The sequence below is a fragment of the Thioclava sp. DLFJ5-1 genome, assembly GCF_002020115.1.
GTDB classification, from domain to species: Bacteria; Pseudomonadota; Alphaproteobacteria; order Rhodobacterales; family Rhodobacteraceae; genus Thioclava; species Thioclava sediminum.
Genome location: NZ_MPZU01000001.1, coordinates 390,389 through 502,056, shown reverse-complemented (window position 1 = coordinate 502,056; position 111,668 = coordinate 390,389). Strand labels below are relative to the sequence as shown.

113 protein-coding genes and 2 tRNA genes (2 of these 115 running past the window's edge) are annotated in these 111,668 nt (G+C 64.9%); 85 read left to right on the top strand and 30 right to left on the bottom strand.

What is annotated here, in order from left to right:
* Positions 1–195 carry the final stretch of an enoyl-CoA hydratase-related protein gene (locus BMI86_RS02450; protein WP_078539604.1) on the top strand. Its footprint begins 1,827 nt before the window's first position, so the window shows 195 of its 2,022 coding nt (coding positions 1,828–2,022); the start codon falls outside the window, past its left edge; it ends in the stop codon at positions 193–195.
* 29 nt (positions 196–224) lie between these two features.
* Here the strand turns inward: BMI86_RS02450 and BMI86_RS02445 are convergent, their stop codons facing one another.
* On the bottom strand, positions 225–440 hold the full coding sequence (locus BMI86_RS02445; protein ID WP_075774390.1) for a hypothetical protein: 216 nt from the start codon (positions 438–440) through the stop codon (positions 225–227).
* A 206-nt stretch (positions 441–646) separates the two neighbouring features.
* On the opposite strand from BMI86_RS02445, the gene BMI86_RS02440 reads away from it, so the two are divergent.
* Entirely contained in the window at positions 647–898 is a 252-nt protein-coding gene (locus BMI86_RS02440; RefSeq protein ID WP_078539603.1) for a DUF2312 domain-containing protein, read from the top strand.
* Between the two features lie 48 nt (positions 899–946).
* Here BMI86_RS02440 and BMI86_RS02435 read toward each other — a convergent pair whose 3' ends face one another.
* Positions 947–1,822, bottom strand: coding sequence for a hypothetical protein (locus tag BMI86_RS02435; protein WP_078539602.1), 876 nt, complete (start codon positions 1,820–1,822; stop codon positions 947–949).
* 263 nt (positions 1,823–2,085) lie between these two features.
* Between BMI86_RS02435 and BMI86_RS02430 the strand changes: the two genes are divergently transcribed.
* From BMI86_RS02430 to BMI86_RS02400, 7 genes are all read left to right on the top strand, one after another.
* Entirely contained in the window at positions 2,086–3,663 is a 1,578-nt protein-coding gene (locus tag BMI86_RS02430) for an iron ABC transporter permease (RefSeq protein WP_078540409.1), read from the top strand.
* Positions 3,664–3,711: 48 nt separating this feature from the next.
* Positions 3,712–3,787, top strand: a tRNA-Thr gene (locus BMI86_RS02425).
* A 78-nt stretch (positions 3,788–3,865) separates the two neighbouring features.
* Positions 3,866–4,513, top strand: coding sequence for a MotA/TolQ/ExbB proton channel family protein (locus BMI86_RS02420; RefSeq protein WP_246831611.1), 648 nt, complete (start codon positions 3,866–3,868; stop codon positions 4,511–4,513).
* A 10-nt stretch (positions 4,514–4,523) separates the two neighbouring features.
* The gene (locus tag BMI86_RS02415) at positions 4,524–4,907 is read left to right on the top strand and encodes a biopolymer transporter ExbD (RefSeq protein WP_078539600.1); all 384 of its coding nucleotides are present in this window, start codon (positions 4,524–4,526) and stop codon (positions 4,905–4,907) included.
* Positions 4,904–5,317: a biopolymer transporter ExbD gene (locus BMI86_RS02410; RefSeq protein ID WP_078539599.1), complete on the top strand. Its 414-nt coding sequence runs from the start codon at positions 4,904–4,906 to the stop codon at positions 5,315–5,317. The genes BMI86_RS02415 and BMI86_RS02410 overlap by 4 nt, the downstream gene beginning before the upstream one ends.
* A complete protein-coding gene (locus tag BMI86_RS02405; RefSeq protein WP_078539598.1) occupies positions 5,314–6,156 on the top strand; it encodes an energy transducer TonB in 843 nt (280 codons plus the stop codon). The genes BMI86_RS02410 and BMI86_RS02405 overlap by 4 nt, the downstream gene beginning before the upstream one ends.
* Before the next feature lie 57 nt (positions 6,157–6,213).
* Entirely contained in the window at positions 6,214–7,386 is a 1,173-nt protein-coding gene (locus BMI86_RS02400; RefSeq protein WP_078539597.1) for a M20 aminoacylase family protein, read from the top strand.
* A gap of 32 nt (positions 7,387–7,418) precedes the next feature.
* Here BMI86_RS02400 and BMI86_RS02395 read toward each other — a convergent pair whose 3' ends face one another.
* From BMI86_RS02395 to moaA, 3 genes are all read right to left on the bottom strand, one after another.
* Positions 7,419–7,826: a universal stress protein gene (locus tag BMI86_RS02395; protein ID WP_078539596.1), complete on the bottom strand. Its 408-nt coding sequence runs from the start codon at positions 7,824–7,826 to the stop codon at positions 7,419–7,421.
* 64 nt (positions 7,827–7,890) lie between these two features.
* A complete protein-coding gene (locus BMI86_RS02390; RefSeq protein WP_078539595.1) occupies positions 7,891–8,346 on the bottom strand; it encodes a hypothetical protein in 456 nt (151 codons plus the stop codon).
* Positions 8,343–9,350: a GTP 3',8-cyclase MoaA gene (gene moaA, locus BMI86_RS02385; RefSeq protein ID WP_078539594.1), complete on the bottom strand. Its 1,008-nt coding sequence runs from the start codon at positions 9,348–9,350 to the stop codon at positions 8,343–8,345. Before moaA ends, BMI86_RS02390 begins: the two co-directional genes overlap by 4 nt.
* 135 nt (positions 9,351–9,485) lie before the next feature.
* On the opposite strand from moaA, the gene BMI86_RS02380 reads away from it, so the two are divergent.
* From BMI86_RS02380 to BMI86_RS02365, 4 genes are all read left to right on the top strand, one after another.
* Entirely contained in the window at positions 9,486–9,974 is a 489-nt protein-coding gene (locus tag BMI86_RS02380) for a hypothetical protein (protein WP_078539593.1), read from the top strand.
* Between the two features lie 10 nt (positions 9,975–9,984).
* Positions 9,985–10,431: an isoprenylcysteine carboxylmethyltransferase family protein gene (locus BMI86_RS02375; protein WP_246831610.1), complete on the top strand. Its 447-nt coding sequence runs from the start codon at positions 9,985–9,987 to the stop codon at positions 10,429–10,431.
* A 287-nt stretch (positions 10,432–10,718) separates the two neighbouring features.
* A complete protein-coding gene (locus BMI86_RS02370) occupies positions 10,719–12,293 on the top strand; it encodes a Re/Si-specific NAD(P)(+) transhydrogenase subunit alpha (RefSeq protein WP_078539592.1) in 1,575 nt (524 codons plus the stop codon).
* Between the two features lie 15 nt (positions 12,294–12,308).
* Positions 12,309–13,742 carry an NAD(P)(+) transhydrogenase (Re/Si-specific) subunit beta gene (locus tag BMI86_RS02365; protein ID WP_078539591.1) on the top strand — a complete coding sequence of 478 codons (1,434 nt, stop codon included), beginning with the start codon at positions 12,309–12,311 and terminating at the stop codon, positions 13,740–13,742.
* A 247-nt stretch (positions 13,743–13,989) separates the two neighbouring features.
* Here the strand turns inward: BMI86_RS02365 and BMI86_RS02360 are convergent, their stop codons facing one another.
* Positions 13,990–14,418, bottom strand: coding sequence for a SufE family protein (locus BMI86_RS02360; RefSeq protein ID WP_078539590.1), 429 nt, complete (start codon positions 14,416–14,418; stop codon positions 13,990–13,992).
* Positions 14,419–14,556: 138 nt separating this feature from the next.
* Here BMI86_RS02360 and BMI86_RS02355 point away from each other — a divergent pair, with 138 nt between their 5' ends.
* Positions 14,557–15,054, top strand: a complete 498-nt coding sequence (locus BMI86_RS02355; RefSeq protein ID WP_078519497.1) for a hypothetical protein — start codon at positions 14,557–14,559, stop codon at positions 15,052–15,054.
* 232 nt (positions 15,055–15,286) lie between these two features.
* Here BMI86_RS02355 and rnd read toward each other — a convergent pair whose 3' ends face one another.
* From rnd to purM, 4 genes are all read right to left on the bottom strand, one after another.
* Entirely contained in the window at positions 15,287–16,450 is a 1,164-nt protein-coding gene (gene rnd / locus BMI86_RS02350) for a ribonuclease D (RefSeq protein ID WP_078519496.1), read from the bottom strand.
* Positions 16,451–16,571: 121 nt separating this feature from the next.
* On the bottom strand, positions 16,572–17,324 hold the full coding sequence (locus BMI86_RS02345) for a heparan-alpha-glucosaminide N-acetyltransferase (protein WP_078539589.1): 753 nt from the start codon (positions 17,322–17,324) through the stop codon (positions 16,572–16,574).
* A gap of 80 nt (positions 17,325–17,404) precedes the next feature.
* Complete coding sequence (purN, locus tag BMI86_RS02340; protein WP_078539588.1) at positions 17,405–17,992, bottom strand: phosphoribosylglycinamide formyltransferase; 588 nt, start codon at positions 17,990–17,992, stop codon at positions 17,405–17,407.
* Positions 17,989–19,035, bottom strand: a complete 1,047-nt coding sequence (gene purM, locus BMI86_RS02335; RefSeq protein ID WP_078539587.1) for a phosphoribosylformylglycinamidine cyclo-ligase — start codon at positions 19,033–19,035, stop codon at positions 17,989–17,991. Before purM ends, purN begins: the two co-directional genes overlap by 4 nt.
* 135 nt (positions 19,036–19,170) lie before the next feature.
* On the opposite strand from purM, the gene BMI86_RS02330 reads away from it, so the two are divergent.
* The 5 genes from BMI86_RS02330 (at position 19,171) to ybaK (ending at position 24,935) form a co-directional block, all read left to right on the top strand.
* A tRNA-Ile gene (locus BMI86_RS02330) sits at positions 19,171–19,247 on the top strand.
* 269 nt (positions 19,248–19,516) lie between these two features.
* Positions 19,517–21,838 (top strand): Hint domain-containing protein, encoded by a 2,322-nt coding sequence (locus tag BMI86_RS02325; RefSeq protein WP_281480091.1) that lies wholly within the window; start codon positions 19,517–19,519, stop codon positions 21,836–21,838.
* Between the two features lie 105 nt (positions 21,839–21,943).
* On the top strand, positions 21,944–23,488 hold the full coding sequence (betC, locus tag BMI86_RS02320; protein ID WP_078539586.1) for a choline-sulfatase: 1,545 nt from the start codon (positions 21,944–21,946) through the stop codon (positions 23,486–23,488).
* Positions 23,489–23,619: 131 nt separating this feature from the next.
* Positions 23,620–24,447 (top strand): aldo/keto reductase, encoded by an 828-nt coding sequence (locus BMI86_RS02315; RefSeq protein ID WP_078539585.1) that lies wholly within the window; start codon positions 23,620–23,622, stop codon positions 24,445–24,447.
* Between the two features lie 8 nt (positions 24,448–24,455).
* Positions 24,456–24,935 (top strand): Cys-tRNA(Pro) deacylase, encoded by a 480-nt coding sequence (gene ybaK, locus BMI86_RS02310; protein ID WP_078539584.1) that lies wholly within the window; start codon positions 24,456–24,458, stop codon positions 24,933–24,935.
* Here ybaK and BMI86_RS02305 read toward each other — a convergent pair.
* The 4 genes from BMI86_RS02305 to BMI86_RS02290 form a co-directional block, all read right to left on the bottom strand.
* Positions 24,929–26,233, bottom strand: coding sequence for a DUF3422 domain-containing protein (locus tag BMI86_RS02305; RefSeq protein ID WP_078539583.1), 1,305 nt, complete (start codon positions 26,231–26,233; stop codon positions 24,929–24,931). The genes ybaK and BMI86_RS02305 overlap by 7 nt on opposite strands.
* A 199-nt stretch (positions 26,234–26,432) precedes the next feature.
* On the bottom strand, positions 26,433–28,883 hold the full coding sequence (locus BMI86_RS02300; protein WP_078539582.1) for a UvrD-helicase domain-containing protein: 2,451 nt from the start codon (positions 28,881–28,883) through the stop codon (positions 26,433–26,435).
* Positions 28,884–29,074: 191 nt separating this feature from the next.
* Positions 29,075–30,169 carry a GTP cyclohydrolase FolE2 gene (gene folE2 / locus BMI86_RS02295; protein WP_078539581.1) on the bottom strand — a complete coding sequence of 365 codons (1,095 nt, stop codon included), beginning with the start codon at positions 30,167–30,169 and terminating at the stop codon, positions 29,075–29,077.
* A gap of 97 nt (positions 30,170–30,266) precedes the next feature.
* Positions 30,267–31,442, bottom strand: a complete 1,176-nt coding sequence (locus BMI86_RS02290; RefSeq protein ID WP_078539580.1) for an aminotransferase class I/II-fold pyridoxal phosphate-dependent enzyme — start codon at positions 31,440–31,442, stop codon at positions 30,267–30,269.
* 231 nt (positions 31,443–31,673) lie between these two features.
* On the opposite strand from BMI86_RS02290, the gene BMI86_RS02285 reads away from it, so the two are divergent.
* Together BMI86_RS02285 and BMI86_RS02280 are read left to right on the top strand one after the other, a co-directional pair.
* The gene (locus tag BMI86_RS02285; RefSeq protein ID WP_078539579.1) at positions 31,674–32,591 is read left to right on the top strand and encodes an alpha/beta fold hydrolase; all 918 of its coding nucleotides are present in this window, start codon (positions 31,674–31,676) and stop codon (positions 32,589–32,591) included.
* A 34-nt stretch (positions 32,592–32,625) separates the two neighbouring features.
* On the top strand, positions 32,626–33,315 hold the full coding sequence (locus BMI86_RS02280) for a glutathione S-transferase N-terminal domain-containing protein (protein ID WP_078539578.1): 690 nt from the start codon (positions 32,626–32,628) through the stop codon (positions 33,313–33,315).
* Between the two features lie 70 nt (positions 33,316–33,385).
* On the opposite strand, the gene BMI86_RS02275 is transcribed toward BMI86_RS02280, so the two are convergent.
* Both BMI86_RS02275 and BMI86_RS02270 read right to left on the bottom strand, forming a co-directional pair.
* Positions 33,386–33,808: an OsmC family protein gene (locus tag BMI86_RS02275; RefSeq protein ID WP_078519483.1), complete on the bottom strand. Its 423-nt coding sequence runs from the start codon at positions 33,806–33,808 to the stop codon at positions 33,386–33,388.
* A gap of 60 nt (positions 33,809–33,868) precedes the next feature.
* Positions 33,869–35,080: a deoxyguanosinetriphosphate triphosphohydrolase gene (locus BMI86_RS02270; protein WP_078539577.1), complete on the bottom strand. Its 1,212-nt coding sequence runs from the start codon at positions 35,078–35,080 to the stop codon at positions 33,869–33,871.
* 93 nt (positions 35,081–35,173) lie between these two features.
* Here BMI86_RS02270 and BMI86_RS02265 point away from each other — a divergent pair, with 93 nt between their 5' ends.
* Positions 35,174–35,503 (top strand): iron-sulfur cluster assembly accessory protein, encoded by a 330-nt coding sequence (locus BMI86_RS02265; RefSeq protein ID WP_078519481.1) that lies wholly within the window; start codon positions 35,174–35,176, stop codon positions 35,501–35,503.
* An 88-nt stretch (positions 35,504–35,591) separates the two neighbouring features.
* On the opposite strand, the gene BMI86_RS02260 is transcribed toward BMI86_RS02265, so the two are convergent.
* The 4 genes from BMI86_RS02260 to BMI86_RS02245 all read right to left on the bottom strand — a co-directional run bounded on the left by BMI86_RS02260 (position 35,592) and on the right by BMI86_RS02245 (position 39,867).
* A complete protein-coding gene (locus tag BMI86_RS02260) occupies positions 35,592–36,308 on the bottom strand; it encodes a lipo-like protein (protein ID WP_078519480.1) in 717 nt (238 codons plus the stop codon).
* A gap of 98 nt (positions 36,309–36,406) precedes the next feature.
* Positions 36,407–36,874: a DUF6869 domain-containing protein gene (locus tag BMI86_RS02255; RefSeq protein WP_078539576.1), complete on the bottom strand. Its 468-nt coding sequence runs from the start codon at positions 36,872–36,874 to the stop codon at positions 36,407–36,409.
* Complete coding sequence (locus BMI86_RS02250) at positions 36,871–38,466, bottom strand: peptide chain release factor 3 (RefSeq protein WP_078539575.1); 1,596 nt, start codon at positions 38,464–38,466, stop codon at positions 36,871–36,873. The genes BMI86_RS02255 and BMI86_RS02250 overlap by 4 nt, the downstream gene beginning before the upstream one ends.
* A gap of 99 nt (positions 38,467–38,565) precedes the next feature.
* Positions 38,566–39,867, bottom strand: a complete 1,302-nt coding sequence (locus tag BMI86_RS02245; protein WP_078539574.1) for an Nramp family divalent metal transporter — start codon at positions 39,865–39,867, stop codon at positions 38,566–38,568.
* A 201-nt stretch (positions 39,868–40,068) separates the two neighbouring features.
* On the opposite strand from BMI86_RS02245, the gene mntR reads away from it, so the two are divergent.
* Positions 40,069–40,494 carry a manganese-binding transcriptional regulator MntR gene (mntR, locus tag BMI86_RS02240; protein WP_078519476.1) on the top strand — a complete coding sequence of 142 codons (426 nt, stop codon included), beginning with the start codon at positions 40,069–40,071 and terminating at the stop codon, positions 40,492–40,494.
* On the opposite strand, the gene rlmJ is transcribed toward mntR, so the two are convergent.
* Both rlmJ and BMI86_RS02230 read right to left on the bottom strand, forming a co-directional pair.
* Positions 40,477–41,259, bottom strand: coding sequence for a 23S rRNA (adenine(2030)-N(6))-methyltransferase RlmJ (gene rlmJ / locus BMI86_RS02235; protein WP_078539573.1), 783 nt, complete (start codon positions 41,257–41,259; stop codon positions 40,477–40,479). The two genes, mntR and rlmJ, sit on opposite strands and share 18 nt — an antisense overlap.
* A gap of 685 nt (positions 41,260–41,944) precedes the next feature.
* Positions 41,945–42,148: a DUF1127 domain-containing protein gene (locus BMI86_RS02230; RefSeq protein WP_078519474.1), complete on the bottom strand. Its 204-nt coding sequence runs from the start codon at positions 42,146–42,148 to the stop codon at positions 41,945–41,947.
* Between the two features lie 339 nt (positions 42,149–42,487).
* Between BMI86_RS02230 and BMI86_RS02225 the strand changes: the two genes are divergently transcribed.
* On the top strand, positions 42,488–43,576 hold the full coding sequence (locus tag BMI86_RS02225) for an Mrp/NBP35 family ATP-binding protein (protein WP_078539572.1): 1,089 nt from the start codon (positions 42,488–42,490) through the stop codon (positions 43,574–43,576).
* A 348-nt stretch (positions 43,577–43,924) separates the two neighbouring features.
* On the opposite strand, the gene BMI86_RS20835 is transcribed toward BMI86_RS02225, so the two are convergent.
* A complete protein-coding gene (locus BMI86_RS20835) occupies positions 43,925–44,254 on the bottom strand; it encodes a hypothetical protein (RefSeq protein WP_143594662.1) in 330 nt (109 codons plus the stop codon).
* 49 nt (positions 44,255–44,303) lie between these two features.
* Here BMI86_RS20835 and mraZ point away from each other — a divergent pair, with 49 nt between their 5' ends.
* The 23 genes from mraZ to BMI86_RS02110 all read left to right on the top strand — a co-directional run bounded on the left by mraZ (position 44,304) and on the right by BMI86_RS02110 (position 68,312).
* Complete coding sequence (gene mraZ, locus BMI86_RS02220; protein ID WP_078539571.1) at positions 44,304–44,789, top strand: division/cell wall cluster transcriptional repressor MraZ; 486 nt, start codon at positions 44,304–44,306, stop codon at positions 44,787–44,789.
* A gap of 3 nt (positions 44,790–44,792) precedes the next feature.
* A complete protein-coding gene (gene rsmH / locus BMI86_RS02215; protein ID WP_078539570.1) occupies positions 44,793–45,800 on the top strand; it encodes a 16S rRNA (cytosine(1402)-N(4))-methyltransferase RsmH in 1,008 nt (335 codons plus the stop codon).
* Complete coding sequence (locus BMI86_RS02210; protein WP_078519471.1) at positions 45,797–46,174, top strand: cell division protein FtsL; 378 nt, start codon at positions 45,797–45,799, stop codon at positions 46,172–46,174. The genes rsmH and BMI86_RS02210 overlap by 4 nt, the downstream gene beginning before the upstream one ends.
* A complete protein-coding gene (locus tag BMI86_RS02205; protein WP_246831609.1) occupies positions 46,174–47,988 on the top strand; it encodes a penicillin-binding protein 2 in 1,815 nt (604 codons plus the stop codon). Before BMI86_RS02210 ends, BMI86_RS02205 begins: the two co-directional genes overlap by 1 nt.
* A gap of 134 nt (positions 47,989–48,122) precedes the next feature.
* Positions 48,123–49,604, top strand: a complete 1,482-nt coding sequence (locus BMI86_RS02200; RefSeq protein ID WP_078539568.1) for a UDP-N-acetylmuramoyl-L-alanyl-D-glutamate--2,6-diaminopimelate ligase — start codon at positions 48,123–48,125, stop codon at positions 49,602–49,604.
* The gene (gene murF / locus BMI86_RS02195; RefSeq protein WP_078539567.1) at positions 49,604–51,052 is read left to right on the top strand and encodes a UDP-N-acetylmuramoyl-tripeptide--D-alanyl-D-alanine ligase; all 1,449 of its coding nucleotides are present in this window, start codon (positions 49,604–49,606) and stop codon (positions 51,050–51,052) included. Before BMI86_RS02200 ends, murF begins: the two co-directional genes overlap by 1 nt.
* Positions 51,052–52,134 carry a phospho-N-acetylmuramoyl-pentapeptide-transferase gene (mraY, locus tag BMI86_RS02190; RefSeq protein ID WP_078539566.1) on the top strand — a complete coding sequence of 361 codons (1,083 nt, stop codon included), beginning with the start codon at positions 51,052–51,054 and terminating at the stop codon, positions 52,132–52,134. The genes murF and mraY overlap by 1 nt, the downstream gene beginning before the upstream one ends.
* Before the next feature lie 177 nt (positions 52,135–52,311).
* Positions 52,312–52,902, top strand: a complete 591-nt coding sequence (locus BMI86_RS02185) for a hypothetical protein (protein ID WP_078539565.1) — start codon at positions 52,312–52,314, stop codon at positions 52,900–52,902.
* A 230-nt stretch (positions 52,903–53,132) separates the two neighbouring features.
* On the top strand, positions 53,133–54,530 hold the full coding sequence (gene murD / locus BMI86_RS02180) for a UDP-N-acetylmuramoyl-L-alanine--D-glutamate ligase (protein ID WP_078539564.1): 1,398 nt from the start codon (positions 53,133–53,135) through the stop codon (positions 54,528–54,530).
* Between the two features lie 429 nt (positions 54,531–54,959).
* Positions 54,960–55,163 (top strand): hypothetical protein, encoded by a 204-nt coding sequence (locus tag BMI86_RS02175; RefSeq protein WP_078539563.1) that lies wholly within the window; start codon positions 54,960–54,962, stop codon positions 55,161–55,163.
* An 87-nt stretch (positions 55,164–55,250) separates the two neighbouring features.
* On the top strand, positions 55,251–56,057 hold the full coding sequence (gene cpaB, locus BMI86_RS02170) for a Flp pilus assembly protein CpaB (protein ID WP_078539562.1): 807 nt from the start codon (positions 55,251–55,253) through the stop codon (positions 56,055–56,057).
* A gap of 12 nt (positions 56,058–56,069) precedes the next feature.
* Positions 56,070–57,599, top strand: a complete 1,530-nt coding sequence (locus BMI86_RS02165) for a pilus assembly protein TadG-related protein (RefSeq protein WP_078539561.1) — start codon at positions 56,070–56,072, stop codon at positions 57,597–57,599.
* A 5-nt stretch (positions 57,600–57,604) separates the two neighbouring features.
* Positions 57,605–58,114 (top strand): TadE/TadG family type IV pilus assembly protein, encoded by a 510-nt coding sequence (locus BMI86_RS02160; protein ID WP_078540406.1) that lies wholly within the window; start codon positions 57,605–57,607, stop codon positions 58,112–58,114.
* Positions 58,111–58,761, top strand: coding sequence for a TadE/TadG family type IV pilus assembly protein (locus BMI86_RS02155; RefSeq protein ID WP_078539560.1), 651 nt, complete (start codon positions 58,111–58,113; stop codon positions 58,759–58,761). The genes BMI86_RS02160 and BMI86_RS02155 overlap by 4 nt, the downstream gene beginning before the upstream one ends.
* 18 nt (positions 58,762–58,779) lie before the next feature.
* Positions 58,780–59,679: an AAA family ATPase gene (locus tag BMI86_RS02150; protein WP_078539559.1), complete on the top strand. Its 900-nt coding sequence runs from the start codon at positions 58,780–58,782 to the stop codon at positions 59,677–59,679.
* A 13-nt stretch (positions 59,680–59,692) separates the two neighbouring features.
* Positions 59,693–61,123 (top strand): CpaF family protein, encoded by a 1,431-nt coding sequence (locus BMI86_RS02145; protein ID WP_078539558.1) that lies wholly within the window; start codon positions 59,693–59,695, stop codon positions 61,121–61,123.
* A gap of 3 nt (positions 61,124–61,126) precedes the next feature.
* The gene (locus tag BMI86_RS02140; protein ID WP_078539557.1) at positions 61,127–62,098 is read left to right on the top strand and encodes a type II secretion system F family protein; all 972 of its coding nucleotides are present in this window, start codon (positions 61,127–61,129) and stop codon (positions 62,096–62,098) included.
* Between the two features lie 16 nt (positions 62,099–62,114).
* Positions 62,115–63,116 (top strand): type II secretion system F family protein, encoded by a 1,002-nt coding sequence (locus BMI86_RS02135; RefSeq protein WP_143594661.1) that lies wholly within the window; start codon positions 62,115–62,117, stop codon positions 63,114–63,116.
* A gap of 378 nt (positions 63,117–63,494) precedes the next feature.
* Positions 63,495–64,220, top strand: a complete 726-nt coding sequence (locus BMI86_RS02130; protein WP_168173768.1) for a helix-turn-helix transcriptional regulator — start codon at positions 63,495–63,497, stop codon at positions 64,218–64,220.
* Positions 64,217–64,696 (top strand): prepilin peptidase, encoded by a 480-nt coding sequence (locus BMI86_RS02125; protein ID WP_078539555.1) that lies wholly within the window; start codon positions 64,217–64,219, stop codon positions 64,694–64,696. Before BMI86_RS02130 ends, BMI86_RS02125 begins: the two co-directional genes overlap by 4 nt.
* Before the next feature lie 20 nt (positions 64,697–64,716).
* Positions 64,717–66,021 carry a tetratricopeptide repeat protein gene (locus tag BMI86_RS02120; protein WP_078539554.1) on the top strand — a complete coding sequence of 435 codons (1,305 nt, stop codon included), beginning with the start codon at positions 64,717–64,719 and terminating at the stop codon, positions 66,019–66,021.
* A complete protein-coding gene (galE, locus tag BMI86_RS02115) occupies positions 66,022–66,993 on the top strand; it encodes a UDP-glucose 4-epimerase GalE (RefSeq protein ID WP_078539553.1) in 972 nt (323 codons plus the stop codon).
* Between the two features lie 80 nt (positions 66,994–67,073).
* Positions 67,074–68,312, top strand: coding sequence for an aminopeptidase (locus BMI86_RS02110; protein ID WP_078539552.1), 1,239 nt, complete (start codon positions 67,074–67,076; stop codon positions 68,310–68,312).
* Positions 68,313–68,655: 343 nt separating this feature from the next.
* Here BMI86_RS02110 and BMI86_RS02105 read toward each other — a convergent pair whose 3' ends face one another.
* Together BMI86_RS02105 and BMI86_RS02100 are read right to left on the bottom strand one after the other, a co-directional pair.
* The gene (locus BMI86_RS02105; RefSeq protein ID WP_078539551.1) at positions 68,656–69,006 is read right to left on the bottom strand and encodes a hypothetical protein; all 351 of its coding nucleotides are present in this window, start codon (positions 69,004–69,006) and stop codon (positions 68,656–68,658) included.
* 11 nt (positions 69,007–69,017) lie between these two features.
* On the bottom strand, positions 69,018–69,254 hold the full coding sequence (locus tag BMI86_RS02100; RefSeq protein WP_143594660.1) for a hypothetical protein: 237 nt from the start codon (positions 69,252–69,254) through the stop codon (positions 69,018–69,020).
* Between the two features lie 205 nt (positions 69,255–69,459).
* Between BMI86_RS02100 and BMI86_RS02095 the strand changes: the two genes are divergently transcribed.
* The 3 genes from BMI86_RS02095 to BMI86_RS02085 all read left to right on the top strand — a co-directional run bounded on the left by BMI86_RS02095 (position 69,460) and on the right by BMI86_RS02085 (position 72,134).
* Complete coding sequence (locus BMI86_RS02095) at positions 69,460–70,521, top strand: Hint domain-containing protein (RefSeq protein ID WP_078539549.1); 1,062 nt, start codon at positions 69,460–69,462, stop codon at positions 70,519–70,521.
* 123 nt (positions 70,522–70,644) lie between these two features.
* Positions 70,645–71,418 (top strand): gamma-glutamyl-gamma-aminobutyrate hydrolase family protein, encoded by a 774-nt coding sequence (locus BMI86_RS02090; protein WP_075774454.1) that lies wholly within the window; start codon positions 70,645–70,647, stop codon positions 71,416–71,418.
* A gap of 26 nt (positions 71,419–71,444) precedes the next feature.
* Positions 71,445–72,134 (top strand): D-lyxose/D-mannose family sugar isomerase, encoded by a 690-nt coding sequence (locus BMI86_RS02085; RefSeq protein ID WP_078539548.1) that lies wholly within the window; start codon positions 71,445–71,447, stop codon positions 72,132–72,134.
* Here the strand turns inward: BMI86_RS02085 and BMI86_RS02080 are convergent.
* From BMI86_RS02080 to glmU, 3 genes are read right to left on the bottom strand one after another with little or no spacing between them, the layout of a single operon-like run.
* Positions 72,129–72,980: a DNA alkylation repair protein gene (locus BMI86_RS02080; protein ID WP_078539547.1), complete on the bottom strand. Its 852-nt coding sequence runs from the start codon at positions 72,978–72,980 to the stop codon at positions 72,129–72,131. The genes BMI86_RS02085 and BMI86_RS02080 overlap by 6 nt on opposite strands.
* Positions 72,977–74,791, bottom strand: a complete 1,815-nt coding sequence (gene glmS, locus BMI86_RS02075; RefSeq protein WP_078539546.1) for a glutamine--fructose-6-phosphate transaminase (isomerizing) — start codon at positions 74,789–74,791, stop codon at positions 72,977–72,979. Before glmS ends, BMI86_RS02080 begins: the two co-directional genes overlap by 4 nt.
* Positions 74,792–74,794: 3 nt before the next feature.
* Positions 74,795–76,141, bottom strand: coding sequence for a bifunctional UDP-N-acetylglucosamine diphosphorylase/glucosamine-1-phosphate N-acetyltransferase GlmU (glmU, locus tag BMI86_RS02070; RefSeq protein WP_078539545.1), 1,347 nt, complete (start codon positions 76,139–76,141; stop codon positions 74,795–74,797).
* Positions 76,142–76,248: 107 nt separating this feature from the next.
* Here glmU and BMI86_RS02065 point away from each other — a divergent pair, with 107 nt between their 5' ends.
* The 3 genes from BMI86_RS02065 to BMI86_RS02055 are packed head-to-tail and all read left to right on the top strand — an operon-like array spanning position 76,249 to position 79,381.
* Positions 76,249–76,920 carry an HAD-IA family hydrolase gene (locus tag BMI86_RS02065; protein WP_078539544.1) on the top strand — a complete coding sequence of 224 codons (672 nt, stop codon included), beginning with the start codon at positions 76,249–76,251 and terminating at the stop codon, positions 76,918–76,920.
* Positions 76,921–76,978: 58 nt separating this feature from the next.
* On the top strand, positions 76,979–78,199 hold the full coding sequence (locus BMI86_RS02060; RefSeq protein WP_078539543.1) for a TCR/Tet family MFS transporter: 1,221 nt from the start codon (positions 76,979–76,981) through the stop codon (positions 78,197–78,199).
* Positions 78,200–78,202: 3 nt separating this feature from the next.
* Entirely contained in the window at positions 78,203–79,381 is a 1,179-nt protein-coding gene (locus BMI86_RS02055; protein WP_078539542.1) for an aminotransferase class I/II-fold pyridoxal phosphate-dependent enzyme, read from the top strand.
* 19 nt (positions 79,382–79,400) lie between these two features.
* On the opposite strand, the gene BMI86_RS02050 is transcribed toward BMI86_RS02055, so the two are convergent.
* Both BMI86_RS02050 and BMI86_RS02045 read right to left on the bottom strand, forming a co-directional pair.
* Positions 79,401–80,324: an ornithine cyclodeaminase gene (locus tag BMI86_RS02050; protein ID WP_078539541.1), complete on the bottom strand. Its 924-nt coding sequence runs from the start codon at positions 80,322–80,324 to the stop codon at positions 79,401–79,403.
* 25 nt (positions 80,325–80,349) lie between these two features.
* Positions 80,350–81,591, bottom strand: coding sequence for an FAD-dependent oxidoreductase (locus BMI86_RS02045; RefSeq protein WP_078539540.1), 1,242 nt, complete (start codon positions 81,589–81,591; stop codon positions 80,350–80,352).
* Positions 81,592–81,778: 187 nt separating this feature from the next.
* On the opposite strand from BMI86_RS02045, the gene BMI86_RS02040 reads away from it, so the two are divergent.
* The 32 genes from BMI86_RS02040 to BMI86_RS01885 all read left to right on the top strand — a co-directional run.
* Positions 81,779–82,939 (top strand): isovaleryl-CoA dehydrogenase, encoded by a 1,161-nt coding sequence (locus tag BMI86_RS02040; RefSeq protein ID WP_078539539.1) that lies wholly within the window; start codon positions 81,779–81,781, stop codon positions 82,937–82,939.
* A complete protein-coding gene (locus BMI86_RS02035; RefSeq protein ID WP_078539538.1) occupies positions 82,939–83,454 on the top strand; it encodes a lysozyme inhibitor LprI family protein in 516 nt (171 codons plus the stop codon). The genes BMI86_RS02040 and BMI86_RS02035 overlap by 1 nt, the downstream gene beginning before the upstream one ends.
* On the top strand, positions 83,451–83,978 hold the full coding sequence (locus BMI86_RS02030) for a lysozyme inhibitor LprI family protein (RefSeq protein ID WP_078539537.1): 528 nt from the start codon (positions 83,451–83,453) through the stop codon (positions 83,976–83,978). Before BMI86_RS02035 ends, BMI86_RS02030 begins: the two co-directional genes overlap by 4 nt.
* Positions 83,975–84,439 (top strand): lysozyme inhibitor LprI family protein, encoded by a 465-nt coding sequence (locus BMI86_RS02025; RefSeq protein WP_078539536.1) that lies wholly within the window; start codon positions 83,975–83,977, stop codon positions 84,437–84,439. Before BMI86_RS02030 ends, BMI86_RS02025 begins: the two co-directional genes overlap by 4 nt.
* Positions 84,436–86,040 carry a carboxyl transferase domain-containing protein gene (locus BMI86_RS02020; RefSeq protein ID WP_078519437.1) on the top strand — a complete coding sequence of 535 codons (1,605 nt, stop codon included), beginning with the start codon at positions 84,436–84,438 and terminating at the stop codon, positions 86,038–86,040. Before BMI86_RS02025 ends, BMI86_RS02020 begins: the two co-directional genes overlap by 4 nt.
* Positions 86,041–86,170: 130 nt before the next feature.
* Entirely contained in the window at positions 86,171–88,087 is a 1,917-nt protein-coding gene (locus BMI86_RS02015; protein WP_078539535.1) for an acetyl/propionyl/methylcrotonyl-CoA carboxylase subunit alpha, read from the top strand.
* Positions 88,084–88,752 (top strand): glutathione S-transferase family protein, encoded by a 669-nt coding sequence (locus BMI86_RS02010; RefSeq protein WP_078539534.1) that lies wholly within the window; start codon positions 88,084–88,086, stop codon positions 88,750–88,752. The genes BMI86_RS02015 and BMI86_RS02010 overlap by 4 nt, the downstream gene beginning before the upstream one ends.
* Positions 88,745–89,608: a hydroxymethylglutaryl-CoA lyase gene (locus tag BMI86_RS02005; protein ID WP_078539533.1), complete on the top strand. Its 864-nt coding sequence runs from the start codon at positions 88,745–88,747 to the stop codon at positions 89,606–89,608. Before BMI86_RS02010 ends, BMI86_RS02005 begins: the two co-directional genes overlap by 8 nt.
* Positions 89,601–90,383 carry a crotonase/enoyl-CoA hydratase family protein gene (locus BMI86_RS02000; RefSeq protein WP_078539532.1) on the top strand — a complete coding sequence of 261 codons (783 nt, stop codon included), beginning with the start codon at positions 89,601–89,603 and terminating at the stop codon, positions 90,381–90,383. The genes BMI86_RS02005 and BMI86_RS02000 overlap by 8 nt, the downstream gene beginning before the upstream one ends.
* A 297-nt stretch (positions 90,384–90,680) precedes the next feature.
* Positions 90,681–91,046, top strand: coding sequence for an NADH-quinone oxidoreductase subunit A (locus BMI86_RS01995; RefSeq protein WP_078519432.1), 366 nt, complete (start codon positions 90,681–90,683; stop codon positions 91,044–91,046).
* Positions 91,046–91,570: an NADH-quinone oxidoreductase subunit B gene (locus BMI86_RS01990; protein WP_075774728.1), complete on the top strand. Its 525-nt coding sequence runs from the start codon at positions 91,046–91,048 to the stop codon at positions 91,568–91,570. Before BMI86_RS01995 ends, BMI86_RS01990 begins: the two co-directional genes overlap by 1 nt.
* Before the next feature lie 12 nt (positions 91,571–91,582).
* Complete coding sequence (locus tag BMI86_RS01985) at positions 91,583–92,194, top strand: NADH-quinone oxidoreductase subunit C (protein ID WP_078539531.1); 612 nt, start codon at positions 91,583–91,585, stop codon at positions 92,192–92,194.
* Positions 92,191–93,435, top strand: a complete 1,245-nt coding sequence (locus BMI86_RS01980) for an NADH-quinone oxidoreductase subunit D (RefSeq protein WP_078539530.1) — start codon at positions 92,191–92,193, stop codon at positions 93,433–93,435. Before BMI86_RS01985 ends, BMI86_RS01980 begins: the two co-directional genes overlap by 4 nt.
* Complete coding sequence (locus BMI86_RS01975; protein ID WP_078539529.1) at positions 93,435–94,673, top strand: NADH-quinone oxidoreductase subunit E; 1,239 nt, start codon at positions 93,435–93,437, stop codon at positions 94,671–94,673. The genes BMI86_RS01980 and BMI86_RS01975 overlap by 1 nt, the downstream gene beginning before the upstream one ends.
* A 50-nt stretch (positions 94,674–94,723) precedes the next feature.
* Positions 94,724–95,623 (top strand): hypothetical protein, encoded by a 900-nt coding sequence (locus BMI86_RS01970; protein WP_078539528.1) that lies wholly within the window; start codon positions 94,724–94,726, stop codon positions 95,621–95,623.
* 10 nt (positions 95,624–95,633) lie between these two features.
* Positions 95,634–95,849, top strand: a complete 216-nt coding sequence (locus tag BMI86_RS01965; RefSeq protein WP_078539527.1) for a DUF5337 family protein — start codon at positions 95,634–95,636, stop codon at positions 95,847–95,849.
* A 10-nt stretch (positions 95,850–95,859) separates the two neighbouring features.
* Entirely contained in the window at positions 95,860–97,155 is a 1,296-nt protein-coding gene (gene nuoF / locus BMI86_RS01960) for an NADH-quinone oxidoreductase subunit NuoF (protein WP_078539526.1), read from the top strand.
* A 12-nt stretch (positions 97,156–97,167) separates the two neighbouring features.
* Entirely contained in the window at positions 97,168–97,539 is a 372-nt protein-coding gene (locus tag BMI86_RS01955; protein ID WP_078539525.1) for a hypothetical protein, read from the top strand.
* Between the two features lie 76 nt (positions 97,540–97,615).
* Positions 97,616–97,921, top strand: a complete 306-nt coding sequence (locus BMI86_RS01950) for a hypothetical protein (RefSeq protein WP_078539524.1) — start codon at positions 97,616–97,618, stop codon at positions 97,919–97,921.
* A 53-nt stretch (positions 97,922–97,974) separates the two neighbouring features.
* A complete protein-coding gene (gene nuoG, locus BMI86_RS01945) occupies positions 97,975–100,008 on the top strand; it encodes an NADH-quinone oxidoreductase subunit NuoG (RefSeq protein ID WP_078539523.1) in 2,034 nt (677 codons plus the stop codon).
* A gap of 14 nt (positions 100,009–100,022) precedes the next feature.
* On the top strand, positions 100,023–100,433 hold the full coding sequence (locus tag BMI86_RS01940) for a hypothetical protein (RefSeq protein ID WP_172976187.1): 411 nt from the start codon (positions 100,023–100,025) through the stop codon (positions 100,431–100,433).
* 15 nt (positions 100,434–100,448) lie between these two features.
* Entirely contained in the window at positions 100,449–101,486 is a 1,038-nt protein-coding gene (gene nuoH / locus BMI86_RS01935) for an NADH-quinone oxidoreductase subunit NuoH (protein ID WP_078519421.1), read from the top strand.
* A gap of 3 nt (positions 101,487–101,489) precedes the next feature.
* Positions 101,490–101,981 carry an NADH-quinone oxidoreductase subunit NuoI gene (nuoI, locus tag BMI86_RS01930; RefSeq protein ID WP_075774482.1) on the top strand — a complete coding sequence of 164 codons (492 nt, stop codon included), beginning with the start codon at positions 101,490–101,492 and terminating at the stop codon, positions 101,979–101,981.
* Complete coding sequence (locus BMI86_RS01925; RefSeq protein ID WP_078519420.1) at positions 101,978–102,388, top strand: carboxymuconolactone decarboxylase family protein; 411 nt, start codon at positions 101,978–101,980, stop codon at positions 102,386–102,388. Before nuoI ends, BMI86_RS01925 begins: the two co-directional genes overlap by 4 nt.
* Complete coding sequence (locus BMI86_RS01920) at positions 102,385–102,993, top strand: NADH-quinone oxidoreductase subunit J (protein ID WP_078539522.1); 609 nt, start codon at positions 102,385–102,387, stop codon at positions 102,991–102,993. Before BMI86_RS01925 ends, BMI86_RS01920 begins: the two co-directional genes overlap by 4 nt.
* A gap of 49 nt (positions 102,994–103,042) precedes the next feature.
* Positions 103,043–103,348 carry an NADH-quinone oxidoreductase subunit NuoK gene (nuoK, locus tag BMI86_RS01915; protein WP_075774485.1) on the top strand — a complete coding sequence of 102 codons (306 nt, stop codon included), beginning with the start codon at positions 103,043–103,045 and terminating at the stop codon, positions 103,346–103,348.
* Between the two features lie 6 nt (positions 103,349–103,354).
* Positions 103,355–105,580 carry an NADH-quinone oxidoreductase subunit L gene (nuoL, locus tag BMI86_RS01910; RefSeq protein WP_078539521.1) on the top strand — a complete coding sequence of 742 codons (2,226 nt, stop codon included), beginning with the start codon at positions 103,355–103,357 and terminating at the stop codon, positions 105,578–105,580.
* On the top strand, positions 105,580–107,118 hold the full coding sequence (locus BMI86_RS01905) for an NADH-quinone oxidoreductase subunit M (RefSeq protein WP_078539520.1): 1,539 nt from the start codon (positions 105,580–105,582) through the stop codon (positions 107,116–107,118). Before nuoL ends, BMI86_RS01905 begins: the two co-directional genes overlap by 1 nt.
* An 11-nt stretch (positions 107,119–107,129) precedes the next feature.
* Positions 107,130–108,569 carry an NADH-quinone oxidoreductase subunit NuoN gene (nuoN, locus tag BMI86_RS01900; protein WP_078539519.1) on the top strand — a complete coding sequence of 480 codons (1,440 nt, stop codon included), beginning with the start codon at positions 107,130–107,132 and terminating at the stop codon, positions 108,567–108,569.
* Positions 108,559–109,311 carry a biotin--[acetyl-CoA-carboxylase] ligase gene (locus tag BMI86_RS01895; protein ID WP_281480088.1) on the top strand — a complete coding sequence of 251 codons (753 nt, stop codon included), beginning with the start codon at positions 108,559–108,561 and terminating at the stop codon, positions 109,309–109,311. The genes nuoN and BMI86_RS01895 overlap by 11 nt, the downstream gene beginning before the upstream one ends.
* A gap of 16 nt (positions 109,312–109,327) precedes the next feature.
* On the top strand, positions 109,328–110,104 hold the full coding sequence (locus tag BMI86_RS01890) for a type III pantothenate kinase (RefSeq protein ID WP_078539517.1): 777 nt from the start codon (positions 109,328–109,330) through the stop codon (positions 110,102–110,104).
* A gap of 47 nt (positions 110,105–110,151) precedes the next feature.
* A protein-coding gene (locus tag BMI86_RS01885) for a ribonuclease J (RefSeq protein WP_078540404.1) crosses the window boundary here: on the top strand, positions 110,152–111,668 show its 5' portion. 106 nt of this gene lie beyond the right edge of the window; 1,517 of the gene's 1,623 nt are visible here — the first part of the coding sequence; the start codon lies at positions 110,152–110,154; its stop codon lies off the right edge, out of view.

The window sequence follows — 111,668 nt, the reverse complement described above, 5'->3', positions numbered from 1 at the left end:
GACGTCGCGGCGCGCCATGTGCTGGGCTTTGCACCGCAGATGGGCGGCGTGATGTTCGCCGCCGACCGCGCGGGCCTTCTCGGGACGCGCAAGCTGCTGCGCGAATTGGCCGAAGAGGGTGCGCCCGAGCCGGTCACGCTATGGGATGTGCTGATCCGCAACGGCAAATGCTTCGCCGATCTCGACGACGCGTGAGGGGGCGTGCCTGAAGGGGCAGGGCCGCCTCAGCCGAGGAAGATGCCCAGCACCACCATCATCAGCCCGATCACCGACACGAACAGCGCGCCCATATTGATCGCGATGATCTTTTGCAGCCGTGCGCGCAGCTCTTCATCGGGCAGGCCGGCGCGTTTGGCGCTGGCCACTTTGACGATGCAATACAGGATGCCGAACAGCCCGATCACCGAGACGACGGCCCCTGCCCAGATCAGATTTTCCATTGCGGCCTCCGAAAGTTGCGCGCGCCTGCCTAGCCCGTCGCGGGGGGTATGGCAAGAAAAACGCGGGCACCCGCGATCTTGCGGGAAGAAGCGGGAGGGGCGGGCGTCCTCCCATAACTCGCCGATCCGCGCGCGCCGCCTCTTGATGCGCGCAGACGCTCGGGCTAGTCAGAGCGCCGACCCCCGTTCGCAAGCAGGAGAGGCCCATGCCCAACGATGCCGCCTACAATGTCACCGCCGATGAGCTGCGCCAGTTTGTCGAGCAGTTCGAGAGCCTCGAAGCCGAGAAGAAAGACATCGCCGAGCAGCAGAAGGACATCATGTCCGAGGCCAAAGCCCGCGGCTATGACACCAAGGTGCTGAAGAAGATCGTCGCCCTGCGCAAACGCGACAAGGATGACGTGGCCGAGGAAGAGGCGATTCTCGACCTCTACAAATCCGCGCTGGGGATGGGCTGAGCGCTATTGCGCGCCGGACGGTGATCCGGCGCGAACCGCGCCCTTTGCTCAGGGGGCGATGAATTCCACACCGGGCATCCGCGCGATCGCGGCGACGTCGGCATCGTATTGCGCGGTGATCTCGTCGACCAGTTCATCGGTCCAGCCCGGCAGCGGTGCCTCGATCTCGAGCGCCTCGGGCTGGGCGTATTTGTCGAGGAAGGCCGCCACGATCTTGCGCCGGTGCAGCACCGATTTCGGCGGGTTCGCGTCGAAATAGCTGCGCAGCCGTTCGATCCCCTCCTCGGGCATGATCTGACGCAGCACCATCATGTCGCCCTTGAGCGCCTGATCCTCGGGCAATCCGCCGACCGAACGCAGCACTTCGGGCCAGATCAGCGGCAAATCCTCGTTGCACCAGATCACGAAACGCCGCCCGCCCGCGGCTTCCACCATCTGGCGGATCAGCGGCTCCCAGCGCAGCTCGCGCGGGTCGTGGCCTTCCATGATCTGCTCGTAACTGCGCTTGGGCAGCCGCGCGACCAGTTGCGGGATCAGGCTCGCGGGGTTGATCAGCGCGAGATGAAACTCGGTCTCCGCATCGGGAAAGAGGTTCGCCAGCGGCGCGAGCTTGCCCGGTGCCATCGCGTAGAAGCCGCGCTTGGTGATCACCCGCTCGGGGATGCACAGGAAAAACGCGTGGCTGAACACTAGCCGATCCAGCACTGGAGCCTCGGTGCTCGCCTCGATGATCGCGTCCTGCACATCTTGCGGGGCAGGGCCGCCTTTCAGCGAGACCAGCGCGTCGCGCAGCACCATCCGGTAGCTGCGGGGCGCGGGCACGGCGATGCGGTGAGACTCGAGGAGCCGGTCATTGCTCGAAAGCGCGCCCACGATGCGATCTTCATCGGTCGAATGCGCTCCGAGATGGAAAACGACTTTCATTCTGCGCGCCTCAATATCGTCTGCCGGGTCAAGCCCTTATTGTTGCCGCTCACTCTAGCCGCTCCCTTCTGGACAGGCAAATGTGTTTCGGGGTAGGAGGGGCGAGACAATTCCGACAAAACTGATCGGGAAAACCCGTGCCCAAATCTGCCCAATCCCTCTCGGTCCCCCCTGCGCCTGCCTTGCGCGGGCGCTTGCGTGCAGGGGGTGGGCTCTGGTCGCTCGGGGCCGTGGTGATCGCGGTGCTGGTACTGGCGCCGATCATGGCTGTCGGGTGGATGGCGCTCGATCCGCGCGACAATATCTGGCCGCATCTGATCTCGACGGTGCTGCCGCGCTACCTGATCAATACGGCAGTGCTGACGGGCGGCGTGGGGCTTCTGGCCTCGGCCATCGGGGCGGGGGCTGCGTGGCTCGTGGTGATGTATCGCTTCCCGGGGCATCGCATATTGCAATGGCTGCTGCTTTTGCCGCTCGCGATCCCGGCTTATGTCGGCGCCTACGCCCTCACCGATTTCCTCGACTATTCCGGCCCGGTGCAGACCGCGATGCGCGGTGCCTTCGGCTGGGCCTCGGCGCGTGACTACTGGTTCCCCGAGATCCGCTCGCGCGAGGCGGCGGTCGTCGTGCTCTCGGCCGCGCTCTACCCCTATATCTACCTGATCACCCGCGCGGCCTTGCGCGAGCAATCCGGCGCCAGCTACGAGGTCGCCCGCGCCCTCGGCACCGGGCCGTGGGGGATGGTCTGGCGCGTGGGCCTGCCGCTCGCGCGCCCTGCCATCGCCGCAGGGGCCGCGATCGCGATGATGGAGACGGTTGCGGATTTCGGTGTCGTCGATCATTTCGGCGTGCAGACCCTGACGACGGGCATTTTCTCGACATGGCTTTCGGGTGGCAATGCGGGCGGGGCGGCGCAGCTCGCGCTGGTGATCCTCGGGATCGTCCTCGCGCTCCTTATGCTCGAGAAGCTCTCGCGCCGCCGCGTCCACTATTACCAAAGCGCGCGTCAGGCGCGCCCCGTTCAGCCGCAGCGCCTTAAGGGCGCGGCTGGCTGGGTGGCGACGCTGGCCTGCGTTCTCCCGGTGGCTTTGGGCTTCGTGCTGCCGGTCGCGGTGATGGGCAGTCATGCGCTCGCCAATCCCGAGGCGTGGTTCGGCCGGGGCCTCGGGCTTGCGCTATGGCACACCATCATGACCGGGGGCGCGGCCGCCGTGATCACGGTGACGCTCGCGCTGTTCATGGTCTACGGGGTACGCCTGTCGGGGCAGCGCCTGCCGCGCGCGGTGCTGCCGCTGACGACGCTGGGCTATGCCGCGCCGGGTGCGGTGCTGGCGGTCGGCATCCTGATCCCGCTCGCCGGTCTCGATCACATGCTGGCCGACACCGTGCTGGCAATCACCGGCCACGATCCCGGTCTGCTGCTGACGGGCTCGGCCTTCGCGATCATCCTCGCCTATGTGGTGCGATTCTTCGCCATCGCCCAAGGCGCAAGCGACGCCGCCTTCGGGCGCGTGCCGCCCTCGCTGCCGATGGCCGCGCGCTCGCTGGGGCGCACGCCGGGGGGCGTTCTGCGCAGCCTCTACCTGCCGCTGATGCGCGGCTCGGTCGGCTCGGCACTGCTTCTGGTTTTCGTCGATTGCGTGAAGGAGCTGCCCGCGACACTGCTGCTGCGCCCGTTCAATTTCGAGACACTCGCCACGCGCACGCAGGAAAAGGCGAGCCTCGAGAACCTCGGCGATGCCTCGCCCGCCGCACTTCTGGTCTGCGCGGTGGGGCTGGTCGCGGTCGCGATCCTCGCCCGCGCGGATCAGGCGCGCGCCGATCTTGCCCGCGCACGCTGAGCGGCGTCTTGCGCGAATTTCCAAGCCGCGCTATTGCGGGCCCGTCACGCCGGCGTAGCTCAGTTGGTAGAGCGTCTGATTTGTAATCAGGGGGTCGGGGGTTCGAGTCCCTCCGCCGGCACCACCTCACCGCGCCTATGGGCGTGCATTGGAGGGCGCGATGGACGGCACCGCTCAGATTTCCGGAGCTCTTCCGGGGCGCATGTTCGATACGCTCGTGCTCGGAGGTCCGGCGATGTGGGCGATCGCGGCGCTGTCCGTGATCTCGCTCGCGGTGATCATCTGGAAAATCTGGGATTTGCTGGCCGCTGGCGCGTGGTCGGGCGGGGCGCATAGCCAGGCGGCGATCGCGGCTTGGGCGGCAGGCGATCCCGACGGGGCCGAGGCGGCTCTGGCCGGGCGGCGGTCGTTGCGCGCGCAGCTGGCCCGCGCCGCGATGGCGAGCCTGCGCGATCCGCAGCTCAATCGGGCCGGGGCGGAGGCCGAAACGGGCCGCGTCGCGCGCGATCTGCTGGCACGCGCACGCTCGGGTCTGCGGGCGCTGGAACTGGCCGTGGTGATCGGCCCGCTTCTCGGGCTTCTGGGCACGGTCGCGGGCATGATCGCGGCCTTCCGCGCGTTGCAGGAGGCGGGCGTTCAGGCCGATCCGGCGACGCTTGCAGGCGGTATCTGGGAGGCGCTTCTGACGACGGCGGCGGGCATGGCTGTGGCGATCCCGGCGCAGATCGCGCTGTCGGGGTTCGACGCGGTGGTGGACCGCCTGCGCCACGACATGGAAGACGCCGCGACCCGCATCTTCGCCCGTGCGCCCGCCACGCTCACCGAGCGGCCCCGCGCCGCCGCCGAGTGAGGCGCGCGCGATGTTCGCCTTCGGTCAACCGCGCCCCCGCCGCCGCCCGGCGCTGACGCCGATGATCGACGTGGTCTTCCTGCTTCTGGTGTTCTTCATGCTCGCCTCGCGCTTCGGGGTGGAGCGCACGCTGGACCTGACCTTGGGCGGCGGCACGTCTGGCGCGGACTGGTCCGGGCCGCCGCGTCTGGTCGATGTGGGCGAAGGCGGCATGGTCAGCCTGAACGGGCAGACGGTCGCGCTCTCCGATCTGGCAGGCGCGCTGCAGCCGCTGATGGATCAGCCTTCAGATCCGGTCGTGCTGCGTCCGAAAGAGGGCGATCTGAGCGCGCTGACGCAGGTGATTGAGGCGTTGCGCGGCGCGGGGCTGAGCAATCTGGTGCTGGTGCCATGAGGCTTTTCACCGATCCGCCGCGGCGCAGCCTGCCGGAGCCGCTTTTGCCGATGATCAACGTGGTCTTCCTGCTGCTGATCTTCTTCCTGCTGGCTGCGACGCTGGCCCAGCCGACGCCTTTCGAGGTCACCCCGCCCGAGGCAGCGGGCGAGGGCAAGACCGATCCCGGCGCGCTGGTCCTGTTTGCGAATTCCAAGGGCGAGATTGCCTATGGCGAGGCACGCGGCGATGCGGCGATTGCGGCGCTGGGGGCGGCTGCGCAGGATGCGCGCGCGGACTGCGGCGATTGCGCCGACAGCCTGACCCTGCGGGCGGATGGGAAGCTTCCCGGCGACGCGCTGGCGAAGTTGATGCCGCAGCTGGCGGGTCTCGGTTTCACCGATCTCAAACTCGTGGTGCGGGGCAAATGACGCTGCGCGGGTTGGCTTTCGTGGGCGCGCTTGGCGCGGCTTTGGCGGTCCATGCGGGCGTGCTGATGGTCTGGGAGCCCGCGTCTGCGGGCGGTGCGCAATCGGCAGGTGACGGGGGCGAGGCGCTCGTCTCGCTTGCGCCGTCTTCGCCGTCCATGGCCGCGCGGGTGGCCGAGTGGGAGCGCCCGCCTGAGGTCGAGACGGAGGTCGCGGCGACGCAGCCTGAGGCTCCAACCGCGCCCGAAGCGCCTGAAACCCCGGCCGCGCCATCCGATCCCGCGCCGCGAACCGCGACTGCCCCGACGCTGACCGCGCCACCTGCGCCCGATGCGGCGCTGCCCGAACAGGCCGAGCCCGCGCCGCCCGACATGCCGCGGCCCGAAGCCAAGCCCACGCCGCCTGTACCGAAACCAGCGAAGCCGAAACCCAAAGCACCCGCGAAGAAACAGGCCTCGCAGCCCGCCCCCGCCCAACCGAAGCAGCAGGCGAAGGGGCAGGGCGACAAAGGGGCGGCGGGCGACCGGCGCGCGGCTCCGGCGGCGACGCTTTCAGCGGGGCAGATCAACGCGCTGATCGACAGCTGGGGCGGCCAGATCCGTGCCCGTGTCGCGCGCCATCAACGCATGCCTGCGGGAGCGCGCCGGGGCGTTGTCGGCGTGATCGTGACCGTGGCGCGCGACGGGCGGCTCCTCGGTGTGTCGGTCGCGCAAAGCTCGGGGCATGCGGATCTCGACCGGGCGGCGCTCGACGCCGTGCGCCGGGCGAGTCGCTTCCCCGCAGCGCCGCAAGGCTTGGGCAAACCCAGCTACAGCTACTCCTTGCCGATGGCCTTCCGCTGAGCGCGGCTTGCACCCGTGCGCGCCGCAAGGCAGGGTAGCGCCAACCAAGGAGCGAGCATGCCGATCAAGAACCGTTTTGCCGAGATGCACGCGGAAGCCACCGCATGGCGGCACGATTTTCACCGCAATCCCGAACTGCTTTACGATCTGCCGCGCACCTCCGGCCGCGTGGCCGAGCTGCTGCGTGAATTCGGCTGCGATGAGGTGGTCGAGGGGATCGGGCGCACGGGTGTCGTTGGCGTGATCGAAGGGCAAGTCGCGCGCCAGGGCGGGCTGCGCTGTGTCGGTCTGCGCGCCGATATGGATGCGCTGCCGATCCGCGAGAAAACCGGCGCGGAACACGCCTCCGAGGTCGAGGGCAAGATGCATGCCTGCGGCCATGACGGGCACACGTCCACCCTGCTCGCGGCGGCGAAATACCTTTGCGAGACGCGTGCCTTTACGGGTCGTGCCGTGATGATTTTCCAGCCCGCCGAAGAGGGTGGGGCCGGGGCCAAGGCGATGATCGAGGACGGTCTGATGGAGCGTTTCGGCATCGAGGAGGTCTATGCGCTGCACAACATGCCGGGGATGGAGCCGGGCAGTTTCGGCATCCGGCCTGACGCGATGATGGCGGCGGCGGATTTCTTCGACATCGTGGTGACCGGCAAGGGCGGCCATGCGGCGAAACCGCAGGAAGTGATCGACCCGGTGCCGATCTCCGCGCATCTGATCCTCGCGCTGCAAAGCATCGTATCCCGCGCGACCGATCCGCTGGAGGAGATCGTGCTGTCGGTCACGACGCTGGAGACCGATTCGAAAGCGCTCAATGTGATCGGCAATTCGGTGAGCCTTGGCGGGACCGTGCGCACGATGAGCGCCGAGACCCGCGATCTGGCCGAGCGCCGCCTGCGCGAAATTGCGCAGGGGGTGGCCGCGACACATGAGGCGACGGCGGAGGTCGACTACCGGCGCGGCTATCCCGTCACCCGCAACGATGCGGCGGCGGCCGAGGTCGCAGCGCAGGTGGCCGAGGCCGTGGCAGGCACCTGCGATCGCAGCGTCGACCCGATGATGGGGGCGGAGGATTTCGCCTATATGCTGGAGGTGCGCCCCGGGGCCTATGGCTTCATCGGCAATGGCCCCAGCGCGCCGCTTCATCACGCGGAATACGATTTCAACGACGCGATCCTGCCTGCGGGCGCAAGCTGGTTCGTCGGCATGATCGAGGCGCGCTTGCCAGCAGGGTGAGCCTCAGTGCATGACCATAGCCCGCGCTGGTCTCAGCGCATCACCATGACCGCGCATTTCGCATGGCGCACGACGCGCGAGGCGGTCGAGCCGATCAGGTAATCGCCAAAGCCCGGACGGTGCGACGCGATCACGATGCAATCGGCCCCGATATGTTCGGCGTAGTTCAGGATTTCATGGCCGGGCTGACCTTCGACAATCGCCCAGGCGCCCGCGTCGAACTCCGCCGCGCGCGTGGCGAGGTCGTGCTCCAACGTCTTGCGCAATTCCTCCGCATAGCCCTCGGGCATGTAGTTGATCGCATAGGCGGGGACGTCTTCCATCACATGCAGCAAGGTGATGCGCGCCCCGTCGCCTGCCAGCGCCCGCGCGACATTGAGCGCGGCATCGGGGTTGTGATCTTCGTCAAAGGCGACGGGCACGAGAATGTTGGAATACATTGGTTTGGCTCCCTTTCTTTGTCGGGAGCCTGCCAGACGGTCTGGCCCTGCGCATTGATTTGAGTCACCCCGGACGGCGGCAAAGACGCCAGATGACGCCAAGGAAGACGAGAACCGCGCCGCCCCAAAGCGCGGGCGTCAGACCGGGGCGATAGATCAGGGAGGCGAAGGCCTCGCCGGGCAGCCACCCGCCGCCCGTGGCGGAGGCGAAGCCGCCAGCGACGCGCTCGGCCACCCAATACCAGCCAAGGGCGAATAACGCCGCGAGCAGGGCCCGCAGCGGCCACGGCCCGGAAATCGCGGCGAGAAGTGCGAGCGGCAGGATCAGAACGGCGCTGGCCTTTGCGACATCGAAGGCGAGGCTCAGCCCCGTGACCGTTCGCGCACGCTCGGCATAGCCAAGCCCTGCGAGCGTGTCGAAATTGCCGAGCATCAGATGCGCCCAGAGCGTGAGCGCCACGAGCGCTGCGCCGATCAGACCCGCGCCGAGCGCGCGCGACGCACGCGCGGAAGGTTTCATCCGCCGGTATGGCTCATGTGGCGCGACATCTGGCCCGAGACGGTCTGGCGCGAATAGTCGAAATCATGGCCCTTGGGCTTGCGCGAGATCGCCTCGCGGATCGCGGCTTCCAGGGCGGCATCGTCCTCGTTGGCCCGCAGGGGCGCGCGCAGATCGGCGTTGTCCTCCTGGCCCAGACACATGAACAGCTCGCCCGTGCAGGTCACCCGCACGCGGTTGCAGTTCTCGCAGAAATTATGCGTGAGCGGCGTGATGAAGCCGATCTTTTGACCGCTTTCCTCAAGCCGCACGTAGCGCGCGGGGCCCCCCGTCGATTCCGCCAGATCGGTCAGGGTGAACCGCTCGGCCATCGCGCGGCGCACATCCGAGAGCGGCCAGTATTGATCGAGCCGCAGGTCGTCGCCCATCTCGCCCATCGGCATCACTTCGATGAAGGTCAGATCGAAGCCTTCCGCCGCGCACCAGTCGATCAGGGTGAACAGCTCGTCCTCGTTGAAGCCCTTCAGCGCGACGGTGTTGATCTTGACCTTGAGGCCCGCGCGTTTCGCCGCCTCCAGACCTTTGAGCACCTGTTCGAGCCGCCCCCAGCGCGTGATCTTCGCGAATTTGTCGGCGTCGAGCGTGTCGAGCGAGACATTGATCCGCTTCATGCCCAGTGCCGCGAGATCATCGGCGAATTTCGCAAGCTGCGAGCCGTTGGTGGTCAGCGTCAGCTCGCGCAGATCGCCGGTCTCCAGATGCCGCGAGATCGAGCGGAAGAAGGTCATGATGTCACGCCGCACCAGCGGCTCGCCCCCGGTGATGCGCAGCTTCTTCACGCCGAGGCGGATGAAGGTCGAGCAGAGCCGGTCCAGTTCTTCGAGCGTCAGCAGTTCTTTTTTCGGCAGGAACTGCATGTGTTCGGCCATGCAATAGGTGCAGCGAAAATCGCAGCGGTCGGTGACCGACACCCGCAAGTAGTCGATAGGGCGGGCGAAGGGGTCGATGAGGGGCGTGTTATCCATGGTTCGGAAAGTAAGGCGCGGCGGGCGGGGCGGCAAGGGTCGTCGCGTGGATCACGTGCGGGCAGGGCGCAGAGCGGGGGGTGGCAGTCGCCTCGGACTGCGCATAGGCTCGACTAAATTTTAAGGAGATTTCGAATGCGCAAACCCCTCTCCCGCCCGATCTTGGCGCTCACGCTGATGATGCCGATGGCGGGCTGCGCCACGCTTGGGCTGAAGGGTCCGAACGCCGCGGGCTCGGCGACCACCGCAGCCCCCGACGCCGCCACTCCGGTCGCGGCTCCGATCCCGAAGCCGAGTGCGAAAACCGCCGACTCCCTTGATACCACGACCGCAGAACAGCGCGCAGAGGCGGCGAAGAAGCCCGTGGGCGGCGAGACCAAGCTTGGCACCACCATCGCGAGCCTTGGCGATCCGGCCGATCCGGGCTTCTGGGTGAAGACCGGGCTGGTCAAAAGCGAAACCCCCGGCCGGATCGAAGACCCGAAGACCGGCAAATCCGCGAAGGTCACGCTGATCCCGTCGGGCAAGGCGGCTGGCTCGGGCTCGGAAGTGTCGCTGCCCGCGCTGCGTCTGCTCGAGGTGCCGCTGACCGATCTGCCCGAACTTACCGTTTACAAGCTTTGAGTGGCGCGCGATGAACCCTCTGCGCGAGATCGACATTCCGCCGCTCTGGCTGGTGCTCTTCGCGGCGCTGGTCTGGGCGCTGGGGCAGGTCGTTCCGATGCCGTTTCGCTATGATCGCGCGCTCGGGATGATCGCGATCGCGCTGGGACTCGCGCTTATGCTGGTCGCGGTGGGGCAGATGCTGCTTCACCGCACCACCTTCATTCCGCGCCGTGACCCGTCCGACCTCGTGACCTCCGGGGTCTTCGCGCTGTCGCGCAACCCGATCTATCTCGGCGATGCGCTGGTACTGGCGGGGCTGGCGCTGATCTGGCACGCGCCTTTGGGGCTTCTGCTGGTGCCGGTCTTCATGTGGTTCATCACGCAGCGCTACATTCTCGGCGAGGAAGCGCGGATCGCCGCGCATTTCGGCGACGCTTACACCGCCTACCGCGCCCGGACCCGCCGCTGGCTCTGATCGGGCCGCGGCAAAGTGCTGCGCCCGTCAAAAAAGCTGGTGACGGTGCAATCGGGTCGCAGCGCAAAATGGACGACCTAACGCTCTGATAATAAACCATAAATCATCCAAAAGCTCGGTATTCAATGGTATACACGAACCGGTGAGGCGCGCCGTGAACGATTAACAAGGTTTTACGGCCCATCGGTGCTTGTGAAACATTATTGCGCGATGCTAAGGAGTACGACGCAAGATTCCGGGTGCGCAGGCCATCGGCTAAACGCACCGCTATCCAAGGGGGAGTTAGAGTGAAAATCGGAGCTCCAAAGGAGATTTTCGAGGGCGAGGCGCGGGTCGCCATGACGCCCGACTCGGCTTTGCAGCTGCAAAAGCTGGGCCATGAGTGCTTCATCGAGACCGGGGCAGGCGTCCGTGCCGGCTTCACAGACGAGGCTTACGAGGCCGCGAATGTAACCGTCATCAAGACCGCCGCCGCGCTGTTCAAAGAGGTGGATTTCGTCATCAAGGTTCGGCCGCCGAGCGATACAGAGGTCAAACGCCTCAAGCCCGGCCAGACCCTGATCTCGTTCTTCTACCCGGCCCAGAACGAAGAGCTTCTGAAAGCCGCCGAGAAGACCGGCGCGAACGTGATCGCGATGGACATGGTCCCGCGGATTTCGCGCGCGCAGAAGATGGATGCGCTGTCGTCGATGGCCAATATCGCGGGCTACCGTGCGGTGCTCGAGGCAGGCAACAACTTTGGCCGTTTCTTCACGGGTCAGGTGACGGCGGCGGGCAAGGTTCCGCCGGCGAAAGTGCTCGTGGTTGGTGCCGGTGTGGCCGGTCTTGCCGCGATCGGTGCCTCGACCTCGCTGGGTGCGATCACCTACGCCTTCGACGTGCGTCCCGAAGTGGCCGAACAGATCGAGTCGATGGGCGCCGAGTTCGTCTATCTCGACTTCGAGGAGGCCGCGAAAGACGGCGCGGAGACGGGTGGCTATGCTGCGCCGTCCTCGCCGGAGTTCCGCGAAGCCCAGCTTGCGAAATTCCGCGAACTGGCGCCCGATATCGACATCGTCATCACCACCGCGCTGATCCCGGGCCGCGACGCCCCGGTGCTCTGGACCAAGGACATGGTCGAGGCGATGAAGCCCGGTTCCGTGATCGTGGACCTCGCCGCCGAGCGTGGCGGCAACTGCGAACTGACCGTGCCGGACCAGAAGATCGTGAGCGACAATGGCGTGACCATCGTCGGCTACACCGATTTCCCGAGCCGCATGGCGACGCAGAGCTCCTCGCTCTACTCGACCAACATTCGTCACATGATGACGGACCTGACGCCCGAGAAGGACGGTGTCGTCGTCCATGACATGGAAGACGACGTGATCCGCGGCGCGACCGTGGCCTATCAGGGCGAGATCACCTTCCCGCCGCCGAAACCCAAGGTGGCCGCGATCGCGGCGCAGAAGCCGAAGGAAAAGGCCAAGGAGCTGACGCCGGAGGAGAAACGCGCCGCCGAGGTGGCCGAGTTCAAGAAGCAGACCCGCAACCAAGTGACGCTGCTCGCCGTGGGCGCGATCGTGCTTCTGGGCGTGGGCCTCGTGGCACCGGCCAGCTTCATGCAGCACTTCATCGTCTTCGTGCTCAGCTGTTTCGTGGGCTTCCAGGTGATCTGGAACGTCTCGCACTCGCTGCACACGCCGCTGATGGCTGTGACCAACGCGATCTCGTCGATCATCATCCTCGGCGCGCTGTTGCAGATCGGATCGGGCTCGTGGCTCGTGATCCTGCTCGCTGCGCTGTCGGTGTTCATGGCCGGGATCAACATCTTCGGTGGCTTCATGGTCACCCGGCGCATGCTCGCCATGTTCCAGAAGTCGTAAGAGGGGGAGAGCGTAATGGAAAACGGATTCTCGACCGCCGCCTATGTCGTCGCGGCAGTTCTCTTCATCCTCTCGCTGGGCGGCCTTTCGGGGCAGGAAAGCGCGAAACGGGCCGTGTGGTATGGCATCGTCGGCATGGGCCTTGCGGTTCTGGCGACGCTGATCGGCCCCGGCTCGGGCCTGTGGCTTCTCTCGGTCATCCTGATCGCGGCCGGCGGCATCATCGGCTGGTTCGTCGCGAACCGGGTGCAGATGACGGAAATGCCGCAGCTTGTGGCCGCGATGCACTCGCTGGTCGGTTTGGCCGCCGTCTTCGTGGGCTACAACGCCTATATCGAGATGGCGCGCGTCGGCGCGATGGGCATGGAAGAACAGCACGCGCTGAAGGGCTTTGCCGCTCTGATCGCGCATAAGACGCCGGTCGAGCTGTCGATCCTGCGCGTCGAGCTGTTCCTCGGCGTGTTCATCGGGGCGGTGACCTTCACCGGGTCGGTCGTGGCCTTCGGCAAGCTCGCGGGCAAGGTGACCTCGAAGGCCACCAAGCTGCCGGGCGGGCATATGCTCAACGCAGGCGCCGCTATTCTCTCGGTGATCCTGCTGATCCTGTTCATCAACGGGGCGGGCGCTTGGGCGCTCATCGCGATGACGCTTCTGGCCTTCTTCATCGGTTACCACCTGATCATGGGTATCGGCGGCGCCGATATGCCGGTCGTGGTGTCGATGCTGAACTCCTATTCGGGCTGGGCCGCGGCGGCGATCGGCTTCTCGCTGGGCAACGATCTTCTGATCGTGGTCGGCGCGCTGGTCGGCTCCTCGGGTGCGATCCTGTCCTACATCATGTGTAAGGCGATGAACCGCTCGTTCATCAGCGTTATCCTCGGCGGCTTCGGCGGTACCTCCGGTCCCGCGATGGAAGTCGAGGGCGAGCAGATCGCGATCGACGCCGACGGCGTGGCCTCCGCTCTGCGCGACGCAGATAGCGTGATCATCGTGCCGGGCTACGGCATGGCAGTGGCACAGGCTCAGCAGGCCGTGTCGGAACTGACCCGCAAGCTGCGCTCTCAGGGCAAGGAAGTCCGCTTCGCGATCCACCCGGTCGCGGGTCGTCTGCCGGGCCACATGAACGTGCTCTTGGCCGAGGCGAAAGTGCCTTACGATATCGTTCTGGAAATGGACGAGATCAACGAGGACTTCCCGGATACCGACGTGGTGATTGTCATCGGCTCGAATGACATCGTGAACCCCGCCGCACAGGAAGATCCGAACTCGCCGATCGCGGGCATGCCGGTTCTGGAAGTCTGGAGGGCCAAGCAGGTCTTCGTCTCGAAGCGCGGTCAGGGCACCGGTTATTCGGGCATCGAGAACCCGCTGTTCTACAAAGAGAACACCCGGATGTTCTATGGCGACGCCAAGGACTCGGTGAACCAGCTGCTGCCGCTGATCGACTGATCTGCAGGGCAGGGAAATTGGAAACGGCCGGTCGAGGGACCGGCCGTTTTCGTTTGGGATGACTGGCTCGGGGCGACTAGCCCCGGGCCGCGCCCGACCCTCCCCCCGGGAGGGCGCGTTGGCGATGTCGGCGCGGGCATGGAAGTTGTTCGGGCTTGCGAGATAAACCGCCCAGCCACATCCGTTGCAACGCGCCCACCCGAGGCTCGGGCGCGTCCCTCTGTCGTGAAGTAGAAAACCTGGGGCCTTACGCCCCCGCAGCCTCACCGGCCAGCTTGCGAATCCGTTCCACCATCGCGCGCAACCCGTTCGAGCGCTGCGCCGACAGGTGGTCGTTCAGGCCCAGACGGCCCAGCTCGGTGGGCGCGTCCACCTTCAGGACGTCTTCAACCGTCAGGCCGGAGTAAAGCGCATGCAGGATCGCGATCAGGCCCTGCACGATCATCGCGTCGCTCTCGCCCTGAAAGTCGAAGGTCGCCTGCGGGCCCTCGCCCTCGATCCGGGGCAGCAGCCAGACCTGGCTCGCACAGCCCTCCACCTTGGTCGCAGGCACCTTTACCGCATCGTCCAGGGGCGGCAATTCGCGGCCCAGCTCGATCACGTGACGGTAGCGGTCCTCCCAATCGTCGAGAAATTCGAAGGTCTCGGCAATCTCTTCAAAGGCTTCGCGCGCCATGGTTACTCGCTCCTACGGACAGGGAATTGCCTATTGGGTAACGGGTTCGCGCCCGAGGGTCCAGACGCGGCTTTTCAAAAGCGCTACAATGGGCTACCACAAATCCGGGTCCAGACCCGGGACAGTATCGGAGCCATCATGAACAAAGCCCTGATCGCGGCACTTGCCCTGACGCTCACCACCGCAGGCTGCGGCACAATCCGTGACAGCAAGCTCAACCCGTTCAACTGGTTCGGGCGCGACACGGCTGCACCGGTGGAAACACTCGCGCCGCGCGGCGGCTACCCCGTGAAGGTCGGCAAGCCGAACCAGCAGCAGGTGTCGCAGGTTTCCTCGCTCTCGGTCGAGAAGATCCCCTCGGGCGCGATCATCACCGCGATGGGCCTGCCGCCGACGCAAGGCTATTGGGATACCGATCTGGTTCCGCTGAATGGCGGTGCGCCGGATGAGAACGGCACGGTGACCTATGTCTTCATGGTTTCGCCGCCGCCCGCCGACAGCCCCGATGCGCGCCGGGTGATGACCCCGCAGTCGCGCGAGGTTTCGGCGGCTGCGTTCCTGAGCACTTACAAGCTGCAGGGCGTGCGCAAGATCGTGGTGCAGGGCGTTTCCAACGCGCGGTCCGTCGCGCGCTGATCGTCACTTCAGTTGATTGAGATGAGGCTCGGGGCGACCCGGGCCTTTTTCTTGTCGTCTTGCCCGGATCAGCCGCGACAGCGGCCCGGGCAGCGCCCGACCGCCCCCTCGGGCGGGCGCTTGTGGGGTGTCAGCGCGCGCACTGAACGCGTCCGAAACTTTCAGGGATAAAGCGAAGACCACCAAAGAAGGGGGCGCCGACCCGGCGGTCAGGCGCAGCCCTCTGGTATCCTCACACGTCGATCAGCTTCACCGCGCCGCTATCGGCGGTCAGCGCCACTTCGCCCTTGGCCAGACGCAGTGCGTCAGTGCCGAAGACCTCCGCGCGCCAGCCCTGCAGGGCGGCCACGTCGCGCTTGCCGGCGGCGATGCGATCCAGATCGGACGAAGTCGCGATCAGCTTCGCGGCGACGCCTGCCTGCTGCGATTTCGCCTTCAGAAGTACCCGCAGCAGATCGCCGAGCGCGGTGTCGACCTGCAATTGCTGGGCCTGATTATCGGGGCGGGGCAGCTTCTCGTTGGGCATCTCAAGCCCTTCGCGCACCGCCGTCAGGATGCCCTCTGCGATCTCGCCCTTGCGGGCCTCGCGCAGCAGCAGTCGCGACTTGCCCAGCTCTTCGATCGAAGAGGGCTTCGTCGAGGCCAGCTCCAGCAGCGCGTCATCCTTGAAGATCCGGCTCCGCGGGATGTTGCGGTTCTGCGCGTAACCTTCGCGGAACTGTGCCAGCTCGCGCACGATGGCGAGGAAACGGCCCGAATTGGTCCGCGTCTTCACGCGCTTCCACGCCTCTTCGGGGCGGTTGATGTAGGTCTCGGGGTTCAGCAGAACCGCCTCTTCCTCTTCGACCCAGGCGTCGCGGCCGGTTTTCTTCAGCTGTTCGTCGAGGAATTCGTAGATCACGCGCAGATGGGTCACATCGGCGATGGCGTATTTCTTCTGTGCCTCGGTCAGCGGACGGCGCGACCAGTCGGTGAAGCGCGAGGATTTGTCGAGCGACTGCTTGGCGATCTTGCGCACCAGCGTCTCGTAGCCCACCTGCTCGCCGAAGCCACACACCATCGCGGCGATCTGCGTGTCGAACAGCGGATCGGGGAAGACCTGCGCGTCGGTGTAGAAAATTTCCAGATCCTGCCGCGCTGCGTGGAAGACCTTCACGGTCTCCTTGTGGCGGTAAAGATCGTAGAGCGGCTCGAGCGAGAGATCGTCGGACAGCGGGTCGACCAGAACGGCCTCGCCTTCGGTCTCGCCATGATTGGGGAGCGCCATCTGCACGAGGCACAGCTTGGACCAGTAGGTCCGCTCGCGCAGGAATTCGGTGTCGACGGTGACGTAGGGCTCTTGCTTGGCCTTTTCGCAGAAGGCCGCGAGGGCCTCGGTCGTGGTGATGGTCTGCATATCGCGCTTTCAATTCGGTGCGGGCTCATCCCGCGCAGGTGCAAATTCCCTAGACCTTCATGGGGCAAAAGGGAAGGGCGGCGCGTGTTACGGCCCGGTTTGCGTGGCAGAAGCGCCAGTTTCAGTGCTGCAGGAGGAACGCGGCCCAGGTCAGCCCATAGAGGATGGGCTGGTGGATCAGGTAGATCGGGAGGGTGTGGCGGCCCGCGAACAGCGCGACTTTCATCACACCGCGTGTCTGATCCGGCTGGTAGCGCGCGGCGCGTTTCCAATAGCCCAGACGGTCGAGCAGTTTCGCCGCGCCCATGCCGATCAGGAACGGTCCGATCCACGGGAAGACCGGCTCGAAATCCATCGAGGGGCGCCACTTCGTCGACAGTCCGAGCCACCAGAGCCACGGGTGATTGAAGATCTCGAAGGCGTAGTTCAGATGCACCCAGACCGCGATCACGCCGAGTGCTGCCAGCAAGATCCACGGCAGGAACAGAAGTGCGGCACCGATCAGCGAACTGACGGCGATGGAATGCAGGATGCCGTAATAGATGAAGTATTCCGGCATCATCACATAGGTCGCCGCACTCACCAGTGCCGCCGCGACCACCACCTTGCCGATCCGCTTCCAGAACGGGGCGGCGCGGAAGCCGTGGCGATGGGCGAGCACGAGGCTGGCGCCGGCCATGAAGATGAAGGTGCTCGCAACCACGCGGGCGAAATCGAGAAAGGCCGGATGGAAGACCGTGCCGCGCGGCAGGAAGCCGAAATTCTCGAGATCGTAGGTCAGGTGGAAGATCGCCATGCCGATCAGCGCCACGGCCCGGATCAGGTCGGGGGCGATCATGCGCCCGCGCGGGGCCGTATCCGGGGTCGTGTCCATGCGTCAGTCATGCGCGAAGCGACGGCCGCTCGCAAGCGGATGCGGCGCATTTCGGCGTGAGCGTGCTTACAGAAAGACGCTTACAGAAAAACGGGCGTGCGGTCGCCCTCGGCGAACCGGCGCAGCACCGCCGGATAGAGGCGATGTTCCTGCACCAGTACGCGGGCCGCCAGATCGTCGGGCGTGTCGCCCGGCTCGATTGGAACGCGCGCCTGACCGAGGATCGGCCCGTCATCGAGCACCGGCGTCACCTCATGCACCGTGCAGCCCGCCACCGCATCGCCCGCCTCGATTGCGCGCTTATGGGTGTGCAGCCCGGGATATTTCGGCAAGAGCGAGGGGTGGATATTGAGCATCCGGCCCTCGAACTGCGCCACGAATTCCGGCGTCAGCACCCGCATGAAGCCCGCGAGGCATAGCACATCGGGCTTCGCGGCGAGGATCGGTTTCAGCAGCTCGGCCTCGAAGGCGGCACGATCCTTGCCATAGGGTCGGTGGTCGATGGCGGCGGTGGGCACGCCCATGCGCGCGGCCTTCTCCAGCCCCGACGCCCGTGCGTCGTTCGATGCGACCAGCACCGGGCGGGCAGGGTGGTCCTCTGCCATGCTCTCGACCAGTCGGACCATGTTCGAGCCGCCGCCCGAGATCAGGATCGCGACACGGATCACAGCAGCGCGCCCTCGTAGGCGATGCCCTCATTGGCCGTGACGGTGCCGATGCGGGTGACGGTTTCGCCTTCGCCTGCGAGCAGGGTGGCGATCTCGTCGGCCTTGTCCGCCGCGACGACGACGATCATGCCGATGCCGCAATTGAAGGTTTTCAGCAGTTCGCGCTCTTCCATCGAAGCGGTCTCGGCCAGCCAGCGGAACACGCCGGGCAGTTCCCACGCGTCGAGGTCGATCGTCGCGCCCAAGCCCTCGGGCAGAACGCGGGGCAGGTTCTCGGTCAGGCCGCCGCCGGTGATATGGGCCAGCGCATGAACGCCGCCTGCGCGCACCGCGGCCAGGCATTGTCTGACGTAAAGCCGGGTGGGCGCCAGCAGCGCCTCGCCCACCGAGCCCTCATCGAAGGGGCAGTCCGCGTCCCAGCCGAGGCCGGACATCTCGACCACCTTGCGCACGAAGGAATAGCCGTTGGAATGCACGCCGTTCGAGCCGAGGCCCAGAAGCACGTCGCCCTCGGCCACGCCTGCGGGCAGGTCGGTGCCCCGCTCCATCGCGCCGACCGCGAAGCCCGCGAGGTCGAAATCGCCCTTGGAATACATGCCCGGCATTTCCGCCGTCTCGCCGCCGATCAGCGCGCAGCCCGATTGCGCACAGCCTTCCGCGATGCCCTCGATGATGCGCGCGGCCTGATCGAGCTCGAGCTTGCCGGTCGCGAAATAATCGAGGAAAAACAGCGGCTCCGCACCTTGGCAGACCAGATCGTTCACGCACATCGCCACGAGGTCGATGCCGATCGTGTCGACATTGCCGGTGTCGATCGCGATGCGCAGCTTGGTGCCCACACCATCGGTCGCGCCGACGAGGATCGGATCGTTGTAGCCGGCCGCCTTCAGATCGAACAGCGCGCCGAAGCCGCCCAGACCCGACATCGTGCCCGAGCGCTGCGTGCGCTTGGCTGCGGGTTTGATCCGGTCCACCAAAGCATTGCCCGCGTCGATATCGACGCCCGCATCGGCATAGGTGAGGCCCTGTTTTTTCTCGGTCATCGCGGCGCACTCCGGCAAGTAAACTCTTGGCCGAAGCCCTAGCGTAACCGCACGCGCCCCGCAACGTCGAAGGGGATGGGTGCGCGCGCTTTCTTGACGCGCGCGTGCGGCCTGACTAGAGGAATACGCAATGGTGGGCCTGTAGCTCAATTGGTTAGAGCAGGGCGCTCATAACGCCTTGGTTGCGGGTTCAAGTCCTGCCGGGCCTACCAGTTTTCCGCCGAAATTTCCGCGGCTTCGTGGCCGTGTTGCCACGACTCTCCCTATGCGTGTCGCCTCGCCCGGAAAGCCCCCATTTCGCCCAATTTGCGCCGTGAGACGATCACGAACCCGCGCCAAATGAGGGCCTTGTTAGAGTATCAGTAACTATAAAAATCGAGCAGCCACGTCATAGGCCCCGATATTTTTGCACAGTCTTCGAAAGTCGGAGACCGGTCCCTCGCGGGCCTGTCCGGCAGAAACAAGGTAAAGCAGCGGCGACATGGCCACGACGTTCAACTGGATATATCTCGGCGTCGCCGAGGACGCGAACGGCAATATCTACTACTTGGATTCCCAAGAGGGAAATTCGAGCATGGAGAATTACAACCTTCTCCAGAACGCCTCCGCCGGGTCCTCCACCGATCCGCTGTTCAGCCACATCACCGAAGCAACGCTGATCGACAATGGCGGCTCGAGTGGCGTTCTCGACACCAATAACAACACGTCCAACGACACGATCCGGACCGATATCGGGGACGGTCAGGGCGTGCGCGATTTCACCTATGACGGTCTGGTGGTCTACAACACGACGATCACCTACACCGACGGCACCACGGCGAATGTGCAATCGGTCCTCGTGCAGACCACGACGGGCGAAGTGTTCCTCGCGCCGGAACTGTCGAATAATGCAACCACGGCGGCCTATGAGGCCAAACCGATCCAGTCGATGATCATCGGCTCAGCGGTGAGCTATCAAAACACCAATCTTGCGCAGGATCGCTACGTCACCGGCTTCGACGACGGCTATGTCGACGGCACCGATAGCGCGGACCGGATCGACGTGAACTACGTCGAGCCGATCGCGAATGGCTCCGACCGCGTGGACAATAACGATGCGGGGCTCGCGGGCAGCAGCGGCAATGACGACTACATCCGCGCCTATGGTGGCAACGACACCGTGCTGGCCGGGCTCGGCAACGACACGGTCGATGGCGGCACGGGCGACGATTCGATCGATGGCGGGTCGGGCAACGACTCGCTGATCGGCGGAACCGGCAATGACACGCTCCTCGGCGGCAGCGGAAACGACACGCTCACCGGGAACGATGGCAACGATTCCCTCGATGGCGGCGCGGATAATGACTGGCTCGATGGCGGCATCGGTAACGACACGCTGATCGGCGGTCTCGGGAATGACCGGCTGATCGGCGGTGCGGGCAACGACTCGCTCGATGGCGGGGCGGGGACCGATACGCTCGATGGCGGCACAGGCAATGACACGCTGCATGGCGGTGCGGGCGGCGATATCCTCTCGGGCGGAACCGGGATGGACTATGTCGACTATTCCGACTCCGCGAGCGCGGTGAACATCAACCTCGGCGCGGGCACGGCCACGGGCGGCGATGCGACGGGCGATACGCTCAGCGGCGTCGACGGGATTTACGGCTCGGCGGGCAACGACACGCTGATCGGCTTCGACGGCGCCTCCTCGGACCCGACGGATGGCTACACCAACGTCTTCTACGGCAATGGCGGCGACGACTATATCGACGGCGCGGGCGCGGATGACATCCTCTACGGCGGCACGGGCAATGACACCGTGCTGGGCGGGTCGGGCAATGACTCGCTCTATGGCGACGCAGGCAATGACAGCCTCGTTGGCGGCACCGGCAACGACACGCTGTTCGGCGGCGACGGGAACGACGTTCTGCAAGGCGGCGCCGGCAGTGATCAGCTCTATGGCGGGGCGGGCAATGACACGCTCTCGGGCGGCGGCGGTGACACTCTCGTCGGTGGCGCGGATGCCGATAGGTTCATCGACCTCGTCCCTGGCGACACGATCGACGGCTCGGAGACGGGCGACGATTTCGATATCATCGACCTCAGCGACTGGGGCTGGGACAATGTCGCCGTCCATCGCGACGCGGCGAACCCGGAAAACGGCACGATCGATTTCTATGACGGCAATGGCGCGGTCGTCGGCACGGTCAACTTCTCGAATATCGAAAAGGTCATTCCCTGCTTCACGCCGGGCACCTTGATCGCAACACATAGCGGCGCCCGCGCGGTCGAAAGCCTGCAGGTCGGAGATCGCATCCTGACCCGCGACAGCGGCTTTCAGCCCATCCGCTGGATTGGCACCCGTGCGCTCAGCGCGGCGGAACTGCTGGCGAAGCCGGAATTCCGCTCCATCAAGATCGCACCGGGCGCGCTGGGCGCGAACCAGCCCGAGCGCGAGATGCGCGTCTCGCCGCAGCACCGCATCCTGCTGACCGGGCCGCGTGCGCAGCTGATCGCGGGCGAGCCGGAGGTGCTGGCCGCAGCGCGCCATCTTGTCGGACTGCCCGGGATCGAGATCGACGAAGAGGCCGAGGCGGTCACCTATATCCACGTGATGTTCGACAATCACGAGATCGTTTTCTCCGACGGGCTTTGGACCGAGAGCTTCCAGCCGGGGCAGGCGACGATGAACGATATGGATCAGGCGCAACGGGCCGAATTGCTCGCGCTGTTCCCCGAACTGGACGGCAAAGTCGAAAGCTACCTCGCCGCGCGGCCCAGCCTGAAACGCCACGAAGCCCGGATCATCGCGGCCGCCTGATGCGGCCCGAGCCACTTCCGCGTGACCTGCTTGCCCTTGCGTTCCCCCGCTCCGGATCGCTACAGGGGTTATTGACCCGTGGATCAATAAAAGGAGCGCGCTGCAATGCCTGACCTCGAAACCTCCCCCAAGGACGACAGCAAGCCGCGCCCGAATATCCTGATCCTGATGGTCGACCAGCTCAACGGGACGCTCTTTCCCGATGGTCCGGCGGAGTGGCTGCACACGCCCAACGTGCGCAAGCTGGCCGAGCGTTCCGTACGGTTCGAGAACGCCTATACCGGCTCGCCCTTATGCGCACCGGGGCGTGCGGCCTTCATGTCGGGCCAGCTTCCCTCGACCACGGGCGTCTATGACAACGCAGCCGAGTTCCGCTCTGACATTCCGACCTATGCCCACCACCTGCGCCGCGCGGGTTACCAGACCTGCCTCTCGGGCAAGATGCATTTCGTGGGCCCCGATCAGCTTCACGGCTTCGAAGAGCGACTGACCACCGATATCTACCCCGCCGATTTCGGCTGGACCCCGGATTACCGCAAGCCCGGCGAGCGGATCGATTGGTGGTATCACAACATGGGCTCGGTGACCGGGGCAGGGGTGGCCGAGATTTCCAACCAGATGGAATATGACGACAACGTCGCTCATGAAGCCAAGATGAAGCTCTACGATCTGGCGCGGGGCAACGATGCGCGCCCGTGGATGCTGACCGTCAGCTTTACCCATCCCCACGACCCCTACGTCGCGCGCAAGAAATACTGGGACCTCTACGAGGATTGCGACCATCTCGAACCCGAGGTTGGCACGATCCCTTACGAGGAGCAGGACAACCACTCGAAGCGGATTTTCGACGCCAATGACTGGCGCGAGTTCAATATCACGACCGAGGATATCCGTCGCTCGCGCCGCGCCTATTTCGCGAACCTCTCCTATCTCGACGACAAGATCGGCGAGCTGCTGCAGGTGCTCGAAGACACCCGGCAGGAGGCCACGATCCTCTTCGTCTCCGATCACGGCGACATGCTGGGCGCACGGGGGCTGTGGTTCAAGATGAGCTTCTACGAGGGCTCGTCCCGCGTGCCGCTGATGATCTCGGCGCCGGGGCTGGAGCCGGGGCTGGTCTCTGATCCGGTCTCGACGATCGACGTCACGCCGACGCTGTGTGATCTGGCGGGAATCTCGCTGGACGAGATCGCGCCATGGCTCGACGGGCATTCGCTGCTGCCGCAAGCCAAGCGCGAGCCCCGTAAAGAGGCGGTGGCGATGGAATATGCCGCCGAGGCGTCTTACGCGCCGCTCGTGAGCCTGCGCAAAGGGCGCTACAAGCTGAACCTGTGCAATCTCGATCCCGATCAGCTCTTCGACGTTGAGGCGGACCCGCATGAGTTGACCAACCTCGCAGGCGATCCCGCCCATGCCGAGGCCTATGCCGCGCTGAAGGCCGAAGCCGCCGCGCGCTGGGATCTGGATCGTTTCGACGCGGAGGTCCGGGCCAGTCAGGCGCGCCGCTGGGTCGTCTACGAGGCGCTCAGCCAGGGCGGCCAGTATCCGTGGGATTACCAGCCGCTCAAGAAAGCTTCCGAGGCCTATATGCGCAATCACATGGACCTTAACGTGCTGGAAGAAAACAAACGTTTCCCGCGCGGGGAGTAAGGGCGCACGGCCCGGGGCGTGCCAGCCCCGGGCCAATCCCTGGCGCCTTTCACTACCCCGTGAGCGCCTTTCCGGAACGCCGCGCCGCCCTAAGCTGTTGTCCAACCCAACAGGCAGACAGGAGATCGACCATGAGCGTTCCGACCCTCACCCTCAATGACGGCATCAAAATCCCGCAGCTGGGCCTCGGCGTCTGGAAGATGGACGATGCCGATGCGCCCGCCATCATCCAAAACGCTCTCGACGCGGGCTATCGCCATATCGACACCGCCGCCGCTTACGGCAACGAGGCGGGCGTGGGCCGCGGCATCGCGCAAAGCGGCGTGGCGCGCGAAGACATCTTCGTGACCTCGAAGCTCTGGAACGACCGGCAGGGCTATGACGAAACCAAGCGCGCCTTCGACGAGACGATGGGCAAGCTGGGCTTCGACTATCTCGACCTCTACCTGATCCACTGGCCGATGCCCGCCAAAGACAAATATGTCGAGACGTGGAAAGCGCTGATCGAGCTGCGCGACGCGGGCCGCATCCGCGCGATCGGCGTGTCGAACTTCCTGCCCGACCATCTCGAGCGGCTGATCGAGGAGACCGGCGAGGCGCCCGCGATCAACCAGATCGAGCTGCATCCGCGCTTCCAGCAGGCCGCGCAGCGCGAGGTGCATGAAAAGCTCGGCATCACCACCGAATGCTGGTCGCCGCTGGGGCAGGGCGAGGCGCTCGCGAACCCGATCCTGACCGAAATCGCGGCGCGCTATGGCAAGTCGGCGGCGCAGGTCACCCTTCGCTGGCAGATTCAGCTAGGTTGCGTGACGATCCCGAAATCCGCTAATCACGAGCGGATGCGCGAGAATATCGACGTGTTCGATTTCGAGTTGACCGAGGATGAGATGGCGCAGATCAAGGATATCGACAGCGCGGAAGGCCGGATCGGGCCGGACCCCGCCACCGCCGATTTCTGAGAGGGCCAATGGGCCATGCCACCCCGGCGACGCAGGCGCTGACCCGCGCCAAGCTCGCCTTCGAACTGCACGAATATGCCTATGAGGCCGGTCAAGATAAGATCGGCCTCCATGCGGCCGGTGCGCTCGGAGTGGAGCCTTCGCGGGTTCTCAAGACCCTGATGGTCGAGGTGGATGGCAAGCCCGCCTGCGCGGTGATCCCGTCTGACGCGACGCTGTCGATGAAGAAGGTGGCTGCGGCCTTCGGGGGCAAATCCGCGAAGATGATGGAGCCCGCCAAGGCCGAGAAGCTGACCGGGTTTCGCACCGGCGGCATCAGCCCCTTCGGGCAGAAACGCGCAAGCCCGGTGGCGTTTGAGCAGAGCGCGCTCGGCTACGAGACGATCATCCTGAACGGCGGCAAGCGTGGACTGATGATCGAACTTTGCCCCGCTGCGGCGCTGTCAGCCGCGCGGGCCGAGGCAAAGCCTCTCATCGCCGATCAGTGACCGCCCATGCCCTTGCGGATGCGCCGGATCATCAACCAGACCGCGAGGATCACGATCGGCGTTAGCCCCGCCATCATCAGCTCTTTGCTCAGCCCGATCTTCTTCGAGAGCGGATAGGCGAGATAGCCCGCGACCGAGATCGCATAATAGCTGATCGCGACCACCGACAGCCCCTCGACCGTGTGCTGCAGGCGCAGCTGCAGGTCCGATCGGCGATCCATGCTTTCCAGCACTTTCTGGTTCTGCGCCGAGCGTTCCACATCGACCCGCGTGCGCAAGAGCTCGCCCGCGCGCGCCGCCCGCGTCACCATCTGCTGTAGCCGCGTTTCGGCCGATTTGACCGTGCGCACCGCCGGATCGTAGCGACGAGCCATGAACTCGCTGAGCTTCTGTCGCCCCTCGAACCGGCTCTCGCGCAACGCCTCCACCCGCTCGCGCACGATCGCCTCATAGGCACCGGTCGCGGAGAAGCGGAAGGAATGCTGCACCGCGAGGCTCTCCAGTTCGGCCGAGATTTCCAGCAGGTCGTGCAGCGTCTCCTCGGCGGAATTGGCGTCATTGCCCATCCCGTCGACGATCTCGGTCAGGCGTGGGTCGAGCGCGTTGAGCCGCTTCGACAGGTCGCGCGCCCGCGCAAGCCCCAGCATCGACATCGCGCGATAGGTCTCCAGCTCGCAAAGCCGCTGCACCGTGCGCCCGATCCGCCCCGGCCCGGTGCCGGGGCGCGCGAAGACGGCAAAGCGCATCTGCCCGTTCGGGTCGATCCGGAAATCGCCCGCGACCACCGCCGCCCCGTCGAGCACCCAGGTGCACACAAGGCTTTCGGTGACGAACCATTGCTCCAGCAGCGGCGAGATGTCGTCGGGGTTCTCGGGCAGCTCCTCGATGCGGATCTGCACCGCTGCGATCCGTCCGCCGGGTGCCGCATCGATCCAGCTATCGGGGTAGATTTCGGTCTCCGCCGGGTCGAAGGCGCGCGACGACACGCCCTTGCCGAACGCGAGATATGTGGTGAATTCGGTATGGCTTTCCCATTTCAGCTCGTGGCGCCCGATCTTGCCGCCGTAATGGGTGATCACCGCCTTCGGCTGCGCCGCGCCATGGCGCGTCAGAAGATCGACGAGGTGATCGTGATCCTTGCTGCGGTCGCGATTGGCGGCATCGCGCGGCTCCTTGAAGGCGACATAGACCGCATGTCCCGGCACGCCCAGTTTCGGATAGGGGCGGGCGTGCAATTCATTCACAAGCGCATAGCGCTGGGGATGGTCGGGCAGGTGGGGCTTTGGATCGGCGGTCATCTCTCAAGTCTCACTCACGCGGGTGTTACCCTCTAGCTGCGGCGAAATTCCCCGCTGATCAAGCGTTTGACGGCATGCATCGGAATACCGGGCAAATCTGCCACAGCGCCGCGCGGACCGCGACGGGGCAGGGGGCGCTGCCCCCTCGGCCTGACGGCCTCACCCCCGGGATATTTGCGCCAAGGCGAAGGGCGAAGTGTTAAAACGGCACGTCGTCGGCATCGGCGGCGGGCACGACGAAGCTCGACAGCAGACGTTTCTCGCCCGCTTTGTCGAACTCGACCACCAGCTTGTCGCCTTCCGAGCCCATGACCTCGCCATAGCCGAACTTCTTGTGGAAGACCCGGTCGCCGATCTCGTAATCGCTCTCGCCCTTGGCGTCGATCATCATATGGCGGGCCTCGCGCGGTTGGCTGGTCCCGCGCGATTGCGCGTTTTGCAGCCGCCGCCAGCCCGGCGAGTTGTAGACATCGGCACGCGAGACGCGGTCTTCCATAGCCGAGGACCCGCCGAAGCCGCCCCCGTTCATGCCACCACCGTAGAGCCCCGGAGGCGTCAGCACGTCGATATGGGCGGGCGGCAATTCGTCGATGAAGCGCGAGGGCATCTGGCTTTGCCACTGGCCATAGACGCGCCGGTTGCCTGCGAAAGAGATCGTGCAGAGCTCCTCGGCGCGGGTGATGCCGACATAGGCCAGTCGGCGCTCTTCTTCGAGGCCCTTCAGGCCGCTTTCATCCATCGAGCGCTGCGACGGGAACAGCCCATCCTCCCAGCCCGGCAGGAAGACCACGGGGAATTCCAAGCCCTTGGCCGCGTGCAGCGTCATGATCGAGACCTTCTCCTCGGTCTCGGCCTTGTCGTTGTCCATGATCAGCGCGACGTGTTCGAGGAAGCCCTGCAGATTGTCGAACTGCTCCAGCGCCTTGACGAGTTCCTTGAGGTTCTCGAGCCGCCCCGGCGCTTCCGGCGTCTTGTCGTTCTGCCACATCTCGACATAGCCGGATTCCTCGAGGATCCGTTCGGCCAGACGCACATGGCTGAGGTCATTCGCGGGCGCCACACCATCCTCGGCGGGCTCGATCAGCAGGTCGTCATCTTCGGCCCGTGTCACGGCGGTCGCGGGCGAGGCCTGCACGACCTCCTCATGCCAGCGCGCGACGTTCTCGACGAAGAGCCGCAACTGCCCACCCGCCTTTCCTGACAGCGCGCCTTCGGCCACCAAGAGCCGCGCGCCGTCCAGAAGGCTCAGCCCGTTCTCGCGGGCGGCCACCTGAATGCGCTGCTGCGCCTTGTCGCCAAGGCCGCGCTTGGGCGTGTTGATGATCCGCTCGAAAGCCAGATCGTCATCGGGCGAGGTCACGAGGCGGAAATAGGCCATCGCGTCGCGAATCTCGAGCCGCTCGTAGAAGCGCGGGCCGCCGATCACGCGATAGGGTAGGCCGATGGTCAGGAACCGGTCCTCGAAAGCGCGCATCTGATGCGAGGCGCGCACGAGAATGGCCTGTGAATTCAGGCTGATGGGCGGGTTGCCGCGGGTCCCGCGCTGGATCGCCTCGACTTCTTCGCCGATCCAGCGAGCCTCTTCCTCACCATCCCAATGACCGATCAGGCGCACTTTCTCGCCGCCTTCGGCCTCGGTCCAGAGCTCCTTGCCCAGACGGCCTTCATTGGCCGTGATCAGCCCGGACGCGGCAGAGAGGATATGCGCGGTCGAGCGGTAATTCTGCTCCAGCCGGATCACCGCGGCGCCGGGAAAATCCTTCTCGAATTTCAGAATGTTGCCGACCTCGGCGCCACGCCAGCCATAGATCGACTGGTCGTCATCGCCCACGCAGCAGATGTTCTTGTGGCCCTGCGCGAGAAGCCGCAGCCACAGATATTGCGCGACGTTGGTATCCTGATACTCGTCGACGAGGATGTATTTGAACCAGCGCTGATATTGCGCAAGCACATCCCCGTGGGTCTGGAAGATCGTGACCATGTGCAGCAGCAGATCGCCGAAATCGACCGCGTTGAGCGTCTTCAGCCGCGCCTGATAGGCGGCGTAAAGCTCGGAGCCGCGATTGTCGAAAGCCGCCGTCTCGCGGCCCGAGACCTTTTCGGGCGTCAGCGCCTTGTTCTTCCAACCGTCGATGAGCCGAGCCAATTGCCGCGCGGGCCAACGCTTCTCGTCCATATTCGCCGCAACGATCAGCTGCTTGAGCAGCCGGATTTGGTCGTCCGTGTCGAGAATGGTGAAATTCGACTTGAGCCCCACCAGTTCGGCGTGGCGGCGCAACAGCTTCACGCAGACCGAGTGGAAGGTGCCGAGCCACGGCATCCCCTCGATCGCACCGCCCAGGTGGCGACCCACGCGCTCTTTCATTTCGCGCGCGGCCTTGTTGGTGAAGGTCACCGCCAGCACCTCGTTCGGGCGCGCGCGGCCGGTGTGGATCAGATGCGCGATCCGTGCGGTCAGCGCCGAGGTCTTGCCCGTGCCCGCGCCTGCCAGCATCAAGACCGGCCCGTCGAGCGTCTCGACGGCCTGGCGCTGCTGGGGGTTCAGTTTCTCGAGATACGGCGCGCTCCGCGCTTGCATGGCGCCCGCCATGGCACGTTGCGACAGGCTCGCAGCCCCTTCGTAAGGATCGTCGTCATCAGCCCAATTCATGGGAGGCAATCTAGCGGTTCGGCCTTCAGAGGGAAAGGGGCATGTTCAGCATCTGTTCGCCTGACGTGAGCTTCCGCGCCCGTCTTCGCTCTTGTGATAATATCCTGGGGGGGCCGCAGGGCGGGGGCAGAGCCCCCTGCACCAATTGCCCTGCGCGTCAACGCGGCGGGCACAGCGCCCTCTACCCGCTCTCAGCCCTGATGGATCAGCGTGGCGAACAGCTTCGGATCGACGCTGGCCGAGGCGAAGGTCTCGCCCTCGGTCAGCATGGCCACGGCGTCATGGCTGTGCAGGCTTTCCTGATGGCTGGCCACGATGCGGAAATCGCCGATCCGGGCATCCGCCAGAAGGCGCTCGGCGAAGGCGCGCACGGCATCCTCGACGAAGATCGGGTTGGCGGCGTTCAGTTCGGCGAAGGCCTGTTCGTCCTCGCGCTTGACCATGACCTGCGTCTCGGTCGGCACGGCGGCGCGGGCGAGATCGATCATATCCTCGAACCACAGCACCTCGCCCGGCTCGACCACGGCCGAGATCCGCGCGACGGAGCGCTGCGAATGGGGCGTCGCCAGCTGGCCACGGCTGGCGCGGGCATGTTCGGACAGCTCCAGCGAGCACGGGCAGGTCGAGGAATAGACGTAATCGAGATGGATCACCTTGGTGCGCACACCACCCGTCTCGATCAGTTCCAGCGCGATATCGTAATACTGCCAGCCTTCCAACCCGGAGCGCAGCGAGGGCCGCTTCACCGGGAAAGAAACCCGCATCATCAGACGGGCGTCGAAGCTCTCGAGATTATCCATGTAATCGTCGAGCGCGGCTTCCATCACCTCGAAGGAGAAGGTCTTCTCCGCGTGGACGTAGAAGCTGCGCATCACGCGGGACATGTTGATGCCCTTCTTCTCCGCTTCGAGGCTGACCGTCCCGGTGACCGACGCCTCCAGCGTCAGATCGCCATTGTCGCGGGTATGAAACCGCACCGGCAGGCGGAAATTCGAGATGCCGACATGTTCGATCCGGGTATGGGCGCCCACGATCAGCGAGGACGGGCCATTCTGGAGGTCGGGCATCGTCGCCTTGTAGGTCTCGTCCGCCTCGAAAGTCGCGTCATAGTCGCGGCTCAGATCGGGGTAGTTCGAGACCTCGTGGCCCGGCAGCAGCCGCGCGATCGCCGGATCGAGCTGTGCGACCTCGACCGGGTCGGCCTTCGCCGCCCATGCGCGCAGCACTTCGAGCGCGGCGCGGGCGTCGTCATTGTCGGGGGTCTCGATCCTGCCTTGCACGTTCATATCCTGTCCTCCGGTGCGCCCGGTCCCGCCAGATATGGGGTTTTTAGGGGCGATGTCCAAGACAATACGCCGGTTCGCGGCAATCGGTTCACCCCGTTCAGGCCGCGTCGAGCGCCCCCTTGATGTCAGCGATCAGATCGCCGCCGTCCTCGATGCCCATCGAAATGCGGATCAGACCGGGGGTAATCGCGATCGCCTCCCGCTCCTCTTCCGACAGATTCTTGTGGGTCGTCGTCGCCGGATGGGTCGCAATGGATTTCGCATCGCCGAGGTTGTTCGAAATCGACACGATCTGCAGCGCGTTGAGGAAGCGGAACGCCGCCTCCTTGCCGCCTTTCAGGTCGAGCGCGAGCATCGTGCCGCCCGAGCCCATCTGCTCCATCGCCAATGCATGTTGGGGATGATCCATCAGGCCGGGATAGACGGTGCGGGCGAGTTTCTCATGACCTGCCACGGCGCTGGCCACGGCCGCCGCGTTGGCCGCCTGCGCGCGCACCCGCAGATCGAGCGTCTGCAACCCGCTCAGCAGAACCCAGGCATGGAACGGGCTCATCGCGCCGCCGGTGTGCTTCACGTAAGTTTCCAGCGGACCGCGGATATACTCTTTCGAACCCAGCACGACACCGCCGAGCACGCGCCCGCCGCCATCGATATGCTTGGTCGCGGAATAGACGATCACATCTGCGCCAAGTTCCACTGCACGCGAGAAAATCGGCGAGGCGAAGACGTTGTCGACCACCACCGTCGCGCCGCCCTCATGGGCGATCTTCACGATGCCCGCGACATCCATCACTTCGAGGCCGGGATTCGAGACGCTCTCGAAGAAGCAGACCTTCGTCTCGGGGCGCATCGCGGCGCGCCACGCGTCGCGATCGGTGCCGTCGACCAGCGTCACATCCACACCGAAGCCCTGAAGCACTTTCAGCACATGCAGGCAGGAGCCGAACATCTGGCGCGCGGCCACGATGTGATCGCCCGCCTTCACGAGGCAGGTCAGCGCGCCGTTGATCGCGGCCATACCGGAGGCACAGGCGAAGGCGTCTTCGGTGCCTTCGATCGAGGCCATCCGGTCTTCGAACATGCGCGTGGTGGGGTTGCCGTAGCGGGCATAGATGAACTCATCGTCGGAGGCGTTGAGGAACCGCGCCTCGGCGGCTTCGGCCGAGGGATAGGCGAAGCCCTGCGTCAGGAACATCGCCTCGGCCAACTCGCCATATTGGCTGCGGCGAATGCCGTCATGGACGAGTTTGGTGCGGGTCTTGCGCTCGGTCATCGGGGCCTCCTGCGGCGGTCTGTCGCGGCTTGAGGCTGCGATAGCGCGCAGGCGGCGTAGGGTCAACGCATAGCGGTGATGTCCCATTCGCACAAAACGGACGGCGCCCGGCGTGGCGCATTCCACTCCCTGCCGCTGCAGGCTCACGCGAGGGCACGGGAACTTTCCGACGAAAAGCCGCGTTCGGATTAGAACAACAACCCGCGCCTGCGCTCCTCCCCCGAGGCCCAAATGCCGCTTCTCAAGGTCCATGCCAGCTCCGAGCTGCCCGCCGATGTCATCGCTCAGGCGCGCGCGCTGCCGGAGGGTGCCCCGGTCGTCTTGATGATCCACGGCTACGGCTATGCGGCGGGCGTCGAGGGGCGCGATCCCTATCAGCATATCTTCGCGATGGAGCCGAGCTTCAATCTGCATACCGCGATCAGCTGGCCGCGCGCGCTCGGCTTCGACGGGAGCAATCCGGGCGAAGGGCTGGGCATCGCGTTCAGCTGGCAATCGACGGGGCGGCTGACCCGGATCTACGACATGGCCGAGATCGCCGCACAGCGCCTTGCCCGTCTGATCGGTGCGCTTCATGCGGCGACCGGACGTCCGGTGGGCATCATCGGCCATTCGATGGGCGCGCGGGTCGCGCTGCGGGCGCTGCGCCATGCCCATGCAGGGCAAGTGGCGCGGATGGTACTGCTGGCCGCCGCGGAATTCCAGAGCCGCGCCGAGGAGGCGATGGCGAGCCCGGCGGGCCGCAGCTGCGAGGTGCTCAACGTCACCAGCCGCGACAATGACCTGTTCGATTTCCTGTTCGAGTGGGGCGTCGCGGGCGGGCGCGAGCGGTCTTTGGGAAATGGCCTGTCGCAGCCCATGCGCAACTGGCTCGATCTGCAGATCGACGCGCCCGAGGTGATCGAGGTTCTCGAAGATCTCGGCTACGCCGTCGCCCCGCCTGCGAAACGCGTGTGCCATTTCGCCTGCTACATGCGCGAAGGGCTGTTCGACCTTTACCGTCAAGTGCTGCGCCAGCCCGACCGACTGCCGCTTCCCTTTCTCGCCGAAGCGCTACCTAAGGCGCAAGACCCCCGCTGGTCGCGCCTGTTTGCGCGTCCGCGCACACCGGGTTTCGCCTTGCCCTCGTTTCAGCGAGCAGCAAAGTAGAGCGGAACCTGCCGCCTAACCTGACGGAGACCCCATGATCGACCTCTATTTTTGGCCCACGCCGAACGGCTGGAAAATTTCCATCGCGCTCGAAGAGATGGGCCTGCCCTACGAGACCCACCTGGTAAATATCGGCAAGGGCGAGCAATTCGAGCCGGAATTCCTGAAAATCTCGCCCAACAACCGGATGCCCGCGATCATCGACCGCGACGGCCCGGATGGCGAACCTGTCTCGATCTTCGAAAGCGGCGCGATCCTGCAATATCTCGCCCGCAAGACCGGCCAGTTCTACGGCGAGACCGAGCGCGACCGGATCGCGGTCGATGAATGGCTGTTCTGGCAGGTCGGCGGGCTGGGCCCGATGGCTGGTCAGGCGCACCACTTCCTGAAATACGCGCCCAAGCTCGAGCCGCCGCAGGACCTGCCCTATGCGAAGGATCGCTACCGCGCCGAGACGGGGCGGCTCTATGGCGTGATGGACCGCCGTCTGGCCGAGACCCGTTACCTCGCGGGCGATTTCTACTCGATCGCGGATATGGCGTCCTGGGGCTGGGCCTCGCTTTGGGAAGGGCAGGAGCAGACGCTCGACGACAAGCCGAACCTGAAGCGCTGGCTCGACGAAGTCGGCGAACGCCCGGGCGTCAAAGCGGGCCGCGCCCTGTCTGCCGATGAGCGCAGCGACAATTCGAGCCGCGAAGCGCAGAAGCATCTCTTCAAGCGCTGAAAGCCGGACCCAAGACATGAAAAAGGGCGCCTCACCGGGCGCCCTTTTGCTTTGATTGATCAGGACTGGATCAGTTGATCGTCAGGTCCAGCGTGATCTCGCAGTTCAGAAGTTTCGAGATCGGGCAGCCTTCCTTGGCGCCCTCGGCCGCCTTGCGGATGGCCTCTTCGTCGCCGGTGCCCTTCACGGTCGAGGTCAGCGCGGATTTCTTCACCGCGAAGCCGTCGCCCTCCTTGTCGAGCGAAATTTCCGCCTTGGTGTCGATCACGACATCCGAGACACCTGCCTGCTCGAGCTGAAGCGACAGCGCCATCGAGAAGCAGGACGCGTGAGCCGCGCCGATCAATTCCTCGGGATTCGAACCGGGCTCATCCTCGAACCGGGTGTTGAAACCGTAGGGCTGCGACTTTAGCGCGCCGCTCTCGGTCGAAATCGTGCCTTTGCCGCCCTTGATGGTGCCTTCCCAATGGGCCGATGCGTGCTTGCGGATCATGAATCCCTCCTATGCGTTGCATTCGCGGAGACAACGAGACGGAGGGCCAGTTGTTCCGCCTCACCGCCCGCGCCCCACCAGCCTATCATATTCCTGAATGGCGAAGCGGTCCGTCATCCCGGCCACGTAATCGAGCACGACCCGCGCCAGCGCCTGCTTCGATTCGGGCCGCGTGCAGTCGCCGCCGAGGATGCGCGCGCGGGAGACTTCCTGCTGCCACTCCTCGGGCAGAAGCTCCGGGCGTTCCATGAACAGCGGGAACAGCGCGTTGATCATTTCGGTCACGCGCTTGCGCTCCACCACCACGGAGGGCGCGCGATACATGCGCTCGAACAGGAATTGCTTGAGCACCTTGAGGCTTTGATAAAGCGGCTTCGAGAAGCGGATGATCGGCCCGTCCATCTGCCGGATATCATCGACCGATTGCGGCCCGAGCGAGGTCAGACGGTTCTCAGCCACCGCGATCACGTCCTCGACCATCACGCCGAAGACCCGGCGCAGCGCCTCGTGCTGGCGGCGCGTGCGGTCGAGACCGGGATGCAGCTTGTCCACCTCGGCGAAACAGGCTCCGATCACCGGCAATTCGCACAGATCGTCCTCGTCGAAGAGCCCCGCGCGCAGGCCGTCATGCAGATCGTGGTGGTTATAGGCCACGTCATCGGCCACGGCCGCCACCTGCGCCTCGGCGCTGGCGTTGGTCTCCAGCTCCAGATCCCAGGCCGCATCGACCTCGGCCAGCGCATAGGGCAGCTCCTCACGGCTCGGGAAGCTGTGCGAGCCGCCCTTGTCGGAAATTGCGGGCCCGTTGTGCTTGGCGATACCTTCCAGCGTCTCCCAGGTCAGGTTCAGCCCGTCGAAGCCCGCGTAATGCTTCTCCAGCTTGGTCACGATCCGCAGCGCCTGCGCATTGTGATCGAAGCCCCCATAGGGCTTCATCAGCTCGGCCAGCGCGTCCTCGCCCGTATGCCCGAAGGGCGGATGGCCCAGATCATGCGCCAGCGCCACCGCCTCGGCCAGATCGGTGTTCAGCCCGAGCGTCCCCGCGATAGTGCGCGCCACCTGCGCCACCTCGATCGTGTGGGTCAGGCGCGTGCGGTAATAATCGCCCTCATGTTCGACGAAGACCTGCGTCTTGTGCTTGAGCCGTCGGAAGGCTGAGGAGTGGATGATCCGGTCCCGATCGCGCTGGAATGGCGAGCGGAAAGTGGACATGCTTTCGGGGTGAAGCCGCCCGCGGCTCTCGCCGGGCTGGCAGGCATAGGGCTTGAGCACTGGTAAAACCTCGTCTTGTCGGCACGCTTCGGCCCTCCTATATCTCGGATGTGACGGAAATACAGGCCCCGTGGGGTCAGGAAGGCCAATCCGATGCAACTCCCTCCGAAAGTGACCGAGCGCGCCTTTGCGCGTCTGGCGGAAATCAATGAAGGTCGCGAAGCGCCGCAAGCGCTGCGCGTGGCCGTCGAGGGCGGCGGCTGTTCCGGTTTTCAGTATGATATCAAGCTCGAAGAGACGCCTGCCGGCGACGACATCGTGCTTGAAGGCGCGGGCCAGAAGGTGCTGATCGACCCGGTCTCGCTGCCCTTCCTCGAGAACGCCACGATCGACTTCACCGAAGAACTGATCGGCGCGCGCTTCGTGATCGAGAACCCGAATGCATCCAGCTCCTGCGGCTGCGGCGTCTCCTTCGCGATGTAACGATGCAGGCGATGCGCCTTGTCTGAAAGGCGCATCCTCGCTTCCTCTTGATATAAATATCCCCGCCGGAGGCTCCCTTCCTCCGGCGTCACTCCTCCAGTGGCAATTTGCGAAAATCGAACCCATCTTCCAGCGTCGGCTTGATCACATCGAAATAGGGCGAGAGATCAAAATCGCGCGGCGTGAACAGCGACGAGTGCCGGATATGCAGGATCTCCCCCTGGCTGTCGGCGCTGCCCATCTCGATATCGGGCAGGATCGGGTAATGGACCGAATGAAACGCCTCGGCGATCACGGTCGAACAGATCGCCCGCGTCGGATCGCCCGATCCCAAAGCCAGCATCCGCCGCCGAAACCGATGCGGCACAGGCGGGCGCGGCAGAAGATAGCGCACGAGGTCGATCACGTTCTTCAGATCGTATTGCCGCCCGACGGCGCTCTGCATGTAGTCGATCACCTCTTCCAGCCGATCATGCCCAAGCCCCACGGGGCGGCAGATGCGGGTGTTGAGATGCGCATAGGCCGCAAGCCCCGCGATCCGCACGCCTGCCTCCAGATCGGCCTCGATCAGCTCGCCGCCGGGCGGACCGCCCGAATAGAAGGCGGCATGGGACCATGTGGAATGAGTGAGATATTTGATCGCCGCCGAGATCCGCCGATCGCCCTCGACCAGAAGCACATCGCCGGGACGCAGCGTGGCGCGCAGCGCGCGGGTCGGGATCACGCCGAAGGGCTGGTAGAAGCGGGTCTGCTTTTGCAGGAACCGCGCCATTCTCTTACCGGACATCCGAGACAGCTGCGCCATGATCTCCTCCTTGCTCAGAGGTAGGTCCGACGCGCGCTGCTGCACAGCTCAGGCGCAGAGATGTGATTTTCGTTACCTGGCGCGCGATGCGCCTGCGCTTATTTCGGCGGCAGCGGCCCGCCCATATCGAGCCCGGTATCCATCGCCGCCGCGCGCGCCTTCTCGATCCGCGCCCAAAGGGTGGGGTCTTCCTCGCCCTGCGGCCAGACGCCCGTCAGCGCAAAGCGGAAGCGCGCGGAATGGCGCGCCTCGCGCTCGATCCGGTCGATGAACTCCGCGCCATGTTCCGCCACCAGATCCTCCAGCGGACCGGCGGCGAGCATCACCACCTGCCAGATCGTCGTAGCCCCCGTCAGCGCCTTGCGGATGAAAGTCCAGAGCACCTCGGGATATTCGCGCAGCTCGAACACACAGAGCACCGACCACGGAAACTCCTCGCCCTCGGGCTCCTCGGCATTGTCGGCGAGCCACAGATCGACCAGCGCCTCGACCGTGCGCACGTCTTCCGGAGCACTGGCCTCATTGCACAGGATCGAAACGAGTTCGGGGGGAAGGGGGGTGGTCATTGCATCATTTCCTTGGTCGCCGACAGCGTCACGCCTTCATAGTCGCGCTCGACCCGGTCGATGTCCCATTGCAGGCGCGTGAGGAACACCACGTCGCCGTCGTGATCATAAGAGATGTGCTGCTTGTTGGCGTTGACCAGCTTCTCGACCGCCGCCTTGTCGCCCAACACCCAACGGGCGGAGGTGAATTGCGAGGCCTCGAACCGCACGGGGATGCCGTATTCCTGCTCGATCCGGCTCGCCAGCACCTCGAATTGCAGCGCGCCCACGACGCCCACGATGAAGCCCGAGCCGATCGCGGGCTTGAACACCTTGGCCGCGCCCTCTTCGGCGAATTGCATCAGCGCCTTCTCCAGATGCTTGCCCTTCATCGGGTCGGTCGCGCGCACCGATTGCAGCAGTTCCGGCGCAAAGCTCGGGATGCCGGTGAAGCGCAGCGCCTCGCCTTCGGTCAGCGCGTCACCGATGCGCAATTGCCCGTGGTTTGGAATACCGATGATATCGCCGCCCCAGGCCTCTTCCGCCAGTTCGCGGTCGGCGGCGAGGAACAGAACCGGGTTCGACACGGCCATCTGCTTTTTCGAGCGCACATGCAGCAGCTTCTGCCCGCGCGTGAAATGCCCCGAAACCAGACGCACGAAGGCCACGCGGTCGCGGTGCTTGGGGTCCATATTCGCCTGCACCTTGAAGACGAAGCCCGCGACTTTCTTCTCCTCGGGCGCCACATCGCGCCCGGCAGATTTGAAGACCTCCGGCTCGGGCCCGAATTCGCCGATCCCGTCCATCAATTCCTTCACGCCGAAGCTGTTGATCGCGGAGCCGAACCAGATCGGGGTCAGGTGCCCTTCGAGAAAGCTCTGGCGGTCGAAAGCGGGCAGCAGCTCGCGCGCCATTTCGACCTCTTCTTTCAGCTTTTCGAGCTGATCGGCGGGCACATGTTCAGCCAGTTTCGGGTCGTCCAGACCGGAGATCTTGATCGATTCCGCCACCTTGTTGCGGTCCGCGCGGTCCATCAGCTCCAGCCGGTCGTGCAGCATGTCGTAGCAACCGAGGAAATCCCGGCCCATCCCGATCGGCCAGCTTGCCGGGGCCACGTCGATCGCGAGGTTTTCCTGAATCTCGTCGATGATCTCGAACGTGTCGCGGCTCTCGCGGTCCATCTTGTTACAGAAGGTCAGGATCGGCAGGTCGCGCAACCGGCAAACCTCGAAGAGCTTGCGGGTCTGGCTCTCCACGCCCTTCGCGCCGTCGATCACCATGATCGCCGCGTCGACCGCCGTCAGCGTCCGGTAGGTATCTTCGGAGAAATCCGAGTGGCCGGGCGTGTCCACGAGGTTGTAGCGGAAGTCGCGATACTCGAAGGACATGGCCGAGGCCGAGACCGAAATCCCGCGATCCTGTTCCATCTTCATGAAGTCAGAACGCGTCCGCCGCGCCTCGCCCTTGGCACGCACCTGCCCCGCCATCTGAATGGCGCCGCCGAAAAGCAGGAACTTCTCGGTCAAGGTGGTCTTGCCCGCATCTGGATGCGAGATGATCGCGAAGGTGCGGCGACGGGCGATTTCGGGCGGGAGCGCGGGACGGTTCATCATGCGCGCTCGTTTAGCCTGCCCGCGCGCGCCTTGCAATCGCGGCGATGGGGCTTGAAACGGATACGGCGCTGGGTGCAGCGCCCCCCTCACGCCAACGCCTTAGCTCACCAGACCCGGCACCGGCAGCCCGGCCGATTGCCAGAGCAGCACGAAGTTCAGCCCGAGCACCATGAGCGCCCCCAGCACCGCGAGCCACAGAACCGGCCCGCGCAGGGCGAACTTGCCCATGATGTCGCTGCGCCGTGCGAAGATCAGCAGCGCGATCATCGGGACGGGCAGGGCGATCGACAGCACGACCTGGCTCATCACCAGCGCGTCGGTCGTGTTTACCCCCAGCCAGACGACGACGAAGGCGGGCGCCATCGTGATGACCCGGCGAAGCCAGACCGGGATGCGACGGCGGATGAAGCCCTGCATGATCATCTGGCCTGCCATCGTGCCGACGACCGAGGAGGAAACCCCCGAGGCGATCAGCGAGGTCAGGAAGGCTGCCGCCGCGAACCCGCCCAAGAGCGGCGTCAAGGTGTGATAGGCGGTCTCGATCTCGGCGACTTCGGAATGGCCCGCATGGAAGGCCGAGGCCGCCATGATCACCATTGCCATATTGACCATGCCCGCAATCGCGAGGGCGATGATCACCTCGCGGTTGGAGAACTTCACCAGCCGCGCCTTCTGCACCGGGTCCCGCGTCAGGGCGCGGTTCTGCGTCAGGCCGGAATGGAGGAAAATCGCATGCGGCATCACGGTCGCGCCGATGATGCCCACCGAGATCGTCAGCGCCGTCGCGTCAGGCATCGAGGGGGCGAACATCCCCGCCACGGCCCCGGACCAGTCGACCGGCGCCACGAACATCTCGGCGAGGTAGCAGGCCCCGATCAGCGCCACGAGCGCGCCGATCACGATCTCCATCGGGCGGAAGCCGCCGCGCTCGAACATCAAGATCGCATAGGTGACGACGGCGGTGACGCCCATCCCCCAGATCAGCGGCCAGCCGAACAGGAGCGAAAGCCCCAGCGCGCCGCCCAGAAACTCCGCCAGATCGGTCGCCATCGCCGCGATCTCCGAGACGATCCACATCGCAATCGTCACAGGTTTCGAGAAATTCTCGCGCGAGAGTTCTGCGAGGTTTTTGCCGGTGACGATGCCCACGCGCGCCGAGATCGCCTGAAACAGCATCGCAATCAGGTTCGCCCCCAGCACGACCCACAAAAGCGCATAGCCATAGCCCGCGCCCGCCTGAATATTCGTCGCGTAATTGCCCGGGTCCATATAGGCGACCGAGGCGATGACGGCTGGCCCGAAGAACAACAGATACCCGCCGCGTCGGTTGCCCGACAGCACAGCCTCCATCGCCGTGCGGGTGCGGCTCGTCATGTTTTCCTTGCGGGTTAGTTCAGTCATGGGGCCCTCGTTTATGCTGCTCCTGCGAAATGTAGCCTTGGCTACAAGATTCGCAAGTGGCTAATTTTCGTTGACAGCACAACACGCGCCGCGCGAAGCTTTGCTTGGCATATCGGGCACGACACGTTATCCGGTCCGCTCTGGAAATGGTGCCCGAAAGGCCCCGACCGGTATTGAGACAAAGACCGTCAAGGCAGGCGAATGACTGACACCGATCCCTCCCAGATCAAAGGGTTCAACCGGGCCCGAGAGCGTGCGGCGCGCGCGCTTTTGGAAGACTATGTCGAGATGATCGCTGATCTGACGGCGGAATTCGGCGAGGCACGGATCACCGAGATCGCGGCGCGACTCGGGGTGGCCCATCCGACCGCGACGAAAGCCGTGGCGCGGCTCAAACGCGAAGGGCTGGCCGTGTCGCGGCCCTATCGCGGGGTGTTTCTCACGGAGACTGGGGAGGCGCTGGCCGATCAGGTACGTGAACGGCACCGGACCGTTGTGGCTCTGCTGCGCGCCGTGGGCGTGCCGGAAGAGGTCGCGGAGATCGACGCCGAAGGGATCGAGCACCATGTCTCGTCGCGCACGCTGGAGGCGTTCGAGGCCTTCCTCGCGTCAAAGGCTGGCAAATAGCTCCGACAGCCGTTCGGCCTCGCCGGCAAGGCCCCAGGGCGGATTCACGATAAACATCCCAGAGCCGATCATGCCGTGGCCCTCGCGGGCGGGCGGGAATCGAACCTCATGGCTTAGCGCTTCGGGGAAGTCGCGGCGCAGGGTGCGGACCATCGTCTCGTGTGCGCCCGAGGCGAGCATCGGATACCAGAGCGCGATGATCCCGACATTCCATTTCTTCGCGATATGGCCGATCAGCTTCGGCATCGCCGTGTAATCGGCCTTCTCCTCGAAGCTCGGATCGATCAGCATCATTCCGCGACGCGGGGTCGGGGGCGTCAGCGCCAGCGCCATTTCGCGGCCGTCGGCCTTGTGCAGGACCGCGCCGCTTCGCCGCGTGGCCGTGCGCAGGGCGGAAAACTCCTGCGGGTGCAATTCACATAGCTGAATCGTGTCCATCGGCCGCAACAGCGCCTGCGCCACCAAAGGCGAACCCGGATAAGCTTGCGCGCCGTGCTGCGCACGCACAGCGGCCAGCGCGCGCATATAGGGATGATTGGGTGCGAACCAGCCCAAGCCTTCCACCCGTGCAATCCCGGCCGCTGCCTCGCCGGTCTTCGCGGCCTCCGCACCGTCAAGCGCATAAAGCCCGCGCCCGGCATGGGTTTCGAGATAGCTCAGCGGCTTGTCCTTGCGCGTCAGGTAATCGAGCGCGGAGGCAAGCAGCGCGTGCTTGTGCACATCGGCCAGATTTCCGGCGTGATAGGCGTGTTGGTAAGACAGCATCGGTTCGGTCTCCTTGCGCCCTTCCTGCCGGTCGGCGCGCGCGAGGGCAATGCTCTTCTTCTCGAGAGAAACATCCCGGGGGCGCGCTAAGCGCGCGGGGCAGCGCCCCTCCTTCGGGTCAGCCTGTCTGAGAGTAAAAGAAAACGGCGGCGCCCAGGGAGGAGGAGGGGCGCCGCCGTCTCTTTTCTGCCGTCAGGTCTCAGGGAGGAGGAGAGAGACCCTTTGGCACTGTCGACACCGCTTCAGGGAGGAGGAGGAAGCGGCGTCACACCCTCGGGTCCAGGGAGGAGGAGAGGACCCTCGGTATTTTGTGGCGGCACCCTCAGGGAGGAGGAGGAGAGCGCCGCCGAAACGATCGGCCCAGGGAGGAGGAGAGGGCCTTTCGTAACAGTTTGGGCCTGTCGGCCCGGATATCAAGTGCTGCACTGCAGCATGCGACAGCCTGTCGCAGCTTTCCGCCGGTGATAGGCGGCGACCTCAGGGAGGAGGAGAGAGGTCGCCGCCTGCTCGGCGCGGATCTCTCAGGGAGGAGGAGAGAGAGATCCGGGCAGCTCGGATCCGGCATCGCGGCGTCGCGCCGCTCGGGGCCGGTATGTTTGGTGTGGCGGCGCTCTCAGGGAGGAGGAGAGAGAGCGCCGCCGCAGTCCTGAGCCCCAGGGAGGAGGAGAGGGGCTCGGGAAGCGAATTACTTGCCGTATGCGGCCTCGTAGGCCACGCGGGTGATCATCGAGCTGTGCAGCCCGAGGTCGTTCAGCTCGCGGCTGTTGAGCGAGCGCAGTTCGTTGAGCGTCTGGCGATACACCTTGCGGCGGGCCAGGGCTTCGGTCAGTTTCGATTTCAGCGCGGCGAAGCCGCCTTCGTTCAGTTGGATGTCTTGTACGAGTGCCATCGTTTTAGCCTCATCTATCTACTTGCGAGGGCCGCTGCCGGTTCCAGCTTGTCGGCCCGAATTCGTTACTTCGTGTTCCGTCGTTGGGCTAAAGATGGCGCTAATGCTGCGACTGCACAATGCCGGGAAGCCTCATTGCCGCCATGCAGAAAATGCATGAATGATTCTGACCCATTTTCGAGACGCAGACGCAAGATATGTGCGCTTGCCTTGGGGCGTTTGGGGGATTCCTGACCATTTGGGCAGTTCTCGACTTGAACTGCGCGGCAAAAACGCCACAGTTCCGGCCAAATCACGAGCAGTCGGGCCGATGACGGACCCGGGAATGGAGGAATCTGCATGGCTCTGAGCAAGGAAACGGTTCTTGCGACGTTGCAATCGGTAGAAGTGCCGGGCGGCGGGACCGCGATCAGCCGCGATCTCGTGCGCGCGCTTGCGGTGCAAGATGGCGTGGTGCGCTTCGTGCTCGAAGGCGCGCCGCAGCCTGAACTGGAAGCGATGCGCCCCGCGCTGGAAGCGGCAATCAAGGCGCTCCCCGAGGTGACGAGCGTGACGGTGGTGGTGCCCGCGGGCGCGCCGCGCGGTCTTGGCGGCACCGCTCAGCAATCGCAACAGCGCGGCCCCGCGATCGGCGGCCATCCCAAGCCCCAGCAAGGTCCGCAAAAAGTGCCGGGCGTGAAGAAGATCATCGCCGTGGGGTCGGGTAAGGGCGGCGTCGGCAAATCCACTGTCGCGTCGAACCTCGCCGTGGCGCTGATGCGCGCGGGCAAGAAGGTCGGTCTACTCGATGCGGATATCTATGGTCCCTCGCTGCCGCGCATGATGGGTGCGAGCAAACGGCCCGCCTCGCCGGACGGCCAGACGATACTGCCGCTGCAGGCGCATGGCGTCACGCTGATGTCGGTCGGTCTCATGCTAAAAGAGAGCGAGGCGGTGATCTGGCGCGGCCCGATGCTGATGGGTGCGATGCAGCAGATGCTGTTCCAGGTGAAATGGGACGAATACGGCCCGCTCGACGTGCTTTTGATCGATCTGCCGCCGGGGACGGGGGATGTGCAGCTCACGCTGTGCCAGAAAACCGAGCTGGACGGGGCGATCATCGTCTCGACCCCGCAGGATGTCGCGCTGCTCGATGCGAAGAAGGCGATCGACATGTTCCAGCGGCTGAAAACCCCGATCCACGGGCTGGTCGAGAACATGTCTTCTTATGTGTGCCCCAATTGCGGCCACGAGGCGCATCTCTTCGGCCATGGCGGGGTCGCCGCGGAAGCGAAGGCGCTGGGGCTGCCCTTCCTCGGTGCGCTGCCGGTCGATCTGGATGTGCGGCTCGCCGGCGATGCGGGCACCCCGGTTGCGGCGGGCGAGGGGCCGGCGGCCGAGGGCTATGCCGCTCTTGCGCAGGGGCTGGTCGATCGCGATCTGCTCTGATCTCAGCTCCAGGCCAAGCTCACGCCAAAAAAGGCGCCCGATCCGGGCGCCTTTTTTCTGGTCACAGGGGCGTTATGGGAAATCATGGCACCTTTCATGGAACTTCACGGGAGCGTAGAAGGCATGTGAGCGGAGATTCGCCATGATACTGGGCGGAATCACGCCCCCTTCACGCGCCCTCGCGCAAAATCACCCTGTGGTGAGCGCTGAAATCAGTGGTGTCGCGGGTTCAAATTGCGGCTCAAAAACCACAGGTTCCGCGTTGAGCGAAATTTTTTGGGATTTTACGGGAAGCTCTGACGGCTCCGGTTTTTCTACCATATATAGTAAATTGCCGTCATGCTTGCGCTAGGTGTGGCCTGATTTCGGTACAACACGTTGTAATGGAGTCTCTTCGCGAACAACATATGCCCAGTATTCGGCAACTTTTTTCTTGCGTGCCATGAATTCCCATGGCATCCCTAATTCATCGGAAGCGAAGACAAATAGAGGCACTAAGACCTCACGGCGAAATGCAGGTTTCATACAGGCCATCGCTTCACGAAAACAAAGAGATCCGGCGCGCGAGCGAGCAGATATCCCCATCCCCCCAGGTGGCGCGTGCAGTCGGACATACCCAGTAATGGGAACGAGGGCGGCGGATTGGGCAGTGGCAGCAGCCCAATCCGCTGTTTTCATTTCGGGCCCCGCCCGGCGGGACAGGTGATAGGAGCGCGCTTTGGCGGGCATGTTCATAGGCGAATACACCTTCAAGGTGGACAGTAAGGGTCGCGTGTCGATCCCCGCGCTGTTTCGTCGTGAGCTGGAAGAGGGCGACCCCGAGCGCCCGAACAAAGATCGCCCCCGCATGGTCATCGTCTACGGCGCCGACACCCAGAAAATGCTTCAGATCTACACGCAGGCCGCCTTCGAGGCGCTGGCCGCCGATATCGCGGCGCTGCCGCGCGGCTCGAAGCAGCGCACGATCCTGCAGCGGATGGTTTTGTCCAAATCGCACCCGACCGAAGTCGATCCCGATGGCCGCCTGGTTCTCCCGGCGGCTTTGCGCACGAAGATCGGTCTCGACAAGGAGGCCTATTTCTCCGGCGTGGGCGAGACTTTCGAGATCTGGAACCCCGAGACCTTCGCCGCTGCCGATGAAGCCAATATCGATCAGTGGATCGACGAGCAGGGCGAAGATTTCGACCCGCTCAGCCTATTGTCGCAGGGGTGAGCCATGACGGATCGGGACGCCCTGCCAGACGCCCCCCACGTCCCGGTATTGCTGCGGCCGCTCCTTCGGGCGGTCGCGCCTGTCTCTGGGACTTGGCTTGACGGAACCTTCGGCGCGGGCGGCTATGCGCGCGGATTGCTGGAGGCGGGCGCCGACAAGGTGATCGGCGTCGATCGCGACCCAGCCGTGTTCGAGATGGCCGAGGCGTGGCGCGGCGAGTATGGCGACCGGCTGGAACTGGTCGAAGGCACGTTCTCCGAACTCGATACTTATAGCGACGAATTGCTCGACGGGGTGGTGCTGGATCTCGGCGTCTCCTCGATGCAGCTCGATCAGGCGGATCGCGGCTTTTCCTTCATGCGCGACGGGCCGCTCGACATGCGGATGTCGCAGGAAGGGCCTTCGGCCGCCGATCTGGTGAACGAGACGGACGAAGCCGAGCTCGCTGATATCCTTTATCAATATGGCGAAGAGCGCGCCTCCCGCCGGATCGCCAAGGCTATTGTCGAAGCACGCAAGACCCAGCCTTTCGAGACCACGCAGCAACTGGTCAAAGTGATCGAGCGCTGCCTGCCGCGCCCGAAGCCGGGGCAGAGCCATCCCGCTACGCGCAGCTTCCAAGGCTTGCGCATCGCGGTGAACGACGAATTCGGCCAGCTCATCGAGGGGCTGGAAGCTGCCGAGCGCGCGCTGAAACCCGGCGGGCTTCTGGCCGTGGTCAGCTTCCATTCGCTCGAAGACCGGGTGGTGAAGCGCTTCTTTGCGGCGCGCTCGTCGACCGGCGGGGGCGGTTCGCGCCACGCACCGGTTCAGCAAACCCTTGATCCCGCTTTCGAGATTACCGTGAAGGGCGACGGGCCCGACGCAGAGGAACTGGCTGAAAACCCGCGCGCACGTTCGGCCCGGCTTCGGGTGGGACGGCGCACCGAGGCGCCCGCCGGCAAGGCCGATCGCACGCAATTGGGGCTTCCGAAGCTCGTCACCGGGGAAAAGAAGGGGAAACGCCGTTGAGACTGCTTGCCTATCTTGCCGCCTCCGCCTGTGTCCTCGCGCTCGCCTTCTGGGCCTATCACGTCAACTACGACACGCAGGACCGGATCGACGAGCTGCGCGACCTCAACCGGGAAATCGCCTCGCTCAACGAGGGGCTGTCCGTGCTCAATGCCGAATGGGCCTATCTCAACCGTCCGCAGCGCCTGCGCGAACTGGTCAATCTCAACTTCACCTCGCTGCGTCTCCTGCCGATGACGCCCGAGCAGTTCGGGACCGTGGCGCAGATCGCCTATCCGACGCCGCAGGCTGATGATGCCGACGCGTCGAACGCCGATTTGTCCGGCCTGTCCGACCCGATCGAAGTCAAGGCCGATCCTGAGGGAGGGAACTGATGCGCACGCCCCTTCGTCCGCTTGCCCGTATTCTCGACGCCCGCGAAAAAGGCGAAAACCCCGACGCGATCGAACGCGAGAACCGCCGTCTGCGCGGCGAGGCCACCCGCGACAAGGCGCGCCAAAGCGCCGAGGGCCGCCTGCTGGTCATGTCGGTGATCTTCCTCGCGGCCTTCCTGACGGTGGGCCTGCGCATGGGCTCCTTCGCCGCCGCGCGCCCCGAAGAGCCGCAGACCGATTCCACGACTGAACAGATCCACGCCCAACGCGCCGATATCGTCGACCGCAAGGGCAGGGTGCTCGCGACCAACCTGCTGACCCACTCGCTCTATGCGCAGCCGCCGATGATGATCGACCCGCTGGGCACCGTGGACAAGCTGGTGAAGATCTTCCCCGATCTCGACCGCGACCGGCTGAAGAAGGATTTCACCGGTCATCGCAAATTCGTCTGGATCAAGCGCCGCATCAGCCCCGAGCAGATGCAGGCGGTCCATGATATCGGCGATCCCGGCCTTCTGTTTGGTCCGCGCGAGATGCGGCTTTATCCCAACGGCCATCTCGCCTCGCATATCCTTGGCGGCGCGCGCTACGGGACGGAAGGCGTGAACTCCGCCGAGATCCTCGGCGTGGCCGGGATCGAGAAGGAATATGACAAGTGGCTGCGCGATCCGGCCAATGGTGGGCAGCCGCTGAAGCTCTCGCTGGACCTGACCGTGCAGTCCGCGCTCGAAGACGTGCTCTCGGGCGGCATGAAGCTGATGAACGCCAAGGGCGCGACGGCGGTGCTGATGAAGGTTCAGACCGGCGAGATCGTCGCGATGGCGAGCCTGCCCGATTTCGACCCCAACGACCGGCCCGCGCCGCTTCTGAAGGGCGACCCCTCCGACAGCCCGCTGTTCAACCGCGCGGTTCAGGGGATGTACGAGCTGGGCTCCACCTTCAAGATTTTCGCGGTCAGCCAAGCGATGCAGGATGGTCTGGTCACGCCCGAGACGATGATCGACACCAAGGGTCCGCTGCGCTGGGGCAAGTTCCGCATCCACGATTTCCACAATTACGGCAAGCAGTTGTCGGTCACGGATGTGATCGTGCACAGCTCGAATATCGGCACTGCGCGGATCGTCCAGAAGATCGGCCCCGAGAAGCAGCGCGAATTCCTCGGCAAGCTGGGCCTTCTGGAGCCCTCGCCGGTGGAGCTGATCGAGGCGCCGACGGGCCGCCCGATTCTGCCGAAGAACTGGTCGGAGCTGTCCGCGATGACCATCGGCTACGGCCACGGTCTTTCCGACAGCCCGCTGCAGCTTGCGACGGCCTATGCGACGATCGCCAATGACGGGCGGCGCGTGCTGCCGACGCTGATCGCCAACGGCGGCCCGCGCAAGCCGCATAAACAGGAATTCGGGGCCCCTGAAGGCACGCAGGTCGTGTCTCCGGCGGTGGCCCGCAAGGCGCTGGCGATGATGCGCGCCGTGGTGACGCGCGGCACGGCGAGCTACGGCAATGTCGCGGGCTATCAGGTCGCGGGCAAGACCGGCACCGCCGACAAGCCCGATCCGCAGGGCGGCTATTACGACAAGAAGGTGATCTCGACCTTCGCGGGCGTCTTCCCGGTGACCAACCCCGAATATGTGCTGGTTCTCACGCTGGACGAGCCGACGGATACCTCCGGCGACACGCCGCGCCGCACCGCAGGCTGGACCGCCGTGCCGGTCGCGGCCGAGACGATCCGCCGTGTCGCGCCGCTTCTGGGCCTGCGCCCCGAACCGACCACGCCCGACACGCTCGACGGCATCAGCCTCGTCAAGAAAGACTGACCTTTCCGGGCTGTCAGCGGGTCTCGCGCCACGCGCATGAACTCGCGCAAAGAGACCGGGGGCAGGGCCTGTCGCCTTGACCTCGCAGACGCGTCGCCGGATAAGTGCGGCAAGCTGAATGAAGGACGGATACGATGGCTGCGGGCACCAAAATGCTGAGCGAATTGGGGCTGACGCCGCTGCAGGGCGCAGACTGCGCGATCTCGGGGCTGTCGGTCGACAGTCGGCAGGTCAAGCCGGGCCATCTTTTCGCGGCGCTGCCGGGTACGCAGATCCACGGGGCCGAGTTCATCCCTTACGCTTTGCGCATGGGCGCGGCTGCCGTGCTGACCGATCGCGCGGGCGAGAAGGCCGCGCGCGAGGCGCTTGAAGGCACCGACACCGCCATCGTCATCACGCAAGACCCGCGTCAGGCGCTCGCTTTCGCAGCGGCGCTGTGGTTCGAGCGCCAGCCCGAGACCCTGATCGCGGTGACCGGCACCAACGGCAAGACTTCCGTGGCCACCTTCACCCGCCAGATCTGGCAGCTCATGGGGTTCGAGGCCGCGAATATCGGCACGACCGGCGTGGAAGGCAGCTATTCCGCCCCGTCGCCGCATACCACGCCCGAGCCCATCACTCTGCATCGCCTGCTCTCGGATATGGCGGGGGTCGGTGTGACCCATGCCGCGATGGAGGCCTCGTCCCACGGGCTGGCGCAGCGCCGGCTGGATGGCGTGACGCTCTCGGCGGCCGCGTTTACGAATTTCACGCAAGATCACCTCGATTATCATGCGAGCTTCGAGGAGTATTTTGCCGCCAAGGCCGGGCTCTTCACCCGCGTTCTGCCCGAAGACGGGGCGGCGGTGATCAATCTCGACGATCCCAAGGGCGAGGAACTGGCGCGCTACATCACCGCGCGCGGTCAGGAACTGATCGGCATCGGCCATACCGAGCAATGCGAAATGCAGATCCTTGGCCAGCGATTTGACGCGACCGGGCAGGATGTGCGCTTCTCGTGGGAAGGCTGGACGCAGATGACCCGCCTGCCGCTGATCGGCGGGTTCCAGGCGATGAACGTGCTCACGGCGGCGGCGCTCGCCATCGCCTGTGGTGCCGACCCCGAGGACGTCTTCGCGACGCTGCCGAAGCTCTCCACCGTGCGCGGGCGGATGCAACTCGCCGCCACCCGCGACAATGGCGCGACGGTTTTCGTCGACTACGCCCATACGCCCGACGCGGTGCAGACTGCGCTCAAGGCGCTGCGCCCGCATGTGATGGGCCGCCTGATCGCCATCGTCGGCGCGGGCGGGGATCGTGACGCGACCAAGCGCCCGCTGATGGGGCAGGCGGCGGCTGAGAACGCCGATATCGTCCTCGTCACCGACGACAACCCGCGTTCCGAAGATCCCGCGACGATCCGCGCCGCCGTGCTGGAAGGCGCACCCAAGGCGCTGGAAGTGGGCGATCGGGCCGAGGCGATCCTGCGCGGCGTCGATCTTCTGCAGCCGGGCGATGCGCTCTTGGTGATGGGCAAGGGCCATGAGAGCGGCCAGATCATCGGCTCTGACACCTATCCGTTCGACGATGCCGAGCAGGCCTCGGTCGCCGTCGCCGCGCTGGACGGAAAAATCTGATGGCCGTTCTCTGGACCTCGAGCGACGCGGCCGCCGCGACGGGTGGCGAAGCCACGCAACCCTTCGCCGCGACCGGGATTTCCATCGATACCCGGACGATTCATCCGGGCGATCTTTTCGTGGCGCTCAAGGATGTGCGCGACGGCCATGACTTCGTTCGACAGGCCCTCGACAAGGGCGCAGCGGCTGCGCTGGTCAGCCGCATCCCCGAGGGCTGCACGAAGGACGATCCGCTGCTGATCGTGGATGACGTCCTCGCAGGCCTAGAGGCTTTGGGGCGGGCAGGGCGCGCACGTGCGCGGGCCCGCGTGCTCGCCGTCACCGGTTCCGTCGGCAAGACGTCCAGCAAAGAGATGCTGCGCGCTGTCCTCTCCGCCCAAGGCACCGTCCATGCCGCCGAAGCCAGCTTCAACAATCACTGGGGCGTCCCGATCACGTTGGCGCGCCTGCCGCAGGACGCCGATTTCGCTGTGATCGAGATCGGTATGAGCAACCCGGGCGAGATCGCGCCGCTGGCGAAGATGGCGCAGCCCCATGCCGCGATGATCACCACCGTCGCGCCGGCCCATCTGGCCGCTTTCGACAGCATCGAGGGCATCGCGCATGAGAAGGCGTCGATCTTCGAGGGGCTCATCGACGGCGGCATCGCGATTGTGCCGTCCGGCCTCGAGGTGTCCGACATTCTGCGCAAGGCCGCCCAGCAGGCCGGAACCATGGTCAGCTTCGGTCCCGAGCCGGGCTCGGATTACCGTCTGATCGACGCCCGCATCGCGGGCGACGCGACCGTCGTTCAGGCCGATCACCACGGCACGTCGATCCTGTTCAAGGTGATGACCCCGGGGCGGCATTTCGCGAATAACGCGCTCGGCGTGCTTGCCTTGGCCGAAGCTGCGGGCTGCGATCCGACCATTGCCGCGATGGATCTGGGCAACTGGCAGCCCCCCGCCGGGCGTGGCCAGCGCGAGCGGGTCTATATGGATGTGGTGGACGAGGCCGAGAGCTTCGATCTCTTCGACGACGCGTTCAACGCGAACCCGGCCTCGATGTCGGCAGCTCTCGAGGTCCTGGCAGGCGCCAAGCCGCGCGACGGGGTGGGGCGCACCGCGAAAGGGCGCCGCATCGCAATCCTCGGCGACATGCTGGAGCTTGGCGACGACGAGGCGGCGCTGCATGCGGCCATCGCCGATCACCCCGCCATGGCGAAGATCGACCTCGTGCATCTCGCGGGGCCACGCATGGCGGCGCTCCGCGAAGCGCTTCCGCGCGCCAAACGCGGCGAATGGTATGAAAAGGCGGACAAGCTGGCAGAGCGCGCCCGCCACCTGATCGACCCCGGCGACGTCGTTCTGGTCAAAGGATCCAAAGGCTCCAAGGTGAGCGTCGTCGTGAGCGTATTGAAAAAACTCGGCCAGCCCGGCGCGGCCGAGGCCCATAAGGGAAAAGACTAATGTTGTATTGGCTGACCGACTTCTCCGATGGCGGGGGCGTCTTCAACCTGTTCCGCTACATCACCTTCCGCGCGGGCGGGGCCTTCTTCACGGCGCTTCTGGTGGGGTTCATCTTCGGCCCCTGGCTGATCGGTATCCTGCGGCGCACGCAAGGCAAGGGGCAGCCGATCCGCGATGACGGGCCGGAGGGGCATATCTCCAAGGCCGGGACGCCCACGATGGGCGGCATCCTGATCCTGACGGCGCTTCTGGTGTCGACGCTTCTCTGGGCGCGGCTCGACAACGGCTATATCTGGGTCGTGCTGATGGTCACCTATGGCTATGCCGCAATCGGGTTCGCCGATGACTACGCCAAGGTGTCGAAGCAAAACACCAAAGGCGTCAGCAGCAAGGCGCGGCTTGCGCTCGGTTTCCTGCTCGCGCTTCTCGCGTCTTTGCTGACGTGGTATCTGCACCCGTCCGATCTGGAAGGGCGGCTGTCGATCCCGTTCTTCAAGGATCTCGTGCTGAACCTCGGCTATTTCTACATCCCCTTCGCGATGATCGTGATCGTCGGCGCGGCCAATGCGGTGAACCTCACCGACGGGCTCGACGGGCTCGCGATCATGCCGGTGATGATCGCCGCAGGCACGCTGGGCGCCATCGCCTATGTCGTGGGCCGCACCGACTTCACCGAATATCTGGGCGTGCAATTCGTGCCTGGTTCGGGCGAATTGGTGATCTTCACCGCGGCGCTGATGGGCGGCGGTCTGGGCTTCCTGTGGTATAACGCCCCGCCGGCTGCGGTCTTCATGGGCGATACCGGCAGCCTCGCGCTTGGCGGCGCGATCGGCGCGATCGCGGTCTGCACCCAGCACGAGATCGTCCTCGGTATCGTCGGCGGACTCTTCGTGGTCGAGGCGCTGTCGGTGATCATCCAAGTCGCCTATTTCAAACGCACCGGGAAACGGGTGTTCCTGATGGCCCCGATCCACCACCATTTCGAAAAGAAAGGCTGGTCGGAGCCGCAGATCGTCATCCGCTTCTGGATCATCTCGCTGATCCTCGCGCTGATCGGTCTGGCGACGCTGAAAATTCGCTAAACCACACCTCTTTGCTAAGCGCGCAGCCGCGCGCGTGATGTCTTTCGGCGCGCCCTGGTTCCTCAGGGCGCGCCTTGGTTTCTCTCAAAATTAATTGAGCGAACCAGAGCCGCAGTCACCAGTTGTCTCCCCGAACCGCGACACGAGACGTCGCAAAGTTTTAACGAGGAGAACCCGATGACCCGCAAGTTCAACATCATTCTGTCGACGACCGCTCTCGCTGCCACGCTCTCGCTGGGCACCATTGCAAGCGCCGCAGATGGCGTGACCACCGGTGGCTCGTCCGAAAACGGCCAATACGGCCTGGTCGACTACAAGATGCAGATCGTGCCGAATGACCAGACCTCCGACGGCACCGCGCCCGCGGTCAACGTCACCTCGGGCGGCGACGTCAACAACACCGCCGGTGTCGCAGGCAAGAAAGTCGGCGCTGCGATGACCGACCAGACCTCGAACGGCGAAGACTCGATCCCGGCCGAGAACCAGCTGAAGAAGCAGGCCGGTATCGTCGGCAACGAAGTCCAGACCGGCGTCAACGATGCCGTCGTGTCCTCGGACGGCGCTGCGGTCGGTACGATCGAGAAAGTCATGAACATGGGCGACAGCGACGAAGTCTATGTCCGCACCGACGATACGCTCGACACGACCGTTTCGATGTTCAAGATCACCGTTCCGGCCTCGGAAGTCGGCTCGGGCAAGCTGACGCTGAATGCGAGCCTGTCGGACATTCTCTCGACGCTCGAAAAGCAGCAAGACCAGAAGTCGTAATCTAGCGACGTCTCCTAGAAGACCCTTTGCGGCGCGCACGGATCCTCCCCTCCGTGCGCGCCGTTTTTGCATGTCCGGGCCGTGGCGCGCTGCGTTCCCCCTTTCCCCTTCGTATTGGTTCAAATATCTCGGGGGTACGGGGGCTGGCCCCCGATAAAGAACGACGTGATAGAACGACGAAGACGCGAGGCGGCCCCCGCTGCCCTTGCGCGAGGCGACAGGAGAGACCCATGATCCCGGTGCAGGGCTTTGACGGACAGAAGGTGGCGGTGCTCGGGCTCGGGCGCTCGGGTCTGGCGACGGCGGCCGCGCTGCGCGCAGGCGGGGCCGAGCCGCTGTGCTGGGATGACAGCCCCGAGGGCCGCGCCCGCGCCGAGGAAGCGGGCTATAGCTGCCGCGACCTGACGCGCCACGGCGCTTTCGAGGAGGTCGCGGCCCTGATCGTCTCGCCCGGTATCCCGCATCTCTATCCCCAGCCCAACCAGGTGATTTCGGCGGCGATGGAGGCGGGCGTGCCCGTCGATAACGATATCGGCCTGTTTTTCGCCTCCTGGGCGACCGATGATTTCATGCGTTACGATCAGGCGCCGCGCACGATCTGCGTCACCGGCTCGAACGGAAAATCCACGACGACGGCGCTGATCCATCACATTCTGGAAGAGGCCGGGCGACCGACGCAGATGGCGGGCAATATCGGGCGCGGCGTGCTCGATCTGGAGCCTGCCGAGAATGGCGAAGTGGTGGTGCTGGAGCTGTCCTCCTATCAGACCGATCTGGCGCGCGCGCTGACGCCCGACATCGCGGTCTTCACCAATCTCTCGCCTGACCATTTGGATCGCCACGCAGGCATGGGCGGCTATTTCGCGGCCAAGCGTCGTCTTTTCGCGGAAGGTGGCCCGGATCGCGCGGTGATCGGCGTCGATGAGCCCGAGGGCGTCTATCTCGCCAATCAGATCATGATGGGCCGCAATGATGACCGGCTGATCCGGGTGTCCTCGGCGCGCAAGCTCGGGGATTGGGGCTGGTCGGTCTTTGCCCGCAAAGGGTTCCTCAGCGAATGGCGCAAGGGCAAGCAGGTGGCCTCGATCGACCTGCGTGATGTGACCGGGCTGCCCGGTGCGCATAACCACCAGAACGCCTGCGCGGCCTATGCCGCCGTGCGCGCGCTGGGAATTGCGCCGCGCGTGATCGAGCAGGCGTTCCATTCCTTCGCCGGTCTTCCGCATCGCAGCCAGACCATCGCGGAGAAGCGTGGGGTGCGCTGGGTCAATGACTCCAAGGCGACCAACACCGACAGCGCCGCGAAGGCACTCGAGGCCTTCCCGAACATCCGCTGGATCGCGGGCGGTCTGGGCAAGGAGGGCGGGGTGGCCTCGCTCTCCGAACATCTCGGTGCGGTGAAGAAAGCCTATTTCATAGGCCACTCCGCGCGCGATTTCGCGCTGGAACTGGCGGTCGAGCATGAGATTTGCGAGACGATGGAAGCCGCCGTCGCCGCCTGCGCCCGTGACGCCGAAGAGGGCGACACGGTGCTGCTGGCCCCGGCTGCAGCGAGCTTCGACCAATATCCGAATTTCGAGAAGCGCGGCGATCATTTCGCCCAGCTCGTGGACGCGCTGCCCGGCTGAGGCTCGGGCGTCTACGCCGTCCGCTCTCACATCTCGCGACAACGGCAGTCCCGCTTCGGGGCTGCCAAAGATTCCGGTGCCTCTGTCACCGAAGCCGTACGCTGGATGTAGCTCGAACGGTGTAGCGTCCTGAACGGCACCGTTCCGCCGCACGCGTCAAACCTCCGAAACAAGACGAAATTCGCGCGCCTCAAGCTGAGTCGCGAGAGCGGCGCTGCTGGGTGATCGCTCCTCCATACGGCGTATCTGGCGTCCAGATTTCGGCATCACCGTCAAGAAATACAACTTTTGGTTGTTATTTCGCGACGCTGAACCGATGCCGCTACGTCAAAACGCTCGCAATCTGAATCTTGGCTGCCCGGCTCAACAGGGGACACGGGGCCATCATTTCCGCCGGGGTGGGCCGGCATTTCAAAACGGAGAAAGACCATGAAACTGTTCAAACTCGCTTCGCTGCGCCGTCTGAAGAAGGACGAAGAGGGCGTCACGGTCGTCGAATACGGCATCGCGCTTTCCGTCGCTTTGGGCATCGGTTCTGCAATTTACACTGGTCTCGCTGGCGACATCGAACTCTCGATGGAAGCGGCGGGCGGTGCGATGCCGACGGCTCAGCCGACCGGTAGTTACGACTGAAAAGTCTTCACGCGTCGCGGTGAGCCGAGGCTGACCGCGACGCGGAGTCAGCACCATCAAACGTAAAAAATATTCACGGAGAGCGCCATGCGTATCGCATCTTTGCTGACCTTCACTGCAGGACTCGCCGTGGCAGGTGGCTCGGCTTACCTGGCGCGCGATTTCTTCGAGGCGAAATACAAACGCGACCTCGCCGCCGAGCGCGAAGGCCTCGTCGAGGTCCTCGCCGCTGCACAGAACATTCCCTTCGGCCAGACCATCGAGGCGCAAAAGCTGACCTCGATCTCCTGGCCGAAAGAGGCGCTGCCGCCGGGGGTCTTCACCGATTACGCAGCACTCCTGCCCGAAACGGGAGGAGAGCCGCGCCGCGCCCGCGCCGAGATCGCGCAGGGCGAGTTGATCCTCGCTTCCAAGGTCTCGAATTACGGTGAGAAAGTCACGATCGTTCAGACCCTCGGCCCGAACAGCCGCGCCATGGCAATCGAGGTCAACGCCACGAGCGGAGTCGGCGGCTTCGTGACGCCGGGCGACCGCGTCGACGTGATGATGACGCGCGGCAAGAACGAGTCGCTCAAGACCGTGACGATCCTGCAGGACGTTCGCGTCATCGGGGTCGATCAGGAAGCGGATCAGAAAGTGAAAACCCCCGGCGTGGCGCGCACCGTCACCGTCGAGGTCTCGCCCGATCAGGGCCAACGCCTCGCGCTGGCGCAGAAGGCGGGCACGCTGAGCCTGACGCTGCGCACGCTCGACGAGGCCGAGAGCGATCCGCTGCCCTCGATCGGGCTGGCGGACATCCTCAGCGAGCGGTCCGCGAACAAGCTCGAACCCACGCCCGTGCGCACGGTTACGATCCGACGCGGCACGGAAGTGACCCATACGACGATCAAGTGAGGCGCGGGGTCGATGGGGCGCATCCAGAACAGCATCCGGCGTTTCGCCCGCGAGGAAGACGGTACGATCCTCGTCTTCTTCGGGATGAGCCTCGTGGTGGTGCTCGGTCTGGTCGCGCTCTCCTTCGATCTGGGCCGGCTCGGCAGCACCCGCTCGGAGCTGCAATCCTTCGCGGATTCGGTGGCGCTGGCGGCTGCGGGCGAACTTGACGGCAATTCCGACGCGATCACCCGCGCCGATGCGGCCGCTCAACTCATCGTCGACAGCCAGACGTTTGCGACTGGCGCGCAGGTGCTGGGAGCTGCGAACGATGTGACCCTGACCTATCTCAGCGCCCTGCCGGACAGCGACAGCGACGCGACAAACGCGGTGACCACCGATCCGGCGAAGGCGGCCTTCGTGCGCGTTGATGTCAATGAGCGCGAAGTTCAGGGCGTTTTCGCAGCCGCTTTCACCACGATGGGCGGGTATGACGCGTTCGACGGTTCGGCCACGGCGCAGGCGGTGGCGGGGCTCGAAATTCTCGCCTGCGATGTCACGCCCTTGATGTTCTGCGTCCCGCCCGGCTTCGACGCGGAAAAGAATATCGGACAGATGATCCTGCTGCGCTCGGGCGGAGGCGGCGATGCCGCCTGGGGGCCGGGCGATTTCGGGTTCCTCGATCCGAATGGCGCGAAAATCGATGACGAGGGGCCTTGCGCCAAGAAATCCGGCGCGCAGCTCGACGCCTGCCTGCTCGGCGCCGTCAGCAAGATCACCCAATGCTTCAACCAGCGCGGCGTCGACCTCGAACCGGGCCAGAAGGAAGGGCGCAACGCGGCGATCTTCAACGTGCGCTTCGACATGTATCAGTCGATCATGAACGGGCTGAGCAACGATCCCGATTATGCGCCTGCGCCCAATGTCATCAAGGGGATCGTTGCCGCCAATCCGAGCGGGAAGGATGGCACGACGTCGAATGGCGGCGGGAAAAATACCTGCATCAAGGAAAATGAAGAGCTTTCGCCCGATACGGTCGGCCTGCCGCGTGACGATTGCTTCATGGAAGGGGCCGCTGAGCCCTGCGGTCGCTTCGGCGATGGCGACTGGTCGCAGGGCCGCATCACCTACATGCAGAAGAATTATGGCATCGACATCACGGCGGAGGGTGCCACGGATCCTTTCGCGGATGCCGACACCCGCTATGACCTCTATCTTGCCGAGATCGCGGCTGCGGCTGGCGGCGACATTCTCTCCGGGCGCGCCGAGACGGGCCTGCCGAGCTGCGCACCCGCGGCCGCCCCTAATGCCGACCGACGCGTGCTGATCGTCGCGGGCATCGATTGCAGCGCGGAGACGGGCACGGTTATCAAGGGCGCGGCCACGGATGTCCCGGTGAAGGAATTCGTCAAAGTCTTCCTCACCGAGCCGGTGGGCGAGGACGGATCGAGCCCGCCGACGATGGATATCTGGGGCGAAGTGATCGGGTCCGCCAGCAATGGCGACCAAGAGGAGCTGGGCACGGGCGGCATGGTCCGCGACGTCGTCCAGCTTTACCGGTGAGCGCGATGCGGTGGTTTCGCGCATATCGCCTCCGCGCCCCGCGCCGCATCTGGCGCAACGACGAGGGCGCGCAGCTGGTGGAATTCGCGCTGGTGCTGCCGCTGATGCTCATCCTCTTCGCGGCGATCATCGAGAGCGGGCGGATGTTTCTTGCCTATCAGACGGTGATCGGCGGGGTGCGCGACGCGAGCCGCTACCTCGCCCGGATCACCCCGCGAGACATCTGCGAAACCGGCGGCAGCGTCGACGATCAGGCGGCGACGCTCGCGAATATCGTCGGCAACGCGATCACCGGCGGCAGCGTTCTGGGGGGCGGGATCACCGTCACGACGGTGGAGCCGAGCCTCGATTGCATCGAAGGCAGCTATCGTTTCGGCGATGCGCCGATCGTCGAAGTGGCGGCGAATGTCACGATCACCTTCCCCTTCGCCGGTCTCTTCACCCTCATTACACCCACGACGCTCGGCACCGTCACCACGACGATCGCCGACCAGAACCGGGTCTTCGGCTCATGACCGGGCCTCTCGCATATCACGCGCGCGCACTGCGCCGTTTCCTGCGCGACGAGGAGGGCGCGACCCTTGTCGAGTTCACGCTGGTCTTTGGGCTCTACCTGCTGGTGTTCTTCGGGCTTCTGGATTTCGGGCGTCTGGCCTTTCACTATGTGAATATGCAGCGCGGGTTGCAGGTCGCGGCGCGACTGGCAGCGGTGCGTCCGGCGGCATGTGCCGGCGTGCCGGAGATGAATGAGCGCGGCGTGACGCCAAAAGACGAGACCGAGCCACAATTCGGTACGAATTGCAGCGCCAAGAGCTGGGTCTGCGCGGCTCCCGCCACGGTGAGCTGCTCGGGCGCGACGACGAATGCGACCGTGGCCGAGATCTGGCCGATCGTCGCCCCGGCGCTGCCCAATGGCTCGACCGCGGCGAACCTGTCCTTCAGCTATTCCTACGATTCCGAGCTTGGATTTCTCGGCGGGCCCTATGTGCCGATGGTCACCGTCGAATTGCAGAATGTGAGCTTCCAGTTCGCGACGCCGCTGGGCGCGCTGGTGGGGCTCGTGACCGGCACTGCCGATGAAAATCTTGATGCAGATATCGCCTTCCCGAGCATGAGCACGTCGATGCCGGGCGAGGACCTCGCGCAGGGCGCGGGAAGCTAAAGCAAGGGGAGACATGAAATGACCCGTAGAACCAAACCGATATTCCTGGTGCCCGAGCCGAGCGCGCGCGACCTTGCCGCGCCCGCTAAGCGCCGGCTGACCTTCTCCGCCGAGGCCGAGCGCCTGACGCATGCGCGGGCGCCCGACGAAGAGGGGCAGGTCATCGCGGTCGCGCGCAGCCGCGGCGGGATCGGGGCCACGATGCTGGCAGTGAATCTCGCCCATCAACTGGCGGCTCAGGGTGTGAAGAAAGGTCAGGCGCCGCGCCGCGTCGGGCTGATTGACCTCGATCTGCAATTCGGCATGGTCGCGGGTTTCCTCGATCTCGATCCGAGCCCGGCGCTCTACGACATGGCGCGCAGCGGCGCGGTGCCGGACGAGACCTTCCTCGATCAGTCGATCCAGCATTCGAAAGACGGGCTGGAAGTGCTCTGCGCCCCCGCCGCTTTCGCGCCGCTCGGTGCGCTCGGGGCCGATCAGGTCACCGAACTCATCACGCTGATGCAGGCGCGCTGCGATTACGTCGTCGTCGATCTGCCGCATGCGCTGATCGATTGGGTCTCGCCGGTGCTGGCGCGCGCGTCCCTGATGTATCTGGTGACCGATCTCGCGGTGCCTTCGCTGCAGCAGGCCCGCCGCCTGATCGACGCCTATCACGAGGAGAACCTCGCGCTGGAGATCGAGGTGGTCGTGAACCATCAAAGCCGTCCGCTGATGCGCTCGCGGGTGCAGCAGGAGGCGGCGAAGGCGCTCGATCGCGATCTGAGCCACTGGCTGCCCGACGACCCGCGCGCCGCCAAGGAGGCTGCCGATCGCGGCGTGCCTCTTGCGCGGATCGGGCGGCGCTCTGCGCTGTCGAAAGCGATTGCCGGTCTGGCGAAGGGGCGGCTCGCGCAGAGCGCGGCCCGGACGAATTGAGGGGGAGCACGAGATGTTTCGCAATTTCACGGATCGCGGGTCGAAACCGACCGAGACCGAAAAGGTGATCCCGCTCGGCAAGCGCTTCGCGGGCAGCCCGCCGAAAGACGCGCGCGAGATGGCCGCACAGCAGGTCGCGCCCAAACCGCCCGCGCCCGAGGTCGACGAAGAGAGCCAGCGTCGCGCGCTGGAGCTGAAAAGCCGTCTGCATGACGCGCTTCTGGACCGGCTGAACCTGTCGATGCTCGACAAGGTCGTGCCCGAGGAGCTGCGCCGCGAAGTGGCGGCGCTGGTGAGCGAGGAGCTGCGCGACGCGAAAACCCCGCTGCGCGCGGAGGAATTCAAGACGCTGGTCGACGAGCTTCTCAACGAAGTACTGGGGCTCGGCCCGCTGGAGCCGCTACTGGCCGACCCGTCGATCAACGACATTCTCGTCAATGGCTGCAACCGCGTCTTCGTCGAGCGCCACGGCGTCCTCGAGCGCACGGCGGTACGCTTCCGCGACGAACGCCACCTGCTGCGGATCATCGACAAGATCGTCTCGCGGGTGGGCCGCCGGATCGACGAGAGCAACCCTTGGGTCGATGCGCGGCTCGAAGACGGTAGCCGCGTGAACGCGATCATCCGGCCCTGTGCGATTGACGGGCCGAGCCTGTCGATCCGCAAATTCGCGCGCCAACCCTATACGATGGAGCGGCTTGTCGAGACCGGGATGATGACGGGGGCTGCGTCGCGGTTCCTGCACGGGCTGGTGCATGCCCGCAAGAATATCCTGATCTCGGGCGGCACCGGCTCGGGCAAGACGACGCTTCTGAACGCGATCTCGGCCGCCATCGACCCGCGCACGCGGATCGTGACGATCGAGGACGCCGCCGAATTGCAGCTGCAACAGGAGCATGTGGTGCGGCTGGAAACCCGCGCGTCCAATCCGAACGGGCAGGGCGCGGTGATCCAGCGCGATCTGGTGAAGAACGCGCTGCGGATGCGCCCCGACCGGATCATCGTGGGCGAGGTGCGCGGCTCGGAAGCCTTCGACATGTTGCAGGCGATGAACACGGGCCATGACGGCTCGATGACCACGGTCCACGCCAATTCCGCGCGCGACGCTCTGGGGCGGATCGAGCAGATGGTGACGATGATCGGCCTCGACATGCCGCTCAACGCGATCCGCTCGCAGATCGCCTCCGGCCTCGACATCGTCGTGCAGATCGCGCGCATGTCCGACGGTCGCCGCCGAGTGCTCTCGATCTCCGAGATCACCGGGCAGGAGGGCAATATCGTGATGATGCAGGACATCTTCACCTTCCGCAAAACCGGCACCTCCGCCGATGGCGTGATCGAGGGCGAGTTCACCGCCACCGGCCTGCGTCCGCGCTGCCTAGAAGACCTGATCGCGGCGGGTGTCGCGGTCGATCCGTCCGATTTCAAGATGCGGGGGAACTGAGCCATGTGGGAGATCATCGAAAAGGACCTCGCCGCCTATGTCGCCTATAGCGGCATCGCGCTTGGCGTTCTGCTGGCGCTGACGGGCGGCCTGCACCTGCTCAACCGCACCGAGACCAGCGGTGAGGCCAAGAGCCGCCGGATGAAGATGATCGCGAAGGGGCGCGACACCGAGGAGATGCTCGCGCTGCTCAAGCCCAACCCGCGCAAGGGCTGGATTGCCCGGCTGCCGAAGCGGTTCGACCTGCCGCGTCTGCTGCATCGCGCGGGCTTCCGGATCGGGCCGGACAAGTTTCTGCTGATCTGTGCCGCGTTTGCGATCGGGAGTTTCGTGCTGGCGCTCGCGCCGCTTGGTCCGCTGCGGGCGGCCTCTGCGGCTGTGACGATCGGGCTGGTGCTGCCCTTCATGGTGCTGCGCTCGCGGGCGACGCAACGGATGAAAGTGCTGACGAGCCAGCTGCCTGATGCACTCGACATGCTCGCGCGGGGTCTGAAGATCGGCCATCCGCTGAATATGTCGATCGGCGCCGTGGCCGAGGAGATGCCCGATCCGATCGGCACCGAATTCGGCATCATCTTCGATCAGGTGACCTATGGCGAAGACCTGCCCGACGCGGTGCTGGAATTCGCTGAGCGGGTGGGGCTGGAAGACGCCGACTATCTCGCGGCCAGCATCGGTATCCAGCACGGCACGGGCGGCGATCTCGCCCGCGTGCTCGAAGTGCTGGCGGCGACGACGCGGGGCCGGATTTCGATGCGGCGCAAGATCCGAGCGATCTCGGCGGAGGGGCGCGCCTCGGCGTGGTTCCTGACCGCGCTGCCCTTCATCATGTTCGGCTTCACGTCGCTGATTTCGCCGAATTACTACGGCGAGGTCGCCGATCATCCGATGTTCCGCACGATGGCGATCATCGTCGTCACGCTGATCATCCTGAACGCCGTGGTGCTGCGCCGTCTGGTGCAGTTCCGGATCTGAGCCGGGGAGAGAGAGCATGTTGATGACACGGATCGAGGATTTCGCGCTTCGGATGGGCATCGCGCCCGAGACGCTTCTGGCCGCTGGGATCGGCTTCGGCCTGCTGCTTCTGATCGTCGGGCTTCAGGCCGCCTTCCAGCGCGACCGCGCCGTCGAGCGCATTGCGGCCATCGGCGGGCCGAAAACGGGAGGACGCGCCGAGCACGGCTATCTCAAGGCGCCGGAGGCACGTCCGGGCCAGATCCTGAAGGCCTTCGTGCCCGCCGACCGCCAGACCCGCTCCAAGCTGGAACGCAAACTTGCGCAGGCCGGGCTGTCCGGGGCCAGCGCTTTGCGCCGCTTCACCCTGGTCCGGATCGCGCTGGGCGTCTGCCTGCCGGGTATTTTCATGGGGCTTCTGTTCGCCGCACGCAGCCCCGAAATCGGCCTACCGATGGGGCTGGATGCCCGTCTCGGCAGCCTGAGCGGCATGGCGACCTATCAGATCCTGACCGGGCTCGTCGCAGGCGGCTATCTGCTGCCGCTTATGTGGCTCAACAGCCGGATGCGCGAGCGGCGGCTGCGGATCGAAGAGAGCTTCCCGAACGCGCTCGATCTGATGCAGGTCGCGATCGAGAGCGGCATGGGGTTCGATGCGGCGATGACCCGCGTGGGCAACGAGCTTGCGGAGACGTCGCCGGAGATTTCCTTCGAGTTCCTCTCGGTGCAGCGCCAGGTTCAGGCCGGGCGCGAGCGCGAGGCGGCACTGCGCGACATGGCCGACCGGACCGGGGTCGAGACCGTGCGCGCCTTCGCCAATGTCGCGAGCCAGTCGCTGCGCTTCGGAGCCTCGATGGCGCAGGCGTTGACCACCTATGCGGCCGATCTGCGCGGTATCCGCGAGATGCGGGCCCAGGAAAAGGCCAATCGCCTGCCGGTGCAGATGTCAGGGGTTCTGGCCTCGCTGATGCTCCCGGCGCTGATCCTGATCGCCGTTGGCCCGGTGGTGATTCGCTATTTCGTGAATTACGCGCAGTAAATCGAATCGTTTCCAAATTCGATCTTTTCCCAAAGCATTGTTTACGGACAATTTTTTCGGCCGAAATGTCGACTTAAATGCCGAATATGCAACCTTTGATTGCAGTGGGTATCAATAGAATCATCCACAGGAGGCTGTGGATATAGTCCAAATGGCTAGCTTAGGAATTAACGCATTTAGGGGTTACGCTTAGAGATGGTCTACGCGCTGTCACGCACATAAGTGGGCCACATATAATAGTTTCTGGGGATGGTGGGGACCACGCGGGACTATGGGACAGCCGGGGCTTCGCCCGGGCAAGAGCGCGCTATCGAAGCGGGCATGATTGGGGCCGTTGCACAGTGGTGTGAGTGTCTGCACGGGACGAACCCGCTGCGCATGGCGCTAAGATATCTGACCGACAGTATCGGAGCCGAGGCCGTCATATTGGCGCGCTATCCGCGGGATGCGGGCGCATCGGCACGGGCGTTGGTCCATGACAGGGCGCGATCCGGCTGCCGGCTTCCGCTGGAGCAAAGCTTCGCAGGCGATCTGCTGGGCGATTATCTCGACAAGGCGAAACGGGGCTCGACCTGGTATCGCTCGATGCAGGACGAGGACGTGCCGCAGGCGGTCGCTTCGGCACTGGCCCGGCGCAACCTTGTCGAAATGGTCGTCATTCCGCTCGAGATCAGCGATCGCTGGGTCGATACGCTGGAGCTGCATTTCACCGAGAAGCTGCGCCAGTATCAGCAAGCGGTGCTGACCACGCTCGGCGATACGCTGAGCCGCACTTGGCACAACCGCGCCCGCGGCATGTTCACCGAGACCTTGCTGAAATCGGCCGCCAAACAGGCCGCGCCGCTCATCGGCTCGCCGATCCTGAGCGCGGATAACCCGGCGCGTCTGAGCCGTTCGGAATATCGCGTCTGCCTGCTGCTGCGTCATGGCCAGTCGCCCGACCAGATGCTCGCGGAGCTGGGGATCAAGGAATCCACCCTGCGCACCCATCTGAGCAATCTCTACGCCAAGACCGGCGCGCGCAATCTGGCGGAACTGACCTTCCAGCTCGTCTCCGAACTGCCCTTCGAGCTCGCCGGCGCCAGAGCCGGACGGGTCGCATGACCGGGCAGCTCCTGCCGCTGGCGGCGCTGGCCCCGGTCTTGATCTGGGTCGCGCTCAGCGATCTGCGCGAGATGCGCATCCCGAACAAGATCGTGCTGATCACGCTTGGCTTCTTTGCGCTCTGCGCCCCGTTTCTGGGCCCGCACGAACTGAGCCTGCGCCTTGCCGCGGGCGCGATCACCTTCCTCGTCGGCTACGTCTTTTTCGTGCTGCGCGCCTTCGGGGGCGGGGACGTGAAATTTCTCGCGGCCCTGATGCTATTCGTACCCTCTGCGGCGATGGGGGAGTTTCTGATCGCCTTTTCCGTCGCGCTTTTTGCGGGCTCGGCGCTGACGGTGGGGTTGCAAAGCGCGCCGGTCGCGACGCGGCTTGGGCCCCGCTTGGGTTGGAAGAGCTGTTACGCACGGGGAAAGCTCCCGATGGGCGTCTCGATCGCGCTTGCGGGTCTGGCTTTGCCTTATCTGGTCGGCGGGTAGGCCCCGCCAAGGGAGGACCTATGTCACGCAAGATTTGGACCAAGTCGCTCGGAGTGGTCGCTCTGGCTTTGTGCACGGTCAGCGCACCACTTCTCGCGGACGAAACGAAGCCCGACGTCACCGAACGCGCGCAGGCGCTCGTCTGGGGCTCTGGCGATGTGAAACCCGATCCACAGACCGGGCTCTCGATGTTGGAGGACGCCGCGGCGCAAGGCGATCCCGAAGCGGCTTTGGCCGCAGGTGACCTGCTCCTCTGGGGCGGTCCTGTCGCTGCGGATCGTGATCGCGCCGTTGGTTATCTCGAACAGGCGGTCGAAGCGGGCAGCTGGGATGCGCACCGTCTGTTGGGCAAGCAGCTGATCGGCGGCTGGGCTTTGCCACGCGACACTGCGCGCGGGGTCGACCTGCTTGAGACGCAGATCGCAAAGGGCGATGCGAAAGCGGCGCTGATCTTGGGCGAGGCCTATCTCTACGGAACGGGACTGCCGCGCGATTATGCCAAGGCGCGCGACCTGTTCGAGACCGCAGCAGAGGCGGGCGACGCGACCGGATTGTGGAAATACGGCGAGACGCTGATGTGGTCGCAGCGCGATCCGAAGACAGCGCAGGCGGTTCTCGAACGCGCTGGCGCGGCGGGTGTCGATGGCGCCTATGCGACGCTGGCCGAGGGCGCGATGTATGGCTATCTCGGCAGCGGAAAGGTTTCGCGCGCGAAGTTCGACGGCTATGCCAAGGCCGCCCGCGCGGCCGGAAACGAACGGATCGAAGTGCTCGACGCCACGCGCCGCATCTGGGGTATCTCGATGCGCGGCGATGGCAAACAGGCGGTGGCGCAACTGCGCGAGGCTGCCGAAGCGGGCAACAAGACCGCAGCGCGCTATCTGGTCGGTCTCCTGCGCGACGGCAACTCCTATAACGTCCGGCGCGATCCCAAGGGGGCATCGGACTTCCTCGAAGCGCATAGCGATCTGTTCACGCCCGCAGAACGTGAGAATTACGCGATGACGATCCGTGTGGCGAGGCATCGGCACGATGCCGATTTCGCACCGCTCGCAGGAGAGATCGCGCCCGCCCGGGGGAAGATGAATGCCGCGCAGGCGCGCGATCTGTTCAAAGCCAATCCGAGGCTCGCGGTCTATATGATCCAGAAAGACCTTGCCGATAAGGGGCTGTATCGCGGCCCGCTCGACGGGTTTGCCGGGCGCGGTACGCTGCGTGCGATGGAGCGTGCCTGTGGCACGATGCCGGGCGATATGGCCTGCCGTGACGGGGTTCTGGCGCCCGAGATCGTCGGCGCGATGCTGCGCGAAGGGTGGGGCTCGTAAGTGACATCGAAGGTTCTGGTCACCGGCGGCGCGGGCTTCATAGGCTCGCATTGCTGTAAGGCGCTGGCTGCGGCGGGGCACGCCCCCGTCGTCTTCGACGATCTGTCGCGCGGCCATGCCGATGCGGTGCGCTGGGGGCCTCTCGTCGAGGGCGATCTGCGCGACCGGGAACTGGTCGAGAAAACGCTCAAGGAGCACCGGATCGACGCTGTGATCCATTTCGCGGCGCTGGCCTATGTCGGCGAGAGCGTGGCCGAACCCACCCGCTATTACGACGTCAATCTGGGCGGGATGACCGCGCTTCTGGGCGCGATGCAGGCGGTGGGGCTGGACAAGATCGTCTTCTCGTCGAGCTGCGCCACCTATGGCACGCCCGCGACGCTGCCGATCTCCGAGGACACGCCGCAAAACCCGATCAACCCCTATGGCCGCAGCAAGCTGATCTGCGAATGGATGCTGGAGGATGCCGCCGCCGCGACCGATCTGCGCTTCGCGGCCCTGCGCTATTTCAACGCGAGCGGCGCCGACCCGAGCGGCGAGATCGGCGAGCGGCACGATCCCGAGACCCATTTGATCCCGCTGGTGCTGCGCGCGGCCTCGGGGCAGGGCCCGGCGGTGAAGGTCTTCGGCACGGATTGTCCCACGCCCGACGGCACCTGCATCCGCGATTACATCCATGTCGACGATCTGGCCCGCGCGCATCTTCTGGCGCTCGATCACCTGCAGGGCGGCGGCGACAGCCTGAAACTGAACCTCGGCACCGGGCGGGGCGCGTCGATCCGCGAGGTGATCGCCTCGGTCGAGCGAGTGACGGGGCGCAAAGTGCCCTTCGAGGACGCCCCACGCCGCCCCGGCGATCCGGCGGAGCTGGTGGCCGATCCGTCCCGTGCGCGCGACGCCTTGGGTTTTACCGCGCGCTACCGTGAACTTGACGAGATCGTGTCTCATGCCGCCCCGTGGTTCGGCCTCTGACCTCGGGTTCGCGCTCTGCCGGGGTTGAGCCTGCCGCCCAGCCATCTATCTTGCGGCTCAACGCAATTCAGGAGGCTCTCATGGCAAGCGACGCAATCGATCCGCAACTTCTCGACCGGCTGGCCGAGGTTGCCGTGCAGGTGGGTCTGAACCTGCAAGACGGTCAGGATCTGGTGTTGACCGCGCCCGTCGAGGCGCTGCCGCTGGTGCGCCGGATCGCCGCCGAAGCCTATCGCGCGGGCGCAGGCACCTTCACCCCGATCCTCAGCGATGGTCAGATCACGCTGGCCCGGTTCGAGAACGCGAAGGACGAAAGCTTCGACCGCGCACCCGACTGGCTCTATCAGGGCATGGCGAAGGCTTACGAGAGCGGCGCGGCCCGCATGGCGATCGTCGGCGAAGACCCGATGCTGCTGTCCGAACAGGACCCCGAGAAAGTCTCGCGCGCCGGCAAGGCCAACTCCATTGCCTATAAACCGGCGCTGGAGAAAATCTCGAATTTCGAGATCAACTGGTCGATCGTGAGCTACCCGACGGTGGCCTGGGCCAAGCGCGTCTTCCCCGATCTGCCGGAAGAGGAAGCCGTGGGCAAACTGGCCGACGCGATCTTCGCCGCCTCGCGCGCCGACCAACCCGATCCCGTCGCCGCATGGGAGGCGCATAACGCGGCCCTGCGCAAGCGCCGCGACTGGCTGAACGAGCAGCGCTTCTCGGCGCTTCATTTCACCGGTGGTGGCACCGATCTGACCGTGGGCCTCGCCGACGATCATGAATGGAGCGGTGGTGCCTCCGAGGCCAATAACGGTGTTGTCTGCAACCCGAACATCCCGACCGAAGAGGTCTTCACCACGCCCCATGCCGAGCGCGTCGACGGGGTCGTTCGCGCGACCAAGCCGCTGTCGCATCAGGGCAGCCTGATCGAGAATATCGAGATGCGCTTCGAGGGCGGCAAAGTGGTCGAGGCGAAGGCCAGCCGCGGCGAGGCGGTGCTGCAGAAGCTGATCGACACCGATGAAGGCGCGCGCCGTCTGGGTGAGGTCGCGCTGGTGCCGAACGGGTCGCCGATCTCGGCCTCGGGGCTGCTGTTCTACAATACGCTCTACGACGAGAATGCCGCCTGCCATATCGCGATGGGGCAGTGCTATTCGAAATGCTTCATCAATGGCGGCGAGCTGAGCGAGGACGAGGTCGCGGCGAAGGGCGGCAACAGCTCGATGATCCATGTCGACTGGATGATCGGCGGCCCCGAGACCGATATCGACGGTATCAAGCCCGACGGCACCCGCGTCCCGGTCTTCCGCAAGGGCGAATGGGCCTGATAGCCCGCAAGACCTGACAAAGTTTAGTGCCCGACGCGCCGATTGGTGTGTCGGGCGCTTACATTTTGTGCAGGTGCGGCGAATTTCGCCTCACGCGGCGCAGTTCGTTGCGCCCGGCGTAGGATGGCACCGCTGCGCGTGGCCGCTGCTTGACGAAAACGGAAACTGGGCGAAATCTGAATATACGGGTCGGGCTTGGCCGACCCTCTTGGGCAACTCGCGCACCCTTGCGCTGTGTGAAGGGCCGCCCGGCCGACGCAGGTTTTCGATCCTCCTCCCCGAAAACGCGTTCAGGCCGGGCGGTGCCCAGCCTGACCAGCAAGAAATCGAGATTTCCGCCCGCTTAGTTCCCGGTATCGAGGCTCTTCGAGATCAGTTCTTCGCGGCTCTTGGCGAGCGAGGGATGGATCAGCGCATTCTCGATCGCGGCGACCTGCGTGAAGCCTATGTCGTTGAGCTTCTTCCCGTTCGTAAACTCCGCAGCGCGCGCTTGATCGAACATGCTGAGATGCGGATCGGCCGGCATGAAATAGGCCGGGTCGGACCCGCTCGAGCTCTGCTTGGGCGACTGCGATTGCGGCCCAAGGTCACCGGGCGGCTGCGACGTGACACCGGCTTGCGCGATACCGGCCCCAAGGCCAAGCGCCACTGCAAGGCTGCAACCGAAAGTGGCGGCGGTAAAACGGGTCGTCATAGGCAGTTTCCTCATTTCTTCTTCAGGGCCATACGGATCAGCGTTTCCTTCGCCGTGCGGTCGACATTCTGAACCAGCGCTTCCTTGATCTGCACGATCTGGCGGTCAGTCAGGTTGGACAGGTCGACATTGCCGACGAGGAAATGCACGCGTTGGATCTCCAGCGCATTGAGCGGCTGCTGCTGCGCGGCGGCCAGCGAGGGCAGCGCGGCGCAGGCGAGGGCGGCGATCAGGGCGATCGATTTCATCATGAGTCTCCTCAGGGTGCTCTTCCCAACGAAAATGCAGTTGCGCGCGCGTGGGACAAGCGTGGTCGCGCGCAAGTTTCGGTGAAGGTCGCTTGCCCTATGCGTCAAGATGGGGATTCACATCGCGAATTCATCATGATACCGTAACTATTAACAAGCAGAGGGCAGACATAAGCTCTCGCGAAATACGGGCAGGATCGAGGCAATGAAGGCGGGCTATCAGGGCACCTTCGTCATTTCATGGGCGCAGACGGAAATCGACGGGACCCCGGTGCCGCCGCTTGAGGTCGTGACCGTGGGCGCATGTTGGCGCTGGACGGGACAGGCGATCTGCGTGGACGGGCCCAATGATCGGCTCATCTTGCACAATGCGCGCGGCGAGGCGGAGCGGCGCACGAAAGCCGCCCGCGCGGTGCGTCGCCTGCTGGGCGAGGCCGTGGGACATCCGCGAACGCTCGACGATCCTGACGAGACCGAGACGCCCAATCAAAGTTTTACCGTGACCGATGGCTATCACGCCTATGTCGTCACCTTGATCGAGCTGCCCGAAAGCGGCACGCGTATCCTGATGTTCGCCGGTCGGATGCCGCCGGTGGACAGCGATCTGTGGGTGGTCGACCGGGCGCTCGATCTGCGTCCGAAAGCGGCGCGGCAGGGGCCTGCGGGCGTCATCTGTTTCACCCCCGGTACGCTGATCGAGACCGACCAGGGCCGCCGCCCGGTCGAGGCGTTGCGCGAAGGCGGCCGCGTGCTGACCCGCGATGACGGGGCGCAGCCGATCTGCTGGATCGGTCGGCGCGACATCTCTGGCGCGCGGCTCCATGCGATGCCGCATCTGCGCCCGGTGCGGATTTCGGCAGGGGCCTTCGGCATCGCCCGGCCCGATCGCGATCTGATCGTGTCGCCGCAACACCGGATGCTGGTGCGCGGGCGCGCGGCGCAGGCGCTGTTTGCCGAGGACGAGGTGCTGGTGCGCGCCTGCGATCTGGTGAATGGCCGCCAGATCCGCTTCGAGGGCGCGCTGCGGGGCCTGAGCTACATCCACCTGATGTTCGAGCGCCATCAGGTGCTGACCGCGAACGGGCTTGAGACCGAAAGCTTCCACCCGGCCTCCACCCGGCTCGAGATGATCGCCCGCGACCAGCGCGCCGGGCTCGAGGCGCTGGTGCCCGAGGTCGAGGAAAATCCGCTCAGCTATGGGGCCTTCGCGCGTCGGGCGCTCAAGCCCTCCGAGGCCGCGATCCTGCGCCATGATCTGGCCGCCTGAACGGGCAAATCCGCTGGAAATCGCTGCAGGCTTGGGCTGTGCGTCAGATGCACGGCTTCGTGCGCATTTTGCGCCTTTTCTCTGCCCGAACGTCGCCTTAGCTTCGGGACAAAGGAGATATCAATGACCAGACCCGTCGTCGGCATCATCGGCAATAGAGGCCTCGTAGGTGACCGCTATCCCGTCCATGAAGGTGGGCAACTCAACTCGGAAGCGGTGAGCAAGGTCTCCGATTGCATCCCGCTGCTGATCCCCGCCGATCCCGAATATGTGTCCGTTCAGGAGTTGATGGAGGTCTGCGACGGCTTCCTCCTGACCGGCGGGCGCCCGAACGTCCACCCGCATGAATATGGCGAAGAGCCGACCGAGAAGCACGGCACTTTCGACCGCGCCCGCGACGCGATCACCCTGCCGCTGGTGCGGGCCTGTGTCGAGAACGGGCAGCCCTTCCTCGGCATCTGCCGGGGCTTTCAGGAGGTCAACGTCGCGATGGGCGGCACGCTTCACCCCGAGATCCGCGAGCTTCCGGGGCGATTGAACCACCGGATGCCGCCGGAGGGGACGCTCGAAGAAGGGTTCTCCAACCGCCACATGGTCACGCTCACCCCCGGCGGTCGGTTCGCGCGTCTCTTCGGCGCGGATGAGGTCGAGACCAACACGCTGCACGGGCAGGGCGTCTGCACCGCCGGTACCCGGATTGTGATCGAAGGGCGCGCCCCCGATGGTACGCCCGAGGCGATCTATGTTAAGGACGCGCCGGGGTTTACCCTATCGGTGCAATGGCATCCCGAATGGCGTGCGGCGGAAGATCCCGTCTCGCGCCCTCTGTTCGAGGCATTCGGCGATGCGGTGCGTGCTTGGGCGCGCGGCGAACGGCCCGCCGCCTGCGTCGCCTGAGCCGCAAAGACAAAACGGAGAGACAGATGAAACGCTCGCGCGTGAACGAAATCATGGCCGCGGCCGAGGAAATGATCCAGGAATTCGGCTTCCGCCTGCCGCCCTTCGCATGGTGGAGCCCGGCCGAGTTCAAGGCGCGCCTGCCGCAGGCACAGCGCATCGTGGAAGCCGCGATGGGCTGGGACATCACCGATTACGGGCAGGGCGATTTCGACAAGCTGGGCCTGTTTCTCTTCACACTGCGCAACGGCGATCTGCGCGATCTCCAGGCGGGCCACGGCATGGCCTATGCCGAGAAGCTCCTGATCTCGCGCAAGGACCAGATCAGCCCGATGCATACCCATATCATCAAGGCCGAGGACATCATCAATCGCGGCGGCGCAGACCTCGCAATCGAGCTCTATGGCTCTGACGCGGATGGCAAATTCGACGAGACCGCAGGCGGGCAGGTGATGTGCGACGGCGTCCCGCGCAATTACGCGCCTGGGGAGGTGCTGATCCTGCGCCCCGGCGAGAGCGTGACCCTGCGGCCCGGTGACTGGCATGCCTTCTGGGGCGAGGGCGGCGACGTTCTGATCGGCGAGGTCTCGACCGTCAACGACGACAACACCGACAATATCTTCCGCGAAGATATCGGGCGGTTCTCCGAGATCGAGGAAGACGAAGCGCCGCGTCACCTGCTCGTCAGCGACTACGACAAGTTCCTGTATTCATAAATATTTACTGGCTTCCTTGCGGGCGAAAGGCTTCAGCCTTTCGCCATGCTCGTCCAGCCAGGCCTGAGCGCGGGCAGGGTCTTTCTTGCTCAGCTCGCGCAGCCACCACGCGATCGCTTTCTGGATGAACCAGTCGCGATCCTCGGCCAGTTGCGCGGCCCAGCCCAGAACCTCGTCGCGTACCGCCTCGTCCTCGGGCTTGGGATTGCGCTGCTTGGTCCAGGGCAGGGTGAAGACGAAAGCCGCACGACGCGTCCACATGTGATCCGAGCGCACCCAGACCGCCACCTCGTCGAGCCGCGCGGGCTCGGCCTGAAGCCGTTTCGAGCCCGCCTTGGCCGCGTGATCGGCAATCGCCCAGGCGTCGAATTGCGGTACCCAACTTGCGATCAATTCCCATGCGGCACCGTCGGGGCGCAGCCGCGCCTGCGTCAGCAGCTTGGCCGCCGCGATCCGCGCCTCGTGAATGTCGCTGTCCCAAAGCCCGCGGGCGAGTTCGACCCGCCCCGGAACATCAAGCTGGCCACGCCACAGCGCGACCATGTCCTCGATCGCCGGAACGGAAACGCCCAGATAGCGCCGCTCCGCCTTGTGATAGGCGGCCATCTCGGCGGCTTTCTCGGCATCCGCCCAGCTTTCCAGCGCGAAAAGCGCGTCTTCCAGCGTGGGCGGGGGGCCGAGCGGCGCGTCGGCGTCCTCTTCCTCGGCGAAGGCCTCATAGTCCGCATCCGAGGCCGCATAGGCCTCGGCCTCGGCGCGCAGCCGGGCGTCCTCCGCCGGGTCGAGCGGCGCATAATCCGCCGCGCGCGGCCGGGCGACGCGCTTCTTGCCCCGCTTGCGGCTCATTCGACCGTCACCGATTTGGCGAGGTTGCGCGGCTGGTCCACGTCGGTGCCTTTCGCGACCGCCGTGTGATAGGCCAGCAGTTGCGCCGGAACCGCATAAAGGATCGGCGCGAAAGGTTCCGCAATATCGGGCATTTGCAGCGTGCCCCAGGTGCCATCCTGCGCCGCGCTGATGCCCGTGGCATCGGAGACCAGCAGCACCATCCCGTGGCGCGCCATCACCTCCTGCATGTTCGAGACGGTCTTGTCGAAGAGCTTGTCATAGGGCGCCATAACGATCACCGGCACGGTGCGATCGATCAGCGCGATCGGCCCATGCTTCAGCTCGCCCGAGGCATAGCCTTCGGCATGGATATAGCTGATTTCCTTGAGCTTCAGCGCCCCTTCCAGTGCCAGCGGATACATCGCGCCGCGTCCGAGGAAGAGGATGTCCTGTGCCTCGGCAAGTTGCTCGGCGAGATGCGCGATCGGCTCGGAAATCGACAGCGCCTGATTGAGCAGGCCGGGCAGGGCGCGCAGCGTATCGGCATGGCTGCCCAGTGTCGGCCCGTCGGTCTCATCCCGGTCGCGGCCCGCTTTCAGCGCCATTACGGCCAGAACCAGCAGCTGCGCGGTGAACGCCTTGGTCGAGGCCACGCCGACCTCGACGCCCGCGAAGATCGGCAACATGATGTCGGCTTCGCGCGCGATGGAGGAGGTGGGGACGTTGACCACGGCCACGGTTTTCGCAACGCGCTCGGAGCAATAGCGCAGCGCGGCCAGCGTGTCGGCGGTCTCGCCGGATTGGCTGACGAAGACGGCGAGGCTGCGCTCGGAAAGGGGCGGCTCGCGGTAGCGGAATTCGGACGCCACGTCGATCTCGACCGGGATGCGAGCGAAGGTCTCGAACCAGTATTTCGCCACCGCGCAGGCGTAATGCGCCGTGCCGCAGGCGATCAGGATAATCCGGTCGATGTTGGAAAAGTCCAACTCCGCAGGCAGATTCAGCCCGGTTTCGGGCAGATAATGTCGCAAAGCGTCAGCCAGCACGACGGGCTGCTCGGCGATTTCCTTCGCCATGAAATGCTTGTAGCCGCCCTTTTCGACCTGCGCCTGACCCAGATCGATGCGGCTTTCGTCGCGGTTCGCACGGCGGCCCTCGGCGTCGAAAATCTCGGCCCCGGCGCGGGTGACGAATGCGTAATCGCCCTCTTCGAGGTAGGTGATCCGATCGGTCATCGGCGCGAGCGCAATCGCGTCCGAGCCCACAAACATCTCGCCATCTCCATGCCCGATCGCGAGCGGCGATCCCTTGCGCGCCGCGATCAGCAGATCGTCCTCGCCGTCGAAGAGCCACAGCAGCGCGAACGCGCCTTCGAGCTTGCCAAGCGTCGCCACGGCGGCCTCGCGCGCATCCATGCCGCGATCCATGAACATCCGTGTCAGCAGCGCGACGGTTTCGGTATCCGTCTGCGTCTCCGGGGTGATCCCGGCTTCGGCCAGTTCGGCCCGCAGCTCGCGGAAGTTCTCGATGATGCCGTTATGCACGACCGCGACGGGCCCCGAGCGATGCGGATGCGCATTGCCTTGGGTCGCGGCCCCATGGGTCGCCCAGCGGGTATGGCCGATGCCCGACTTGCCCGGCAGCGGGTCGTGCACCAGCAGATCGGACAGGTTCCACAGCTTGCCCACCGCACGGCGGCGGTCGAGCTTGCCTGCATTTACCGTCGCGATCCCGGCACTGTCATAGCCGCGATATTCCAATCGCTTGAGGCTCTCAACGAGCCAGGGGGAAACCTCGTGCTTCCCCAAAACGCCAATAATTCCGCACATTTATCAATCTTTCTTCATGCGACGCGCTTTCTCCGCGCGCAGTTTCGCAAATAGTTTCTTGGCGAGGCCCGGACGGTTCACCTGCTCGGACCGCTCGATCGCGATCGCCTCGGCAGGGACGTCTTTCGAGATCACCGATCCCGAGCCCGTCAGCGCGCCGTCGCCCACCGTAACCGGGGCCACCAGCATCGTGTCCGAGCCGATGAAGGCGTTCGCGCCGATGGTGGTGCGATGCTTCATGACCCCGTCGTAATTGCAGGTCACCGTGCCCGCGCCGATATTCGTATGCTCCCCGATATCGGCATCGCCCAGATAGGTCAGATGGCCGACTTTCACACCCTCGGCGAGGATCGCGTTCTTCACCTCGACGAAATTGCCGATATGCACGTCCTCGGCGAGTTCCGCGCCGGGGCGCAGACGGGCGAAGGGGCCGATCGTGGCCCCGCGCGAGATGTGGCAGCCCTCAAGGTGACAGAAGGCCTCGATGACCGCACCGGATTCGATGGTGACATCGGGGCCGAACACGACATTCGGGCCCAGCACGACATCGCGGCTGATATAGGTGTCGAGCGCGAACCAGACGCTGGTGGGCTCCACCATGGTCACGCCGTTTTCCATCGCCTCGGCGCGCATCCGCTCCTGGAACAGGGCCTCGGCGCGGGCAAGCTCGGCGCGGGTGTTGATCCCCAGCGTCTCGGATTCGTCACAGGTCACGACCTGCGCGGTCAGACCCTTCTTGCGCGCGGCTTCGACGATATCGGTGAGGTAATATTCGCCCGACGCGTTCTCGTTCGACAGCCCCGCGACGAGTTCGGTCAGAAGCACTGCGTCACAGGCGATAACGCCGGAATTGCAAAGGGTTATGGCGCGTTCGTCATCCGTGGCATCCTTGAATTCCACGATCCGATCCAGCGTGTCGCCCTGCGCCACCAAGCGCCCATAGCGGCCCGGATCGGCCGCCTCGAAGCCGAGCACGGTCACCGCCGCATCGGACGCCGCCAGCCGCTCCAGCGTCTCGGGCCGGATGAAGGGGGTGTCGCCGTAAAGCACGATCACGCGGCCATCGAACCCGTCGAGCGCGGGCAGGGCCTGCGCCACGGCGTGGCCGGTGCCGAGCTGTTCTTCCTGCAGCACGATCTGCGCCTCGGGATCGACCTTCGCGACGGCTTTCTTCACCTTGTCGGCACCGTGGCCCGCGACCACGATCACGGTCTCGGGTTCGAGCGCGCGCCCGGCAGCCAGCGCATGCGCCACCAGCGGCGCGCGGCCCACCTGATGCAGCACCTTCGGCAAGTCGGATTTCATGCGGGTGCCCTGTCCCGCCGCGAGGGTGATCAATGCAATCGCCATTAGAAACCTTTTCTTCTGCTCGGCCCCGTTTTAACCATTGGCTTGCTTGCCGCAAGTGGTGCGTCTTCACGCTTCCTTTCGCGGTGTTACGGAAGGAGCAAAAGGCAATGCGCACAGTGGTTTTCGACCTCGACGGGACTTTGGCGGATACCTCCGCCGACCTGATCGCGGCGGCCAATTCCTGCTTCACGGCGCGTGGCCATGCGCCGCTTCTCGATCCGGCGGAGGACGCGCTGACCGCCTTCCATGGTGGCCGTGCGATGCTCAAGGCCGGCTATGGGCGTCTGGGGCTGCCGGAGGCGGAGATCGCCGAGCTGGTCGAGGCCGATTATCACCCGCTGCTTGCGCATTACGGCGAGAATATCGACCGCCATACGCAGCTTTATCCCGGCGCTGAGACGGCGGTGAAAACGCTGCGCGATCAGGGGTTTGCGACGGCTGTCTGCACCAACAAGCCCGAAGGTCTCGCGCGTGATCTGATCGACCGGCTCGGGATCACCGCGCTTTTCGACGCGCTGATCGGTGCCGATACGCTACCGCTGCGCAAGCCCTCGCCCGATCCCTATCTCGCGGCGGTCGAGCGGGCCGGCGGCAAGCTGGAAGCCTCGCTGCTGGTGGGCGACACCAATACAGATCGTGAGACCGCCCGCGCGGTCGGCGTGCCCTGCGTTCTTGTGACCTTCGGCCCGGAGGGGCGCGGCATCGAACGGCTCGCACCCGAGGCGCTGCTCGATCATTTCGACGATCTGCCCGCGCTTGCCGCGCGGATGCTCGGGTGAGCGCCTCGGCGGGGCTGTGCTGCCCCGAACCATCCCTCAGACGCGGCCGCCGACGGCCATGACCGCAGCGCCCATCGGTCCTTCGCGCTTTCACGCCACCGCCTTCGTTCTGATCGCGGTGTTTCTCGACATGGTGGGGTTCGGCCTGATCATCCCGGTGCTGCCCTCGCTGATCGCGGATGTGGGCCATGTCGATCTGGCGCAAGCGAGCCGGATCGGTGGCTGGATGTTCGCGGCCTTCAGCCTCGCGCAGTTCCTGTTTGCGCCGCTGATGGGCAACCTCTCGGATCGGTTCGGACGGCGCCCGCTTTTGCTGCTCGCCATTGGCGGTCTGGGCGTCGATTACCTCTTTCACGCCTTTGCGCCGACGTTGCTCTGGCTCTTCGTGGGCCGGATCGTCGCGGGCATCTGCGGCGCGTCCTACGTCATCGCGAATGCCTATCTCGCCGACATCACCCCACCGGCAGAGCGCGCCCGCGCCTTCGGCCTGATCGGCGCGGCCTTCGGTTTCGGCTTCATCGCGGGGCCTGCGCTTGGCGGGTTTCTCGGCGAGCTTGGCCCGCGTATTCCCTTCTTCGTGGCCGCCGCGCTGTCGGGGCTGAACCTGATCTACGGGCTGATCGTGCTGCCCGAAAGCCTGCCGCAGGGCCTGCGCCGTCCGGTGAACTGGCGCGCTTGCAACCCGCTGGGCACGTTGAAAGTTTTCGCGCGCTATCCGGGCGTGCTGCCGATGGGCACCGCGCTTGGCGTCTATCTGTTCGCCTCCGCCGTCTATCCCGCGATCTGGCCCTATTGGGGGATGGCGAAATTCGGCTGGTCCGAGGGGACGGTGGGGCTGACGCTCGCAGGCTACGGGGTCGTCGCGGCGATCTTTCAGGGTGGGCTGGCCGGTCCGCTCGCGTCCCGTCTGGGCGAGGCGCGGGTGGTGGTGATCGGGCTGATCGTCGGGATCGGCATGACCATCGCGCTGGGGCTGTCGACCTCGCTCGTGATGGTGCTGATCGTCCTCTTGATCACCGGGATCGAGGGGCTGGTGCATCCGATGATCGCCTCGCTGATGTCCAATGCGGTGCCCGAAGACGCTCAGGGCGCGCTGCAGGGTGGCATTTCGGCGTTGATGAACCTCGCGATGCTGGCGGGCACCTTGTTCTTCACCCAAGTCTTCGGGATATTCCTCGCCGAGAACGCTCCGATCCGCACGCCGGATATGGCCTTTTACGTGGCCTCCGTGATCCTGCTGGCGGCATTGGCGCTGTTTGTCCGCGCAAGAAAGGTCTGAGCGATGTCCGAGGTCTTCAAAGGCAATTTCACCCAGCAGGAGCCGATCCCCGAAGATGCGATCGAACGCGCCGTCGAGGTGATGCGCTCGGGTCGCCTTCATCGCTACAACACCCTGCCCGGAGAGCCGGGCGAGGTGGCGCTGCTGGAGGAGGAATTCGCCGGATTGACCGGCGCGCCCTATTGCCTTGCGGTGGCCTCGGGTGGCTATGCCTTGGGCTGCGCGCTGCGCGCCGTGGGCGTGGGGCCGGGCGATCCGGTGCTGACCAATGCCTTCACGCTCGCCCCCGTGCCCGGCGCGATCGCGGCGGTCGGTGGCAAGCCCGTGCTGGTTGAGGTTACCGACCAGCTGACCATCGACCTTGACGATCTGGCGGCGAAAGCCCCGCAGGCGCGGGTGCTGATGCTGTCGCATATGCGCGGCCATATCTGCGACATGGATGCGCTGATGGAGATCGCGCGCGCCCATGATCTGACGGTGATCGAGGATTGCGCCCATACGATGGGGGCGACATGGGCCGGGGTTCACTCGGGGCGGCACGGCGCGATCGGGTGCTATTCGACCCAGACCTACAAGCACATGAATTCGGGCGAGGGCGGGCTGATCGTGACCGACGATGCCGAACTGGCGGCGCGGATGATCCTGCTGTCGGGCAGCTACATGCTGTTCGAGCGTCACCGCGCAGCGCCCGGCCCGGAGGTGTTCGAGGGGTTGAAATACGACACGCCCAATGTCTCGGGCCGGATGGACCATCTGCGCGCCGCGATCCTGCGTCCGCAACTGCCGACGCTGGCGGATCGGGTGGCGCGCTGGAATGCGCTGTACAGTGAGGTCGAGGCGGGGCTTGCGGGGGCAGAGGGTGTCGCGCTGATCGAGCGTCCCGAGGCCGAGAGCTATGTCGGCTCGTCCTTCCAGTTCCGCCTGCCGGGACGCTCCGCCCCCGAGATGCTGGACTTCGTCGCCCGGGCTGCGGCCCGCGGGGTCGAGCTGAAATGGTTCGGCGCGGATGAGCCCGCGGGCTTCACCTCACGCCATGACAGTTGGCGTTACGCCGAGGCGCAGAACCTGCCGCGCACCGATGCGGTGCTGGCGACGCTGCTGGATCTGCGCCTGCCGCTGACTTTCTCGACGGATGACGCCGCCCAGATCGCGCGCATCCTGCGCGAAGAGGCCGAGACCTGAAGAGGTGGCGCGCTGACCTTCACCCGGCGCGCGAGATCCAGTCGGCGATCATCAGGTCGAGATGCGCGCCGCCGCCATTCTTGTAAAGCGTGATCTCCTCGGCGCTTTCCCGCCCGCGCGCGCCGCCGATGAGGTCGTAGAGATCGGCCTTCACCGCCTCGGGCGTGATCACCCCTTCGCGGATCGGGATCAGCAGCTCGCCGATATGGCCCAGCGTGGTGTCGCGGCTGTCGACGAAGAGGCTCGCCGTCGAGATCAGCGCGTCGTCGGCTTCGCGCATATCGGCCTTATAGGCTCCGATCAGATCGACATGGGTGCCGGGCTTTACCCATGCACCCTGCAGGACCGGCGTGCGAGCCATCGTGGCGCTGCTGACGATATCGGCCTCTGCCACCGCCTCGGGCAGATCGGTCACCGCGCGCAGGCTGATGCCCTCGGGGGCGGGGTCAGCTGCCAGCTCCTGTGCCTGCTCGGGGCGGCGCGTCCAGAGCGTGATCTCCGTCAGCCCCGGAAAGCCCGCCGCATAGGCCGCGATCAGCGAGCGCGCGACCCGGCCGCCCCCCACGATCAACAGGCGACGGCTGTCGGGGCGGGCCAGAAGCTGCGCGCCCAAGACAGAATCGGCGGCCGTCTTGAACTCGGTCACCAGCGGGCAATCGACGATCGCGGTGGGCTGGCCGTGCTCGGGCTCGAACACCACCATCGCGCCTTGCACTGTCGGCAGCCCCGCCTGCGCATTGCCGTCGCACACGGTGAAGGATTTCACCCCGTAGCCCAGCCCCGGAATATAGGCCGCGCGGCTCAGCAAGACCGCATCGGAGGGCCCGAGAAACGTATCGCCCAACTCCGCCTTCGGGCGCGTATGGCCCGCGCGCAGCGCCGCGATTGCGCCCGGCCAGTCCAGCTTTTCAGCGATGTCATAGGGGATGATTTTCGGGCTCATGTCGTCTCCTTCATTGCCTCGGGCGTCACAGAGGCGCCAGCCAGCGCGCCGGGGCCGACACTTCGCGCGGCCCGCTGGCGGCGCCGGTGATCGCATCGGCCAGTAGCGCGCCGCAGCCCGCCGAGAGCGTCCAGCCCAGTTGGCCGTGGCCCGCATTGACCCACAGATTGTCGTAAGCTTTCACCCGGCCAAGGAAGGGCGGGCCGTGCGGGGTCGAGGGCCGCAGCCCGGTCCAGAGCACCGGCGGCGCATCGCTCACCGCATCGCCGAAACGTGCGGCGACGTAATCGGTCAGCACCTTGGTGCGATCCTCGCGCAGCGTCCGGTCGCGTCCGGCGAATTCGGCGATCGCGGTCACCCGCAAGACACCACCGTAAGAGGCCACAGCCAGCATCGCGGCCTCGTCGATATAAGGATGGCGGGGCAGGCGGCTCGGATCGCGGACCTCCCATGTCCCCGAATAGCCCTTCACCGGGTAGATATCCGGCGCAAAGCCCAGAGGGCGCGCCAGATCGGGTGTCTCGATCCCTGCGGCGAGGATTACCTGCGCGGCAGGCAGCGTCTCGTCGGCGAGGTTGACGCCGGTGATCTTGCCATGAGCCTGCGTGAACCCGGTCACCGCGCTATTGTAGCGAAACTGCACGCCGTGTTTGGCGGCAAGGGCCTTGGCGGCGGCGCGGGTCACCTCGTGGCAATTGCCCGCGGCATCCATCGGCGAGAGAAACCCGCCCGCGAAACCCGCCTCGGCGAGCAGCGGATCGTTATCGGCCAGCCAGTCCGGGTCGATCCGCGTCAGCCGTCCGTCGTCATGCGCGTCGATCTCGGCGGTGGAGTTGTGCAGGTAGAGCCCACCTTCGAAGCGGATCAGCGCGTCCAGCCCCAGCTCCTGCGCCATGTCGGGCAGGGCGGCGCGGGCGGTCTCGGCCAGCCGCATCATCCGCGCGGTGTTGCGTGCCTGCGCGGCCCCGGTGCAGTTGCGCAGGAAGGTCGTGCCCCAGCGCCACAGCGCCGGATCGAAGGGCGCGGTCAGCTTCACGCCGGGATTGCGCCCCGCCATCGCGCGCAGCAGTTGCGGCAAGGCATCCGGCCCCGCCCAGGCGCTCGCATGGCCAATCGAGACGATCCCGGCATTCGCGCGCGAACACAGCTCCGCCGGGCCGGGCAGGCGGTCGATCACCGTCACCGGCAACCCGCGGCGGGCCAGCGCCCATGCGGTCATCGTGCCGACGATCCCCGCTCCGATCACGATATGACGTGGCTGGCCCATCTTCGCTCCCGTTGGTTTCCAAGCTCTCAGGTCTCTTTGTGGCGGCAATCACTGCAAGTGACCAGCCCCTGTGCCAGTGGCTCGTGCCGCTGCGTCCTTTGCCCGCGCACTAGCCCACGGGCCTTGACCCGACTCGGCAATTGCGCATAAATGAACGTGCGTTCAATAAACTGGGGGAGGAGATCCGATGTTCGCAGGTTCGATGGAGTTCGATCTGGGCGAGGATATCGCCGCACTGCGCGATATGGTGCGCCGTTGGGCGTCCGAGCGCGTGGCCCCGATCGCGGCCAAAACCGATCTGGATAATGAGTTTCCGAACGAGCTTTGGACCGAGATGGGCGAGCTTGGCCTGCTCGGGATCACCGTGTCGGAAGAATATGGCGGGGCCGGGATGGGCTATCTCGCCCATGTCGTGGCCACCGAGGAAATCGCGCGGGCTTCGGCCTCGATCGCGCTCAGCTACGGCGCGCATTCCAACCTCTGCGTGAACCAGATCAAGCTGAACGGTTCTGACGAGCAGAAGAAGAAATACCTGCCCGGGCTGATCTCGGGCCAGTCCGTCGGCGCGCTTGCGATGTCGGAATCCGGTGCAGGGTCGGACGTGGTGGGCATGAAGCTCAAGGCCGAGAAGCGCAACGGTTATTACGTCCTGAACGGCCATAAATACTGGATCACCAACGGCCCCGATGCCGATACGCTCGTGGTCTATGCCAAGACCGACCCGGAGGCGGGCTCCAAGGGCATCACCGCCTTCATCGTCGAGAAGGATTTCAAGGGCTTCTCCACCTCCAAGCATTTCGACAAGCTCGGCATGCGCGGCTCGAACACGGCACAACTATTCTTCGAGGATTGCGAAGTGCCGTTCGAGAACGTGCTGGGCGAAGAGGGGCGCGGCGTGCGCGTCCTGATGTCGGGCCTCGATTACGAGCGCGTGGTGCTTTCGGGCATCGGCACCGGCATCATGATGGCCTGCCTCGACGAGGTCGTGCCCTATTGCAAGGAGCGCGAGCAGTTCGGCCAGCCGATCGGGAATTTCCAGCTCATGCAGGGCAAGATCGCCGATATGTATGTCGCGATGAACACCGCTCGGGCCTACACCTACGAGGTCGCGAAGGCCTGCGATCGTGGCGCGGTGACGCGTCAGGATGCGGCTGCCACTGTGCTGTATGCCTCCGAGCAGGCGATGGTGCAGGCGCATCAAGCGGTGCAGGCCCTTGGCGGCGCCGGGTTCCTCAACGACTCCAATGTCTCGCGCCTGTTCCGGGACGCGAAGCTGATGGAGATCGGCGCGGGCACCTCGGAAATCCGCCGGATGCTCATCGGTCGCGAGATCATGGGAGCCGTCTGATGCGAGCGGGCGCTCTCCTCCTGATCGGGCTTGCAGCGCCACTGGCGGCGCAGGCCCAAGGGGCAGGGGCGGATTTCGATCCGGCCCCGTTGGAGAACTGCCTCTCGGGCGCAGGCGACCCTGCGTCCTGCATCGGCAAAGCGGCGGAGCGATGCATCGGCGAAGATGCGAGCGTCACCGACCGCCGCGCCTGCTATGATGTCGAGCGCGCCCTCTGGTCCGACCGGGCGGCGACAGCCGTCGACAGCTTGCGCCAAGCGGCGGCGGCCAGTGACGCGGCGCAAATCGTGGCGGGCAAGTCACCGTCGGGATTGCAAGGCGCGCAGCTGGGTGAGGCGGAAGCCGCTTGGGCGCGCTACCGCGATGGCGCCTGCGCCTATGGGGCCGCGCTGCAGGGCGAGGGCGCAGAGGTGGACGAGGCGCGCTGCCTGATGCGCAAGACCGCTGAACATGCGCTGGAACTGCAGGATTGGGCCGAGACGCTGTCCGCTCAAGGCAAGGGAGGGACGCAATGAAGACGCTTTGGATGGTCGCTGTCGCCATGCTGGGCCTATCGGCCACTGCCGCGCGCGCCGAAGGCATTCCCGTCACCTATGATCCGCAGGTGATCACGGCCTGTCTCTCCGCAAAGAGCGGACCCGCGCGCAGCGCCTGTATCGGGCTCGGGGCTGCACATTGCATGACCGTCGACACTGCTGGCTCGAGCAATGCGGGCATGGGCTTTTGTTTCGGCGCAGAACGCGACGATTGGGACGCGCGCCTGAATGCAGCCTATCAGACGATCGTTGCACAGGACGGCAAGATGGATGCGGAACTGAAAGAGCTGGGTTCCGCCGCGCCACCGCAGGTGCCTGCGCTGAAAGAAATGCAGCGCGCATGGATCGCCTATCGCGATGCGTCCTGCACCTATGAAATGTCGACTTGGGGCGGCGGCTCGGGCGCAGGCCCGGCCGGATCGCAATGCGAAATGCAACTGACTGGAGCGCAGGCACTACGTCTGATCGCGCGGGCCGAGCAGCTTGAAGGAGATACCCAATGAAAGGGCTATCAATAGTCGCGGCACTGATCTGTGCCACGCCCGCCTTGGCGCAGGAGCCGAGCGTCGACACGAACGCAGTACGCGCCTGTTTCGACGGGGCGAAGGATACCCATCCCGCCTGTATCGGCGAGGCGGCCGCCGCCTGTCAGGGTCAGCCGGGCGGCGATACGACGCTTGGCATTTCGGCTTGCCTGCAAGGCGAGGCGCAGGTCTGGGACGATATCGCGAAGTCGCAATATAAGGCGGCGCGCGCCCGTCTGCTGGAGCAGGGCGGCACCGAGCTCGCCAACAGGCTGCTCGATGCGCAAAGCGCGTGGGGGCAGTATCGCGACGCCGATTGCGGGCTGCTCTACGAGATTTGGAAGGACGGCACGATCCGGACGGTCGTGGCGTCGCAATGCTACCTCGAGCGTACGGCGCAACGCGCGCTGGAACTGCGCGATTTGGGGAGGATGGAATGAAACTGTTATCGCAGGCCCTGACCTCGTCGGAGGACTTTCAGGCCAATCGCAAGGCGCATCTCGACGCGCTGTCGCAGATCGAAAACGCGGCTGCACAGGCAGCGGCAGGCGGCGGCCCCGCCGCGCTGGAGCGGCACCTGTCGCGCGGCAAGATGGCGCCGCGCGAACGGGTGGCGGGGCTTCTCGATCCCGGCTCGCCGTTTCTGGAAATCGGCGCGACGGCGGCGCATGACATGTATGGCAATGCCGCGCCCTGTGCGGGCGTGATCGCCGGCATCGGCCGGGTGCAGGGCCAGGAGGTCATGGTGGTCGCCAACGACGCCACCGTAAAGGGCGGCACCTATTACCCGCTGACGGTGAAGAAACACCTGCGCGCCCAAGAGATCGCTGAGGAAAACCATCTCCCCTGCATCTACCTCGTCGACTCGGGCGGTGCGAACCTGCCCAATCAGGACGAAGTCTTCCCCGATCGCGACCATTTCGGGCGCATCTTCTACAATCAGGCCCGGATGTCGGCGAAGGGCATTGCCCAGATCGCGGTGGTGATGGGGTCCTGCACGGCAGGCGGCGCCTATGTGCCCGCGATGTCTGATGTGACGATCATCGTGAAAGAGCAGGGCACAATCTTCCTAGCGGGTCCGCCTCTGGTGAAGGCCGCGACGGGCGAAGTGGTCACCGCTGAAGACCTCGGCGGCGGCGATGTGCATACGCGGCTTTCGGGCGTGGCCGATTATCTGGCAGAAGACGACGCCCATGCGCTGGCGCTGGCGCGCCGCGCGGTCGGCAATCTCAACTACACGAAACCTTCGACGGTGAACTGGCAATCGCCCGAGGAACCCGCCTACGACCCCGAGGAAATCCTCGGCGTCGTGCCGGCGGACCTGCGCACCCCCTATGACATCCGCGAAGTCATCGCGCGCCTCGTGGACGGCTCGCGCTTCGACGAGTTCAAGCCGCGCTTCGGCGAAACGATCGTCACCGGCTTCGCCCATGTCAAAGGCTGCCCCGTGGGCATCGTCGCCAATAACGGCGTGCTGTTCTCGGAAGCCGCCCAGAAGGCCGCGCATTTCATCGAACTCTGCTCGCAGCGCTCGATCCCGCTGGTCTTCCTGCAAAACATCACCGGCTTCATGGTCGGCCGGAAATATGAGAACGAGGGCATCGCGCGCCACGGGGCAAAAATGGTCACCGCCGTCGCCACCACCTCGGTGCCGAAGATCACGATGCTGGTCGGCGGCTCCTTCGGGGCGGGCAATTACGGCATGGCGGGCCGGGCCTATTCCCCGCGCTTCCTCTGGACCTGGCCCAACTCGCGGATCTCCGTGATGGGCGGCGAACAGGCCGCCGGCGTGCTCGCCACCGTCAAACGCGACGGGATCGAGCGCAAGGGCGGTGAATGGTCGGCGGAAGAAGAGGCCGAGTTCAAGCGCCCAACCATCGAGATGTTTGAGCGCCAGTCGCACCCGCTCTACGCCTCGGCGCGGCTTTGGGACGATGGCATCATCGACCCGCGCAAATCGCGCGACGTGCTGGCGCTCTCGCTCTCCGCCGCGCTCAACGCTCCGATCGAGCCGACCCGCTTCGGCCTGTTCAGAATGTAACTTTCATGCCTCCGGCGGGGATATTTGGACCAAGAGGAAGTGCAAATCTTCGACTTGGCCGAAATATCCCGGGGGGCTCCGCAGGAGCGGGGGCAGCGCCCCCTCCGACGCTCTCAAAGGGGAGACCGACATGTTTTCCAAGATCCTGATCGCCAATCGCGGGGAGATCGCCTGCCGCGTGATCGAGACCGCACGCAAACTGGGCGTGGCGACCGTCGCCGTCTATTCCGAGGCCGACGTCGAGGCGCGCCATGTGGCGATGGCCGACGAGGCGGTGGCCATTGGCGGCCCCGCGCCGAAAGACAGCTATCTGCGCGGTGATGCGATCATCGACGCCGCCAAACAGACCGGCGCACAGGCGATCCATCCGGGCTACGGGTTCCTCTCGGAGAACCCCGATTTCGTGGACGCCGTCGAGGCGGCGGGGCTGGTCTTCATCGGCCCTTCGGCCAAGGCGATCCGCGCGATGGGGCTCAAGGACGCGGCCAAGGCCCTGATGGAAAAGGCGGGCGTGCCTGTCGTGCCGGGCTATCACGGCGACAATCAGGACCCCGAGCACCTCGCGGGCGCCGCCGACACGATCGGCTATCCGGTGCTGATCAAGGCGGTCGCGGGCGGCGGCGGCAAAGGGATGCGTCTGGTCGAGGCACCGTCCGAATTCGCGGATGCGCTGGCCTCGGCGCAAGGAGAGGCGCAGACCGCCTTCGGCAACCCCGCCGTTCTGATCGAGAAATTCATCGGCTCTCCGCGCCATATCGAAGTGCAGGTCTTCGGCGATGGCGAGGAAGCGGTGCATCTGTTCGAGCGCGATTGTTCGCTCCAGCGTCGCCACCAGAAGGTGATCGAGGAGGCCCCCGCGCCGGGCATGACGCCCGAGATGCGCGACGCGATGGGGCAGGCGGCGACGCGCGCCGCCGAGGCCATTGGCTACAAGGGCGCGGGTACTGTGGAGTTCATCGTGGACGGCTCAGACGGGCTGCGCCCGGATCGGTTCTGGTTCATGGAGATGAACACACGCCTGCAGGTCGAGCATCCCGTGACCGAGGCGATCACCGGTGTCGATCTGGTCGAATGGCAATTGCGGGTGGCGAGCGGCGAGCCGCTGCCCTGTGCGCAGGACGATCTGACGATCACCGGCCACGCGTTCGAGGCGCGTCTTTACGCAGAAGACGTGCCCGCGGGCTTCCTGCCCGCGACCGGGACCCTTTCGCACCTGCGCTTCGCCGATGGGTGCCGTGCAGATACCGGGGTGCGCACGGGCGATACGATCAGCCCGTGGTACGACCCGATGATCGCCAAGGTCATCACGCACGGGCCGACGCGGGCGACCGCGCTGGGGCAACTTGCGCGCGCCTTGGAAGAGACGGAAGTGGCGGGCACGGTGACGAACCTCGCCTTCCTCGCTCGGCTCGCGCGGCACGAGGGCTTCGCACAGGGCAAGGTCGATACCGGGCTGATCGGGCGCGAGATCGACGCGCTCGCCGCCCCGACCGAGACGCCGGTTGCCGCAAAAGCGCTGGCCGTGATCGCCGCGGCCGGGCTTTGGAACGGCGATGCGAGCGGCTTCAGCCTTTGGCAGACACCGCGCCGCGCCGTGCCTTTCGAGGAAGAGGCCGCGATCCGCGTGCACGGGCCCGGCCAAGTCACGGTCGAGCTGGGCGAGGAGGCCCATGCGTGCCAGCTGGCCGAGGATGGCTGGCGGGTGGATGGTGCTAAGACCGGGGCGCGGATGGCGCAGTCTGACGGGGCGATCACCATCTTCCTGCATGGCGCGCACCGTTTCGACATTCCCGACCCGCTGGCGCGGGGGGCGGATGCCGACGCTTCCGACCTGACGCTCGCACCGATGCCGGGGCTGGTGAAGGCGGTCTTCGTCTCTGCCGGCGACACGGTGGCGGCGGGGGACCGGCTTGCCATCATGGAAGCGATGAAGATGGAACACACGATGCGCGCAGCCCGCGACGGTGTGGTGGCTGAGGTGCTGGTGACTGAGGGCGCGCAGGTCGAAGCGGGCGCTGCGCTCATCCGGCTGGAGGACGAGGCATGATCCGACTGCATCACATCCCCGGCGCGCGCTCGATGCGGGTGCTGTGGCTGCTGGAGGAGATGGGGCTCGATTACGAGCTTCAGACATGGTCGCTCACCGATGGCTCGCTGCGCAGCCCGGAGTTTCGCGAACTCTCGCCCGCCGGGCGCATCCCGGCGCTGGAGGTCGACGGGCGGTCGATCTTCGAGAGCGGCGCGATCGTCGAATACCTGACCGAGACCCGGCCCGAGGCAGGGCTGGCCCCGGTCACGGGAGAGCCCACTCGCGCGGATTTCCTCGAATGGATACATTTCGCGGAGACGCAGGGTAATATCCTGCAAAGCCTCAATATTCAGCATATCTTCCTGCGTCCGCCCGAGGCGCGCTCGCCCGCGATGATGGCGCTCGAGACGAAGCGGCTTGGCGTCACGATGAAGGCGCTCGAGGCGCATCTGGCAGGGCGCGACTGGCTGATCGGGACGTTCTCGGCGGCCGATTGCATGATGGGGTTCAATATCGACGCGATGTTCCGCTTCGTGCCGCGCGAGGGCTTCCCGAACATCTCCGCCTATCGCGACCGGATCGAGGCGCGGCCTGCCTATCAGCGCGCGGTCGAGAAGGGCGGGGCGAGCATGTATGCGCAGGATTTCTACGAGCTGCCCCCGATGGAGCAAGGCAATGGCTGAGACTGTCGAAATCTTCGAGATGGCCCCGCGTGACGGGCTGCAGAACGAAAAGCGCCAGATCGCGCTTTCCGACAAGATCGCGCTGGTCGATTGCCTGAGCCGGGCCGGGTTCCGCCGGATCGAGGTGGGGTCTTTCGTCAGCCCGAAATGGGTGCCGCAAATGGCCGACTCGGCGGAGGTCTTCGCCGGGATCACGCGCCGCCCCGGTATTTCCTACGCGGCGCTGACGCCGAACATGAAAGGCTATGAGGCGGCGAAAGCGGCCAGAGTCGATGAGGTTTCGATCTTCGCCTCCGCCTCCGAGGGGTTTTCGCGCGCGAACCTCAATTGTTCGATCAGTGAAAGCCTCGAACGGTTCGCGCCGATCATGGAGGCTGCGAAAGTCGATAATATGAAAGTCCGCGGCTACATCTCTGTCGTCACGGATTGCCCCTTCGACGGCAAAACACCGCCGGAGAACGTGGCCCGGGTCGCCGCGCAACTGCGCGACATGGGCTGTTACGAGATCAGCCTCGGCGACACGATCGGGCAGGGTACGCCGGACAGCGTGACGGCGATGTTGCGCGCGGTGCTGGATGAGGTCCCGGCGGAAAAGCTCGCCGGACATTTCCACGACACCTCCAGGCGGGCGCTGGAGAATATCGAAGCCTCGCTGGCGATGGGCCTGCGGGTGTTCGACGCCTGCGTCGGTGGTCTGGGCGGCTGTCCCTATGCGCCCGGCGCGGCTGGCAATGTCGCGACGGAGGCGGTGCAGGCGCGGCTCGAAGCTTTAGGCTACGAGACCGGGCTGGATACGGCTGTTCTGGCCGAGGCGGCCGCGATGGCGAAGAAGATGAAAGGGCAGGGCGATGTTTGAGACGATCAAGACCGAGACCGATGCGCGTGGCATCGCGCGGCTCACGCTGGCGCGCTCGGAGAAGCATAACGCGCTCTCCGAGCAGATGATGGAGGAGATCACCGCGGCGATCGGCCAGCTTGGCTCGGACGACGCCGTGCGCGTGGTGATCCTCGCCGCTGAAGGGCGCAGCTTTTGTGCGGGCGGCGATCTGAAATGGATGCAGAGCCAGATCGCGGCGGGCGCGAAAGAGCGCGCGGCGGCGGCGCGCAAGCTCGCGGGAATGCTGCAGGCGCTCAACACCTGCCCGAAACCGGTGATCGGCGCGGTGCAGGGCAATGCTTTCGGCGGCGGCATCGGCATGATGTCGGTCTGTGACGTGGCCATCGGTGTCGAGGGCGCGAAATTCGGGCTGACCGAGACGCGGCTGGGCCTGACGCCCGCGACGATCTCTCCTTATGTCGTCGCGCGCATGGGCGAGGCGCGGGCGCGCCGCGTCTTCATGTCCTCGCGGATCTTCGAGGCCGCCGAGGCGCGTGATCTGGGATTGCTGGCCAAGGTGGTTTTGCCCGAGGTGCTGGAGCGCGCCGTGATGGCCGAGGCCGAGCCCTATCTCGCCTGCGCGCCGGGCGCGGTGGGCGAGGCCAAGGCCTTGGTCCGCGCGCTGGGGCCGCGGATCGACGAGAGCGTGATCGACATGACGATCGAGGCGTTGGTGACTCGCTGGGAATCCGCCGAGTCGGATGAAGGAATCACCGCGTTTTTCGAGAAGCGCGATGCGGCGTGGAAAGCTTAAGGCAGCCTTAAGCGGCACCCTGCGGCGCGCAGGTCGAATATTCCGAAAATTCAAAGCGCCGTTAAGTTTGATCGAAGGCTGCGCTGCTGCAAAAGCGGCGCAGTCCAACGCGGGCAGGCTCTGAGCGGCGCTCGAAGCGCAAAAAATTCGCATACATTCGTATGCAAAAAGCATCTGTGGCCCGCATTTGCATGATTTTCCGGCCTGCTCTCGGTTGACCCCAATGGGGCGCAAGGCTATTGCTCGCCTAGCCAGAACCTGCGCGACAAGTCGTCGCGATGTTAGGGAGCCAAGCCCATGCATGACATGCTGCGCGAATATCTTCCCATCCTCATCTTTCTCGCCATGGCGATCGTGTTGGGCCTTGTGCTCATGCTCGCCGCGGCAGTGGTGGCGGTCCGCAATCCCGACCCTGAGAAGGTGTCGGCCTACGAATGCGGTTTCAACGCCTTCGACGATGCCCGGATGAAGTTCGACGTTCGTTTCTACCTCGTTTCCATCCTCTTCATCATTTTCGATCTCGAAGTGGCCTTCCTCTTCCCTTGGGCGGTGGCCTTCGGTCAGCTTTCCATGGTCGGATTCTGGTCGATGATGGTCTTCCTGACGGTTCTGACCGTAGGATTCGCATATGAGTGGAAGAAAGGGGCGCTGGAATGGGCGTGATGACCTCTGCCAATACCGCCGGTGCGGATCGCGAAGTCGCGACGCAGACGCTGAACAAGGAATTGCAGGATAAAGGCTTCCTGCTGACCTCCACCGAAGACATCATCAACTGGGCGCGCAACGGCTCGCTGCACTGGATGACCTTCGGCCTCGCCTGCTGCGCCGTCGAGATGATGCAGGTCTCGATGCCGCGCTACGACCTCGAGCGCTTCGGCACCGCGCCGCGCGCCTCGCCGCGCCAGTCCGACCTGATGATCGTCGCCGGCACCCTGACCAACAAGATGGCGCCCGCTCTGCGCAAGGTCTACGACCAGATGCCCGAGCCGCGCTACGTGATCTCGATGGGCTCCTGCGCGAATGGCGGTGGCTATTACCACTACAGCTATTCGGTGGTGCGCGGCTGCGACCGCGTCGTGCCGGTCGATATCTACGTTCCGGGCTGCCCGCCCACGGCGGAGGCGCTGCTGTACGGCATCCTTCAGCTGCAACGCAAAATCCGCCGCACCGGCACGCTGGTGCGCTGAGGAGAGCGAGAGATGGACGATACTGCCCTTCGCGAATTGGCCGGCCATATCGAGCTGAAGCGCCCCGATGACGTGGTCTCCACCGAGATCGCCTTCAACGAGCTGACGGTCACGATCACCGCGCAATCCGTTCCCGGCTTCACCGAGTTCCTGCGCGACGATCCGAATTGCCGCTTCACCAACCTCGTGGACATCACGGCCATCGACTGGCCCGAACGCCCGCAGCGCTTCGATGTCGTCTGGCATTACCTGTCGATGTATCGCAACCAGCGCATCCGCATTAAGGCGGCGGTTCGCGAAGAGGACATGGTGCCCTCGATCACCAAGCTGCACCCCTGTGCCGATTGGTTCGAGCGCGAGATTTTCGACATGTTCGGCATCCTGTTCTCGGGCCATCCGGACCTGCGCCGTCTGCTGACCGATTACGGTTTCCGCGGCCATCCGCTGCGCAAGGATTTCCCGACGACGGGTTATGTCGAAGTGCGTTACGACGAAGTGCTCAAGCGCGTCGTCTATGAGCCGGTGAAACTGACGCAAGAATACCGGCAGTTCGATTTCCTCTCGCCATGGGAAGGGGCCAAATACATCCTTCCCGGTGACGAGAAGGGCGAGGAGGCGAAATGATGGACGGCGATATCCGCAACAATGTCTATGATGACGGCTCGAAGGACACGCTGACCGACGAGCAGCGCATCCGCAACTTCAACATCAACTTCGGTCCCCAACACCCGGCCGCCCACGGCGTGCTGCGCATGGTGCTGGAGCTGGACGGCGAGGTCGTGGAACGCGCCGACCCGCATATCGGGCTGCTGCACCGTGGCACCGAGAAGCTGATGGAAAGCCGCACCTATCTGCAGAACCTGCCTTACTTCAATCGCCTCGACTATGTCGCGCCGATGAACCAGGAACATGCGTGGTGCCTCGCCATCGAGAAACTGACCGGCGTGGAAGTTCCGCGTCGCGGCTCGCTGATCCGCGTGCTCTACTCCGAGATCGGGCGCATCCTGAACCACCTGCTCAACGTGACGACGCAGGCGATGGACGTGGGCGCGCTGACGCCGCCGCTCTGGGGTTTCGAAGAGCGCGAGAAGCTGATGGTCTTCTACGAGCGGGCCTGCGGCGCACGTCTGCACTCGGCCTATTTCCGGCCCGGCGGCGTCCACCAGGACCTGCCGCCGAAGCTGCTCGACGATATCGAGGCATGGGCGCATGAGTTCCCGAAAGTGCTCGACGATATCGAAGGGCTGCTGACCGAGAACCGCATCTTCAAGCAGCGCAACGTCGATATCTGCGTCATCTCCGAGGAAGAGATCCAGCAATGGGGCTATTCCGGCGTGATGGTGCGTGGCTCCGGCCTTGCATGGGACCTGCGCCGCGCGCAGCCCTACGAATGCTATGACGAGTTCGACTTCCAGATTCCGATCGGCAAGAACGGCGATTGCTACGACCGCTACCTCTGCCGGATGGCGGAAATGCGCGAGTCGACCAAGATCGTGCTTCAGGCGATCGAGAAGCTGCGGATGCCGGAAAATCAGGGCGACGTGCTTGCCCGCGGCAAGGTGACCCCGCCGAAGCGGTCGGAGATGAAGCGCTCGATGGAAGCGCTGATCCACCACTTCAAGCTTTATACCGAAGGCTTCCACGTCCCCGCGGGCGAGGTTTATGCCGCCGTCGAAGCGCCCAAGGGCGAGTTCGGCGTCTATCTGGTGGCCGACGGCACGAACAAGCCGTATCGCGCGAAGATCCGCGCTCCGGGTTACCTGCATCTGCAATCCATGGATCACGTCGCCAAGGGGCACATGCTCGCCGACGTCTCTGCAATCATCGGCACGATGGATATCGTGTTCGGGGAGGTTGACCGCTAATGCTTCGCCGTCTTTACCCGGAACAACCCGATAGTTTCGAGTTCACGCCCGAGAACCTCGCATGGGCCAAGGCCCAGATGACCAAGTTCCCGGTCGGCCGTCAGGCCTCGGCGATCATCCCGCTGCTGTTCCGCGCACAGGAACAGGAAGGCTGGCTGAGCCGTCCGGCGATCGAAACCGTCGCCGAGATGCTCGACATGCCCTATATGCGGGCGCTCGAGGTCGCGACCTTCTACTTCATGTTCCAGCTGGCCCCGGTCGGCTCGGTCGCCCACCTGCAGATCTGCGGCACCACCTCGTGCATGATCTGCGGCGCGGAAGACCTGATGAAGGTCTGCAAGGAAAAGATCGCCGCCGAGCCGTTCCAGCTCTCGGACGATGGCAAGTTCTCGTGGGAAGAGGTCGAGTGCCTCGGCGCCTGCGCGAACGCACCGATGATGCAGGTCGGCAAGGATTACTACGAAGACTTGACCGAGGAGAGTCTCGCGAAGCTGATCGACGAAATGGGCAAGGGCGACGTGCCGAAGCCCGGCTCGCAGACCGGCCGCTTCTCGTCCGAGCCCGCCTCGGGCCTGACCGCGCTCACCGAGTCCAAGGGCGACAAGGAAGAGTACAATGCTTCGGTCGACCTCGCGGTCGGCATCGGCGACACGATCAAGCGTATCGACGGCACGGAAGTGCCGCTTGCCGCACCGTGGCAGAGCTCGGGCCAGCGCGGTCCGATCGGCACCATGGGGCAGGAGCGTCCGCGCTCTGCCGCGCAACAGGACGAGGCGCGCAAGGCCGCCAAGAAAACCGAGGCCAAGCCCGCCAAGGACACGCCCGCCGACAAGACCGGCGTGACGAAATCCGAAGCGCAGGCCACGTCGAAGGCCCGCCCGGAGTCCAAGCGTGAGCCGGAAGGCACCGAGGCCGACGCGAAACCCGAGACCGCGCAGGCAGAGGCGGGCGAAAAGCCCAAGCTGCTCGACGCACCGCGCGACGGTGGCGCCGATGACCTCAAGATGATCAAGGGCGTCGGGCCGAAGCTCGAGACGCTTCTGCATTCGATGGGCATTTATCACTTCGACCAGATCGCTGGCTGGACCGATGCGGAACTCGCTTGGGTCGACAGCAATCTCGAAGGGTTCAAAGGTCGCGCGACGCGTGACGACTGGAAAGGTCAGGCAGAGAAACTGGCCAGCGGGGCGGAGACCGAGTTCTCGTCGCGCGCAAAGAAAGACGGCATTTACGAATAAGCGCAACAGGGTAGAGACCGCCGTTCGGCGGAGTGAATGGAGAAACGGGAATGGGTGATCAGACACAAGGGTGCCGCGGCAAGGCGGGTATCTGGGCAGGTATTACGGGGCTTGTGGTCGCCGTATTCCTGATGGTCGTGGCGCATGAGCCCTTCTTCGTGGCTGTGTTCCTCGGTCTCCTGACCGTGCTGCTCTTCGGCGCCTTCCTGATCTGGGCATTCTGCTCCGAACATGGCGCGCCGGGCGCGGCTGATGGCACCGGGGCGGCTGACAAAGACTCCGAAATTCCCGAAAGCCCGGTCGAGACCTTCAACGCCTCCTCTCCCGAAGGGGTCGCGGCGCAAGCGCAGGCGGCAGCGGCGGCACCGACGCCCGCAGCCGAGCGCGAGGTGGCGCGTGCCGACACCATGACGCCCAAGGACGAAGCGGCCACGCCCGAGGCAGACAAGCCCGAGCCCGGTCCGACCACCAAGCCCGCGATGGAAGAGCCCGAGGCCGAGAAGCCCAAGGCCGAAGCCGAGCCGAAGGCGGAAGAGCCTAAAGCCGAAGAACCGAAAGCCGAGCCCGAGAGCGACGAAACCACGCCGCTCTCCGCGATGTCGGCGCAGGTCGCGGATAAGCCCGCCGCCAATGCCGGGGGCCAACCCGAGGCTGCCGAGGGCGACGGCAAGAAGCCGCGCGGCCTCAAACAGCCGCGCAAGGCGGGGGCCGACGATCTCAAGAAGATCGAAGGCGTCGGCCCGAAGCTCGAAGAAGTGCTGAACGGCTGGGGCATCTACCATTACGACCAGATCGCGAAGTGGGGCCCCGAAGAGATTGCCTATGCGGACCAGAACGTGCCGCGTTTCAAGGGGCGCTGCTCCCGCGACAAGTGGGTCAGCCAGGCGAAGATCATCGTCGAGGAAGGCATGGATGCGTTCCTCGAACGGGCGAAGACGAACGATTACTGAGCGGGGGTGAATGAGCCAGATCGACGAGCACGACAGGGCGTTGGGGCGTAGAGCCGCCCTTATCATCGCCGTCGCCACGATCCTCTGGCTCCTCCTGCAATGGATCGGACAACAACAGGGCTGGTCGGCGCAGGTCGCGCTGATCGGCGATCTCGCGGCGATAGCCGCCTATATCTACGCGCTGGCACTCGTCTGGCGCATCTGGCGCCGGAAATCCGGCAAGTGAGGGAAGCGATATGCTGAAGGATCAAGACCGGATCTTCACCAATCTCTACGGGATGCATGACCGCTCTCTGCAGGGCGCGAAGATGCGCGGGCATTGGGACGGCACTGGCGAGATCCTGTCGAAAGGCAAGGATTGGATCATCGAGCAAGTGAAGGCCTCCGGCCTGCGCGGGCGCGGTGGGGCAGGCTTCCCGACGGGTCTCAAGTGGTCCTTCATGCCGAAGGAAAGCGACGGGCGTCCGGCCTTCCTCGCGATCAACGCGGACGAATCCGAACCCGCGACCTGCAAGGACCGCGAAATCATGCGCCACGATCCGCATACGCTGATCGAAGGCGCGCTGATCGCCGGCTTCGCGATGGGCGCGGCTGCGGCCTATATCTACATCCGCGGCGAATATGTCCGCGAGAAAGAGGCGCTGCAGCGCGCGATCGACGAGGCCTATGAAGACGGGCTGATCGGCAAGAACGCCTGCGGCTCCGGCTACGATTACGACGTTTACTTGTCGCACGGCGCGGGCGCCTATATCTGCGGCGAGGAAACGGCGCTGCTGGAGAGCCTCGAAGGCAAGAAGGGCATGCCCCGGATGAAGCCTCCGTTCCCGGCAGGTGCGGGCCTCTACGGTTGCCCGACCACGGTGAACAACGTGGAATCCATCGCCGTTGTGCCGACCATCCTGCGCCGCGGCGCGGAGTGGTATGCGGGCTTCGGGCGTCCGAACAATACCGGCGTGAAGCTCTTTGCCATGTCGGGCCACGTCAACACGCCCTGCGTCATCGAAGAGACCATGTCGATCTCGATGAAGGAACTGATCGAGAAGCATGGCGGCGGCGTCCGTGGCGGCTGGAAGAACCTCAAGGCGGTGATCCCGGGCGGTGCGTCCTGTCCGATCCTGCCCGCCGATCAATGCGAAGACGCGATCATGGATTACGACGGCATGCGCGAGCTGAAATCCAGCTTCGGCACCGCCTGCATGATCGTCATGGATCAGAATACCGACGTGATCAAAGCCGTCTGGCGCCTGTCCAAGTTCTTCAAGCACGAAAGCTGCGGCCAGTGTACGCCTTGCCGCGAAGGCACGGGCTGGATGATGCGCGTGATGGACCGTCTGGTGCGCGGCGAGGCCGAGATCGAAGAGATCGACATGCTGTTCGACGTGACCAAACAGGTCGAGGGCCACACGATCTGCGCGCTCGGCGACGCAGCCGCCTGGCCGATCCAGGGTCTGATCCGTCACTTCCGCGAAGAGATCGAAGACCGCATCAAGGCCCGCAAGACGGGCCGCATGGGCGCGATGGCGGCGGAGTGAGAGACTAGTCGGATGCAAAAAGAATTCGAACTTGTGGACAATGTTTGGCGCGTCTCCGTTACGCCTCGGAGATTGTCTCGCCCTGTTCGCATCTTTGCGTTGTCCGTTGCGCTCGTGGGGACTGCCCTGCTTTTTGTTGTCCTTTTCCAACTCGGTGTTTCTGCGAACGCAGGGAATGAACAGTCGCTAGAATTGATGGTCCTTTTGATTCTGTTCCTGTTTGTTGCTGTTCAGCACTTCATTTTTCGGTCGATTGTGCCAGAACAGTATCGGTTCACGAATGAGTACGGCTTCACGAAAACATCGTATCTCTTATCGCTCAACTGGGCCGCCTATTTCATCATCATTTCTCTCATCTTCGTCAGATTGGGAGGTGCGAATTGAGTGACGTTCTTCACCTTTCCGAGCTGAATATCGGCCGACTGGTTGTCGAACCGGGCGACCCGCGCGTGGAGGCGGCATGATGCGGGCGGTGATCATATCGGGCTGCGCGCTGGCGCTCGGTGGCTGCATGGGCACTCCGGGCGGCACCGAGGCGTCCAAAGGTCCGCGCCGTCTGGCGGCGGTTGAGGGCTACACGGCGGCCTATGACGCAAACGGCGCGCTTGTCGTGATGCGGCAGGCTCAGCCCTTTGCGAATGACGAGGGCGCCGAGGCCAAGCGGGCCGCGAACGCCATCTGCGGCGGGGCTGTGGCCTCGTCGATCGACGATACATACCGGGACGGCGCTTGGGTCTTCCCGATGGGCTGCGGACACGCGGCCTGACCTAAAACCCGCGCGGGGGCAACCTCGCGCCCGAAGAGACGAGACGGATAGCCATGGCTGACCTGAGAAAGATCATCATCGACGGGAACGAGGTCGAGGTCGATCCGAACCTCACGCTGATCCAGGCGTGCGAACAGGCGGGGATCGAGATCCCGCGCTTCTGCTACCACGAGCGTCTGTCGATTGCGGGCAACTGCCGGATGTGTCTGGTGGAAGTCGTGGGCGGTCCGCCGAAGCCTGCCGCCTCCTGCGCGATGCAGGTGCGCGATATGCGCCCGGGGCCGGAAGGCGCGCCGCCGGTGATCAAGACGAACTCGCCGATGGTCAAGAAGGCCCGCGAGGGGGTGATGGAGTTCCTGCTCATCAACCACCCGCTCGACTGCCCGATCTGCGACCAGGGCGGCGAATGCGATTTGCAAGACCAGGCAATGGCTTACGGGGTGGACTTCAGCCGCTACCGCGAGCCCAAGCGCGCCGCGACCGAGCTGAACCTCGGCCCGCTGGTCGAGACCCATATGACGCGCTGCATCTCCTGCACCCGCTGCGTACGCTTCACCACCGAAGTCGCGGGCATCACTCAGATGGGCCAGACCGGTCGGGGCGAGGATGCGGAGATCGCGAACTACCTGAACATGACGCTCGACTCCAACATGCAGGGCAACATCATCGACCTGTGCCCGGTGGGCGCGCTGGTCTCCAAGCCCTACGCGTTCACCGCGCGTCCGTGGGAATTGACGAAGACCGAGACCGTCGACGTGATGGACGCCGTGGGCTCGAACATCCGCGTCGATACCAAGGGGCGCGAAGTGATGCGCATCCTGCCGCGCAACAATGACGACGTGAACGAGGAGTGGATCTCCGACAAGACCCGCTTCGTCTGGGACGGTCTGCGCCGCCAGCGTCTCGACAAGCCTTACGTCCGCGTCGACGGCAAGCTGAAGCCCGCAAGCTGGGGCGAGGCGCTGCGCGCCGCCGCCGAGGCGATGAAGGGCAAGAAAGTCGCCGGTCTCGTGGGCGATCTGGTCTCGACCGAGGCAGCTTTCTCGCTCAAGCAACTGATCGAAGGTCTGGGCGGCACCGTCGAATGCCGCACCGATGGCGCGCGCCTGCCGATCGGCAACCGCTACGGCTATGTCGGCAACGCGACGATCGCCGATCTGGATAACGCCGAGATGGTGCAGATCATCGGCGCGAACCCGGCCGTGGAAGCGCCCGTTCTGAACGCGCGCATCCGCAAGGCCTGGGCCAAGGGCGCGACTGTCGGTCTCGTCGGGGAGGCCTGCGATCTGACCTATGACTACGTCCATGTCGGCACCGACCGCGCCGCTCTGGCGGAGCTGTCGGGCAAGACGATCTCGGACGAGACGAAGGCGAAGAACACCGTCGTCATCATCGGGCAGGGCGCTCTGAACGAAGCCGATGGCGAGGCGGTTCTGGCCCACGCGATGCAGCTGGCCGAGAACTCCAACGCCAAGTTCATGGTGCTGCACACCGCCGCGGCCCGTGTCGGCGCGATGGATGTGGGCGCTGTGACCGAGGGCGGTCTGCTCGCGGCCATCGACGGCGCGGAAGTGATCTACAACATGGGCGCCGACGAGGTGGAGGTCACTCCGCGCGCCGAGGGTGGCCCCTTCGTGATCTATCAGGGCAGCCACGGCGATCGCGGGGCCAACCGCGCCGACGTGATCCTGCCGGGCGCGGCCTACACGGAAGAAAACGGCCTCTTCGTGAACACTGAAGGGCGTCCGCAGCTGGCTTTCCGCGCGGCTTTCCCGCCGGGCGAGGCGAAAGAGAACTGGGCGATCCTGCGCGCGCTCTCGGCCGAGCTGGACGCCAAGCAGCCTTGGGATACGCTCGCCGGTCTGCGCCGCGCGATGGTCGCGGACGTGCCGCATCTCGCGCAGGTCGATGAGGTTGTGGAGAACGAAGTGCAGGCCATCGAGCCGCGCGACATGGGCAAGGCGACCTTCCGTCTGCCGATCCACGAATTCTATCTGACCAACCCGATCGCACGGGCCTCCGTGGTGATGGGCGAATGCGCGAGCCTCGCGAAAGCGCGGGCCGAAGCGCTGGTTGCCGCCGAGTGAGGTTGAGACGGATGATGCAGACCCTGCCCAATATCGCACCGCTCGCCCCCGGCCTTCTGGCCGGTCTGGCGGCGTGCACGCCGACTGGCGGGGCGCAGGGGGATAGCGCGGTCAAACCGGACTATCGGGGCACCGAGACACGGCTCCTCGACAGCGATCTGGTGGAGATCCGCGCGCGCGTCTCGGGCGAGGGCGCTGGCGAGAAAGCGGCGACCGATTATGCCCAATGCGCAGCCGCGCAATATGCGCTGGTGCGCGGCTATGGATTTGCGCGCCACGTGCGCACGAATGTGACTGAAGAGGGTGGCATCTGGCGGGCAGATGCGGTCTACACCATCTCGCCCGCCTTGCCGCAGGGACTCAAGACGATCGACGCGGAAGTGACCGTCGCCGATTGCAAGGATCGCGGCATTCCGACCGTATGAAGAGAGTGGGACATCATGGCTGAATTCTTCGCGACACCTTTCGGGATCTTCCTGCTGATCGTGCTGCAGAGCTTGGCGGTTATCGCCTTCGTGATGCTTTCGATGATCTGGCTGGTCTATGGCGACCGCAAGATCTGGGCTGCCGTGCAGATGCGTCGCGGGCCGAACGTCGTCGGGCCTTGGGGGCTGATGCAGACCTTCGCGGATGCGCTGAAATATGTGGTCAAGGAAATCGTCGTACCGGCGGGCGCCGACAAGTTCGTCTATTTCCTCGCCCCGATCCTGAGCTTCGTGCTGGCGATGCTGACCTTCGCGGTGATCCCCTTCGCCGACGGATGGGTGCTGGCCGATATCAACGTTGCCCTTCTGTTCGTCTTCGCGGCCTCCTCGCTCGAAGTGTACGGCGTGATCATGGGCGGCTGGGCGTCGAACTCGAAATACCCGTTCCTCGGCTCGCTCCGCTCGGCCGCGCAGATGATCTCCTACGAGGTCTCGATCGGTCTGATCATCATCGGGGTGATCATCTCGACCGGCTCGATGAACCTGTCGACCATCGTGCGCGCGCAGGATACCGGCTGGGGCCTGCTGGGCTGGTACTGGCTGCCCCACCTGCCGATGGTGGCGCTGTTCTTCATCTCGGCGCTGGCCGAGACCAACCGCCCGCCCTTCGACCTTCCGGAAGCGGAATCCGAACTCGTTGCGGGCTTCATGGTGGAATACAGCTCGACCCCGTATCTGCTGTTCATGGCCGGCGAATATATCGCGATCTGGCTGATGTGCGCGCTGATGTCGATCCTGTTCTTCGGCGGCTGGCTGTCCCCGATCCCGGGGTTGCCTGACGGGGTACTGTGGATGTTCGCCAAGATGGTGTTCTTCTTCTTCATGTTCGCGATGGTGAAGGCGATCGTGCCGCGCTACCGCTACGACCAGCTCATGCGGATTGGCTGGAAAGTCTTCCTGCCGCTGTCGCTGGCGTGGGTGGTGATCATCGCCTTCCTCGCGAAATTCGAAATCTTCGGGCACTTCTGGGCCCGCTGGGCGATGGGGAGCTGATAGATGGCTTTCGACTATAACCGCGCTGCCAAGTATTTCCTGCTGGTGGACTTCATCAAAGGCTTCGGCCTGGGGATGCGCTATTTCTTCGCGCCGAAACCCACGCTGAACTACCCGCACGAAAAGGGCCCGCTGTCGCCGCGCTTCCGTGGCGAGCACGCCCTGCGCCGCTACCCCAACGGGGAAGAGCGCTGCATCGCGTGCAAACTGTGCGAGGCGATCTGCCCGGCGCAGGCGATCACGATCGACGCGGAACCCCGCGCCGACGGCTCGCGCCGCACGACGCGCTACGACATCGACATGACGAAATGCATCTATTGCGGCTTCTGTCAGGAAGCCTGCCCGGTGGATGCGATCGTCGAAGGTCCGAATTTCGAATTCTCGACCGAGACCCGCGAGGAGCTGTTCTACGACAAGCAGAAGCTCCTTGAGAACGGGGCCCGCTGGGAAGCAGAGATTGCCCGCAACCTCGAACTGGATGCGCCTTACAGATGACCGACGATTTTTCGAAACTCTTTAGCAACATGATGGAGCAGTCGGCCGAGATGGCGCGGCTGTTCAATCCGGCGCTGGAAAGTTTCAATCCGGCTGCGATGGAGAAACTCTTCCCCACCATGTCGAAGGACATGATGGAGATGTGGTTCGGCAAGACCTTCAACCGCGAAGGGCTCGACAGCCGGACGCGGCTTCTGGTGACGATCGCCGCGCTCACGGTGCTGGGCGCGCAAGCGGATTCGCAGCTGCGCCTGACGATCCGGCACGCGCTCGAGGCCGGGGCCACGCAACGCGAGATCGCCGAGGTGATCTTTCAGATGAGCATGTTCGGCGGGGTGCCCGCCATGACCCGCGCGCTCGAGATCGCGCAATCGGTCTTCGACGAGAATTCGGGAGAGAACGAATGACGGTGTTTGCTTTCGCCTTCTACCTTTTCGCCATTACGGCGGTGGTCGCGGGCTTCATGGTGGTGATTTCCAAGAACCCGGTCCATTCGGTGCTCTGGCTGATCCTCACCTTCCTGTCGGCAGCGGGGCTTTTCGTGCTGCTGGGCTCGGAATTCGTCGCGATGCTGTTGATCATCGTCTATGTCGGCGCGGTCGCGGTGCTCTTCCTCTTCGTGGTGATGATGCTCGATGTCGACTTCGCCGCGCTGAAAGGCGAGCTGGCGCGCTATATGCCGCTGGGCCTGCTGATCGGGGTCGTGATGCTGGTGCAGCTGGGCATCGCCTTCGGCGCATGGCAGACCTCCGGCATGGCGGAAAGCCTGCGTGCCGATCCGGTGCCCGAGGGCATGACCAACGCGCAGGCGATCGGCCTGCTCGTCTATGACAAATACCTCTACCTCTTCCAGACGGCGAGCCTGATCTTGCTGGTCGCGATGATCGGGGCGATCCTTCTGACGCTGCGCCATCGTACCAACGTCAAGCGCCAGAACGTCATCGCGCAGATGCATCGCGATCCGGCCAAGACGATGGAAATGGTGGACGTCAAACCGGGGCAGGGGCTGTGAGCGAACAAAAGCAAGCGAAAAACGCGAGTTCGGAAACGAGGGTGAACGCATGATCGGATTGGAACATTACCTTGGCGTGGCTGCCGCGCTGTTCGTGATCGGCATTTTCGGGATCTTCGTGAACCGCAAGAACGTGATCGTCATCATGATGTCGATCGAACTGATGCTGTTGGCGGTGAATATCAACCTGGTGGCCTTCGCGGCCTATCTGGATGACCTCGTCGGACAGATCTTCACCCTCTTCGTGCTGACCGTTGCGGCAGCCGAGGCCGCGATCGGCCTTGCGATCCTTGTGGTCTTCTTCCGCAACCGCGGCTCGATCGAGGTCGAAGACGTCAACGTGATGAAGGGATAAGGGACGATGGAAACGATCATTCTCTTTGCGCCGCTGGTCGGTGCGATCCTTGGTGGCTTCGGCTGGCGGGTGATCGGCGAAAAGGGCGCGATGGTCCTGACCACGGGCCTTCTGTTCCTCGCCGCTCTACTCAGCTGGATCGTGTTTCTCACGCTGGGCGATCAGACGCAGCACATTCACGTCCTGAACTGGATCACCTCGGGGGAGCTGGACGTCTCGTGGGCGATCCGGATGGACCGACTGACCGCGATCATGCTGATCGTGGTGACGACGGTCTCCTCGCTCGTGCATCTCTACTCGTGGGGCTACATGGCCCATGACGAGAATTTCGACGAAGGAAAGGGCGAGAACTACAAGGCACGCTTCTTCGCCTACCTGTCCTTCTTCACCTTCACCATGTTGATGCTGGTGACCTCGGACAACCTGCTGCAGATGTTCTTCGGCTGGGAAGGCGTCGGTGTTGCCTCCTACCTGCTGATCGGTTTCTACTACAAGAAACCCTCTGCCAACGCGGCGGCGATGAAGGCCTTCATCGTCAACCGTGTCGGCGATTTCGGCTTCCTGTTGGGGATGTTCGGGCTGTTCTACATGACCGGCTCGCTGCAGCTGGACGACGTCTTCTCGGCGGCCCCGGCCTTGTCAGAGACCAATCTCGACTTCCTCTGGGGGTCCTGGAACGCGGTCGAGCTCTGTGCCTTCCTGCTCTTCGTGGGTGCAATGGGCAAATCGGCGCAGCTCTTCCTGCACACATGGTTGCCGGACGCGATGGAAGGCCCGACGCCTGTGTCGGCACTGATCCACGCCGCGACCATGGTGACCGCAGGCGTGTTCCTCGTCTGCCGCATGTCGCCGGTCTATGAATACGCTCCGCATGCGCAGACCTTCATCGTCGTGATCGGCGCCTCGACCGCCTTCTTCGCCGCGACCGTGGGTCTGGTGCAGAACGACATCAAGCGCGTCATCGCCTATTCGACCTGTTCGCAGCTGGGCTACATGTTCGCGGCAGCGGGTGTCGGCGTCTATTCGGTGGCGATGTTCCACCTGCTGACCCACGCCTTCTTCAAGGCGCTGCTGTTCCTTTCGGCGGGTTCGGTCATCACCGCGATGCACCACGAGCAGGACATGCGGAACTATGGCGGCCTTCGCAAAAAGGTGCCGCTGACCTTCTGGGCGATGATCTTCGGCACGCTGGCGATCACCGGGGTCGGTATTCCCTTCACGCCGATCGGCTTCGCAGGCTTCCTGTCGAAAGACGCAATCATCGAGAGCGTCTGGGGCGGCTCCGGCGCGGGCTATGCCTTCTGGCTTCTGGTCATCGCGGCGGCCTTCACGTCCTTCTACTCGTGGCGCCTGATCTTCATGACCTTCTTCGGCAAGCCGCGCGGCGATCATCATGCGCATGATCACGCCAAGGAAAGCCCCTGGGTCATGACGGTGCCGCTGGTTGTGCTGTCCTTCGGCGCGATCTTCGCCGGGATGATCTGGTACAACGTCTTCTTCGGCGATCACGCGAAGCTGGTGAAATTCTTCGGGCTTCCGGCCCATGCCGAGCAGACGGCGGATGCGGGTCACGCGACGAATGGCGAGGCTGCGCAGACCGGCGAGGGCACCCATGGCGCAACGCCGCCGGTGCCGGGCGAGGGCACCCATGGCGCAACGCCGCCGGTGCCGGATGCGACCATGTCCGAAGATCAGGCCGAGGCCGAACTCATGGACGAGGCCAAGACCTCGCCGGATGTCGGCGTCTCGACCGCGGTGATCAAGTATCCGGGCGTCGCACCTCAGGGCGCGATCTATATGGGTCAGGAAAACGAGGTCATCGACAAGGCGCACCACGCGCCGGCCTGGGTCAAGGTTTCGCCCTTCGTGGCGATGCTTGCAGGGCTTCTCGTGGCATGGCTGTTCTACATCAAGGACACCAGCCTGCCGAAGCGGTTCGCCGAGGCGCAGCCGGGCCTGTACCGCTTCCTGCTCAACAAGTGGTATTTCGACGAGCTGTACGAGCGCATCTTCGTGCGCCCGGCGCTCTGGTTCGGCTATCAATTCTGGAAGAAAGGGGACGAGGGCTCGATTGACCGAGTTATCGACGGCATGGCCGTCGGCATCGTCCCGACATTCACGAGGTTCCTTAACAGGATGCAATCGGGCTATCTGTTCCACTACGCCTTCGCCATGGTGATCGGGATTGTCGGTCTCATGCTCTGGGTCGTCCTCAACGGGGGGGCGAACTGATGCAACACCTGCTTTCCATCGTCATCTTCACGCCCGCCGTGGCGGCGCTGATCCTCGCGCTGGTTCTGCGCGGCGGCTCGCCCGAGGCGGACCGGAACGCGAAATGGGTGGCGCTGACCGCGACGTCGGTCACCTTCCTGATCTCGCTGTTCCTGCTGGCCGGGTTCGACCCGTCCAACACCGGCTTCCAGTTCATGGAGAAATACACCTGGATCATGGGGTTCCAGTACCGCGTGGGTGTCGACGGCCTGTCGATCCTCTTCGTGATGCTGACCACCTTCATGATGCCGCTGGTGATCGTCGGTAGCTGGAACGTCACCGACCGCGTGAAGGAATACATGATCGCCTTCCTCGTCCTCGAGACGCTGATGGTGGGCACCTTCGTCACGCTCGATCTGGTGCTGTTCTACCTGTTCTTCGAAGCGGGCCTGATCCCGATGTTCCTGATCATCGGTATCTGGGGGGGCAAGCAGCGCGTCTACGCCGCGTTCAAGTTCTTCCTCTACACCTTCTTCGGCTCGGTCTTCATGCTGGTGTCGATCATCTACATCTACTTCCACACCGGAACGACGGACATGCCGGGGCTGCTCGTCTACGAGTTCCCATACACACCGGTGCACATACTCGGGATAACGATCCCCGGCGGGGTGCAAACGCTGCTCTGGCTCGGCTTCTTCATCTCCTTCGCGATCAAGATGCCGCTCTGGCCGGTGCACACCTGGCTGCCTGCCGCGCACGTGCAGGCGCCGACGGCCGGTTCGGTCGTGCTGGCCGCAGTGCTGCTGAAGCTCGCCGATTACGGTTTCCTGCGCTTCTCGCTGCCGATGTTCCCGGTGGGCAACCTCGTGGTCGGCCCCTGGGCGATGTGGCTCGCGGTGATCGCGATCATCTGGACCTCGCTGGTGGCGCTGGTGCAGACCGATATCAAACGCGTCATCGCCTATAGCTCGGTCGCGCACATGGCCGTCGTGCTGCTCGGGATTTTCTCTGGCACGCAGCAGGGCATCGAGGGCGGTATCTTCATGGTTGTCGCGCACGGTTTCACCTCGGCGGCGCTGTTCCTCGCGGTGGGTGTGGTCTACGACCGGATGCATACCCGCGAGATCTCTGCCTATGGCGGCCTGGTGAAGCGCATGCCCGCCTATGCGACGATCTTCATGTTCTTCACGATGGCCAATGTCGGCCTTCCCGGCACCGCCAATTTCGTCGGCGAGTTCCTGATCCTCGTGGGCGTCTTCCAGGTGAATACGTGGGTTGCGGTCTTCGCCACGACGAGCGTGATCCTTTCGGCGGCCTACGCGCTCTGGCTCTATCGCCGGGTCGTCTTCGGCGACCTGATCAAGGAGAGCCTGCGTGCGATCACCGACCTGAGCACGCGCGAGAAATGGATTTTCGCGCCGCTGGTCGCGATGACACTGTTGCTTGGGGTCTATCCTGATCTGGTGACCAACATCATCGGGCCGTCGGTGACGCAACTCGTCCAGAACTATCACGATGCCTTGCCGGACAACCTTCTGTCCGACCTGGTCGAACACTGAGGAGCTGAGGGATGACTTCTGCGGATTTCTCGATCGTCCTTCCGGAGTTTTTGCTCGCCGTCTACGCGATGGTGGCGCTGCTCGCGGGTGTGTGGTTCGGCAAGGACAAGCTTGCGCCGACCCTGCTGTGGATCACCTCCGGCGTTATGCTCGTGATCGCGGCCTGGATCGGTCTGGCCGAGGTAGGGTCGCATGAGGCCTTCGGAGGCCTCTTCATCGACGATGCGTTCTCGCGCTTCACCAAGGTGATGATCCTGGTCTCGGCTGCGCTGGTTCTCGCGATGGGCACCGATTACATGCAGCGGCGCGGGCTGCTGCGCTTCGAATACCCGATCCTCGCGACGCTGGCCGTCATCGGCATGATGATGATGGTCTCGGCGGGCAACCTGATGTCGCTCTATATGGGCCTCGAGCTGCAATCGCTCGCGCTCTACATCGTGGCCGCGCTGCGCCGCGAGAGCGAGAAGAGCTCGGAAGCGGGTCTGAAGTACTTCGTGCTCGGCGCGCTGTCCTCGGGCATCCTGCTCTATGGCGCCTCGCTGACCTACGGCTTTGCCGGTACCACGCAATTCACGGGTATCATCGGGGTGGTTCAAGAAGGTCACCTGCCGATCGGCCTGCTGTTCGGCATGGTCTTCCTGATCGCCGGTCTCGCCTTCAAGGTCTCGGCGGTGCCATTCCACATGTGGACGCCCGACGTCTATGAAGGCTCGCCCACGCCGGTCACCGCCTTCTTCGCCACCGCGCCGAAAATCGCCGCGATGGCGCTGATCGCACGGCTCGTCTTCGACGCCTTCGGTCAGGTGCCGGCGGAGTGGGGCCAGATCCTCGCGCTGCTCGCGGGCCTGTCGATGGTCTGGGGTTCGGTCGCGGCAATCGGTCAGACGAACATCAAACGCCTGATGGCCTATTCCTCGATCACCCATATGGGCTTCGTGCTGCTGGGCCTGTCGGCGGGCACTGCCGAAGGCGTGCAGGCGATGCTGACCTATATGGCGATCTACGTGACGATGAATGTCGGCGTCTTCGCCTTCATGCTCTCGATGGAGCGTGACGGCCAGCCGGTGACCGATATCAAGTCGCTGAACCAATATGCCCGTCAGGATCCGACCAAGGCGCTGGCGATGCTGGTACTGCTGTTCTCGCTTGCGGGCGTGCCGCCGTTCCTGGGCTTCTTCGCCAAGTTCGCGGTGCTTCAGGCGGCGTTGCATGCGGGCTATATCTGGCTCGTGCTGCTCGGCGTGATCGCCTCGGTCGTGGCGGCCTTCTACTACCTGCGGATCGTGTTCTACATGTATTTCGGCAAGGAGACGGACCCGCTGGACAACCGGATGCCCGCGATTCAATGGGGGCTTCTGATGGTCTCCGCGCTGGCAATGCTGCTCGGTATCTTCAACCTCTTCGGCATCGAGGGCGCGGCCCAGGCTGCGGCGGCGGCTCTTGTCAACTGAGCGCGATGACTGGCCCGAGGGTGTGGCGCGACACGTCCTGCCCTCGGTCGATAGCACCATGGATGAAGCGGCCCGGCTAGCGCCGGGCCTCTCCGGTTCAGCGTGGATTTTCGCGCATGAGCAGACCGCGGCCCGCGGTCGGCGCGGCCGTGCCTGGCGCGCGCCCACGGGCAATTTCTCGGCGACTCTTGTAATGCGGCCCGAGGGCGGGCTGGGGCAGGCGGCGCTCTATTCCTTCGTCGCGGCTCTGGCGCTCGAGGCGGCGCTCGCCCATGTCGGGGGCCCGCATGCGCGGCTCACGATCAAGTGGCCCAATGACGTGCTGCTGAGCGGTGGCAAGATCGCGGGTATCCTGCTGGAGAGCCTGCGGGGCGGAGAGCAGATCGCGATCGGCATCGGAGTGAACCTCGCGCAAGCGCCCGACCGCAGCGAGGTCGAGCCCGAGGCGATGGCTCCGGTCAGCCTGATTGGCGAGACCGGGATGCAGATTGCCCCGGTCGACTTCCTGCCGATGCTGGCGCAGGCCTTCGATCACTACGATCGGCAGTTCCGCGATTACGGCTTCGACGCGATCCGCAATGCGTGGCTCGCCCGCGCGGCGCGTCTGGGCGAAGAGATCACCGCCCGGGTCGGCAACGAGACCTATCGCGGCACCTTCGAGACCATCGACGAGACCGGCGCGCTGATCCTGACCACGCCCGAGGGCCGTCGCGCCATCTCGGCAGCGGATATCTTTTTCTGAGCGGAAAGGGGGAGCCATGCTTCTCTGCATCGACTGCGGCAATACCAATACGGTCTTTTCGGTCTGGGACGGGACGGATTTCGTCGCCACATGGCGGATGGAGACCAATCACCAGCGCACGGCGGACGAGTATTTCCTCTGGCTGTCGGGCATGATGCGCGTGCAGGAGATCGCGGGCTCGATCACAGAGGTGATTATCTCTTCGACCGTGCCGCGCGTCGTCTTCAACCTGCGGGTTCTGTCGAACCGGTATTTCAACTGTCGGCCGCTCGTGGTGGGCAAGCCCGAATGCCGCCTGCCGGTCGAGCCGCGCGTCGATCCGGGCACGACTGTGGGCCCGGATCGCCTCGTGAACACGGTGGCGGGCTATGACCGGCATGGCGGCGATATCGTAGTCGTCGACTTCGGCACCGCGACCACCTTCGACGTGGTGGCCTCCGACGGCGCCTATATCGGCGGGGTGATCGCGCCCGGCGTCAACCTCTCGCTGGAGGCGTTGCACGCCTCGGCGGCCGCCCTACCTCATGTCGATGTGACGATGCCCGAAAAGGCCATCGGCACGAATACCGTCGCCTGTATCCAATCGGGCGTTTTCTGGGGCTATATCGGCCTCGTCGAAGGCGTCGTGCGCCAAATCCGGCTCGAACGCGACCGCCCGATGAAAGTCATCGCAACCGGCGGTCTGGCCGAACTGTTCTCGCAGGGCTTTGACCTCTTTGACAGTGTGGATTACGACCTTACCATGCACGGCCTTCGCCTCCTCAACGACTATAACAAGGATCTTCCCGCGTGAGTGACAGACTGATCTACCTCCCCCTCGGCGGTGCCGGCGAAATCGGCATGAACGCCTATGTGTACGGCTACGGCCCAGAGGGGAAAGAGCGGCTGATCGTTGTCGATCTGGGCGTGACTTTCCCGGATATGGACGGCACGCCCGGCGTCGATCTGATCTTCGCCGATCTCGAATGGCTGGAAGCGAATGCCGACCGGATCGACGCGATCTTTATCACCCACGCCCATGAAGACCATATCGGCGCGCTGCCCCATGTCTGGAACAAGCTGCGCAAACCGGTCTATGCGCGCGCCTTCACCGGCCGCATCGGTCAGCTGAAGCTGGAAGAGGCGGGCATCCCACCCGAGACGATCCAGATCGTCGAGCCGCGCCCGAAGGTGATCGAAGCCGGTCCGTTCAAGGTGCAGTTCGTGCCGATCTCGCACTCGATCCCCGAGAGCTCCGGCCTCATCATCGACACGCCCGCCGGGCGCGTCGTCCATACGGGCGATTTCAAGCTCGACGGCAACCCGATCGTGGGCGAGCCCTTCGAGCCCGAGATGTGGCATGCCATCGCCAAGGAAGGCGACGGTGTGAAGGTTCTGGTGAGCGATTCCACGAATGTCTTCTCGCCGCTGCCGGGCCGGTCGGAGGCCACGCTGGCCGAGCCGATCTCGGAACTGATCCGTGCCCAGACCGGCATGGTCGTCGCGACCACCTTCGCCTCGAACGTCGCGCGCCTGAAGACGCTCGCCGAGGCGGGCAAGGCCGCAGGGCGCTCCGTCTGCCTGCTGGGCCGCGCGATGAAGCGCATGGTCTCGGTCGCGGAAGAAACCGGGGTGCTCAAGGGCATGCCCGGCACGATCTCGGCGGAAGAGGCGAGCGATGTGCCGCGCCAGAACCTGATGCTGATCGTGACCGGCTCTCAGGGCGAGCGCCGCGCGGCCTCGGCCCAGCTGAGCCGTGGCAAATATCTGGGTCTCGAACTGAAAGAGGGCGACACGTTCCTGTTCTCCTCGAAGACGATCCCGGGCAACGAGCGCGGCGTGATCCGCATCATGAACGCGTTCTCCGAGATGGGCGTCGATGTGGTGGACGATCACGGCGGGCTCTATCACGTCTCGGGCCATGCGAACCGCCCCGATCTGGAAGCGGTTCATGAGCTGCTCGCGCCGAAGATGCTGATCCCGATGCATGGCGAGCATCGCCACCTGCGCGAGCACGCGAAGCTGGCGGCGGATAAGGGCATCGCGTCGGAAGTCGCGACGAACGGCACGATGATCGACCTGACCGGCAAGGCGCCGAAAGTCGTCGAATATATCGAAGCGGGCCGCACTTACCTCGACGGTTCGGTGCAGATCGGCGCTATGGACGGCGTGGTGCGGGACCGGATGCGCATGGCGCTGAACGGGCTGTGCCTCGTGACCCTGATCCTCGACGAGGAAGACCAGCCATTGGGCGAGCCCTGGGTCGAGCTGAACGGCCTGCCGAAACTGGGCCGCTCGGGCGCACCGCTGGCGGAGACGATCGAAGACGAGATGACGCAATATCTCGAACGCGCTTCGATCAAGGTCCTCAAAAATGA

Coding starts and splice junctions, on each gene's coding strand:
- BMI86_RS02445 (WP_075774390.1), bottom strand. CDS start 440: ATGGAAAATCTGATCTGGGCAGGGGCCGTCGTCTCGGTGATCGGGCTG.
- BMI86_RS02440 (WP_078539603.1), top strand. CDS start 647: ATGCCCAACGATGCCGCCTACAATGTCACCGCCGATGAGCTGCGCCAG.
- BMI86_RS02435 (WP_078539602.1), bottom strand. CDS start 1,822: ATGAAAGTCGTTTTCCATCTCGGAGCGCATTCGACCGATGAAGATCGC.
- BMI86_RS02430 (WP_078540409.1), top strand. CDS start 2,086: ATGGCTGTCGGGTGGATGGCGCTCGATCCGCGCGACAATATCTGGCCG.
- BMI86_RS02420 (WP_246831611.1), top strand. CDS start 3,866: ATGTTCGATACGCTCGTGCTCGGAGGTCCGGCGATGTGGGCGATCGCG.
- BMI86_RS02415 (WP_078539600.1), top strand. CDS start 4,524: ATGTTCGCCTTCGGTCAACCGCGCCCCCGCCGCCGCCCGGCGCTGACG.
- BMI86_RS02410 (WP_078539599.1), top strand. CDS start 4,904: ATGAGGCTTTTCACCGATCCGCCGCGGCGCAGCCTGCCGGAGCCGCTT.
- BMI86_RS02405 (WP_078539598.1), top strand. CDS start 5,314: ATGACGCTGCGCGGGTTGGCTTTCGTGGGCGCGCTTGGCGCGGCTTTG.
- BMI86_RS02400 (WP_078539597.1), top strand. CDS start 6,214: ATGCCGATCAAGAACCGTTTTGCCGAGATGCACGCGGAAGCCACCGCA.
- BMI86_RS02395 (WP_078539596.1), bottom strand. CDS start 7,826: ATGTATTCCAACATTCTCGTGCCCGTCGCCTTTGACGAAGATCACAAC.
- BMI86_RS02390 (WP_078539595.1), bottom strand. CDS start 8,346: ATGAAACCTTCCGCGCGTGCGTCGCGCGCGCTCGGCGCGGGTCTGATC.
- moaA (WP_078539594.1), bottom strand. CDS start 9,350: ATGGATAACACGCCCCTCATCGACCCCTTCGCCCGCCCTATCGACTAC.
- BMI86_RS02380 (WP_078539593.1), top strand. CDS start 9,486: ATGCGCAAACCCCTCTCCCGCCCGATCTTGGCGCTCACGCTGATGATG.
- BMI86_RS02375 (WP_246831610.1), top strand. CDS start 9,985: ATGAACCCTCTGCGCGAGATCGACATTCCGCCGCTCTGGCTGGTGCTC.
- BMI86_RS02365 (WP_078539591.1), top strand. CDS start 12,309: ATGGAAAACGGATTCTCGACCGCCGCCTATGTCGTCGCGGCAGTTCTC.
- BMI86_RS02360 (WP_078539590.1), bottom strand. CDS start 14,418: ATGGCGCGCGAAGCCTTTGAAGAGATTGCCGAGACCTTCGAATTTCTC.
- BMI86_RS02355 (WP_078519497.1), top strand. CDS start 14,557: ATGAACAAAGCCCTGATCGCGGCACTTGCCCTGACGCTCACCACCGCA.
- rnd (WP_078519496.1), bottom strand. CDS start 16,450: ATGCAGACCATCACCACGACCGAGGCCCTCGCGGCCTTCTGCGAAAAG.
- BMI86_RS02345 (WP_078539589.1), bottom strand. CDS start 17,324: ATGGACACGACCCCGGATACGGCCCCGCGCGGGCGCATGATCGCCCCC.
- purM (WP_078539587.1), bottom strand. CDS start 19,035: ATGACCGAGAAAAAACAGGGCCTCACCTATGCCGATGCGGGCGTCGAT.
- BMI86_RS02325 (WP_281480091.1), top strand. CDS start 19,517: ATGGCCACGACGTTCAACTGGATATATCTCGGCGTCGCCGAGGACGCG.
- betC (WP_078539586.1), top strand. CDS start 21,944: ATGCCTGACCTCGAAACCTCCCCCAAGGACGACAGCAAGCCGCGCCCG.
- BMI86_RS02315 (WP_078539585.1), top strand. CDS start 23,620: ATGAGCGTTCCGACCCTCACCCTCAATGACGGCATCAAAATCCCGCAG.
- ybaK (WP_078539584.1), top strand. CDS start 24,456: ATGGGCCATGCCACCCCGGCGACGCAGGCGCTGACCCGCGCCAAGCTC.
- BMI86_RS02305 (WP_078539583.1), bottom strand. CDS start 26,233: ATGACCGCCGATCCAAAGCCCCACCTGCCCGACCATCCCCAGCGCTAT.
- BMI86_RS02300 (WP_078539582.1), bottom strand. CDS start 28,883: ATGAATTGGGCTGATGACGACGATCCTTACGAAGGGGCTGCGAGCCTG.
- folE2 (WP_078539581.1), bottom strand. CDS start 30,169: ATGAACGTGCAAGGCAGGATCGAGACCCCCGACAATGACGACGCCCGC.
- BMI86_RS02290 (WP_078539580.1), bottom strand. CDS start 31,442: ATGACCGAGCGCAAGACCCGCACCAAACTCGTCCATGACGGCATTCGC.
- BMI86_RS02285 (WP_078539579.1), top strand. CDS start 31,674: ATGCCGCTTCTCAAGGTCCATGCCAGCTCCGAGCTGCCCGCCGATGTC.
- BMI86_RS02280 (WP_078539578.1), top strand. CDS start 32,626: ATGATCGACCTCTATTTTTGGCCCACGCCGAACGGCTGGAAAATTTCC.
- BMI86_RS02275 (WP_078519483.1), bottom strand. CDS start 33,808: ATGATCCGCAAGCACGCATCGGCCCATTGGGAAGGCACCATCAAGGGC.
- BMI86_RS02265 (WP_078519481.1), top strand. CDS start 35,174: ATGCAACTCCCTCCGAAAGTGACCGAGCGCGCCTTTGCGCGTCTGGCG.
- BMI86_RS02260 (WP_078519480.1), bottom strand. CDS start 36,308: ATGGCGCAGCTGTCTCGGATGTCCGGTAAGAGAATGGCGCGGTTCCTG.
- BMI86_RS02255 (WP_078539576.1), bottom strand. CDS start 36,874: ATGACCACCCCCCTTCCCCCCGAACTCGTTTCGATCCTGTGCAATGAG.
- BMI86_RS02250 (WP_078539575.1), bottom strand. CDS start 38,466: ATGATGAACCGTCCCGCGCTCCCGCCCGAAATCGCCCGTCGCCGCACC.
- BMI86_RS02245 (WP_078539574.1), bottom strand. CDS start 39,867: ATGACTGAACTAACCCGCAAGGAAAACATGACGAGCCGCACCCGCACG.
- mntR (WP_078519476.1), top strand. CDS start 40,069: ATGACTGACACCGATCCCTCCCAGATCAAAGGGTTCAACCGGGCCCGA.
- rlmJ (WP_078539573.1), bottom strand. CDS start 41,259: ATGCTGTCTTACCAACACGCCTATCACGCCGGAAATCTGGCCGATGTG.
- BMI86_RS02230 (WP_078519474.1), bottom strand. CDS start 42,148: ATGGCACTCGTACAAGACATCCAACTGAACGAAGGCGGCTTCGCCGCG.
- BMI86_RS02225 (WP_078539572.1), top strand. CDS start 42,488: ATGGCTCTGAGCAAGGAAACGGTTCTTGCGACGTTGCAATCGGTAGAA.
- BMI86_RS20835 (WP_143594662.1), bottom strand. CDS start 44,254: ATGAAAACAGCGGATTGGGCTGCTGCCACTGCCCAATCCGCCGCCCTC.
- mraZ (WP_078539571.1), top strand. CDS start 44,304: ATGTTCATAGGCGAATACACCTTCAAGGTGGACAGTAAGGGTCGCGTG.
- rsmH (WP_078539570.1), top strand. CDS start 44,793: ATGACGGATCGGGACGCCCTGCCAGACGCCCCCCACGTCCCGGTATTG.
- BMI86_RS02205 (WP_246831609.1), top strand. CDS start 46,174: ATGCGCACGCCCCTTCGTCCGCTTGCCCGTATTCTCGACGCCCGCGAA.
- BMI86_RS02200 (WP_078539568.1), top strand. CDS start 48,123: ATGGCTGCGGGCACCAAAATGCTGAGCGAATTGGGGCTGACGCCGCTG.
- murF (WP_078539567.1), top strand. CDS start 49,604: ATGGCCGTTCTCTGGACCTCGAGCGACGCGGCCGCCGCGACGGGTGGC.
- mraY (WP_078539566.1), top strand. CDS start 51,052: ATGTTGTATTGGCTGACCGACTTCTCCGATGGCGGGGGCGTCTTCAAC.
- BMI86_RS02185 (WP_078539565.1), top strand. CDS start 52,312: ATGACCCGCAAGTTCAACATCATTCTGTCGACGACCGCTCTCGCTGCC.
- murD (WP_078539564.1), top strand. CDS start 53,133: ATGATCCCGGTGCAGGGCTTTGACGGACAGAAGGTGGCGGTGCTCGGG.
- BMI86_RS02175 (WP_078539563.1), top strand. CDS start 54,960: ATGAAACTGTTCAAACTCGCTTCGCTGCGCCGTCTGAAGAAGGACGAA.
- cpaB (WP_078539562.1), top strand. CDS start 55,251: ATGCGTATCGCATCTTTGCTGACCTTCACTGCAGGACTCGCCGTGGCA.
- BMI86_RS02165 (WP_078539561.1), top strand. CDS start 56,070: ATGGGGCGCATCCAGAACAGCATCCGGCGTTTCGCCCGCGAGGAAGAC.
- BMI86_RS02160 (WP_078540406.1), top strand. CDS start 57,605: ATGCGGTGGTTTCGCGCATATCGCCTCCGCGCCCCGCGCCGCATCTGG.
- BMI86_RS02155 (WP_078539560.1), top strand. CDS start 58,111: ATGACCGGGCCTCTCGCATATCACGCGCGCGCACTGCGCCGTTTCCTG.
- BMI86_RS02150 (WP_078539559.1), top strand. CDS start 58,780: ATGACCCGTAGAACCAAACCGATATTCCTGGTGCCCGAGCCGAGCGCG.
- BMI86_RS02145 (WP_078539558.1), top strand. CDS start 59,693: ATGTTTCGCAATTTCACGGATCGCGGGTCGAAACCGACCGAGACCGAA.
- BMI86_RS02140 (WP_078539557.1), top strand. CDS start 61,127: ATGTGGGAGATCATCGAAAAGGACCTCGCCGCCTATGTCGCCTATAGC.
- BMI86_RS02135 (WP_143594661.1), top strand. CDS start 62,115: ATGTTGATGACACGGATCGAGGATTTCGCGCTTCGGATGGGCATCGCG.
- BMI86_RS02130 (WP_168173768.1), top strand. CDS start 63,495: ATGGCGCTAAGATATCTGACCGACAGTATCGGAGCCGAGGCCGTCATA.
- BMI86_RS02125 (WP_078539555.1), top strand. CDS start 64,217: ATGACCGGGCAGCTCCTGCCGCTGGCGGCGCTGGCCCCGGTCTTGATC.
- BMI86_RS02120 (WP_078539554.1), top strand. CDS start 64,717: ATGTCACGCAAGATTTGGACCAAGTCGCTCGGAGTGGTCGCTCTGGCT.
- BMI86_RS02110 (WP_078539552.1), top strand. CDS start 67,074: ATGGCAAGCGACGCAATCGATCCGCAACTTCTCGACCGGCTGGCCGAG.
- BMI86_RS02105 (WP_078539551.1), bottom strand. CDS start 69,006: ATGACGACCCGTTTTACCGCCGCCACTTTCGGTTGCAGCCTTGCAGTG.
- BMI86_RS02100 (WP_143594660.1), bottom strand. CDS start 69,254: ATGAAATCGATCGCCCTGATCGCCGCCCTCGCCTGCGCCGCGCTGCCC.
- BMI86_RS02095 (WP_078539549.1), top strand. CDS start 69,460: ATGAAGGCGGGCTATCAGGGCACCTTCGTCATTTCATGGGCGCAGACG.
- BMI86_RS02090 (WP_075774454.1), top strand. CDS start 70,645: ATGACCAGACCCGTCGTCGGCATCATCGGCAATAGAGGCCTCGTAGGT.
- BMI86_RS02085 (WP_078539548.1), top strand. CDS start 71,445: ATGAAACGCTCGCGCGTGAACGAAATCATGGCCGCGGCCGAGGAAATG.
- BMI86_RS02080 (WP_078539547.1), bottom strand. CDS start 72,980: ATGAGCCGCAAGCGGGGCAAGAAGCGCGTCGCCCGGCCGCGCGCGGCG.
- glmS (WP_078539546.1), bottom strand. CDS start 74,791: ATGTGCGGAATTATTGGCGTTTTGGGGAAGCACGAGGTTTCCCCCTGG.
- glmU (WP_078539545.1), bottom strand. CDS start 76,141: ATGGCGATTGCATTGATCACCCTCGCGGCGGGACAGGGCACCCGCATG.
- BMI86_RS02065 (WP_078539544.1), top strand. CDS start 76,249: ATGCGCACAGTGGTTTTCGACCTCGACGGGACTTTGGCGGATACCTCC.
- BMI86_RS02060 (WP_078539543.1), top strand. CDS start 76,979: ATGACCGCAGCGCCCATCGGTCCTTCGCGCTTTCACGCCACCGCCTTC.
- BMI86_RS02055 (WP_078539542.1), top strand. CDS start 78,203: ATGTCCGAGGTCTTCAAAGGCAATTTCACCCAGCAGGAGCCGATCCCC.
- BMI86_RS02050 (WP_078539541.1), bottom strand. CDS start 80,324: ATGAGCCCGAAAATCATCCCCTATGACATCGCTGAAAAGCTGGACTGG.
- BMI86_RS02045 (WP_078539540.1), bottom strand. CDS start 81,591: ATGGGCCAGCCACGTCATATCGTGATCGGAGCGGGGATCGTCGGCACG.
- BMI86_RS02040 (WP_078539539.1), top strand. CDS start 81,779: ATGTTCGCAGGTTCGATGGAGTTCGATCTGGGCGAGGATATCGCCGCA.
- BMI86_RS02035 (WP_078539538.1), top strand. CDS start 82,939: ATGCGAGCGGGCGCTCTCCTCCTGATCGGGCTTGCAGCGCCACTGGCG.
- BMI86_RS02030 (WP_078539537.1), top strand. CDS start 83,451: ATGAAGACGCTTTGGATGGTCGCTGTCGCCATGCTGGGCCTATCGGCC.
- BMI86_RS02025 (WP_078539536.1), top strand. CDS start 83,975: ATGAAAGGGCTATCAATAGTCGCGGCACTGATCTGTGCCACGCCCGCC.
- BMI86_RS02020 (WP_078519437.1), top strand. CDS start 84,436: ATGAAACTGTTATCGCAGGCCCTGACCTCGTCGGAGGACTTTCAGGCC.
- BMI86_RS02015 (WP_078539535.1), top strand. CDS start 86,171: ATGTTTTCCAAGATCCTGATCGCCAATCGCGGGGAGATCGCCTGCCGC.
- BMI86_RS02010 (WP_078539534.1), top strand. CDS start 88,084: ATGATCCGACTGCATCACATCCCCGGCGCGCGCTCGATGCGGGTGCTG.
- BMI86_RS02005 (WP_078539533.1), top strand. CDS start 88,745: ATGGCTGAGACTGTCGAAATCTTCGAGATGGCCCCGCGTGACGGGCTG.
- BMI86_RS02000 (WP_078539532.1), top strand. CDS start 89,601: ATGTTTGAGACGATCAAGACCGAGACCGATGCGCGTGGCATCGCGCGG.
- BMI86_RS01995 (WP_078519432.1), top strand. CDS start 90,681: ATGCATGACATGCTGCGCGAATATCTTCCCATCCTCATCTTTCTCGCC.
- BMI86_RS01990 (WP_075774728.1), top strand. CDS start 91,046: ATGACCTCTGCCAATACCGCCGGTGCGGATCGCGAAGTCGCGACGCAG.
- BMI86_RS01985 (WP_078539531.1), top strand. CDS start 91,583: ATGGACGATACTGCCCTTCGCGAATTGGCCGGCCATATCGAGCTGAAG.
- BMI86_RS01980 (WP_078539530.1), top strand. CDS start 92,191: ATGATGGACGGCGATATCCGCAACAATGTCTATGATGACGGCTCGAAG.
- BMI86_RS01975 (WP_078539529.1), top strand. CDS start 93,435: ATGCTTCGCCGTCTTTACCCGGAACAACCCGATAGTTTCGAGTTCACG.
- BMI86_RS01970 (WP_078539528.1), top strand. CDS start 94,724: ATGGGTGATCAGACACAAGGGTGCCGCGGCAAGGCGGGTATCTGGGCA.
- BMI86_RS01965 (WP_078539527.1), top strand. CDS start 95,634: ATGAGCCAGATCGACGAGCACGACAGGGCGTTGGGGCGTAGAGCCGCC.
- nuoF (WP_078539526.1), top strand. CDS start 95,860: ATGCTGAAGGATCAAGACCGGATCTTCACCAATCTCTACGGGATGCAT.
- BMI86_RS01955 (WP_078539525.1), top strand. CDS start 97,168: ATGCAAAAAGAATTCGAACTTGTGGACAATGTTTGGCGCGTCTCCGTT.
- BMI86_RS01950 (WP_078539524.1), top strand. CDS start 97,616: ATGATGCGGGCGGTGATCATATCGGGCTGCGCGCTGGCGCTCGGTGGC.
- nuoG (WP_078539523.1), top strand. CDS start 97,975: ATGGCTGACCTGAGAAAGATCATCATCGACGGGAACGAGGTCGAGGTC.
- BMI86_RS01940 (WP_172976187.1), top strand. CDS start 100,023: ATGCAGACCCTGCCCAATATCGCACCGCTCGCCCCCGGCCTTCTGGCC.
- nuoH (WP_078519421.1), top strand. CDS start 100,449: ATGGCTGAATTCTTCGCGACACCTTTCGGGATCTTCCTGCTGATCGTG.
- nuoI (WP_075774482.1), top strand. CDS start 101,490: ATGGCTTTCGACTATAACCGCGCTGCCAAGTATTTCCTGCTGGTGGAC.
- BMI86_RS01925 (WP_078519420.1), top strand. CDS start 101,978: ATGACCGACGATTTTTCGAAACTCTTTAGCAACATGATGGAGCAGTCG.
- BMI86_RS01920 (WP_078539522.1), top strand. CDS start 102,385: ATGACGGTGTTTGCTTTCGCCTTCTACCTTTTCGCCATTACGGCGGTG.
- nuoK (WP_075774485.1), top strand. CDS start 103,043: ATGATCGGATTGGAACATTACCTTGGCGTGGCTGCCGCGCTGTTCGTG.
- nuoL (WP_078539521.1), top strand. CDS start 103,355: ATGGAAACGATCATTCTCTTTGCGCCGCTGGTCGGTGCGATCCTTGGT.
- BMI86_RS01905 (WP_078539520.1), top strand. CDS start 105,580: ATGCAACACCTGCTTTCCATCGTCATCTTCACGCCCGCCGTGGCGGCG.
- nuoN (WP_078539519.1), top strand. CDS start 107,130: ATGACTTCTGCGGATTTCTCGATCGTCCTTCCGGAGTTTTTGCTCGCC.
- BMI86_RS01890 (WP_078539517.1), top strand. CDS start 109,328: ATGCTTCTCTGCATCGACTGCGGCAATACCAATACGGTCTTTTCGGTC.